Source organism: Acinetobacter sp. LMB-5 (assembly GCF_001541635.1).
In the GTDB taxonomy this organism is placed as follows: domain Bacteria; phylum Pseudomonadota; class Gammaproteobacteria; order Pseudomonadales; family Moraxellaceae; genus Acinetobacter; species Acinetobacter pittii.
On record NZ_LRDR01000005.1, the window covers coordinates 57,672 to 173,014 of the forward strand.

A 115,343-nucleotide genomic window follows, 5' to 3' on the forward strand; every position below is an offset into this window, starting at 1 on the left:
TGGCAAACCACTTTCTTCATAAATTGCTTTATAGCGGTCTTGTGGTGCGCCTTTTTGATAGCCAAAACGCAACCAGCCGTGTGAAGGGTAAATCAAACCTGCCGAAGCGCCTGCGCTCACTGCACGTTTTGCTTCTTCAGCTGCAACCGAAGTACCTTCGAGTGTAATCCCTGCGATTACCGGAATTTTGTCATTTACCGATTTAACAAAGCTTTCGATGACTTGCATTTGTTCTTTTTGCGACAAGAATGTTCCTTCACCTGCATGCCCAAGAACAACCAAGCCTTTCACACCATCAATACTGCCTAACCATGAACCTAAACGTTGAATTGCATCATGGTCTACTTGTCCGTCACGGGTAAAAGGAGTCACAGGTGCTGGGGTTAATCCACGTAAATCTAAACTCATAATCGTACTTCCTATACAGTGTAATTAAATATTCTCTGGTTCTTAATCTGACTTAAATCGTGTTGTAGAGAACATGATTGGAGTATAGAAATAGGTGAGCTATGTAGGAATTACCAATTCTTGAATTTCAGTTATACTGAAAATGTATGGCTCAAAATGCTGCCTATTTACGATTTAGGACGAATCGATGAATTATGAATTATGGAAAATATTTTTAGACGCGGTGGAACTCGGTAGCTTAAGCAAAGTCGCGATGCTGCATAACACCAACCAACCGCAAATTAGTCGGCAAATGAACGAGCTTGAAGCGCAATGTGGTGGTCGTTTGTTTAACCGAACTGGCCGCGGCGTCGAACTCACCGATTTAGGTCAGCATTTACTTCCTAAAATTCGTTCATGGCTGAACGTAACCGACCAACTGAATAATGAAATTTTGCATTCGACCGACACCCCGATTGGTACGGTTCGCATTGCAAGTTTGCCGTCTACGGCACATCCGTTGTTATCGACTCTCTATAAAGTCCTTCAAGAGAAATATCCCTTAATTAAACTGTCGGTACGTGAAGGGCAAGGCGTGCATTTAGAAAAATGGCTTGAAGATGGCAGCGTCGATTTAGCTATACTCTATCGGTTTAACCCAACGCCTAAACAGGGCGATGTTTACCTTACCGAAGCCGATACCTATTTGGTCGGCTGCGAAGGTGATGCGCTTACTCAGGCAAAAGAAGTCGAATTTAAAGAAGTAAGTGAGTTACCGCTAGTCACGTTTTGCAGGCCAAGTAACTGGCGCAATTTTTTAGACCACATGGCCTATGAAAATGGGGTAGAACTAAATATTGTGTTTGAAGCTGACTCGATTAGTTTGCAAACCCATTTGGTTTCCGAGTCTCGCATGTATACCATGCTGGGGCCACAAGCGTTAAAGAAGGCTAGCCAATACACCTCAATTCAAGCTGCAAAAATTATTAACCCCGCACTCAAGCGTTATATTTCTTTGTCTATTTCTAAGCACGGCTATTTAACGCCTGCGTGTAAGGCAGTGATGGAAGAAATTAGGAATTTGGCTGATTTGCTTTAATCAACCCATAACTTTATGACTGGCACTGTTGCATAGTACGCCTCATGGATTTTATAAAATCACGCGGTATCTCAGGGCTTTGTAAACTCAAACTTCCAAGTTTATGCATGAGCTTAGGAGAGTATTGGCGTTCTAAACGATGATAAATGCATGTACAGCTTGCACGGCTATGGCCAGCTGCGATGCATTTTGAGTAAAAATCACGGTGTGCATTACTTTTATAGCCAGCAGAGGCAATCGATACAAATAATAATCCACCTAGAAAAACTGAAAAATTATAAAGTGACATATATCTACTCTTGATTGTTGTTTTTCATTATCCATATCTTGGCATAACTTTTTCAGGTTCAAAACCAGTTGATATCAACCAGAGGCTTCATCATAGTTAGAACGGTTTTAGAGGTCAAATTGATTTGACATTAAAATGTCTAACTGAATACGTCATGTAGGTTTTAGAAATACATAAATATTATTAAGTAAAAATAATATATCTTACACATCATAATTATAAATAAGACAAGAAAATTATTTTAAAATAACTTTTAAATACAAAAATATTATTCTATTTATTTTGTTGATTATATTTAAGTTTATTAAAAATCTATAAGCTTCTTTGTTTGAGTGTGTTGGATCTATTTGTTAAAATAAAATGGATCATTTGTGGTTAAAATAACAGTGTTAAATAATATCTTTGATTTCTTAGACAAAATTGGTTTTGCTTCACAAAAACGGGCACTGCATATTTATCTTGCCAATCCTGAAATAAATAATCAGGTTTTTTTACAACGTGTTGATGGTTTTCATTCCATAAATGAAGGGCTTTCTGCTGAACTTATTTGTTTATCAACAAATCCTTATATTCCTTTAAAGAAGTTTATAGGTTGTCAGGTTGCAGTAGAACAAGTAACAGATTCGGGCACATTATTTAGAACGACAGGAATTATTACAGGGGCGAGTCAAGGACAAAGTGATGGCGCACTTTGCCTATATAAACTGACTATGCAAGATGCAACCAGTTTATGGCACAAACGACGTAATAGTCGGGTGTTTATGAACAAAAGTGCTGTAGAAATAATTGAGCTTATTTTTAAAGAATGGCAACACAAAAGTCCTTTATTTGCTGCGAGTTTACAATTAGATAGCAGTGGCTTAACCAAGAGTTATGATATTCGACCTTTTTCTATGCAGTCGAATGAAAGTGATTATGCGTATTTAACCCGTCTCATGCGGGAAGAAGGGATCAACTGGTTAATTGATGAATCAGAGACTATGGTCTTGAGCAATAGCCAGACGATTGGGCCTCAAAAACTACGCCTTATTGATCATAATCATGAGTATAAAGTCTTAGAGCGCCGAGCTATTCGCTATCATAGAAGTGATGCAACTGAACAAAATGACAGTATTACCAGTTTTATTGCACAAAGACAGTTGCAACCCACGGCAATCCATCTTCAACGTTGGCAATCAGATAACTTAAGTCAAGAAGATGCAAGTGGCAGTGTTTTAAGCGCACATCAGCATAGTTCACAACGTGATAATGAAAGTTTAAGTCTTGAACAGGCATGGACAATTGCACCTGCTTGGATTACGGACTTAAACGGAGAAGATCAGGCAACTACTTCAAGTAATAGTCAGATTGAAAAACTCAATAAACAATTAAATCAATATCAAGCTTTACAGGCAAAATATTTTATTGCTCAAAGTAGTGTACGGGATGCTCAAGTTGGCTATTGGTTTCAGTTAAATGAACACCCTGAACTTGAAAGAAATCATGAAATTTCTGATAAAGAATTTTTGATTTTAAGTAAGCGGTTTTATAACCAGAATAACCTGCCTAAAGATATACGTGATCAAGTTGAGCAACTATTAAGTTTGAGCTATTGGCAAGTCAGTCATGATCGAGCGCAAGAACGACAAGGCAATGAACTCATGGTTGTACGCCGCTATATTGATATTGTTCCAGAGTTTGAGCCATTAATACATCGCCCCTCGGCCCATGTGCAACGAGCCAAAGTAGTGGGTTTAGATGGAGAGGAAATTCATGTAGATGAATGGGGGCGTATCAAGGTTCGTTTTTTATTTACCCGTACCGATGATCATCAACATGATGGAGGTGCAGGAAGTAATGACAATGATACTGACTCGGCTTGGGTAGATGTATTAACTCCATGGGCAGGGGAAGGATACGGTGCTCGCTTTTTGCCACGAGTGGGTGAAATCGTTGTAATTGACTTTTTTGATGGAAATATTGATCGTCCATTTGTTACAGGCCGAATTCATGAAGGGCAACGGTCACCCACAAAATTTGATATTAAAGGTCAGCTACCCGATACCAAAAAGTTAAGTGGTATTCGCTCTAAAGAGGTAGGTGGGTCTGGATTTAACCAACTTCGTTTTGATGATACGACTGGGCAAATTAGTACTCAACTCCACAGTAGTCATGGGGCGAGTCAGTTAAATCTAGGTAACTTAAGTCATCCTAAAGACAGCGCTACAAGCGAAGGTCGGGGAGAAGGCTTTGAACTTAGAACTGATCAATGGGGAGCTGTACGCGCAGGTGACGGTTTACTGATTTCAACATATAAACAAAAAAATGCAGCTCATGATGCGCTTAATCTAGAGCAGACGATTGCTGATTTAAAAACACATAAAGGATGGAATACAGTTCTAGAAGATAATGTAAAAGAACATAAAGTCATGGCACTAGATGCTTTAGCGACATTGACAAAAAGTATTGAGGCTTTAGAGGCAGCAGGTAAAGAGGCTGAAGTTCAAACGTTAAAAGAAGCGATTATTATTCTAACGAGTCCAGCAGATATTACCTTAAACTCATCTAAAAATATTCTTCTTCAAAGTCAGTTAAATACTCATATTTCAGCTAAAGAAAATATTAATTTGATGAGTGATCAAAATACGGTTTTAGCAAGTCAAAAGAAACTAAGTCTTTTTTCTTATGAAGACCTTATGCAAATTATTAGTGCCAAAGGAAAGTTAGAAATACAAACTCATGAAAAATCAATTGAAATGATTGCGAATGAGGTTGTTAAAATTTTGTCTGTTAAATCCAATATTGAACTTACTTCGCCAGAAGAAATTACTTTAACTGCTAAAGAATCCCAAATCAAAATTAATGGAAGTGGTGTATTTATTACCACCTCTGGAAAATTTGAAGTTAAAGCAGGTCAGCATGTCTTTTTGAGTGGTGCAAAGGCTGACTTACCAAAACTAACGTGGTCATTTAAAGAAAAAACGGCGAGTTGTATGAAGAACGCGAGTGAATCACATGAAGCCTTCGTTGGTTTTGAGGGATAGTCATGGAAATTTTTACTCAATCGCCAGATTTTTTGGAAAATATATTTGCACCTACAGAAGAGGTTGATGAAAGCTTTTATTATTTTTTAATCGATAGTAGTTCTTTTTCAGGTGTGGATAGCTTTTGTAAGGATTTTCCATTTGATGGTGGGCAGAAAATAAACCTCTACTCAGATTTTTCTGAAAATCTACAAGAAAATGGAGCACTACTTTATTCTTTTACTCATGAAGAATGCATTAAGAATATTGAGCTAATTAAAAACATTAGAGACCAAGGTGGGCTGAATTTCTTCACTTCTTATTTTGAAATTGAACAAATTAAAGAACATCTTGATGAACTTATGGAAATTAAGCAACCTAATGGAAAAAGTGCTTTATTTCGATTTCAAGACAACTTTGCTTTTCATGCAACGGTAAGTGTATTGAATGAGTTGAAATGGAGAAAAATCTTATCATTTAAAATTAACTATTGGATTTGGCAAAATATTGATAATACTTTTCATCGTTTAGATAATGTTCCAACCAATCGCTCCATTCTTACGACATTAAGTTTTTCAGAGGATGAGTTTAAAGAGATTAATATTAATCTTAAACCAATGCGACTAATGCCTCTATTAAAAGAATATGATGAAAATTTAAAAGAGTTACCTTTTTATCAGCTCTATGAAATAGCAATAAACTTGCTTAAAGAGGCTAAAAAACAACAGTTGATCAGTTTTGAAGATGAAATTTTATTTAGTACTTTATATCACAAATTTGGTGAGTTCTTTCTTGCCGAAGGGCCTTTTAAAAAAGCTTTAAATAAAACTCAAATGACAGCAATGAGTTTTCAAAAAACGACTGATGAAATTGATTTAGAAGAGCTGGACGATTGGTATAAAAGATATCAAGAAGTTCAAGTCTAAATATATTTATTACAGAGATCATACATTGATAAAACCTCTAAAAATATTATGTTGTGCAGCAATACTTCCGTTCATGGTTGCCTGTCAGGCGGAAACGGTCGACTTAACTTTCTTAGTTTATAACTATAGTACGGAGGGGCTTGGCGAAATTCAGGTCAACGGTAAGGGAAGTACGATTGCTGATGGAGCAGAACGATTAGGCAGTGTAGGAGAGGCTGGAACAGCTTGTTGTGTTCATTTAATAGCAAACAGTGATACTGCCGATGTAAGCTTTTATACTGATCAAGGCGATGGCTATAAGCAGTACCATATTAAAGTTCTCGTAGAAAACCTCAAAGACACTCCCCAATCATATGCAGTTTTACATTATTTCCCAAATAATACAGGGGTAATTGAGGTCTCAATGCGTAGACCAAGTTTCCGTAAGGATTTATTTGATAAAGCACTAGGGAATAAAGCAAAAAATATTCAGTTAGATTCTCCAACAATGTGGAATACGATTCCTGAAAATGTAGCAGCCCGAATAGAGTATCCAGATTAAATACGACAAATTGGAATGAAATAATGAAGAATATTTTGAAATTAATACTGTCGGCAGCAATATTGCCGCTAATGGTTGCCTGTCAGGCCGAAACGGTCGATTTAACATTTATGGTTTATAACTATAGTACGGAGGGGCTTGGCGAAATTCAGGTCAATGGTAAAGGAAGTACTATTGCTGATGGAGCAGAACGATTAGGTAGTGTAGGTGGTTCAGGATCAGCTTGTTGTGTTCATTTAGTGGCAAACAGTAATACTGCCGACGTAAGCTTTTATACAGATCGGGGTGATGGTTATAAGCAGTACCATATTAAAGTTCCTGTAGAAAACCTCAAAGATACTCCCCGTTCTTTTGCGGTTTTACATTATTTTCCAAATAATACGGGGGTAATAGAGGTTTCAATGCGTTGGCCAAGTCCACGTAAAGATTTATTTGATAAAGCTTTGGGTGAAAAGGCTAAAAAGATTGTATTGGACTCTCCTGAAATGTGGAGCACTATCTCGGAAAATGAAGCAGCTCGAATAGAGTATCCCGATTGAAATTTTATAAATATCAAGACAACAGTTATGACTCAAGCAATACAAAATGAAACCCGTTCCGTGAGAGATATGCTTATAGCTGCCAAAGTTTTAGCAAAAGATGGTAAGGCTACAGAAAGCCCCTGTAAAACCTGTCATGTGCCGGTTTGGGTCAGTTTCTTTTTTGATGGTACAGGAAATAATAAAGATGTTGATGCGGCAACTTTAAACCAAAGCAATGTAGTCGCTCTTTTTGAAGCTCATAAACAGGCTCCATTAAATGGAATTCAAAAATTTTATTATGAAGGTTTAGGTACACAGTTCAGGTTTGATAAATACTCAGTAGTGGACTCAGCAAAAATAACTGCTGCTGCACGAGGTTTACAGGGTAAAAAAATTGATATTACCGATGCTGAGTGGCGTAAACATGGTTATAGCGAGAGTGGTAAAGGTGTACAAGGAGCTTTGGGGTTAGGTGTTGCATTAGGCATACAACAACGTTTACAGAAAGCTATTTTTGAGTTAGTTGCTTATTTGGATGATATTTATAAACAAAAAGGAATTACTGAAATCAATATTTCTGCTTTTGGGTTCTCACGTGGTGCAACAGAAGCTCGTATTTTTATGAACTGGTTACAGCATGCCCCGAATGTGACTACCCAAGGCGCAGGCAGTAGCAAAAAATTGTTTTATAGAGGTAAACCATTAAAAGCAAATTTTTTAGGTATTTTTGACACAGTAGAGTCAATTGGTAATGCTGGGCAAAATAAAAATCCTGAGTTATATAGAACACGTATTGAAGACTATATAGAGCATAGTATGCACTTGGTCGCGTCTCTTGAAATGCGGCAGTCTTTTCCTTTAACTCCCACAGGTAAACCTACGGCAAATACTGTAAAAGGGCTTATTCATGACCAAAAGGTTTACCCTGGTGTACATTCTAATGTCGGGGGAGGTTATATGCCTATGGAACAGGCACGTATTTTAGGTTTGTCTCGTATTACTTTACATGCTATGTATAACCGTGCCTGTGCTTATGGATTAAAATTTTTTACCCTGAATGAATTAAGTGCTTCCAAGCAACGTAAAATAGTTTTTACAAGATTTTATGCTTTTGATTCCAAATGGCAACAAGATTTAAATAATTTTATGGGATATGTCAAAGGAGGAACCTCTTTTGAACAGCAAATGCAGAGCCAAATAGCGTTATATCATCAATGGATACGCGAAGGTGGATATGCTCGTTTTATTCATCGTAAAACGAGAGAGCGAATCGGCCGAAAAGAAAAAATCACTGCTATAACAAAACTCAATGATGGCTTGTTTGAAAATATTCGTCAGGCCCTAAATGTTTATGTACCAGAAGGTGCAAGACCGTATGATGTGATAAAAGGCAGAGATCGCAAAAGTACTTTACCAAAAGAAGTGATTTACTATTTTGAAAACTATGTTTGTGATTCAGTCGGTGGCTTTATTGCTGAAGCCAGTGACTTCCAAGCAATTCTCAATGATGGTAAAGCACCTAATTATTTTATCTCTAGAGGAATCGTTCGACCTACTTAATTCAATAAAGCAATTTGTATTATTCCTAAACAAGAGATATCGCAAACGCAGTTTATTGATGCTTATGAACAAGCTCAACAGACAGATAGCTTTTTAAATGCATCTTAGAGATGCATTTAAAATACCTTAGCTTTAAAAATAAAAAAGCTAATTACATTGTATCTTGTGTAAATACAATCTGTCTTAAAATGAATAGCTAGGTTTTTACATAAAGATCTGTTGTTATAAAGACGGAAGTTTATATTAAATTTCTGACAAAAAATTTCTAATTAAAAAACCAGTATTTGATAGGAAGTGTAATGACAGATACCCCAATTAAAAAAGACATAGAAAGTACATGGGCAATATGTCGAGATCCTGTTTTACTCACCATGGTGGGTGGGGCAATTGATACTATTGGCTTTATTGCATTGTTTGGCTTTTTCACCGCGCATGTGACGGGAAACTTAGTGTTGGCAGGGGCAGCATGGGTTAAAGGTGGCTCGGGTTTATGGATTAAGCTTGCGGCTATTCCACTATTTATTTTGACTGTTGTCATTACCAAACTGTTGATTGACCGCAGTCAGGTCAAGCACAAGACACTGTCTTATTTATTTTTATTTGAAGCTATTTTTCTATGTGCCTTTATGGTGGCAGGGCTTTACTTTGAGCCATTTAAAGATCCTGATGCACTAACAGTTGTAGTAACGGGTGGGCTAGGTTTAATTGCTTTGGCTATTCGTAATACATCAAGCAAAACCCTCATTAAAAATATTAGCCCAAGTACTATGATGACAGGCAACACTACCCAGCTTGGGATTGATATTGCTAACTTGCTTAAAAATAATAATGCGGCTAATCGGGCAAGTTTGCTTAAAAGTGCCAGTATTGTAATTGGCTTTGTGATTGGTGCTTTCTTAGGGGCGATACTTTATGTCTATTTTGATTTCTGGAGTGTAGCGCCGTTTATCTTACCAATTTTGTATTTTTCATATTTAGCTTCACAGCAAAAGTTCAACCAAGCTTAATTCGAAAAAATAACAAATTAGCCTGAATTAAAATGAGTTCAGGCTTTTTTTCGTAATAAAGGAAAATGAAAGCGGAGTCGAAATTGTTCGTTCACTGCTTTACAGGCATAATGACCAGATGGGGAATACATTCGATTAAGGAAGGCAGAATGACAAAGTCTTACCATTATTCAATCATAACAATAATGGCTTTGCTCAGTGGCTGTCAGGTCATTCATTTAAAAGAAAGTAATTTAAGCAATGCTTTAAAAAGTAAGAATGAAAGTATTCTAACCGACGGCACCTTAAGTCATCAAACCCAAAACTTACTGTATTTGGTCAAAGAAGATGAAAAAACTTGCCTACAAAATTTTGATGATTGTTTAAAGAAAATTCAGAGCCTGTCCGAAAATAGTAGCCGAGAAGAACGCTATGCCGCGCTGAGTGAAATTTACCTGGCAAAAGCTTTAGATGTCGGGCGTAGTAGCCAGTGTAACGTCATTAATAAAAGTAACAGTTGCGTTGAGCAAGAGTTAGCGCTGTTCGATAAAAGCTTACGCTATAGTTATGTCTATTTATTTGATTCTGAAGAGTCACCGTTTGATCGGGTATTTGACCATCGCCAAAATCAGGTACGTATTTTTTATAACGTGGCCTTGTCAAAGCTTATGACCACGTATTTTAATCATTTAAATACGCATCGTTTTCCGCCATTGCTGAAAGCAGATGGGCATGAGTACCATGTCAATTTTGACCACGCGTTAGATGTACAAAAAATTGAAGTCGATACTTTTCGCTCCAGCTATAACATGAACTTTTCCGGTTTTAATACCGTCAACCGTAAGGATGGTTTGGGGGCAGAGTTTATTGTTGGGCGTAAAGAAAATGATGTGAATCACGGCTTCATTTTAGACCCAGATAATTTTTATGCTCACCAAGCCAACCCTAATATTCATTTACCACGCTTCTTTCCAGCCACTGCTATTGCATACCCAAAACAAAAAGCCACAGCCGATCAGGTGATTGCTGGGGCAGAGTTAGAAATTGCGATGTTCGATCCATATCGACAAGACCGTGTAAAAATTGAAGGTGTGGACTATCCACTGACTGCAAACTATTCGGCTCCTTATGGGCTTTGGTTGTCGAAATATAATTTAGGTGCGGCAGGTTATTGGTCTTTAATTAATAAAGAAGCCAATTTAATCATGCCGCATTTATATATGCTGGAACCTTTTAACCCGAATAAGAAAATTATTGTGTTTGTTCATGGTTTAGCAAGTAGCCCAGAGGCGTGGGTGAGCCTAACCAATGACATTATGGGCGATGCTGAATTAAGGAAAAATTATCAGGTTTGGCAGGTGTTTTATTCAACCAATATGCCAATTTTTGAAAGTCGTTTTCAGATTTATTCTTTGCTGAATCAGGCTTTTCAAAACATTGCCAAAGACAGTTATGCTGCACACGATGCAGTGCTGGTCGGGCATAGCATGGGTGGAGTGATTAGCCGTTTACTGGTGAGCAATGCCGATGTTTCAGAGCAAGCCATGCAAAAAATGAATGAAGCACAGCTAAACCGTTTAAAAGAAAATCCAGTAATTCAAGAGCGTTTTCAGTTCAAAGCTTTGCCATATTTTAATCGAGTTGTGTTTGTTTCGGCACCGCATCATGGTACAGACTACGCTGACCGATGGTTTACCCAAATTGCCCGCCGTATTATTCGTTTGCCCGCTGATTTTTTTATTGCGGTTGAAATGCGAGATGAGAAAAATACAAAACTCAGAAAAGGCTTAATTGAAAATGGGGCGAGTAATTTAAGTCGCTCTTCTAACTTTATGCAGTTGACTCAAGCCATTCAACCATCGCCACAAGTGGTCTATCACTCGATTATGGGCAATATTAACGGGACAACTGATAAGTTAAAAAGCAGTGATGGAATTGTGCCTTATCAAAGTTCACACTTGGGTGGTGAACAGTCAGAACTAATTATTAAAGGTGGACATTCGATTCAAACTAGCCCTGAGGCAATTTTAGAATTACGCCGTATTTTACGATTGCATTTAAAGCAGTCGCAGCTTTCAAAGTAGAGAGTTTTATTCTTAGAAAACCACTGCTGAACTGGGTCAACAGTGGTTGAAATAATTAATTTAGCTGATTTTGTTTGAGCGATTTTTTATGCTCAAAGTAGCTGATTGAAAAAATAATCAAGCCGACCAAATACAAGACACCAGACAACAGCAGTAAGTCTAAACCTGCTGCATAGAGTAACCAAAGCGCATAGATTGAAGCGACACTTGCAATCGCAATATGCGGCATGCGTTTATGGCGAATGGATTCTTTAAGGTAAAAAGCTGACACCAGAAAATAAGGCAGCAAAATCATGACCGATGAAATCAATAAAAGCTGAGTGTAGTTTTTATTGAAAAAATACACGGCGATTAAAGAACCTTGTACGACCAGTGTCGTCAACCAAAGTGATGAAATGGGTACATTATTTTGGTTATTCTTTAAAAATAATTTCGGGAAAGCACCATTTTTTGCAGCTAAAAATGGAATTTCAGTGGCAAATAAGGTCCAACTTAAGTAAGAGGATGCAACTGAAATAATCAACCCGATGGTAATAATGATGGTACCCGGCAAGCCAATCAGTTGCTGTAAAATGGTCGCCATAGATGGGTTATGCATGCCTGCAAGGGCTTCACGACTCGCCACCCCATAAGCCAATACTGTCACCATCACGTAAAAACTTAATGCTAGCAAAACACCTAAAATAGTTGCTTTACCAATATCATGACGTTTTTTTGCACGCGATGATAAAACTACAGCACCTTCAATACCGGTAAATACCCAAAGGGTAATCAACATCAGGTCTTTCACTTGCTGCCAAAGTGGAACTTGCAAAGAAAAGTCATGTAAGTTGAGTTTGAATAGATCAAACTTAAAGGCAATGAAGGTAAAGAAGATGAAAACCACCATTGGAATAATTTTGGCAATGGTTGCCAGTAAATTCACAATCGCCGCTTCTTTAATGCCTCGACTCACTAACCAGTGTACCAGCCATACAAAAATGCTTGAGCCAATCAGTGAATAGAGTGTATTACCTTCACCAAAAATAATATGGTCTTTGCTGTCGGTAAACATGCCGACGCCTGAAAAGGCAATCACCACATAACCCACAATACCAATGGTAGTACACAACCAATAGCCCCACGCCGAGCAAAACCCGATCAGGTCCCCAAAGCCTTCGCGTGCATAGTTATAAATACCGCCGTCAAGGTCTGGTCGTTGACGCGTTAAATGCAACAATGAGAGGGCCAAGAAAATAATGCCGACCCCAGTAATGAGCCATGCAACAAGAAGGGCAGAGCCGTTGGCAACTTGAGCCATATTTTGGGGAAGACTAAATACGCCTGACCCCACCATAGAACTAAAGACCAGCGCTGTAAGAGACAATAATCCGATTTTGGCAGCAGACATGGCATTTATTCTTTAAAAAATTGAGAAAGTTCAGCAATGTGTTCTGGCCCGATACCACAGCAACCACCCACTAAACTTGCACCTGCTTGCTGCCATTGTTTAGCAAAACCTAGATAAGCTGGAGCATCTAAGTCTTTACGAATTTCATCGAGACCATCGTTGGCAGTAGCGCTTTCATCTTGCGGTGGGAACGCGTTGGCATAAGCACCAATCTGCACCGACTCTGGAATGAGTCCTTTAATTTCATTAATTGCTTGCAAGATCACTTCAGGTTGGCAGCAGTTAAACAATACTGCTTTGGCATTTGATTGTTTGATGAAATCAGCCACTTGTTGCATATTTTCGCCTGAACGAAGGAGTGCTTGTTCTTGTTTAATCTCATCTTGCAACGTAAATGACACCCAATAGTCCTTACCATCTTGTGGTAATAACGCATGTACTGTTTCAACTTCTTTTAAGCATGATTGGGTTTCTGCTAACCAAAAATCAACTTCCGGTGCCAAGGTATTAATGATGGGTTCTGCAAGGTTTTTAGCCTGTTCAGGTTGGAACAAGTCGGCACGGTAAGAACCAAATAACGGTGGTAAGCAGCCTGCAATTTTGACATTTTTGCCGCTTTCTTTAACTGCATTTTTTGCTTGTTCAATCGCAACTTTAATTAAACGCACGCCGTCAGTTTCAAAGCGTTCTTGTCCAATATGAAATGGCACAACAGCATAGTTGTTAGTCGTAATGACTTCTGAACCAGCGTTAATAAAATCGAGATGTACTTCTTTTACTGTTTCAGGAGCTTCAATGAGTGCGAGAGCAGACCACTCTGGTTGACGAAACGGAGCGCCACGACGGGCCAATTCACGGCCTAAACCGCCATCTAAAATTTTCATAAATTACAACATAAAGGGAGAAAAATAATTTAGCTAATCTAGCGTGTAGATGGATCGTATTCAATCGCGAATATGCTCGATATATTTCTAAATAAATTAGATTGTTATGAATATTTTTTCTTAAAAGGATTTCTGTAGACGATGTTCAGTTTTACTGATGAACTTCATGTGAAAAAGATTACGTATTTATTTGAAAATATAGACTAAAAAATAATCTTATAACGCGCCATATTGTTGCCAACTTTCACCAGTGTGCTGAGTTTGATAATACGCTTTAAGCTGTTCAAGCTGCATAATGTGTATGCCTGACCAAATTAATAAACTGATGAATATTAAAACTTTAGATAAGCGACGAACTTTTTCTAGGCGAGCAAAAGCTAACAGTACAAAAAATAAGGCAGGTAAAAATATAAAGAATTGAACAGGGGAGAAAAATAAATGAGCAGTACTAAAATATAACGCTACTGCACCCATCAGCAGATTTAAAACAGAACATAGCTTTTGATATTTACCGAGCTTAAAAGAGAAGGCAGTTATGACAAGTAACACCGCTGAGCTGATGTAAATTGCTGTGCCGCCAATCATCCACATATAAAAACCGCTTACCAAAAGATAAGCCAGCAGTAAAACAAGCACGAGCTTAAAACCAAATGACAAGAGGCGAGGTGATGAGTTTAAAGGCTTCATAGTGAATCTAAATATCTCAACTGAGGTCTTAAAAAACAAAAGGACGAATCGAAATTCATCCTTTTGATATTTTACTTATACATCGTCAAACTTAGTTTGCTTTTGCAACTGGGGCAGCAGCAGTTTCATCGTTTGCAGCTTTGAACGGAGATGTGTAGTTCAAGCCAAGCGTAGAACTTGTGTATTGACGAACTTTGTCGAGTAACACAGGGTCTTTGCTTAAGTCTTGCTTATAAGACACTACAATTTCATGAAGCTTCTGATTCCACTTACCTTCAGTTTGCTGAGGGAAAGCTTTTTCAAGTAAGTTAAGCATGATGTATGGAGAAGTCGAAGCACCCGGAGACGCACCTAACAATGCAGTTACAGCACCATCTTTAGACGCAAAGATTTCTGTACCGAATTGAAGCGTTGCTGGTTTACCTGGCTCTTTCTTGATGATCTGAACACGTTGACCACCTTGGCTTAAACGCCAGTCTTCAGCTTTCGCATCTGGGTAGTACTTACGAAGTTCATTTAGACGGTCTTCATCTGACATCATGACTTGGCTCACCAAGTATTTAACAAGATCAAGGTTTTCCAAGCCAACAGTCGTCATTGGTAAAACGTTGTTTTTGTTGGTTGATGCAAGTAAATCAAGCTGAGAACCATTTTTCAGGAACTTGTTTGAATACGTTGCAAATGGGCCAAACAATACATATTTTTTACCGTCGATATAACGTGTATCAATATGTGGTACAGACATTGGAGGCGCACCAAGTTCAGCACGGCCATATACTTTCGCTGTGTGTTCAGCAGTAATTTTTGGGTTGTCAGTAATTAAGAACTCACCACCAACAGGGAAGCCAGCATATTGTTTAGCTTCAGGTAAACCGGTAAGTTGCAATAATTTAACTGCTGCACCACCTGCGCCGATAAATACAAAACGTGTTTTAACGTGATCTACTTTACCAGTTTTCAAATTTTTGAAAGACACAGTCCAAGTTTTGTCATCATTTTGGCTGATGCCAGTCACTTCAGTTGATGTCTGTAATTTGAAATTCGGGTTTTGATTTAAATGACTTACTAATTGTTTAGTGATTGAACCATAGTTCACGTCAGAGCCAACATCCATACGGGTTGCTGCAACTTTTTGACTAGGGTCTCGGTCATTCATCACTAAAGGTGCCCATTGTTTAATCACAGCTGGGTCTTCAGTAAATTTCATACCTTTGAACAACGGGCTTTGGATCATGGCAGCATAACGTTTTTCTAAGAATTGAACGTTATCGCCCCAAACGAAAGCAATGTGTGGAACTGGATTAATGAATGATTTTGGTTCAGCTAAAACGCCTTGTTTTACCTGATATGACCAGAACTGTTTAGCAACTTCAAATTGAGAAGCAACTTTTTCAGCTTTGGCAATTTCCATCTTACCGTTTTTCTCTTCGGTATAGTTCATTTCCATAAAGCCAGAGTGGCCTGTTCCGGCATTGTTAAAGCCGTTTGAACTTTCTTGAGCAACTTGGTCAAGACGTTCGTACATACGAATTTGCCAGTTTGGTTCAAGCTCAGTGAAATAAGTACCGAGAGTGGCACTCATGATGCCGCCGCCAACAAGAACAGCATCAACAACTGGCTCATCTTTTGCAGTTTCAACTTGTTTTGACGTTGTTGGTCTAAACAAGAATGCAATACCTGCAATTAGAATAAGAATGATTAATACCAGAAGGTATTTCAAAAACTTTTTCATGTAAGGGGGACCTTAAAATAAGTTATTTGAGTCACTTAAGGTGTGAGGAAACCTAGACAGCGTATCCAGACAAAACGGATATAAATGCGAAAGTAAATTCTCAAAATTAGAGAACTTCGAAAAAAATAAAAATTACTTGGGATTATCGCAAACACTCTATATTTTAGACTAATTTTGCATTGACAAGACAATTTTTATAATAAATGGGGTTCATCAAAATCATAAATATGATTTATATTTAATCAAATTGAGCTTTGAAAAGATAATTTAAGCCAAATATTTTTATTTAAATATTTGAAATCAAATTAATAATTTTAATTTGATTAAAGTTAAATCATTTGAAGAATATTTGCCTATAAAAATCGATTAATTTTTATTTCATATCATATTTATGTAAATAAGCTGCTCGTAAGCGCTCATTTTCTGTCATACATTGTTCTTATTAATATTGGTTATATAAAGATTAAATTAAGGGCATATCTCTGCATAAGAAATATGCCCTTTCAGATTTTATGATGCTACATAGAATGGTGCAGTTGAACGTGGTAACGCTTCACGTCCACGAATTTGGTCTGCAATTTTCTCGGCAATCATAATGGTAGTTGCATTTAAGTTACCGGTAATAATGAGCGGCATGATAGAGGCATCGACAACACGTAAACCACGCATACCGTGGATGCGACCTTGACCATCTACAACAGCCATTTCATCTTCACCCATCTTGCAGCTACAAGATGGATGGTAAGCTGTTTCTGCATGGTTACGAACAAAGTCATCAAGCTCTGCATCGGTTTGCAAATGTTTGCCCGGACTAATTTCTTCACCACGATATGGGTCAAGTGCAGGTTGCTGCATGATTTCACGAGTAATACGAATTGCATCGCGGAACTCGCGCCAGTCTTGTTCAGTCGACATGTAGTTAAACAAGATACTTGGATGCTCAAATGGATCTTTCGATTTAAGTTTGATACGGCCGCGTGAAGGTGAACGCATTGAACCTACATGAGCCTGGAAACCATGTTCTTTCACTGCATTACTACCGTTGTAGTTAATAGCAACTGGCAAGAAATGATACTGGATATTTGGCCATGTAAATTCATCCGAACTACGGATAAATCCGCCTGCTTCAAACTGGTTACTTGCACCAATACCTGTACCGTTAAATAACCACTCGGCACCAATTGCAGGTTGGTTATACCATTTCAAGGCAGGGTATAAAGAAACAGGTTGCTTACATTTATATTGTAAGTACATTTCTAGATGGTCTTGCAGGTTTTCACCTACGCCCGGCAAATCATGAACCACATCAATGTCCATTGATTTTAAGAAGGTACTTTGACCCACACCTGAACGTTGTAAAATTTGTGGTGACGCAATTGCGCCTGCGCATAGTAAGACTTCGCGTTTAACCAAGGCACGTTGCAAGTTGTTTTGGTCAGCACCAATAATGTATTCAACACCAATGGCTTGCTTTTGATTAAACAAGATTTTATTGGTTGTAGCGTGAGTCAGAATGGTCAGGTTTGGACGACCTTTTGCCATATCCAAATAACCACGTGCAGTGCTTGAACGGCGACCTTTTGGGGTAACTGTACGGTCCATTGGACCAAAGCCTTCTTGCTGGTAACCATTTAAGTCATCAGTACGCGGGTAACCGGCTTGTACACCAGCTTCAACCATGGCATGGAACAACACATTGTTGCCATTTTTAGGAGTAGCAACGGACACAGGACCATTGCCGCCATGGTAGTCATTTTCACCAATGTCACGGGTTTCGGCTTTTTTGTAGTATGGCAAACAGTCGGCATAAGACCAGTTTTCAAGGCCTTTATGTGTTGCCCATTGTTCTAAATCCATTGCATTACCGCGGATATAGCACATGCCGTTAATTAAAGATGAACCACCTAAACCTTTACCACGACCACATTCCATACGGCGGTTATTCATGTGTGGCTCAGGATCGGTTAAATAAGCCCAGTTATAGCGACGGCCTTGAAGAGGGTAGGCCAAAGCTGCCGGCATTTGTGTACGGAAATCCAAGCGATAATCTGGTCCACCCGCTTCTAATAATAAAACGGTGGTATCTTTGTCTTCAGTAAGACGCGCAGCGAGTACATTTCCGGCAGATCCTGCGCCAATAATAATGTAATCATATTCTTTAATATTCATAACTATCCTTTTTTTACTAACAGTTTGCCTGAGCAATCTATAAAGACTGCTCGGCATATGTGATTTAGGTTGAAGTGTTTAAAGCGATGGAGGCATTAAAAAATGCTTTGATAATCGCCAAGTTCAACTTGAATAGATTTGATACGGGTATAGTGCCCAAGCGTGGTCAAGCCATTTTCGCGGCCCACACCAGATTGTTTATAGCCACCGACTGGCATCTCGGCAGGCGATTCGCCCCAAGTGTTAATCCAGCAAATACCTGCTTCAATTTGGTGAATAATGCGATGAGCACGGCTGATGTCTTGAGTAACCACGCCGGCAGCTAAACCAAAGGTGGTATCGTTGGCACGACGGATGACTTCTTCTTCGGTTTCATAGCTTAAAATGCTCATGACAGGTCCAAAAATCTCTTCTTGAACAATAGCCATCTGGTCAGTGCAGTCGCTAAATACCGTCGGTAGTACATAAGCGCCTTTTGCAAGTTCGCCTTCTGTTGCGCGGCCACCGCCAATTAACACTTTAGCGCCTTGTTGTTTGCCTGACTCAATGAAAGACAACACTTTTTCCATGTGAGGGAAGCTAGTGAGTGGACCGAAGTTGGTGTCTTCAGCCATTGGGTCGCCAATGCGAATACGTTTTACACGTTCTACAACCGCTTTTTCAAAGTCGGCTAGAAGTGATTTTGGAACAAATACACGCGTACCGTTGGTACATACCTGACCTGAGCTAAAGAAGTTCGCCATGACTGCAATATCTGCTGCACGGTTCAGGTCGGCATCTTCACAAATAATCAGTGGAGATTTACCACCGAGTTCCATAGTCACTTCTTTTAGCGTAGAGCCAGCAGCACTTGCCATGACTTTTTTGCCAGTTTCCACACCACCAGTAAATGAGATTTTTTCAATCACAGGATGTTCAGTCAGCCACTGACCGATTTCACGACCAGCACCTTGCACCACGTTAAATACGCCGTCTGGAACGCCTGCTTCTGTATAGATTTCTGCAAGTTTAAATGCAGTGAGTGGAGTGGTTTCACTTGGTTTGAAAATCATGGCATTACCCGCAGCAAGGGCAGGGGCAGATTTCCATAAAGCAATTTGAATTGGATAGTTCCAGGCACCAATACCAGCAACTACACCTAACGGTTCACGGCGTGTATAAAAGAAACTTGATTCGCGAAGTGGAACTTGTTCACCTTGAATGGCTGTTGCAAGTCCTGCGTAGTATTCGAGTACATCTGCGCCAGTCACAATATCGACTGTAGATGTTTCGCTAAAAGCTTTACCTGTGTCGAGTGTTTCAAGACGGGCAAGCTCATCATTACGTTCACGAAGAATGTCGACAGCACGACGTAAAATACGTGAACGCTCCATGGCAGTCATGGCAGCCCAGATTTTTTGTCCTTGTTGGGCACTTTGTACAGCAGCTTCAATATCTTGTTCAGAAGCTTGCTGAAGAGTCGCGATTGTCTCGCCGTTGGCAGGGTTAATACTATTAAATGTTTTACCACTGGTTGCTTTAACGTAGCGTCCATGGATATACAATTGATGAACTTGTACATCACTCATTTTGTCTCTCCTGCAAAGGCTTGTTCGCAAATTGCAATTGCGTTTGTACATAATCGTAAGCAATGGAACGAGCAAGGTTGCTGTCAAATTCGTTATGACGGCTTAAACTGCCTCGTAACCATAATCCATCAATCAATGCTGCCAAACCTCTAGCGGCAACACTGGCCTGTTGTTCATCCATTAACTTAAGAAAATAAAATTTCAAGTTGGAGTACAGGCGTTGATCATTAATCTTTTGTAAGCGGCTTAAGTCTGGTACATGCATACTTGCTGACCAAAAGTCCAACCAGACCCGCATTGCTTTTTCATTGACCTGACTAATGTCAAAGTTAGAGTCGATAATGGCCTTAATCTGGCTCTCTGGATGCGAATCTGCTTCTGCTCTGTACTGTTCGGTTTTACGACGCAGAACATTTAACATTTCTTGCATGCAGGTATTTATCAACCCTTGTTTGTCGCCAAAATAATGGCTGACAATGCCGGTCGACAGCTCGGCTTTTTTTGCAATTTGTGCAATGGTGGTATTAGATAACCCCACTTCATAAATTACGTCGAGTGCAGCGTTCATGATTTCTTCACGTCGCACATGTTCTGGTTTTACTCTGCGTTTTGTCATGGTTGTCCACATCAGCACTTTGAGGGGTGCTTAAAATTCAACATGTTAACTTGCAGAGCATCATAGCACTTTTTTATCATACTTGTTATTGATTGAACGTTCAATCAATAACAAGTATGATATATAAAAATCAATGAATTTTTGAACAAGCTTCTAAAAATAAAGAGGTGAAATCAAAGGTTCTTAAGGATAGGATGATGCGCATAAGTACATTACTTATCACGTTATTTTGAGAAAAATACACCGATTGCAAGGAGCAATAAGATGGTGTTGAAAAGTGATGGATATTCTTCAGACCATATTCGGTTAAATCGTTTCGTATTTTGGAGTTCAGCAATCAGTATCGGTATTTTTGGCCTACTTTTTGTGCTGTTTCCAGAAAAAAGTCAGTTTTGGCTGACCTATGTACAAGAGCAAGTAAATCACTTTTTTGGGTGGTATTACATGCTGGTTATTGTGCTGTGTCTGGGTTTTGTTGGTTGGCTCGCTTTTTCAAAAGTAGGGCAGATTCCTTTGGGAAAAGATGACGACAAACCAGAGTTTAGTTATTTGGCTTGGACTTCAATGCTGTTTTCGGCAGGGATTGGTATTGCGCTACTTTATTATGGTGTGGCCGAACCTGTTGACCATTTTTTAAGACCGCCAGAAGGTGAGGCAGGAACGATTCAGGCAGCCCGTAATGCGATGACTTATAGCTTTTTGCATTGGGGGATTCATGGCTGGGTGCTCTATGCATTGCTCGGAGTTACTTTAGGTTACTTTGCTTTCAGACAAAACTTGCCATTAGCACTTCGCTCGGCGCTTTACCCAATTTTTGGAGAGCGAGTGCATGGCTTGGTGGGTGATTTTGTCGATGGCTTTGGAATTTTAGCGACGATCATTTCTTTGGTCACCAACTTGGGAATCGGAGCGTTGGTGCTGGTATCGGGCATTTGTTACTTACTGCCGCAAATTCCGGATAACTCTGCGACCTTAATTACTGCCGTGCTCATCATGATGTTCGTTGCTACGATTACGACAGTGGTGGGTATTGAAAAAGGCTTGGCATGGTTGTCGCGTATTAATTTACGTCTGCTATATGCCTTACTTTTATTTGTATTTTTAACGGGTCCGACAAACCATTTATTAAATGGTCTGGTACAAAATACGGGCGATTATCTCAATAATTTTATTGGTAAAAGTTTTGATATGTATTTGTACAATCAAAAAGCCAGTGGCTGGTTGGGTTCGTGGACTGTATTTTATTGGGCTTGGTGGATTGCATGGGCGCCTTTTGTCGGTATGTTTATTGCCCGCATTTCAAAAGGACGTACCATTCGTGAAGTAGTATTAGGTGTATGCCTGATTCCACTCGGCTTTACACTGGCTTGGATTTCGGTTTTTGGAAACACTGCAATTTATTTTATCTTGCAGCAAAAACAGAAAGTATTAGGTGATATGGTCTTAACTGATCCAGCATTATCTTTATTTAAATTACTCGAATATCTGCCGTTTAATCCTTACGTTGCTGGTATTGTTGTTGTAATTTGTTTCGTTTTATTTTTGACACCAGTTGGCTCTGGTACACTAATGATCGCTAATTTGTCCTCAAAAGGGGGCACCAATGATAGTGATTCACCGATCTGGTTACGCGTCTTTTGGTCTGTGGTAATTACCATTGTAAGTATTGGCTTGCTTCTAGCCGGTAGTTTTAACTCCATGCAAAGTGCTGTGGTGTTATGTGGTTTACCATTTTCAGTCATTATTTTGCTTTATATGTTTGGTTTAGCCAAAGCGTTAAAGCAAGATGATTTTGACCCTCAATTAGTGAAAAAACAGTTAGCTGTTTCAAAAGACATTTCAGTCCCATCGAATTGTGACCAGAATAAAGTGACCGAGGTTTTATAACCTCAATCGATCACATCTATATATTATTTTTTTGCGTTTAAAGTCGTCTTTTCATTGTTTTAAATAAGAGTGAAAAGACGAAATTAAATATTTTGTTTTTATTTTATTCCTTGAGGATTGTATGGCAACAGATAATCCAAGAGCAGTTGATGATTTAACATTATCTAAATCTAAAAAAGACCCGCTCAACCGTGTGGTTTTTTATTTTTCAGCTGTACTTATTTTAATTTTTTCTCTCGTCACGTTTTTATTCAACGATTTTGCAAATCGAGTCATGAATGCCGTGCTTCAGTGGGTAACTTCAACCTTTGGTTGGTATTATCTGCTGGCCGCAACACTCTATATGGCCTTCGTGATTTTTATTGCTTGCTCAAGATATGGCAGTATCAAATTAGGACCTAAGCATTCAAAGCCTGAGTTTAGTTTACTCAGTTGGTCTGCCATGCTGTTCTCGGCGGGTATTGGTATCGACCTCATGTTCTTCTCGGTCGCTGAACCACTATCTCATTACATGCAACCTCCGGTCGGAGCAGGGCAAACCTATGAAACAGCACGCCAAAGTATGGTTTGGACATTGTTTCACTACGGTTTAACTGGCTGGTGTATGTATGCCTTGATTGGTATGTCATTGGGATATTTCAGCTATCGTTATAATTTGCCGCTTACCATTCGTTCTGCACTTTATCCAATCTTTGGACAAAGAATTAATGGGGCAATTGGGCATAGTGTTGATACAGCTGCCGTGATCGGGACAATTTTTGGTATTGCGACGACCTGCGGGATTGGAGTAGTACAGCTGAATTATGGCCTACATGTGTTATTGGGGTTACCAGAAAATATCTGGATGCAATTTATCCTGATTGCTGTTGCGGTCGGTATTAGCGTTATTTCGGTGACATCCGGGGTCAATAAAGGCCTGCGGATTTTATCTGAAATCAATATTTATGTTTCGGTCGGGTTATTGCTGTTTATTTTATTCTTGGGAAATACCGAGTTTTTACTTAATGCCCTGGTCCAAAATATTGGTGACTATTTAACTCGTTTCCCTGCTTTAGCATTACAAAGTTTTGCTTTTGAGCAGCCTAAAGAATGGATGAGTAGTTGGACTTTCTTCTTCTGGGCGTGGTGGATTGCTTGGTCTCCATTTGTAGGACTCTTTTTGGCACGTATCTCAAGAGGGCGTACCATTCGTGAGTTTGTATGCGGTACCTTAATTATTCCACTTCTATTTACACTCACGTGGTTATCTATTTTTGGTAATAGTGCACTGCACAGCGTTATTTTTGAAGGCAACCAAACCTTAGCAGCGACGGTGTTAGCAAATCCGGCTCATGGTTTTTATGACCTGTTAGCGCAATATCCGGGCTTTACCTTTATCGCTTCAATTGCCACCGTAACAGGGCTTTTGTTTTACGTGACTTCTGCCGATTCGGGAGCGCTGGTTTTAGGTAACTTCACGACTAAACTTACTAATATTGATAATGATGCTCCACGTTGGTTAAGCGTGTTTTGGGCAGTGGCGATTGGTTTACTCACATTAGCCATGCTCATGACCAACGGTATTACCGCCTTGCAAAATGCAACTATTATTATGGGTTTGCCGTTTAGTTTTGTGATGTTCCTTGTGATGGCTGGGCTTTATAAGTCCCTCAGACTTGAAGATTACAGGCATGCTAGTCTCAGTATGAATGCAGCGCCAGTGGTAGGGAACGTGGATATTCTGAACTGGAAACAGCGTTTAACTCGAGTCATGCATCATCCGGGAACCACTGAAACACAGCGCATGCTAGATACGGTGTGTTTGCCAGCTGTTCAGGCTGTTGCTGATGAGTTGATTAAGCAGGGCATGAATGTGGACGTGCAGCAAACCCCGCTTGAAGATGAAGATACGCTTTACCATCTAGATCTGACTATCCATTTGGAAGAAGAGCAAAACTTTGTTTATCAGATCTGGCCTGTACGTTATAGCGCGCCTAACTTTAGCCAGCGTGTAAAACGAGGCAAGCAGTTCTATTTCCGACTTGAAACCTATCTTTATGATGGCTCACAAGATAATGATCTGGTCGGTTACAGTAAAGAACAGGTCATTAACGATATTTTAGATAAATATGAAAGACATATGACATTCTTACATATTAATCGTATTAGCCCCGGGAATCGTCCATTGTTCCCAGATCCACAAGCTTAAGAGGAAAATGCATGGCTTCTCCTTATCTACATTCTTTTGCTTTATTTTTCTCGTTGCTCAATCCATTTTTAATGAGCATTTATATGATTGGCCTGATCCGCCATTCAGAAGCCAAGGTGTTTAATAAAGCATTGATTCAGGGAAGTTTGATTGCTTTTGTCGTGTTCATGCTATTTGCATGGGGCGGCGAAACAATTTTTAGTAAATATCTGAATGTACGTTTTGAAGCCTTTCAGATTTTTGGAGGTCTTATCTTTTTGGTGATTGGCTACCGCTATGTATTTCAGGGTGCCGACACCATTGGAGAAATGCGTGGTGCTCCAGAACATCTGGCTGGCACCATTGCCATGCCGTTTATGATCGGCCCAGGGACTATTAGCGCTGCGGTAGTCACAGGGATTGAAATGTCAATTGGTGAAGCAGCCCTAGTGATTGCTTTTACCTTGTTTTTAACTTGCAGTATTTTGATTTTGATGAAATTTTCACATGATCATTTACGCTATAAACATGCCAAGCATATCGACCGCTATTTTGATATTGTCGGACGTTTATCCGCTTTATTAATTGGTACGATCGCCATTGATATGATCATTAATGGTGTGACAGGCGTCATTAATAAAGTTTAGCAAATCACTCATAAGAACCTGCTATGCCATTGAACATGGAATAAAATGGCATAGCATCTTCTAAAAAATTCTAAGATAAATAGAACAGCTTTAAAAAATAACTTTAAAAATAGTGCCTTAAAAAATTAAATTTTAAAAAACAATCAAAGATATTAAAAAATACGATGCTATGTTGTGGATTTAAGCATGTTTTTTTTGTGAATTATCAACCATAATGTTGACTGAGCTTGTTTTAAGACAGAGTTGAGCTATGCCTACATTAGATGAAATGACCACAGCAACTGATGATCAGTCTGAATTGACGATGTCAGTTTTGATGACGCCTGATATGGCAAATTTTTCAGGTAATGTTCATGGTGGTACGATTCTAAAACTACTAGACCAGGTCGCTTATGCTTGCGCAAGTCGTTATTCGGGTGGCTACGTGGTGACTTTATCTGTAGATAAAGTAAATTTTAAAGAACCTATTTATGTAGGTGAGCTGGTGACCTTCTTGGCAAGTGTGAACCATGTAGGTCGTACTTCAATGGAAGTCGGAATTCGTGTCGAAGCCCAAAATATCCAGAAGCGGACAGTGCGCCATACCAATAGTTGTTATTTCACGATGGTTGCTGTTAATGAACAGGGCAAGCCATGTGAAGTACCTCAATTAAATCTCAATACAGAGTGGAAGCGTTGCCGCTTTGAAGCTGCTGAGCATCGTAAAGTTTTACGTCTGCAAGAAAACCACAACCCATCTTGTAGCATGTATAAGAAAACTTCTTAAAAAAGATTGAATTAAAAAAGGATCGAACCGCAGCATGGTTCGATCCTTTTTTTCTTTACCAAAATTCAGCGTCCATTTTTCATTTCAGTAAAATTATCTCTGAGCTTGGAGGAGAATGCTGAGAGAATTAACGAGTTGCAGGAGCAGCTTCAGAAGCAGAACCCACAGCATCAGATGCAGCATTTGCAGTGTTTGCTTGTTCTTGAGTTGAAACAACAACTTTTTCTTCACCAGCAGTGTTATGTGCTTGGTCGTGCTTAGAAGCAGCAAAAGTTGAAGCAGCAGTTAAAGCAAGTGTAGTAGCGAGTAAAGTTTTAGCTAATTTCATTTTATGGCATCCTTAAATTTCATTTAAAAATAAATTAAACCTAATCGTTCATACATACCTGAAACCTGTATGGCTGAATGACTAAGCTAGGACACATGCTAAGCCGAGCTTGGTATTACATCAATTAACTTAACAATCTATTACGGCTATCTTAACAATATGAAATATACGGGTCATTTATGTGAGCAATCTGTAAAATAAAAGGGCTTAAATACACCTTAAAATGTGAAAAAATATTTCTTATCGAGTAAAAAAAAGCCAACTGTGTTACGTAAACCTAACACTCTGGCATGAATTGTGAATGCGCCTAAATAGAATATTCCGTTTGAATTATAATTATTCAGAGTTAATATAGATTTTAAATGAGATGTATGTCACATATTAACTATTTTGGCCTGATAATTGAAAAGTATATCTTCAAAGTTAAAAATCATTTTCATGCTACTTAAACAGTGATATATCTTTCTTAGTTTTTTAAACCTTGTTGATTTGAGCTGCTTGTGAAACTGATAGCCCCAAAAACTGTTCCCACCCATATTATTTCTGGTTTTTTAGGGGCAGGAAAAACCACATTATTACAGCATTTATTAAGCCAAAAACCTAAAGATGAGGTTTGGGCTGTATTAATGAATGAGTTTGGACAAATTGGAGTAGACCAACAACTCTTACCTCAAGATGCAGGATATGCAGTCAAAGAACTATTAGGGGGCTGTCTATGTTGTAGCAGTCAATTGCCGATGCATATTGCTTTAGCACGTCTTTTGAGTGAACAAAAGCCAGACAGGCTGTTTATTGAGCCGACTGGACTTGGGCATCCTTCTCAGTTATTTGACCAACTGACTGAGCCTCATTGGCAAAGTAGTTTAGCCATGCGAGCACTGATTACTGTGGTAGATGGTAGTCGTTTGCATGATACCAATTGGGTTAAACAAAACCTTTATGAAGATCAGTTAAAAGCTGCTCAAATTGTGGTGGTGTCACATATCGATGTGATGACTTTTGAAGATGATCAGGCGCTTGAACTATTAAAAGACGAATACCAACCTTATCACCAAGAGTGGATTAAAATTGAACATGGTCAGTTAGCCTTAAATAAAATTGATGTGGCTGCTCGTTTAACCGAGCGATCTATACAACCTTTACTTAAACTTCAAAAGCAAATGACTGAAACCGAAGTCGTAAGAGAAATTCAGCAATTACCTTATCATTATGTCGAGTCAGCGCAAGGTTATATTGTGGCTGGTTGGAAGTTGCCTAAACGCTGGAAATTCGATTTTTATAATTTGCTAGATTTATTATGTGCGCAGCAAGACTGGCTTCGAATTAAGGGAATTTTTAACACAGATCAAGGGTGGAAAGTTTTTAACTTTAATCCTGATCAGTTTAATTATAAGTCTGGTGAAGAGGGCATTGATAACCGTATTGAAATCATTAGCGAACATCACCATAATTGGTTGGCTTTTGAAACAGCATTACTTGCCTGTCAGCTTGAAGAGTAGAGAACATTAAACCAAAAGTAATTCAATGTTCTCTGAAGAGTGGGATTAAGGTTTGCGATCTAACACAGCTTTAGCTTGCGCATGGTCAATATCTTTTTCCCAGTGAGCAATCACTACGGTCGCGACACAGTTACCAATTAAGTTGGTACAGGCACGAATAATTCCAATAAACCAGTCGACTGAAAGTAGCAGCACTAAGCCAATTGCAGGGAGACTTGGTATCACTGAAAGTGTGGCTGCAAGAATAACTAAAGCCGACCCGGGAATACCGTGAGCGCCTTTAGATGTAATGAGCGAAACCAGCAAAATAGCCAGTAAGTCATGCATAGATAAATTAATATTGCAGGCTTGCGCAATAAAGATCACCCCTAAAGTTAAGTAAATTGAAAACCCATCCAAATTAAATGAATAACCCGTTGGAATAACCAAACCGACAGTTGAATCTTTGATTCCCAAATTTTTGAGCTTTTTCATAATTTGAGGAAGAACAGAGTCAGAAGAAGCTGTACCTAAAACAATAGCGAGTTCATCTTTAAAATAACCCACAAATTTGAAAATGTTGAAACCAGCAAGTTTTAAAATCGAACCTAAAACAATAACGACAAATAAAATGCAGGTTGCATAAAACAGTAAAACCAAATAACCCAATTGTAAGAGTGAATCTAAACCAAATTTAGCAGTGGTATAGGCCACTGAACCGAATACACCAATTGGAGCTAAACGAATAATAAGTCCCATAATTTTAAAGAAGACTTCCGAAAAAGCTTCAAGCGCTTGACGTACCAGCTCTGCTAAATGTTTTGGAATTAAAAGTAGGGAAACACCAAATAAAATAGCGATCAATAAAACCTGTAAAATATCGCCGTTTGCAAAAGCAGCAGTGAAGGTCTTCGGAATAATATTGAGTAGAAATTCCGAACCTGTATGCATCTCGTGGGCACGTTCGGTATAGGTACTTAAATCTTTTGCATCTAAATGACTAATATCGATATTCATACCGACGCCCGGTTTAAATACATAGGCCACAATAATGCCTAAAATTAAGGCAATACTGGTGACCACTTCAAAATAGAGAATAGTTTTTGCACCGACTTTGCCCATTTTTTTAATGTCGTTTGCACCATAGATTCCCAGTACAACAACACAAAATACAATTGGTGCAATAAGCATCTTAATTAAAGAAATAAAACCATCACCTAATGGCTTTAGAGAAAGGGAAAAATCATGAAAGCCGATTCCAACTGCAACTCCAAGAAAGAGAGCACACAGAACCTGTAAAAATAAACTACGCTTGAGCTTTAGCCACATAAGTCATCAATTTTAGCAAGAGGAAAATATCTCTCTCTAAAGCAAAAAGCCGGCCAACTATAAAATAAGCTGAGCGTTTTGGAAGAATATGCAAATTTCACATGACTATGCCTTGCATTGTTCAGTTTTTTTATAATTTTTTACCTAAAATCGAGTATCCTTAGCGCCAAATTTTTGGACATATTAATCATGGCGCTTAAAGCAACAATTTATAAGGCAGACTTGAATATTGCCAATATGGATGACCATATTTATGGTGATTATCAACTGACGCTTGCCTTGCATCCTTCGGAAACTTTAGAACGCTTAATGGTTCGTTTGATGGCTTTTGCCCGTTTCGCAAGTGATGAGCTTGAGTTTACTAAAGACCTTTTTGAAACTGACGAGCCAGCATTATGGCAAAAAGATTTAACGGGTCAGTTAGAAACATGGATTGAAGTTGGCTTACCGTCTGAAGATAAAGTCAAAAAAGCCAGTGCGCGATGTAAAACAGTTGCGCTTGTTGTGTATGGCACACAAGTCGAAGACTGGTGGAAACGAAACAGTAAAATTAAAACGTTAAGTAATATTCAAGTGTGGCAAATTGCCCCTCAAAGTACAGCAGAGCTTGAACAACTTTGTGAACGTACGATGCAGCTTCAATTAAATGTCATGGACAACGAGTGGACGCTTTTAGGTGAAAAGGGTCAGGCAAGTGTTGTGTGGACACAGTTACAGTAACATAGAAAAGCGCAACAAATTCTACAGATTCAGTTGGTACACTAAGTACCAATTGCGATTTTAAAGATTCAGATTAAGGGGTAAACCATGTCAAATGAATTAGAAATTATCGATTTAAAAGTAGGTGAAGGCAAAGAAGCGGTTAAAGGTGCTTTGATTACAACTCACTATACAGGTTGGTTAGAAGACGGCACAAAATTTGATTCTTCAATTGATCGCGGTAATTATTTTGAATGTGTGATTGGAACAGGCCGTGTAATTAAAGGTTGGGACCAAGGCATTATGGGAATGAAAGTTGGCGGCAAGCGTAAATTAATCGTGCCTGCTCATTTAGCTTATGGTGAGCGTAAAATGGGTAAGATTATTCCAGCGAATTCTAATTTAATTTTTGAAATTGAATTATTCGATGTCAAAACTCGTGACTAGTGAAATTTAAAGCCCTTTAGGGGGCTTTCTTGTTTATATGAGCTTTAAATATAAATACATTATTAATTTATATTTTAGCTTGTTAAATATTTAAGATTATTTTCAGATTATTTGATTATAAATGCTGACTGAGAAACTGTTCATTTATGGGCAGGCTGACATTAAGACCAAATTCCAAAAATTTGCGTCTTAAAATCAAACTTCGCATAAATAATCTATATTGTTATTGAGACGCTATTTCATGATTATCCGCTTTGCATCTCCTTTGTTGAACATATCACTTGGCTTAGCTTTGGCAGGCTTGTCAGGCATGGCATTAGCCAAACCACCTAAACTGGACGCGTCAACACTTACGGTGATTGGTTATCATGAAATTACCGATACTAAAAATGCGTTAATTCCTCAATATGCAGTGACGACTCAACAATTTACACAGCATGTTGAATGGCTGCAAAAAAACGGATTCCATTTTATTACGGTTGATCAGTTGATCCGTGCTCATCAAGGTAAATTTCAACTGCCTACAAAACCTGTTCTATTAACTGTAGACGATGGTTATCAATCTTTTTATCAAAATGCTTATCCTGTTATTAAAGCTAAAAAAATCCCCGTAGTACTCGCTGTAGTAGGTTCATGGTTAGAGCCAAAAGCAGGGCAGAAAGTCGATTTTTCAGGAGAAGAAATTCCACGCGATAAAATCTTAAGCTGGCCTGAGCTGAAAGAAATGCAAGATAGTGGCTTTGTTGAAATCGCCAACCATAGCTATCATTTACACCGCGGTATTACAGGCAACCCCCAAGGCAACTCTGAACCTGCTGCAACTACTCGTTTTTATGATGTTAAAACTCAAACCTACGAGAACGATGCACAATATCAGTCACGTATTTATAACGATTTAAAGAAAAATAACGAACTACTCAAAGCACACGGCTTACGTTCACCACGTATTATGGTATGGCCTTATGGTCGCTATAATATGCAAACAGTTCAAATTGCTAAAAAGCTGGGTATGCCAATTACCATTACACTTGATGATGGGGCAGACCACGCAAAACAATCTCTCCAAAATATGAGCCGTATTTTGGTAGAAGGCGATATGACGACTGATGATTTGGCTCAAGAAATTAAAAATCGTGAATTGAATTTAACAGATAACAACCGTCCGCAAAAAATTATGCATATCGATCTGGACTATATTTATGATCCAGACCCGAAACAGCAAGAACGTAATTTAGGTCACTTGTTAGACCGAATTAATGCGATGGGTGTAAATACTGTCTATTTACAAGCATTTTCAGATCCAGATGCGAATGGCTCTGCTGATATGGTGTATTTCCCAAACCGCCATATTCCAATGCGTGCCGACTTGTTTAACCGTGTAGCATGGCAAATTCAAACGCGTACGCCTGTAAGTCGTATTTATGCATGGATGCCTTTATTGGCATGGGAACTACCAAAAACTGATCCAGTTTCTAAAGATTTGGTTGTGACGGAGCAAGCAAAAACAGGTGAACACCTCAACATGGGTTATATCCGTTTAAGTCCGTTCTCAGCAGACGCACGCCAAACTATTCGTGAGATTTATCAAGATTTGGCTAAGTCATCTTCATTTAACGGAATTTTATTCCATGACGACGTCACCTTATCTGACTATGAAGATGCAAGCCCAGATGCCTTAAAAGCTTATGCGAAACAAGGTTTACCTACAGATTTGGCAAAAATTCGCGATAACGATCAAGATTTGCAAAAATGGACGGCATATAAGACAAAATATCTAGATGATTTTGCAATGCAACTCGTTGATGACGTGCGACAATATGAACCCTTCTTGCTCACCGCACGTAACTTATATGCGCAAGTTGCTTTAAAACCATATGCAGAAAACTGGTATTCACAATCGCTTGAAGAGTCGTTAAAACGCTATGACTTTACGGCTATTATGGCAATGCCTTATATGGAACAGGTCGATAATGCTGATCAGTTCTATAAAGATATGGTTGATCGCGTGAAACAATATCCAAATGGTATTAAGAAAACTGTTTTTGAGTTACAGGCAACCGACTGGCGTAAAAACGAAAAGGTACCTTCAACTGAAATGGCCGCAACAATTCATTCTCTTTATCAGCAAGGTGTAATGCATGTCGGATATTACCCAGATGACCCAATTAAAGATCATCCGGATGTGGACACTATGCATAAAGCATTTGCTGAAAAATCATCTCGTCTTGTGCCGTAGTTGAGGCTAAAACATGACAATCTTTGCTGCAATATGGTCGCATGCCTTAAAATTCGTTTTCTATTATCCATTATTCATGTCGTATTTATGGATGATTGGCGCGATTATTTTCTATTGGAAAGAACGTCAGGCCCCGCCTTACGATCAACCAGCTCCATTAGAGAGTTATCCAAAAGTCGCTGTGTTAATTCCTTGTTTTAATGAAGGGGATAATGCAGAAGAAACCATTAGCCATGCATTAAAACTGGACTATCCTCATTTTGAAGTCATTGCGATTAATGATGGTAGCTCGGACAATACTGGTGAGGTACTCGACCGTTTAGCAGCACAACATGAAAAACTACGTGTTGTTCATTTGGCGCAAAACCAAGGTAAAGCAATGGGGTTGCAAGCCGGAAGCTTAATGACCGATGCCGAGTTTTTAATTGGTATTGATGGCGATGCTTTACTTGATCCTCATGCAGCAAAGTGGATGATTCGTCATTTTCAGGAAAATCCAACAGTTGCAGCTGTGACGGGTAACCCGCGTATCCGTACTCGCTCAACTTTATTAGGGCGTATTCAGGTCGGTGAGTTTTCTTCGATTGTCGGCATGATTAAACGTGCACAACGTACCTTTGGACGCTTATTTACCGTATCGGGGGTAATTACCGCTTTTCGTAAGAGCGCTGTTCACCAAGTCGATTATTGGTCGCCCAATATGTTGACTGAAGATATCGATATTACTTGGAAATTGCAGCGTGCAGGTTGGGACATTCGTTTTGAACCCAATGCCTTAGTCTGGATTTTAATGCCTGAAACTTTAAACGGTTTGTGGAAACAACGTTTACGTTGGGCTATGGGTGGGGCACAGGTATTAATTAAAAATATTGATGTCTTCACCAAGCCAAAATTAAATTTTTTATGGCCTTTAATGTTTGAGCTTTGCTTAACCTTAGTTTGGTCATATTTAATGCTGGCGATGGCTTTATTATGGTTGGTACATTTTATTTTACCGGTCCCTGCTTTAGCCGTTGTGAGCTCTCCATTTTTACCGTATGGTAGCGGTATTTTATTGGGGGCAACCTGTCTCATTCAGTTTGCTTTAAGCAAATGGATGGATAGTCGTTATGAACCACATCTAGGAAAAAACTATTTCTGGATGATCTGGTATCCATTGGTCTTTTGGCTAATCACCATCTCGGCAACTATTGTGGCATTTCCAAAAGTTTTAAAACGTGGAGATGAGAAACGTGCGCGTTGGGTGAGCCCGGATCGGGGCATTCGTGGATGAAATGCAAGAGTCATGAGATTTTAAAGATCGTGCTGTATTGATGTCTGGGGAAAACCACAGCACTTCGTTAGGTAAAGAGAGAAATGAAGACAAATTCGTTGATTATTGATTTACGCCGTCAATTACCATGGCATAAGCGCTATGCTTCTACAACAAGCACAGCCATGATGTGGGCGGTTTGGTTGTTGCTGTGGCGTCCATTTGTACTAATCTGGGTTTTGGCTGAGCTCCAAAAAACACATTTGGTTCACCGTTTATTTAGTGCCTTTGGTTTAGGCATTGAACATGGCATTACTGCGTTAATTGCTTGTGCAATTTGCTTATTGTTGTGGAGTCATGTGCTGCCTGAGCATCGTGTTGGTGGTAATGCGCTTAAAGCAAAACAGACAGAGGATTATGCGCGCTATTTTGATTTACCTGAACATGAAATTGAGCAGGGACGTAGTCAGAAAATTACAGTCGTTCACCATGATGAATTAGGTAAAATCGTTAGAGTTGAATAAAGCCAATTAATAAAAAAAGCCCGCATCGTGTGGGCTTTTTTTTTACGCTAATTTCGGAACACCCATAAGTTTTAAACTGTAGAGCGCAGTGCTTGAGCAGGTATTATTTACCTTTAAAAACAGGCGGTCTTTTTTGTAACATGGCAAAAACACCTTCTTGAACATCTTCTGTTGTGAGCAATGGTTGAAGATGAGTTTGCAGTTGCTTAAAGGCAACCCCGTAACCTTCGTTAATAGCTTCACGCGCAGAGGCGAGAGTCGCTTTTACAGCAAGAGGAGCAGCTTGCGCAACATGTTCAGCAAGTTCTATGGCACGGCTGAGCTGAGAGCCTTCTGGGCATATTTCGGTAATCAGGTTCATGTCAAATGCTGCTTTTGCATCGAAAGAGTCACCAGTGAGTAAATAACGCATGGCTTTGGCCCAGCCTGCGGCTTGAGTAAAACGTGCAGTAGCTCCGCCAAAAGGTAAGATGCCACGTTGAACTTCCATTTGAGCAAATTGTGTATTTTCACTCGCAATCGTAATATCTGCGTTAAGAAATAGTTCTATACCAGCGGTGTAACAATAACCTTGTACCGCTACTATCAAAGGTTTACTGAGCTTTTGGCCGATTGTGCCCCAAGGGTTAATTTCATTTTCACTAAAATCAAAAACACCTGTAGCGAGTTTAGGTTGTAACTCAACTAGGTCTAAACCAGCTGTAAAATGATCGCCATGAGCAAAAATAACCGCGCAGCGCAGGGCATCATTATTTTCATATTCAGTGAGTGCTAGTGATAAGTCTTTGATCATGTGACTATCAAAAGCATTACGTTTTGCTGCCCGATCTAGACCAATTAAAAAAATATGTCCGCGAGTTTCACGGCTGACTTTTCCTTCTTGATTTGACATATTGTCATGCTCTTTATTTGTCTTTAATCATGTTTTAAACAATCGTTTAAAAACTAGCAAATATAATTTGTTCGCGACTCGCTCAGTATTTCTTTTATATATCTACTGAAATAAATCGACAGCATTAGAAAAGAGTAAGACCTCAGACAACCTTAATTTCCATCATTTATTTAAATTAGCAGTTTGCTTCGCTTTATATTTTTCTCATAATACCTCGTCAAATTGATCTCAATAAGCAGCTTCTCTTATGTCACCTCTAGAAATCTTTGCAGTCTTGATTAGCCTGATTGGAGTCGGATTAACGGTAATCCGTAATATGTGGTGTTGGCTGTTTAATTTCTTTGCCTTTGTTTTATATGCCTATTTGTTTTACGAATTTAAGCTATATGGCGAAACGATTTTGCAGTTCTTTTTTATGGCTGTAAATTTTTATGGTTTTTACTATTGGCTCAAAGGAAAGCAGCAAGATCATGACATTCGTATAGAACCGATAGCTCCTAAAGTTGCAATTTTTCAAATGATTATTGCCGCGGTAGGTGGTTTGCTTTTTGGTTTAATACTTAAAAACTTTACCGATGCAGCGGTGCCGATGCTCGACTCGCAACTTGCAGCATTTAGTTTGCTTGCAACTTACTGGACCAGTCGAAAGCATATTGCGACATGGATACTTTGGGTCTTTGTCGACATTATTTATGTGGGAATGTTTATTTATAAAGATCTATTTTTAACTTCAGCCTTATATGCTGCTTTTGTATTAATGGCAGCTTATGGTTGGTATCAATGGGAAAAGGTGAAAAGAAAGCAGGTTGATCATATAGACCTGAAAAAGACTATTTAATGTATGAGAAAATATTAAAACAATAATCCTGTTTGGAAATTATTTGATGACTCATACTTTAAAAAAACTTTTATTTTGTTTATTTCTTTGTTCTGGTTATGCAAATGCTCAGGTTAACGCTGTTCCTTTAAAGCAGCTCAGTAAATTACCTGATTCGTGTCAGAAAGATGAACCTGCTGAAAATAATAAATTAGTTATACAGACGGCACAGGTAAAAATACAAAGCTATTCTTGTTTTAAGCCTGATATAGCTGATGCACTAGGCTATAATGTATTTGCTATCAATTTAGATAAAAATAAAACCTATTATTTTAAAGCGCAAAGTCGGGATATATCCGCAATAGCTGGCCAGACTATACACAAAATTGATTCGGAAACCTTCGCAATAGACAATTATCAGGAGCGTGGTGGAAATTTCATTATTTTTTGGGTAGCGGACTGGTCAAATATTTATACACAAGATATTAGTTATTATACGGATGATGAAACTTCCATAGATAGCTTTATTAAAGACAAACAGATTTATTTACAGAAGAAAAAATATTTGGATAATACCAAAACTAAGAAAGTTGGATTTCCTTTAATCATTATGAAAGACAAACAAAAAGGTTTGATCATTAATAAGACTAAGGCACAAAACTTTTAAATCATTAATTTCTGGATTTTTATGAAAAATTTAACTCATATATTTTTATTTTGTATTGGTTTTTTAGTAGCAACTCCCTCTTATGCGCAAGTAAATATTAAACCTTTATGGCATGGTAAGGTATTAAACAGTTTTGATATTCCTTTAAATAATCTGAAAAAGCCAAAGCAGGTTATTAAAGGTGAAGCTGATGAATGCAATGGTGGTTATTTTCCAGATCAATGGGTATATGAAGATGGAGTGATACTCTCTACGGGATCTTTAGATAAGGTATATGTCAGCCAGCAAAATGGTCTAAAGTATGGTTCTCGATTATTTAATCATTTAACTACCGAGAATGAGTTTAAAAAGTTTTTTGGTAAGCAAATAGTTATATCTGAAAATCATACTTACTCTATATTTCCTTGGGAAGGTAGTAATGATGGCTTACACTTTCATTTCCGTAATGGAAAACTACATTACTATACGTACTCTATTGATGACTGTTAATGATTAACCTTTAAGAATAGCCATGATCCTGAATTTAGTCATATATAAACAACAACAGTTTGATCAAATGGCTGCAAAAATAATGGCCAAGCCAAAAGAATATTGTGAATTTAATTCTGTATCTGATTTTTATAACGCTGCATGGCTCAACGGTTTTCCGCAAGGCAGCCAGATTTCTGCGACAGGTTTAGATGATGGTGCTGAAGAGTTTTATGCGGTAATCCAGTTTAAACGGCAGTATTTAAAATTTGATATTAAAGAAAATGATTCGACAATTATCTTTAAAGATATGAATGAGAACGTTTTAAAAAGTAATTTTTAATTTATGAAATAAAATCTAAAAAAAAGCGACTTCACGTCGCTTTTTTTTAATAAATAAATTTGGAAATTTTATTCGCTGTTTCAACGACTAGGCTTGCGATATCTTCTTTAAATATTCTTTCATCGTAAGTTGTAATTGGACAACTCACAGAGATAACAGCGACCATTTTCCCGTTTGACTGTTTAAAAATAGGTGCCGCACAGGCTGCCATATCATGATTGTAATGACCCCAGCTCACCATGGTTTTTTGAGTTTTTACGTAAGAGAGTCTTTGCAATAAAGCTTTTAAATTGGTTGGCGTCAGTTCAGAGAAACTGTCCCAATCGCTAAAATTGCGGTAACGCTGACGTACTTCCGTTTCAGGTAAATCAGATAAAAGCATTTGACCAATGACGGTTGCATGAGCAGGCCAGCGAGTTCCTAAACTAATGTTGCTCGTAAAGGTTCCCATCGACTGGATATTATTTACAAAGACAATATGAGTGCCTTCTAAAATTGAAAGATGTACCGCGAGTTTGGTTTGGTCACGTAGTTCTTTCATTAAAGGTGTCGATAAATCGAGTAATGAAAGTTTAGATAAACTGTTAAAACCAAGTTCCATAACTTTTGAATCGAGAGCGTAAGTTTTTTGAGATGCTTTTCTTAAATAGCCACAAGATTCGAGTGTATAGATCAGACGAAATGCACTAGAACGGTTCACTTCTAAAATTTCAGCAATTTCTGTAATGGTCATTTCTTGCGCTTGTTGGTTAAATGCTTGCAAGATAGCTAAACCCCGTACAAGACCGGGAACTAAATATCGATCATCATTTTTTGTTGTTTCCGATTCTTGCGAATCTTCATCAATTGCTATGCTCATTCGTGTCATTTTCCTATAAATAAAACATGATTCAATTTGGGGCATGCTGCTTTATTTTATAACTATTGTAATTGTTAAAAATGCATAAAACAATTTTTATATTTAAAACTTTGTTTCCTTCTTGAAACGTAACAAAATATTTAAAAATTAATAAGACAATGAATTTTATATTTATTTTTACTTTGACAAAAAATGATCAAGGGGATTATGCTTAGCTTGTGTTTTGAAAATCAAATTATGTTTTGTATATAAAACAAAATGAGGACGCAAGGTATGAGTTGGATCTCAGTTTGTCAGCAGGGTGACGTTAGCGAAGATGAGCCGAAAGCCATCGAAATTGAAGGGAAAAAAATAGGCGTATTTTTCGTCGATGAAAATTACTTTGCTATCGAAAATGTTTGCCCTCATGCGTATGCCTTATTAACCGAAGGATTTATCGAAGATCAGACTGTTGAATGCCCATTGCACGAAGCAATTTTTGACATTCAAACAGGTGAGCTAAAAAGTGGGCCAGGGTGTAGAAACCTATGTACGTACCCAGTTCGTGTTGAAGGACAGGATATTCAAATTCAACTCTAGTCCTCACATGTACAAGGAAGCAGAACAATGAAGACATTTAATGAAAAGTTGGCAAGCTGGATTCATGCAACGCCGGCAACCGAAGCAGGTATCAACAATATTCAAATTCCAGGTCAATCTGAATTGTTGGTTTGGCAGACACGTTATAAAGAGCCAACTCTCTATGAACAGGATTTTGTAAAAAACTTGATTCAGGCATTTTCTGCGGGCGCAACAGAGTTAGATGACGTTGTTTCTGCACTTAATCAACAGGGTTTCCGCTGTGAATCTGGTGATGAATGGACTTCTGCAAGCTTTACAGAAGAAATGCAACGTTTAGGTTATTGATTCAAGGAAGAATAAAATGAACGCAATCGTATCAACTTCACAAAGCGCTGAAGAATATTTAGAACTTGGTTTACGTGACCAATGGCATCCGGTTTTAGCAAGTTGGGAAGTCGCTGCTAATCCAGTCGGTATTACCCGTTTAGGCGAAAATATCGTGGTTTGGCGTGATGCCGAAGGTCAGGTTCATGCGCTTGAAGATCGCTGTCCACACCGCGGTGCTCGTCTTTCACTCGGTTGGAACTTAGGTGACCGAGTTGCTTGCTGGTATCACGGTGTTGAAGTTCGTGCTGATGGTGTTGTTGCTGATGTGCCAGCAGTTCATGAATGTCCAATGACCGGAACTAAATGTTTAAAGAACTATCCTGTCATTGAGCAACATGGCGCAATCTTCATCTGGTTTGGTATTGATGCAAATGAACAACCAGCACCGCTTGAGTTTCCAGAGCAACTTGCAAGCGAAGAGTGGAGTGCGTTCCTTTGCCAAGCAGACTGGAAAGTAAACCATCAATACGCGATTGATAACGTGATGGACCCAATGCATGGGACCTATTTACACGCGACATCGCACTCGATGGCAGATGGTGAACGTACTGCAGAGATGAAACACCGTACCACCGATAATGGCTTTGTTTTTGAAAAAGAAGGTCAAACAGGTGTGAACTTTGACTGGGTTGAATATGGTTCAACAGGTGCAAGCTGGTTACGTCTTTCAATTCCATACCGCAAACAATTTGGCCCAGGTGGCGAATTCTGGATTGTAGGTTATGCAACGCCAATTGATGCCAATAATACTCGTGTATTTTTCTGGCGCTGCCGTAAGGTGAGTGGCTGGCAACGTAATGTATGGCGTTTCTTATATCGCAATCATTTAGAACAGTTGCATTGGGATGTATTGGAACAAGACCGAATTATTTTAGAAAACCTTGCACCAAATGCGCGTGAAAAAGAGTTCCTCTATCAACACGATGTTGGTCTTGCACGTTTACGCCGTTTAATGAAAAAAGAAGCTGAGAAGCAATTAAAGAAAATTGCTGCACTAAATGCATCAAACCGTATCGAGATGCAGGAAGAAGCTCATGGCTAATGTAGCGTTGTTGCAAGGCAAAAAAGTTTTAGTGACTGGTGCTGCACGTGGTTTAGGCCGAGATTTCGCTCAAGCGATTGCCGAGGCTGGTGCTGAAGTTGTGATGGCAGATATTTTATCTGATTTGGTGCAACAAGAAGCCCAAGCGTTACAGCAACAAGGGTTAAACGTTCATGCTGTCACCGTTGACCTTGCCAATGCAGACTCTATTGAAAATGCGGTTGCAAAAAGCGTTGAAGTATTACAGGGACTAGATGGCCTTGTGAATTGCGCGGCACTGGCGACCAATGTCGGTGGAAAAAATATGATTGATTACGATCCTGAACTTTGGGATCGGGTCATGAATATTAATGTGAAAGGCACATGGCTCATCAGTAAGGCATGCGTTCCCCATTTAAAGCAATCGGCTGCCGGCAAGATCATTAATGTTGCTTCCGATACAGCACTTTGGGGTGCACCAAACCTGATGGCTTATGTTGCAAGTAAAGGTGCAATTGTTGCCATGACGCGTTCAATGGCAAGAGAGTTGGGACAATCTAATATCTGTGTCAATACATTGTCACCGGGCCTTACTCTGGTTGAAGCAACCGAGTATGTGCCTCAAGAACGTCACGATTTATATGTCAACGGAAGAGCGATTCAACGTCAGCAACTTCCACAAGATTTAAATGGAACAGCATTGTATCTACTGTCGGATTTGTCCTCTTTTGTGACAGGTCAAAATATTCCGGTCAATGGCGGTTTTGTCTTTAACTAAGGAGTAGTCAAATGATTACAGGGATCGAGATTTTAAAGTTTGGAGTTGAAGATAGAGCCGCTTCAAACAAGTTTTTGGCAGATTTTGGTTTAAGCCAAAGTACTTCGGATATTGAAGGCACTGATCTTTACCAAACTCAAAATGGTAGCAAGATTTATCTATTTAATTGTGATGATGAGCGTTTGCCGACTGCTATTGAACAAGGTTCAACTTTACGTGAAGTGACTTGGGGCGTTGATAGTGCTCAAGACCTTGATGACTTGGCAGCTCGTTTGGCCGATGTAGAGGGTTTTAAACGTACTGAAAATACAGTTCAGTGTCTTGACCCAAATGGCATGACCATCCGTTTTGAACAAAGTTTTGTTAAAGAAGTACCTGAACTTAAAACGGAAGGTATTAACCAATACGGCAACATTCAACGTGTTAATGCAGCAAGTCCTGTTTATGAAAAAGGTCAACCTGTTGCGATTGGACACGTGGTGTTCTTCACACCGGATTTGGCAACAACTGAAAACTTCTATATCGAGAAAGTAGGTTTTCATTTATCTGATGCTTACAAAAATCGCGGTGCATTCTTACGTTGCCGCGGTGAAGGTTATCACCATGATTTATTCTTGCTTAGTGTTCCAAATAAACCTGCTGGCTTAAATCACGTTGCGTTTGTTGTTCGCGATATCCATGAGGTGGTTGGGGGCGGTTTAAATATGAATCGTTCGGAGTGGTCAACCTTTATTGGACCGGGACGTCACCCAATTTCTTCTGCGTATTTCTGGTACGTCAACTCACCATTAGGTGGTGCATTTGAATATTACACCAACGATGATTATTTGACAGAAGAATGGCAACCACGTGTAGAAGAACATCGTCTAGAGCTTTTCACTGAATGGGCGATTGAGGGTGGTCTTGATGACACAACCCGCCGTCAGGTGAAGCCTGTTTAACAGGTATTGCTTTACAAGGAAGATGGCTATGGAAAAGATCGTAATTGTAGGTGCCGGACAGGCAGCGGGTTGGGCAGTAAGTACCTTGCGTCAAAATGGGTATGTGGGCGAAATTCACGTGGTTTCAAATGAAGATCAAGTGTTTTATGAGCGTCCGCCACTGTCTAAGCAAGTACTTTCAAAAGAAGCAACGTATGAAAGTTTGAATCTGTTCTCTCCTGAGCAGGTTCAAGAGTTTAACGTTCAATGGCATAAACCGGAAATTGCGACAAAAGTCGATCGTGAGCAAAAACAGGTTCATTTAGAAAGTGGTCAGGTTTTGCCGTATGACAAATTGCTGATTGCAACTGGAAGCCGTGCGCGTGTACCCGTCAATACATGGCAGTTCATTCCAAATGTTGTGACTTTACGCAATGTGCATGACTGTGAACGTTTGGCTGAAATTTTAAAGAATGCAAAAAATATCGCTGTGATTGGCGGTGGCTGGATTGGTTTAGAAATTGCTGCAACTGCACGTAAGCAAGGTAAAGATGTTCATATTTTTGAATATGGCGACCGCTTATGTGCAAGAAGTGTGAGTCCGGAAGTTTCTGCATTTTTAAAAAATATGCATGAAACCCAAGGTACAAAAATTCATTTAGACAGCAAGAGCCTTCATTTGGTTGAAGCGCCGAATCAGAAAGTTGAAGTGGTGAATCATCCACAAAATAGTCAGTTATTTGACTGTGTGGTGGTAGGTGCAGGCGCTGAAATTGCCAAAGAGTTAGGTGTACATGCTGGTCTCGATGTAAAAGATGGCATTGTAGTGAATTGTTTTGGGCAAACTTCAGATCAAAACATTTATGCCGCAGGTGATGTCGCGATTCATCCGGGCTTGGGTTATTGCATTCAGTCTTGGGCAAATGCACAAAATCAGGCAATTGCAGCAGCAAAGTCGATGCTCGGCATTGAAACTGAATATAGCGATATTCCATGGCTTTGGTCAGATCAATATCACTTTAATATCCAGATTTTAGGTACGTATCAACCTGAAAAAACGAAGGAAGTAGTCATTCGCCAAGGTGGGGAAGATCAGGTGAGCTATTTATATCTGGACCATGAAAATCGTTTGCTCAACATGATTGCCATTAATGATTCTAAACTGGTCAAACTGGCAAAACGTTGGATGCAAGCTAACACCGTTTTAGATCCAAAACTATTAGCAGATGCTGAATTTAATGTCATGAAGTTAAAACCGTAAACATTAAATCTGGTTCTCATTACCAAATCGAAGGAATGACACATGAGTAATGAAGAAAAAAGTGGATTGAAGCATTGGGTACCTGCTTTTGTCCTTATGGTATGTGTGGTACTGGCGTTTTTCGACAAGATTAGTATTGCGGTTTTATTTTCAGATCCTCATTTTCAAAGTGCAATGGGAATTGCTGAAGATAAGGCCAAGCTCGGATGGCTCATGACAAGTTTCTTACTTGCTTATGGTTTTTCATCGGTCTTTCTAAGCTTTTTGGGTGACATCTTTAACCCAAAGAAAATGCTGTTCTGGAGCGTAACGTCGTGGGGTGTACTCATGTTCTGTATGGGGTTCACCACCAGTTATTCAGGCATGTTGGTTTTACGTGTACTGCTTGGTTTAGCAGAAGGCCCGTTATTTGCCTTGGCATACACCATTGTTAAGCAGACTTATACGGACCGTCAGCAGGCACGTGCTTCTACCATGTTCTTACTTGGAACACCGATTGGTGCATTCCTTGGGTTCCCGATCACTGCAAATGTTTTAGCTCACCACGACTGGCATACCACTTTTTTTGTGATGGCTGCGCTAACCCTGATTGCAATTTTCAGCATTGTTTTTGGTCTGCGTAACTTACAACTCAAGAAAACTGTTGAAATTGAGGGCGAGAGTAAACGCACTAATTTCAAAGGTCACATTGCGAATACTAAATTGCTGCTCAGCAACAGCGCGTTCTGGTTGGTTTGTCTCTTTAACATTGCGTTGATGACTTATTTATGGGGCTTAAATAGCTGGGTTCCTTCTTACCTTATGCAAGACAAAGGATTCAATCTCAAAGAGTTTGGGATGTATTCAAGCTTTCCATTCATTGCCATGTTAATTGGCGAAATTATCGGTGCATTTTTATCTGACAAGTTAGGCCGCCGCGCGATTCAAGTATTTAGCGGTTTATTACTCGCGGGCATCTTCATGTACGTAATGGTCATTATGACTGAGCCACTATTGATTATTGCTGCCATGTCTTTAAGCGCGATGGCGTGGGGTTTTGGAGTAGCTGCGGTATTCGCTCTGCTGGCCCGAGTAACCACCTCAAATGTAGGTGCGACAGCGGGTGGAATATTTAACGGGTTAGGCAATTTTGCAAGTGCAATTGCGCCTGTTCTTATCGGTTACATCGTGATGCAAACACACAGTTTTAATTTGGGAATTACCTTCTTGGCTGCTGTCGCTGTCATTGGGTCGTTGTTCTTGGTTCCTCTTTTAAAACGTTATTAATTCACTGTATAGGAGTTTAAAAAATGACTACACAACAATTCGAATCGTGGGCACAACCAGAGGGTGCTTCTTTAGAAGATTGGTTAAACACACGTATTGCTCGCTTTGAGACACGTAAATACGACTTCGATGCTTTGAAGTTCCAAGCAGATTACGACCCGAAATATCGCCGTGCACAAATGCGTTACATGGGTACGGGTGCAACAGGTGTTGCAAATGACGGTAATACCGTTCCAGCAGAAAACTTCACGTTTTCAACCATGGTTCTGCCACCCCAATGTGAAGGTCCTTTGCATATTCACCACGATGTTGAAGAAGTGTTCTTTATGCTTCGCGGCGAAATTGATTTGTTCATTGAACACAACGGCGAAAAATTTGAAACCCGTTTAAAAGAGCGTGACCTGATTTCAATTCCACCGGGTATTTACCGTGGTTTGTTTAACCCAGGTCAAGAAGATGCCTTGATGTGTGTGATGTTGGGAACAGGTAAACCAACCATTCCGAACTATCCACCAGAGCATCCATTGTCTCAAATCAAACGTTAATTGTTTGATGAAGTGAATGAAGGAAAGAATTGAAAATGATGACACTCATTGAAAAGTTAGCAGAATTTCCGGTGAAAACCGTTACTGTTCAAGGCCAGCAGCAAGCCTATCGGGAAGCCGGTCAGGGCGAGTACCTTGTGCTGTTGCATGGCATTAGTTCAGGTTCTGCTTCATGGGTAAACCAACTTGAAGTGCTGTCTCATCATTTTCATGTCATTGCCTGGGACGCACCGGGCTATGGCAAATCAGATGAACTTTTAACTGATCAGCCCAATGCTACTGACTACGCAAAGCGTTTGGCAGCATTGTTCGATGTTTTAAAAATTGAAAAAGCGATTGTGGTCGGACACTCATTAGGTGCCTTACAGGCCAGTGCATTTGCTGCACTTTACCCAGAGCGAGTGGAACACTTGGTTGTTGCTAACTTAGCTCAAGGCTACCAACGCTACGATGAGCAAACACAAATTCAGGTTTTTGAAAAAAGACCAAAAATGTTGAAAGAACTCGGTGCTAAAGGAATGGCCGAAAGCCGTGGACCTCATTTGATTTATAAACAAGAGCCACAAGCCTTAGCTTTAGTTTCAGAGGTGATGCAGCAGTTGACCTTACAAGGTTTCACACATGCATCGTACTTACTGGCATATGACGAAATACGTAATTACTTAACCGATTTAAAAGTCCCATGCACAGTGATTGCAGGGCAGCAAGATCAAATCACTCCTGCGTTAGGTATACAAGAGCTTGCTCAGGAATTGCAGTTGGAACAGCGCTTCGTCATAGAAGATGCCGGACATTTAAGTTATGTCGACCAACCGCAAGCATTTAACCAAATTATGTTGACGATTCAGGAACAATCGTAAGAGAGATTAAGGATTATGAGCTTCCAAGTTGAAGGAAAAGTTGCAGTTGTTACCGGTGGCTCATCTGGGATTGGGCTGGCTGCTGTTGAAATACTGGTTGCAGAGGGTGCAAAAGTTGCTTGGTGTGGTCGCGATGAAGAACGTTTAAATGCTTCTAAGCGCTATATTTTGGAAAAATTTCCACATGCCCATATTTTTACCAAAGCATGTAATGTTTTGAAAAAAGAAGAAGTTCAGCAATTTGCCAAAGAGGTCAAACTCAATTTGGGCAATGTGGACATGCTCATTAACAATGCTGGGCAAGGCCGTGTTTCAAATTTTGAAAACACACAAGATGAAGACTGGATGAAAGAAATTGAGCTGAAATATTTCAGTGTTTTACATCCGGTACGGGCTTTTCTCGACGACTTAAAACAGTCGGCAAATGCCTCAATTACCAATGTGAACTCGTTACTGGCATTGCAACCGGAACCGCACATGATTGCGACTTCATCTGCACGCGCTGCGCTGTTGAATTTAACCCATTCATTGGCGCATGAGTTTACTCAATATGGCGTTCGTGTGAACTCGATTTTACTTGGAATGGTTGAGTCTGCGCAGTGGAAACGTCGTTATGAAACTCGTTCAGATTTGAATCTGTCATGGGAAGAGTGGACAGGCAATATCGCAAAAAACCGTGGTATTCCCATGCAGCGTTTAGGCCGTCCAGAAGAGCCTGCACGTGCTTTAGTTTTCTTGGCATCACCATTGGCATCTTATACCACAGGTTCGGCAATAGATGTCTCAGGTGGTTTTAACAAACATTTATAAATATCAGGTGCTGTCATGAAAAAGTTGATGATGATTGGTTTTGGCGCAATGGCAGCAGAAGTGTATGCCCATTTACCCCAAGATCTGCAACTCAAATGGATTGTCGTGCCATCTCGCAGTATTGAAAAAGTGCAGTCACAAGTCTCCTCTGACATTCAGGTGATTTCAGATATTGAGGAGTGTGATGGTACGCCAGACTATGTCATTGAAGTGGCAGGTCAAGCAGCAGTGAAAGAACATGCTCAAAAAGTTTTAGCGAAAGGCTGGACCATTGGTCTGATTTCGGTGGGTACTTTGGCTGATAGCGAATTTTTAATTCAGCTTAAACAAACTGCCGAAAAAAATGATGCCCATCTGCATTTACTTGCAGGGGCTATCGCAGGCATTGACGGTATTTCTGCTGCTAAAGAAGGTGGCTTGCAAAAGGTCACTTACAAAGGCTGCAAAAGTCCAAAAAGCTGGAAGGGTAGTTATGCAGAGCAATTGGTCGATTTAGACCATGTTTCAGAACCTACGGTCTTTTTTACTGGAACTGCCCGTGAAGCTGCGACCAAATTTCCAGCCAATGCCAATGTTGCAGCAACTATTGCACTTGCAGGGCTTGGAATGGATGAAACCATGGTTGAGTTAACTGTTGATCCAACCATCAACAAAAACAAACACACCATTGTGGCAGAAGGTGGCTTTGGACAAATGACCATTGAACTGGTGGGTGTGCCGCTGCCAAGTAACCCAAAAACATCAACTTTGGCTGCGCTTAGCGTGATTCGTGCTTGTCGCAACAGTGTAGAAGCAATACAGATTTAAGAAGGATTTGATCATGGCAAAGGAAATTTATATTGCAGGTGAATGGCGATTAGGCCGTGGTGCAGTCATTCAAAGCCTGTTTCCGGCAGATCAGTCGGTTAATGCAGAGCTTTCAACGGCAACGCTTGATGATGTAAATGAAGCAATTGAAAAAGCAGATCAGGCTTGGCGTCAGCCGAGCTGGAGAAACAGCTTGCCGCATGAGCGTGCACGTATTCTGTACAAGGTTGCAGACATTATTGAAGCGCGTGTAGATGAATTATCGAAACTACAAACACGCGATAATGGTAAGCCTTTAACCGAAACCCGTGGCTTGGTGATGAGTGCGGCAGCAACTGCACGCTATGTTGCAGCAGCTTGTGAAACGCTGAACGATGAGCTCACCACTCAACGTGCTCCAGGCTTTATGACCGTGAGCGTGCATGAACCTGTGGGTGTTGTGGCAGCAATCACACCTTGGAACTCTCCAATTGCGAGTGAAGTTCAAAAGCTTGCTCCAGCTTTGGCAGCAGGAAATGCCGTGGTGTTAAAACCAGCAGAAGCAACTTCACTCATTGCTTTAGAGCTTGCCAAAATTTTTGAAGAAGCCGGTTTACCAAAAGGCTTACTCAGTGTGTTAGTGGGGCGTGGTTCTATCATTGGTGACGCAATTGCTCAGCACCCATTGGTTCGTAAAATTTCTTTTACAGGTGGAACAACCACGGGTCGTCATTTGGCACACATTGCCGCAGATAAACTGATTACCACTTCGCTTGAGTTAGGTGGTAAGTCACCAACCATCGTTTTGCCGGATGCAGATGTCGAGCTGGCGGCTAAAGGTGTGGCGTACGGTATTTTTAGCTCGGCAGGCCAAGCGTGTATCGCAGGTTCTCGCTTGTTTATTCATAGTAGTCTTTACGATCAGTTTTTAACGCGTTTGGTTGAAATTACCAAAGGTTTACGTGTGGGGCATCCAGAACAGGCGGGTGTGCATTTAGGTCCACTGGTCAATGACAAACATTTACAGTCCGTCGACCGCTATGTGCAGCTTGCTAAAAGCGAAGGTGGTCAAGTTCTGATTGGTGGTGAGGCACTTACCACTGGTGACTATGCCAAAGGAAGCTATTACTTACCGACCATTATTACGGGCTTAAATAACAGTGCTCAAACCTGTCAGGAAGAAATTTTTGGCCCTGTTTTAGTCGTTATGAAATATGACAACGAGCAAGATTTAATAGCCCAAGCCAATGACAGTTGTTTTGGTCTTGCCGCAGGCATCTGGACTGAAAGCTATCGCAAAGCTTGGCGCATTGCACGTGCATTAGAAGTGGGAACGGTATGGATTAATACCTACAAAAAGTTCTCGATTAGTGCGCCGTTTGGTGGCTTTAAAGACAGTGGAATCGGACGCGAAAAAGGCCGTTTGGGCATTTTATCGTACATGCAACAAAAGAGTATTTATATGGGGCTGAATGAACAGCCTAACCCTTGGTGCGATTAATAAATTCAAGGACTGAAAATAAATTTTGAGGAACAGACATGACTGAACGTGTAAATGTAGGCGAAGCAATCGCAAGAGTTTTAGAAGCGCACCAAGTTGATAGTATTTATGGTGTTATTTCCATCCACAATTTACCTATTGCCGATGCGGTAGGGCGCCGTGAAAAAATGCGCTTTGTCGCAGCCCGTGGTGAAGCGGGTGCAGTCACCATGGCAGATGCACACTCACGCTTTAAAGGCCTAGGTGTAGCGTTGACCAGTACAGGTGCTGGGGCAGGTAATGCCGTAGGTTCACTGATTGAAGCAATGAATGCGGGTAGCCCTGTATTGCATTTAACGGGTCAAGTTGAGCGTGAATATCTCGACCGTGATGCAAGCTTCATCCATGAAACCAAAGACCAACTTACATTCTTGCGTGCATCGAGCAAAGCGGCGTTCCGTATTACCAGCCCAGACAATGCTGTTGGTGTGATTCGTGAAGCAATCCGTGTAGCAACTACAGTTCCAATGGGACCGGTTAGTGTTGAGTTACCAATTGATGTACAAGCAGCAGAAATTGATTTGCCACTTAATCTTGGGCCAGTGAAAGCACTTGAGTTGCCACAGGCAGAGCAAGCTGAAATTGATCTTCTTGTAAGCGAAATCAAAAAAGCAAAACGTCCGATTTTCTGGATTGGTGGTGGAACTTTAAATAGTGTTGCTGAAGTTAAAGCAATTGCAGATTTAGGTATTCCGGTTGTTTCATCGACTCATGCTCGTGGGGTGTTGGCAGATGATCATCCAAGTAGTTTAGGTGCGTTCCATAACTCGGCGGGTGTTGAGCAGTTATTAAAAGATGCCGACCTGATGGTGGTAGTGGGTTCTCGTTTACGTAGTAATGAAACAAAAACTTATTCGGTTGAATTTCCTGAAAACATTATTCAGGTAGATGCCAACCCAGTAGCTCAGCAACGTAATTACAAAATCCGCAACTTCATTTGTGGCGATGCCAAAGATGTCTTAACACGTGTGTTAGAACAGCTTCAAGGAACTTCAAAAATCGATGCCGATTACGATGCTGCTGTAGTAGCTGCTAAACAAGCTGCAATTGATGCACTGCGTAAACAAATCGACCAGTACGCTTTAATTTGTGATCACTTGCGTGCAGCTTTACCTCAAGACGGCATTTTTGTACGTGACATTACTATGTCGGGTAGCACATGGGGCAGCCGTTTATTCCCGGTACAAGCACCAAACCAAAACATCCACTCACTTGCGGGTGCAATTGGTTTAGGTCTTGCAACAGCAATTGGTGCTTCGGTTGCTAACCCTGACAAGAAGGTAATTGGTTTAGTCGGCGATGGCGGCTTAATGCTTGGCATTGGTGAAATTGCAACCATGGTGCAAGAAAACACCAACATGGTCTTAATGATTATGAATGACGGTGGTTATGGCGTAATGCGTGGCATTCAAAATAACTACTTTGGTGGTCGTCAGTATTTCAATGAATTACATACACCTGACTACAAGCTCCTTGGTGAATCAATGGGTGTGAAAAGCTGGAAAGTCGGTAGTGCAGATGAGTTTAAAACGGTTATTCAAGAGGCTGTTGCTTTTGAAGGGCCAACCGTAATTGAGCTCGATATGAACTCGATTGGACCATTAAACTTCGCGGGTCCACCGCAAAAGAAACTGTATTAACCAGTTTGGATGGTTTAGTACATATGCGATGGGAGCTGCTAAGCCATCCTTTTTTAGATAAATTTTTTTGTCTAAAAAACAATAAAAACGAAGTTTTACAGGTAAAACAAATAAAGTTCCAGCAGGACGCTGGAACTCAATCAAGGATGTAGAGATGAAAAAGACTTCATTGATCATGGCATTCATTGCACCGCTTATGCTGGGGGTAAGCGTCAATGCATTTGCAAAAGATTCATTGCTTGAATGGAAAAGTGATGATGGCACCGACTCATTAAAGTTAGGTGGGGTGGTTCGGTTAAATCAACGCTATGAAGATTGGGAAGGGCCAAACCGTGGTTTTGGTAAGCTCCATTTTGATATTTTCAGGGTTGATCTCAAAGGTAAATTTGATGATGCCTATATCAATGCCAGTTATATGGTTCAAGACCAACAGAAAACGTCCATTGAAAAAGCATATGTCGGCTATAACCTAGATGCCAATAACAGCATTGAAGCAGGTCTGGTCTATAAACCTTTTACGATTTATCCTTATCCGCAAAATGGCTGGACCTATCACATCCCATTCTTTTTAGGTTATGGCAACAATATTGCGCCGGGGATTAACTGGAATTATCACAACAAAGATTGGGATGTAAAACTCGGTTATTACCCGCAAATGTTAGAGACGAACCTGCGTTATTCCCCTGAAAGTGCAACTTATGATGACTTGGCAGGAAATGCATTTCCATCTCAAAAAGCCTATCAAAATGAAAAACGCAATCAGGTGAATACCCGCATTGTTCGCAAGTTAGAAACTGATTTCGGTAAACAAGAGTTTGGTGTATCAGGTGCAATTGCCCAGTTGCATAATGATATTACCGATAAAGACGGCAAATATTATGCAGTCGGTTTACATACCGAAAACAACTATAAGCGCTTTAACTTACAAAGTTCTGTCATTCATTATCAATACGATGCTAAAAATCCGGATGGTGTAAATAGTGATATGACTTTGATGGGAGCGAATGGTCTTACGCCAGCTTATTTCATTGCTTCGGAAGGTACGATTGTCAGTTTAAACCTTGCTTATACATTGCCTGTGACCAATATGGGCAAGCTAAAAGCCATTAAGTTTTATAATGACTATAGTTATCTCGATAAAAAACGTGATGATTGGTCAGATTCGCAAATGAATACCACAGGGATGATGTTTATTGCTTCACCATTTATGGTTTGGGCAGATTATACGTGGGGTAAAAACTCCAATATTATTGGTGGCTCTACCAATTCAACAGGGTATACCTCTGCCACTTCACCAAATAGTGATAAGTGGCTATACCGTATTAATTTTAATATCGGTTTTACTTTCTAAAGTAAGCAGCATTAAAAAACCACGCAATCGGCGTGGTTTTTTATTTAATAAGTGAAAATTTTTAATACCTGTTTTTTTCAAACTTATTCCAAAATATAAAGGCAGTTACAAAGGCCAAAATAGTCAGTGCGAAAATATAATACATCGCACCAATATCACTATATTGACTGAGCCAATGCACTAAAGGCAGGGTCATACCACCCACAATTGCATATGACAAATTATATGAAAATGAAATGCCCGAGAAGCGAACAGGCGCGGGGAACATTTTAACCATACTGCTCGACACCATACCGACAGTACCAGAGCATAGACCCAACAACATATATAAACCAAAAATGGTTGAATGTGCCGCGTGCCCCAAACTGTTATAAAAAACTGCTGCTGTGAGTGCCACGGCAAGCGCACCGACCATCATGACTTTGCCACAGCCAAAACGGTCAGCAAAATAGCCTGCCAAAATACAGCCAAGCATTTGCATAACAATCGCAGCACTTTGCATTTCAAAGGTTTGAGCACGCTCAAAACCAAACGTACCAGTTAATAAATTTGGCATGGCTAAAATCACCACCACCACACAACCTGTTAAAAACCACGTAAATAACATGCCAATCGCTACGGCTGTTTTATGCGTTTTTAAGACTTGTTTTACAGGCATTTCTTTAGAAATTTCTTTACGGGCCTGCATGGCTTTAAACACAGGTGTTTCTTTTAAATAAGTTCGTAAATAAAGTGCAACGAGACCAAAAATACCACCTGCAATGAAAGGAATACGCCATGCCCAGTCATGGATTTGTCCTTCACTAAAATTCAGTGAAATCCATAAAGACATCAGTGCACCTAGTAAAATTCCTAAAGACAGCCCAGCGGTGAGTAAACCATTGGCCAGTCCGATTTTTCTTTCAGGTACATGTTCAGACACAAATGTCCACGCGGCTGGAATTTCCCCCCCGATTGCAATACCTTGCACCACACGCATGAGTAATAAAAGTAGCGGTGCCAAATATCCGATATTTTCAAAGGTAGGCAATATCCCGATAAATAGGGTAGGCAGTGCCATCAGCAAAATAGAAAGCGAAAATAGTTTTTTACGCCCAACCAAATCACCAAAATGGGCCATAACAACCCCGCCCAAAGGTCTGAAAAAGTAACCTGCTGCAAAAATACCGTAAGTATTAAGCATGGCCCAAAACGGACTAAGTGTGCTGGGGAAAAAGAGGTCGGAAATGATTTTGGCGTAAAACACATAAATCACAAAATCATAAAACTCTAAAGCTCCACCCAATGAAGAAAGGGCGAGGGTTCGTTTATCTTCTTTATTAAGATAGTTCGCATCCTGCAAAGTTAATTCCTGATCCATTTTTTACTTAATTGTTGTAATTGAAGTTTGGATATTAATGGAAAAGTGAAGTAAAAGTAAATGGAGGAAATTTGTTCTATATAGCAACGTCGATTGGACTTGCTCAGATCAAAAAGCTTTAAAACAAAAAACGCTTTAGATAAAACAAAAACAGATGTAGGAATGGCTTTTCTTTTGGCTTGTTCAGCGACACAATAAAACTTGTTATAGCCAGTTTAATGAGAGAGTCAAAGGATGAGTGTAGTTTTACCTGTCGCGAAGCGTGGCGAAGATATTTTAAAACTAATTGCTGCTCCCGTCTCGGCAAATGAGTTAAACAGTAATTGGCTTTATCAGCTTGCTGACGCTATGCATGCGACAATGCTCGAACGTAATGGAGTAGGGATTGCTGCACCGCAAGTTTATATCTCTAAACGTGTCATTATTGTGGCATCTCGACCAAACCCACGCTATCCAGATGCACCCGAAATGGAAGCAGTGGTCATGGTGAATCCTGAGATTTTAGAGTTCTCAAACGAAGTTTGTTTAGGCGAAGAAGGCTGCTTAAGTGTGCCAGACGAACGTGGACAAGTTGAACGCGCCGAAATGGTTAAGGTGAAATACTTAACACTTCAGGGCGAGACGGTGGAAACAATTTTTCATGGTTTTCCTGCTCGTATCGTTCAACATGAAGTCGATCATTTAAATGGGATATTGTTTGTAGAAAGAATAAGCTAATCTTTAGTTTAAAGTTTTGAAAAACCTATAATGAGCTTGAAAAGGATAAGTCATCGGAATTACAATACTTATAGCGTGATATTTAAATCATTACAAAAGATATAATTTTAATATTATCAGCAGGTTGTGCTGAAATTTTGCGCGATGTTGTAAATCTCCTCATTTAAGGTTACTGACCATGCAAACCCCTCTCCCAGATTATTTGGCAAATGTTATAGAAGCCTGTGACATCGATAACAGCGGTCATCTCGCCGATTATATTCCTGAGTTGGCAAATGCAAACCCAAATCGATTAGCTTTAGCAATGTCTACGGTAGATGGTGAAATTTATTCGGTCGGTGATGATGATGTTGAATTCACCATACAATCAATTTCTAAACCTTTTGTATATGCCTATGTTTTACAACAGCTTGGCATTGATGCAGTACTTGCGAAAGTAGGGGTAGAGCCTTCTGGTGAAGCCTTCAATGAAATTTCATTGGGTAAAGATGGTCGTCCAAAAAATCCGATGATTAACTCTGGCGCAATTACTGTACATTCCTTGATTCAGGTCAAGCATGGTTTACATAGCGCAGAAATTCTACGCCGTTTTATGAGCGAGCTTGCTGGTCGTGAATTAAGTTTTGATGAGTCTGTTTATGATTCGGAAGTCAAAACAGCCTACCGTAATCTTTCGATCGGTTATATGTTGCGTACGGTGGGGATTTTGGAAACTGACCCTGTCGATATTGTGAATGGTTACATTCGTCAATGTGCGATCATGGTTACAGTTAAAGACTTGGTACGTATGGGCAGTGTACTTGCTAATGGCGGGGTCGATCCTAGAACTGGAAAGCGCCTATTGAATCGATCTGTAGTTAGACAAGTTCTCAGTGTCATGATGAGCTGTGGTATGTACGATGCAGCGGGTGACTGGCTTTCAACTGTAGGTATTCCTGCTAAAAGTGGTGTAGCAGGCGGTATCTTGGGTGTGCTACCGGGGCAGGTCAGTATCGCTGCTTTTTCACCTCGACTAGATGAGCATGGTCATAGTGTTCGAGGTATCGATATTTTAGAACGATTATCTCGTGATATGGGATTACATCTCATGGAAGGTACACCTTCTGCCCAGACCATTGTACAAAGTCATTACCGCACAGGAAAAGATGCATCATTAAGTGTGTATGTACTTCGGGGTGTATTGAAATTTACCGAAGCTGAAATGTTGTTGCGTATTTTACAAGACGAGACAACTGACCAAAGCACGATCGTTATTGATTTAACCCAGATTTCACTTATCCACGATGTGGGTAAACGTATGTTTTTAGAAGGCGTAGATCGTCTGATTGATGATGGCCATACTCTTGTTTTAGTCGACCCTGAACAGCGCCTAGATCATGCCAGAACTGGTAAAGATCGAGAGCTTCATGTCTATCATGATTTCGATGATTTGCTCGAAAAGCATGACCTCCCTGCAAAAAAAAAGACTTATAGCGACATCGCGGCACTTCTAAACTGCTGAGGTGTTTTTCCTAGATGTCGCTTAAACATTGCACTGAACGCGCTGGGGTTTGTATACCCCAGTGATTCTGAAATTTGAGCAATAGATTCACCATTCGCGATTTTACTTAACGCAAGTGCAATATGCATTTGTTGTAACCATGCCCGATATGACAGTCCAGTTTCTTTTTGGAACATACGCATTAGGGTTCTAGAACTCGCACCAATATCATCAGCCCAATCTGTTAAATCTTTTGAACTGTCAGGCGTATGTAATAACTCTTGGCAAATTTTTAATAATCGTTTGTCTTTCGGCCAAGGTATCTGGATAGGCAATAAATTGGCTCGATGGATTTCTTCAAAAATCAAAATTTGTAAAGAACGGGAAAGTTCTTGAGAGGTTGCTGTATTTGGCGTGTCTTCTCGTTCAATTTCATTTAAACGAATCAAAAGCTCATGCAACAGGTTGCTTACCCGAATAATAAAACAATATTGTCCCATTAGAGCAGCAGCATTTACTTCAACCAATGCCGTATTTAACTTAACGTGACTCAGTGAAATCACGCTGTGCTCTACATGTGCTGGAATCCATAACGCGCACATGGGCGGCACAATCCAGACATTATTCGGTGTAAAAACTTGAATGTTTCCAGTGGACGCATATAAAAACTGCGCACGTGTATGCGTATGGGTAGGCGTGATTTCTCGGTAAGAATGCTCAGAAGATAGCCCAATCACAAGTTCAGACAAATCAGGCTGAATAAGAGAATCGGACATAAACTATCCTAAAAATTGTCACTTATACGATGATTATTGGAAGATAACTTTATAAGCGACAAATTACAATAAGCCTCTCATTTAAAAATATTGGAGTTTTTCAGGTATGACGTCTTCAATACAATTGAAAGATGGTATTGCCAATACCGTTGCAAATGATCAGCCTCAAGGAATGATTATTAAAATTGTAGGCGCCGTGGCAGTCGCACATTTACTGAATGATTTAATTCAGGCAGTGCTACCAGCCATCTATCCAATGCTAAAGGCAAACTTTTCGCTGAGTTTTGCGGAGGTTGGCCTAATCTCGTTTGTATACCAGATTACAGGTTCACTGCTACAGCCTTGGATTGGACTTTATACTGATAAACATCCAAAACCATATCTTCTTCCACTTGGAATGGTTGTCACATTCTGCGGCATTATCTTGTTAGCATTTTCACCAAGTTTTGCTGTGTTGTTATGTGCATCTGCGTTGATTGGGGTGGGGTCTGCAACATTTCATCCAGAAGCTTCACGTGTGGCACGAATGGCATCGGGCGGGCGCTTCGGTACAGCTCAGTCGACTTTTCAGGTGGGCGGAAACACCGGGACAGCCATTGGTCCATTGTTGGCAGCTTTACTGATTGTCCCGTTTGGACAGCATGCAGTTGTGGGTTTGGTGATATTTGCACTTTTGGCGATTTGGGTTTTATTTGGTGTAAGCCGTTGGACTGTGAGCCATGCTAAAAGTCAGGTGGTTGCACGTGCTACTCAAGTACATACTAAATTGCATGGCCGTAAGCTGATTATTGCTTTGAGCACAATTAGTGTGTTGATGTTTGCCAAATTTACCTACATTGCTAGCATTAGTAACTACTTTACCTTTTACTTAATTCAAAAGTTCCATATCAGTATTCAAACAGCTCAGTTGCATTTATTTGCCTTTTTGGCAGCCGTTGCTTTAGGTACATTTGCAGGTGGTCCAATTGGTGACAAAATTGGCCGTAAAGCAGTGATCTGGGTTTCATTTGTTGGTATGGCACCGTTTGCATTAATGATGCCGTATGCAAACTTATTTTGGACAACGGTTTTCTCAATTATTGCAGGTTTAGTGTTGTCATCAGCTTTTGCAGCGATGGTGGTTTACGCACAAGAAGCTGTTCCGGGCCGTGTGGGTATGATTGCAGGTTTAATGTTTGGTCTTATGTTTGGGGTAAGTGGTATTGCCGCAGCAGGGTTAGGACATTTAGCTGATATTAACGGCATTGAATGGGTATTTGGTTTATGTTCATTGTTACCATTACTTGGTTTTGCAACTGCATTTTTACCCAACACAAAAGTTAAATAAATAAAAAGACTCTCAGCCATATTCAGCTGAGAGTCTTTTTAGTCAAATATATTTCTAATTAAAAGACTATTTTTGAACACCAAACTTAAATACGGTGACACTGTTATAAGTTTGATTTGGGTTCAAACGTGTAGAAGGGAAGGATGGTTGATTCGGGCTGTCTGGAAAATGCTGTGTTTCTAATGCTAGTGCGTCTGCTTGTCGATAGAGCACACCATTTGCGCCAACAATATTTCCTAATAAATGATTGGCTGTATACATTTGAATGCTTGGTTCAGTAGTTAAAACCTGCATGGTCCGTTTAGATTTTGGATCAACCACACTAGCTGCAAGATTGAGTTTCCCTTGAGACTTTTGATTAATTACCCAAGTTTGGTCATAGCCATATCCATAGGCCAATTGCTGATTATTCGCTCGAATATCTTTCGCAATCGTCTTAGGTGTCCGAAAATCAAAAGGTGTACCTGCAACTGAAGCAATTTCACCTGTGGGTAAGGAGTTTTGGTCGGTTACCAATATACGGTCTGCATTGAGTTGTACCACATGATCTAGTACACCATAAGGATTATTCCCAGCGCCTGATAAGTTGAAATAACTGTGGTTGGTGAGATTGACGACTGTCGGTTGATCAGTTTTGGCTTTATATTCAATCTGGAATTCATTTTGATCTGAAAGACTGTAGATCACTTCTACATCTAATTTTCCGGGAAATCCTTGATCACCATTTGGGCTGGTTAACTTAAGAGAAGCTTTAACGGTTTCACCTTTAGAAACGAGGGGCTTAACTTGCCAAATACGTTTATCAAAACCGGGATTGCCGCTATGTAATGAGTTCGGGCCATTATTTTTTTCAAGGTTATACGTTTTTCCATCTAAGTTAAATTTAGCATTGCCAATACGGTTCGCATAACGACCAATTAATCCGCCAAAATGAATACCTTCCTTAGTATCAGTGACTTCATAGCCTTTTAGATCATCAAAACCCAAAACGATATTATTTTGTTTACCTTGGGCATCGGGAGTCAAAATCTGTGTAATTACACCCCCGAAGCTAATAAAAGAAACTGAGACTCCTTTGTTATTGCTCATGGTGTATAGATCAACTTTTTGACCATCTTGAGTTGTGCCATATGGCTTTACATTTATCGTTGCTGCATTTGCAAGTTGTGCAACGCTATAAATCGTAACACCTAAAATTACTAATTTTTTCATGCTTATACTCTATATTGTAATAGTTGGACTGGATGAATATAAGATTGATTTTTCATCTTTTTAAAGAGTTTTTTATTATATGTAGTGTTAATAATAATCGAGTAGTTAATGTTAAATATTGGAAAAATTGGTTCAATTTAGGCTTATAAAGAAATTAATGTTATGAGCAAAATTCAACGGTAAGCTATTTTTATGAATCATCCCGAATCGGTTTTAAAATTTTCACTTGGTCTAAATAGTCTCTCGTTTGATGTAGACAGCCAACACATTCACCTTGAGCAAGGCTTAGGTTTTGTTAATTCAAAAAGTATCGGCCATGGCGTGATTGATGAGCTTGCTATCGAAAAGATGATTTATTTTATTGAAGAAATCATCGAGTCAAAGCCCCTCAGAAATTTAAATATAAGTGGGGTAGCTGTTACGTCTGATGCTGCTATGACACACCTCAGTCAGTTATTTTTTAGTGCTAAAAAGCAAATCAGCCGTATTGAGCTTGAGCATGGATTTAATGATTTTATTGAGCGTTTGAGCTACTACACAAATCAAATGGCTCCAAATCAGCTTTATGTTTTTACCTACTTTGTATTTGTTCGAGAGATGATGCATCACTTAAGAGTTGAGCAAATTCAGATCATTTAAGAAATGATTTCTCAGCCTGCCAACTCATCATGAATCCAGTTTAAAAACAGCTCAATTTTAGGAATAAATTGATGGGTTCGTGGATATACCAAATGATGAGCAGAGATAGGAATCGATAACTCATCTGCAAAAACTCTAACCAACTTTTCAGATTCTAAGTAATTTTGAGTGAGTAAATTACTTTCTAAAACAAATCCTAGTCCGTGTGTGGCTGCCTCAAGTGACATATAAGAGCGGTCAAAACTCAAAGTATAGGGAAACTCAGGAATGCTTAAACCCTGATGGGCAAACCATTGGGGCCAAGTAACTAAGGTTGAGCGCGATAAAATCAGATCTTTCTTTAATAAATCTTGAGGTTTATTTACTGGACTACGTTCCAGCAGCTTAGGAGACGCAAGCACTTCAAGCTTTTCATTACGAATCGTTCTGATTTCTACCCCTGTCCAGTTGGGCAAACCATGACGAATATCAATGTCGATCTTGTCGCGAGTAAAGTGCAAATTTTCATAAGAACATGACAAGTTGACCTGAATCATGGGGAACTTTTCTTTAAATGACTCGAGGCGAGGGAGCAACCAAAGCAAACCAAAACTTGGAGATGAGTGAATATATAAACTGTCTTTAGGGCTTTTATCGGCAGCTTTTTCAGTCGCTAACATGAGGTTATGCAAAATGGTGGTGACATCTTGAAAATAGCGCTCACCAGAAGGGGTAAGCGTCACACCACGCGCACCACGAATAAATAAACTCTGCCCAATCATTTCTTCAAGCTTAGCAATTTGATGACTCACTGCTGAAGGCGTGAGATTCAAATGCTCGGCTGCCTTGGCAACATTGCCGAAACGGGCGGTTTGTTCAAAAGCCTGTAAGGTTTTAATTGAGGGCATCTGGTTGAAATTGTTTTCACTACTATCCATAAAATGATCCGTTTTTATCCCTAAAACTTATTTGAAAATAGCATAGGCATGAATTTTTTTCATGTCTTGTTGAATTCGAGATGATTGCTGGGCTTTGTGAAAAAAGAGATTCTAAGTCAGAACTCAGGATATAAAGCGTAAAAGAGGATTGAATATGTTACTACAAGGAAAAGTGGCATTAATTACCGGTGCAGCATCAGAACGTGGAATTGGGCGAGCAACCGCAGAAATCTTTGCACAACAGGGTGCTAAAGTCATTATTGTTGATTTAGATCTTGCTCAAAGCCAAAACGCTGCAAAGGCACTTGGTGAAGGACATTTAGGCCTTGCTGCAAACGTTGCGAACGAAGAACAGGTCAAAGTAGCTGTTGAACAAGCGCTACAGCACTATGGCAAGATTGATATTTTAATTAATAATGCGGGTATTACTCAGCCAGTTAAAACACTTGATATTCAACGCAATGACTATGACCGTATTTTAGATGTCAGCCTGCGTGGAACACTGATTATGTCGCAAGCTGTTATTCCATCTATGAAAGCAAATGGTGGTGGAAGCATTGTGTGCCTATCTTCAGTTTCAGCACAACGCGGCGGTGGTATTTTTGGCGGGCCACACTATAGTGCTGCTAAAGCAGGCGTGTTAGGTCTGGCAAAAGCGATGGCTCGTGAGTTTGGTGGTGACCAGATTCGTGTAAATTCTCTTACTCCAGGTCTAATCCAGACTGATATTACTGGCGGTTTAATGAATGATGACCGTCGTCATGACATTTTGGCAGGTATTCCTCTCGGCCGCTTAGGTAAAGCGCAAGATGTTGCAAATGCAGCATTATTTTTGGCAAGTGATCTGTCAGCTTACTTAACTGGTGTCACACTCGATGTAAATGGTGGCATGCTGATTCATTAATCGCTCACTATTTCAAAACTAAAAATAGAATGATGGTCACAAGAGGATACTGTGGCCAAATGTAAAGGGATTCGCATGATGGATACAGTATTTTCATCTGAAGTAGATACGGCGGTTCGTAAATCTGCCTATCGAAAAATTGCATTTCGGCTCATGCCATTTTTAATGCTTTGTTATTTTTGTGCCTATTTAGATCGAGTAAACGTGGGTTTTGCCAAGCTCCAAATGATGAGCGATTTACAGTTTAGTGAAGCTGTATATGGTCTAGGCGCAGGGATTTTCTTTATTGGTTATTTCCTCTGTGAAGTACCAAGTAACATTGTACTTCACAAGGTAGGCGCAAGACGTTGGATTGCCCGAATCATGATTACATGGGGCATTTTGTCAGGTTGTTTTGCTTTTGTTCAAACCGAATGGCAATTTTACACCTTACGTTTTTTGCTTGGTGTTGCTGAAGCTGGACTAGCTCCGGGTTTGTTGCTCTACCTCACTTATTGGTTTCCATCTTACCGCCGTGCACGCATGACCGTACTTTGGTTTATCGCGATTCCAATTTCGGGAATGATTGGTGGACCACTTTCAGGCTTAATCATGGACCGAATGAGCGGTGTACATGGCTGGTTTGGATGGCAGTGGATGTTTGTAATTGAAGCCATTCCTACTGTACTTGTTGGCCTACTTGTACTTGCTGTTTTAAAAGATTCAGTTCAAGACGCCAACTGGTTAACCCAAGACGAAAAGAACTTGGTGAAGCAAGAGCTTGCTCAAGATAACCAGCACAAAGAAGGTCATGCTAGCGTCAAAGAGTTCATCGCAGATAAACGCTTATGGCTATTGGCAGGTATTTACTTTTGTGTCGTGATGGGGCAATACGCCATTACATTTTGGCTACCAACTCTCATTCGTAACTCGGGCATTAGTGATAACTGGCATATCGGTTTGCTCACAAGCCTGCCTTATATGTGTGCCATTGTAGTCATGATTTTGGCAGGGCGTAGTGGTGACCATTTCCAAGAGCGCCGCTGGCACTTAATTATTCCGATGTGTGCAGGCGCTATAGCACTCACATTTGCGACTTTATTCGCTTCAAATCTAACACTCTCTTTAATTTGCCTTTGCATCGCAGCCTCAGGTGTGCTGACGGCATCCTCTTTATTCTGGATGTTACCGACCAACTTTTTGGGTGGTGTTTCCGCAGCGGCAGGTATTGCAGCAGTGAATAGCTTCGCCAATCTTGCAGGATTTTGCTCACCTTATTTAATCGGTTGGGTCACTACCAACACAGGTTCAAATGCAATCGGCATGTTCTTAATCACAGCAGTATTAATTTTCGGTGCCAGTTTGGTTCTGCGTGTTCCTGCAAAACTGGTCAATCGTTAATAAGGAATAGTAAATGACAATGTTAAATGTTGATAAAGCAGGCCAAATTGCCGAGTTGCAACAACGTGCCTACCACATTCGCCAACATGCTTTACGTATGGGGCAAGTACAAGGCCAAGGCTATGTTGGACAAGCTTTGGGGGCAGCTGATCTACTGGCAGTATCTTATTTCCATGCCATGAAATATCAGCCAGAAAACCCTGAATGGGAAGGCCGTGACCGTTTTTATCTTTCTATTGGGCACTATGCAATTGCACTCTATGCAGCCTTAATTGAAGCAAAAATTATTCCGCTTGAAGAGCTTGAAACCTACGGAGCCGATGACAGTCGGTTACCAATGTCGGGCATGGCTTCCTATACACCCGGTATGGAAATTACAGGTGGCTCATTGGGTCATGGTCTTGGAATTGCAGTTGGTGCATGTCTAGGACTGAAACAGAAAAAATCAGATGCTTTTGTCTATAACTTACTGTCCGATGGGGAGCTAAATGAAGGTTCAACGTGGGAAGCCGTAATGTCTGCTTCTCATTGGAAACTAGATAACTTAATTGCGATTATTGATGTGAATAATCAGCAGGCAGATGGGCACTCCAGCGAAATTTTAGCGTTTGAGCCAATTGTTGATCGTTGGCAGTCATTTGGTTGGTACACCCAACGTGTAGATGGCAACAACATGGAAGCTCTGCTTGAAGCATTCGATCAAGCGCGAAACCATAAAGGTACATGCCCACGCGTCATTATTTGTGACACTAAAATGGGTAAAGGCGTGTCGTTCTTGGAAAGCCGCGAAAAAACACACTTTATTCGTGTTGATGAACATGAATGGGATGATGCTTTAAATATTTTGACCCACTACGGACAGTAAGGAATACACCATGAACCAGTTAGCTAATCCCCCTAAGAAAAAACTAACCACTTCGGCAATGATTGCTTCTATTGCTGCCGAGGGCCAACCGACCAAACCCGCACCATTTGGACATGCACTGAATGCCTTGGCAAAAGAGCGTGACGATATCGTAGGTTTGTCAGCAGATTTATCAAAATATACAGACCTACATATTTTTGCCAAAGAAAACCCCGACAAGTTTTTCCAAATGGGCATGGCAGAACAACTTTTGATGAGCGCAGCAGCAGGACTTGCTCGTGAAGGATTTGTTCCTTTTGCGACGACCTATGCTGTGTTTGCATCACGCCGTGCCTATGACTTTATTTGTATGGCAATTGCAGAAGATAACCTGAATGTCAAAATTGTAGCAGCTCTTCCGGGATTAACCACAGGCTACGGCCCAAGTCATCAGGCAACGGATGATATTGCAATTTTCCGTGCTATGCCGAACTTGATGATTATCGATCCATGTGATGCCTTGGAAATCGAACAGGCGATTCCTGAGATTGCCGCGCATAATGGTCCGGTATATATGCGTTTATTGCGTGGTCAGGTTCCATTAGTGCTCGATAAATACAACTACCAGTTTAAATTGGGTAAGGCACAGGTGATTAAACCCGGTAAAGACTTACTCATTATTTCGACTGGTTTATTGACCATGCGTGCGCTTGAGGCAGCCGAAGAGCTTGAAAAAGAGGGCATTGAGGTTTCAGTGCTACATGTACCGACCATTAAGCCTCTAGATGAACAAACTATTTTAGATGAAGTCACAAAAGGTGGCCGCCCTGTTTTAACTGCCGAAAATCATTCAGTCATTGGTGGGGTAGGAGAAGCTGTTGGCTCACTACTTCTAAGAAATGGTCAACATCCTCGTTTTGACATGATTGGTTTGCCAGATGCATTTTTAGATGCAGGCGCATTACCCACTTTGCATGACCGATATGGTATTTCAACTGAAGCAGTCAAAGAGAAGATTAAGTCACATTTGAAGTAGAAAGATTAAACTTTCAAATTGAAAAGGGCGTGATGGAAATTCCTTCACGCCCTATTTTTAATCAAGATGATTTAAAAACTTAAGCAATCGAATCATCTAAATTCGGCGCTAACCAACGTTTCGCTTCATCCAGTGTCCAACCTTTACGTTTTGCATAATCTTCAAGTTGGTCTTGAGATATTTTACCTACGTTAAAGTATTCACTTTGAGGGTGAGAATAATAGAAACCACTTACTGAAGATGGTGGCATCATGGCAAAGTGTTCAGTTAGTTTAGTACCAATTTTGTCGGTAGAACCTAACCAGTCAAACAACACAGCTTTTTCAGAGTGCTCTGGGCAAGCAGGGTAGCCCGGTGCAGGGCGAATACCGACATATTTCTCTTTAATCAGTTCTTCATTGCTAAGCTGTTCATCCGCTTTATAGCCCCAGAACTCTTTACGAATGCGTTCATGTAAGTGTTCGGCAAAAGCTTCAGCAAAACGGTCTGCCAATGACTGCACTAAAATTGCAGAGTAGTCATCACCTTTAGCTTTGTATTCATTTGCCAGTTCTTCTGCACCAAAAATCGATACAGTGAATCCGCCTAAGTAGTCCTGTTGTTCACGGTCATTACGAATGTAATCTGCCAAAGACAAGTTCGGTTTACCTGTCACTTTGTCAGATTGTTGACGTAAGTGCTCAAAAGTATGCGTAATATTTTGGCCTGCTTCATCAAATACACTTACTGTGTCGGCGTCAGTGCGCTGTGCAGGGAACATACCGAATACGGCACGAGCATCAAAACGATTGTTGTCGATAATATCTTTCAACATCGCTTGAGCTTGGTTATACAAATCTGTTGCAGCTTCGCCGACCACTTCATCTTCTAAAATTTTCGGGAATTTACCTGCCAAGCTCCATGAAATGAAGAATGGTGTCCAGTCAAAATACTCTACAAGGGTTGCAAGAGGGTAGTTAGTGAGAACTTGTGTTCCTAAAAGATTTGGTTTTGGTGGTACATAGCTTTCGTCAATTTTAAAACCGTTTTCAACTGACTCAGCATAGGTCAATTTTGCAGCTTTTGGCTGTTTGTTGGCTAAGCGCTCGCGAATCTTGGCATATTCCGCACGGTGCTCTGCAATAAAGTTTCCACGCATTTCTTTAGAAAGCAGAGTCGTTGCAACACCTACCGCACGTGAAGCATCAGCCACATAAATCACAGCATCGTTTTGGTACTGAGGATCAATTTTTACTGCTGTGTGGGCTTTAGAAGTAGTCGCACCACCAATTAATAAAGGAATGTTAAAGCCTTTGCGCTGCATTTCTTTCGCAACAAATACCATCTCATCTAAAGATGGCGTAATCAGACCTGACAAGCCGATGATGTCACATTTTTCATCAATTGCAGTTTGCAAGATTTTCTCGCAAGGTACCATCACCCCAAGGTCAACAATGTCGTAACCATTACAGCCAAGTACCACGCCTACAATATTTTTACCAATATCGTGTACGTCACCTTTAACAGTGGCCATCAAGACTTTACCTTTAGATTGGCTACCTGTTTTTTCAGCTTCAATGTACGGGTTGAGCCAAGCCACAGCTTGCTTCATAACACGTGCAGATTTCACAACCTGTGGTAAGAACATTTTGCCCGAACCGAACAAGTCACCAACCACGTTCATACCGTCCATCAAAGCGCCTTCGATTACATCTAAAGGACGTTTGGCTTTGAGGCGAGCTTCTTCTGTATCTTGATCAATGTAAGTGGTAATACCTTTAACTAGTGCATATTCAAGACGTTTTTCGACTGACTCATTACGCCATTCAAGGTTCTCGGCTTCTTTGGCAGCACCGCCTTGTCCACGGTATTTTTCAGCCACTTCAAGCAATTTTTCAGTCGCCGCCTGACCAGTCTCACCTTGGTTTTGGTTTAAGATGACATCTTCAACTGCTTCTTTTAGCTCGGCTGGAATATCATCATAAATTGCCATTTGGCCAGCATTCACAATCCCCATGGTCATGCCTTGCTTGATGGCATGGTACAAGAACACAGAGTGAATGGCTTCACGAACAGGCTCATTACCACGGAACGAGAACGAAACGTTCGACACGCCACCAGAAATCATGGCGTGAGGTAAGTTTTGTTTAATCCAACCTGTGGCCTCAATAAAGTCGACGCCATAGTTATTGTGTTCTTCAATCCCTGTTGCTACTGCAAACACGTTCGGGTCAAAAATAATATCTTCAGCAGGGAAGCCTACATCGTTAACCAAAATGTCATATGAGCGCTTACAGATTTCACGCTTACGTGCGGCGGTGTCGGCTTGACCTGTTTCGTCAAATGCCATGACAATAATCGCAGCACCATATTGACGGCACAGGCGAGCTTTTTCTACAAACTCTTCATAACCTTCTTTTAAAGAAATCGAGTTAACAACGGGTTTACCTTGTACGCATTTTAAGCCAGCTTCAATGATTTCCCATTTTGATGAGTCAATCATGATTGGCACACGTGAAATATCTGGTTCAGAAGCTACAAGGTTTAAGAAATGCACCATCGCATTTTGCGAATCGAGCATCCCTTCATCCATGTTAATGTCAATAATCTGTGCGCCAGCTTCCACCTGTTGCTGTGCAACTTCTAAAGCTTCAGCAAAGTTTTCTTCACGAATTAAGCGTAAGAATTTTTTCGAACCTGTAACGTTAGTACGTTCACCCACATTCACGAAAAGTGAGTCATCATAAATATTAAATGGTTCTAAACCACTCAAACGACATGCAGGTACAGTTTCAGGAACTTGACGAGGCGCAATATCTTTTACCGCATTGGCAATCGCACGGATATGGTCAGGTGTTGTACCACAGCAACCACCAGTAATATTGATTAAGCCGCTTTCTGCAAATTCTTTTAAGAATGCTGCAGTTTGTTCTGGCGTTTCATCATATTCACCAAAAGCATTTGGTAAGCCCGCATTTGGGTGCGCTGAAACAAACGTATCTGCTACATCAGAAATGGTTTTTACGTGAGGACGTATGGCATCTGCACCAAGCGCACAGTTAAAACCAATCGATAGTAAGTCACCATGACGTACAGAGTTCCAGAACGCTTCGGCAGTTTGACCTGTTAAGGTACGACCCGATGCATCGGTAATGGTCCCTGAAATCATGATTGGTAATTCACGACCAATTTCTTTAAAGACTTCTTTAACCGCAAAAATCGCAGCTTTACAGTTTAATGTGTCAAATACGGTTTCAATCAAAATGATATCTGCACCGCCTTCAATCAGCGCATGAGTCGCTTCAATATAGTTTTCTTTTAGCTCGTCAAAGGTGATGTTACGAAAGGCAGGGTCATTAACATTAGGTGAAATTGAACAAGTACGCGATGTTGGCCCAAGCACACCTGCTACAAAACGCGGTTTATCTGGAGTCGAATACTTTTCACAAGCTGCTTTGGCTAAACGTGCTGCTTCACGGTTAATCTCTGGAACAAGATCTTCCATGTGGTAATCAGACATAGAAACACGCGTGCCGTTAAAGCTATTGGTTTCAATAATATCTGCACCAGCATCAAGATAAGCTTCGTGAATGCCTTGAATGATTTGAGGCTGGGTCAGAACCAAAAGGTCATTGTTACCTTTTAAGTCATGTGCCCAATCGGCAAAACGCTCACCACGGTAGTCGGCTTCTTCTAATTTATGGCGCTGGATCATAGTTCCCATAGCACCATCAATAATCAGAATGCGTTTAGCAAGAAGCGCTTTTAGGGTGGCAAGCGTAGACATAGAAAACCCCGATCTTTTATATGAATTTAAAAATGCGGCGCTATTGTAACAGAATAGTTGCGCAATTGATGACCTATAACGACCCATCATTCACTGTAATAGATTCATTAAAAATCGGCTTTTATGACAAATGAAGACTGTTTTTTCATCAAATATTCATAAAATGATCATGATATTGAAATATTTCATCTCCAATATTCGGTTTGATGACAGTTGTTGTGTTTAAAAAGTAGACGTTTAGGTAATTTTTTAGATATTTTTGCTTCAAAAATAGTCATAAAATAGATGGGTGGGGACTTATGTAAATTATTGTATTTAAATAAAAAAATAAAAATCATAGAGGAAAGGTGCATCAAATGAGGTCAAAATGTGAAAAATTGACTTCATCAGGCGCCGCTTTGTCATATAATTGTCATAATTTAATTTAAGAATACAGAGGATTTTTTTATCCTCTTACCGTCTGCATGAATTCTAATCTACCCCCTGTTTCGGATTCAAAACTTGCGGCAAACCTGCAAGTCAAATCGACGAATGTACATGTCCCGACACCTAAATTTTTTATGCCGGTGTTTCTGACGATTATTGTTGCAACACTTATTTATATTGGATTTCAGGTGAGTGCTGATTTAGCACATGTACCACCTTTGAGTCTTTATTCAGTTATTCTTTTATCAACTGCACTCTTGATTGCTTTAGGCTTTGAGTTTGTAAATGGCTTCCACGATACTGCAAATGCAGTGGCAACAGTGATTTACACCAATGCTTTACCAGCACCAGTTGCAGTCATGTGGGCTGGTTTTTGTAATTTCCTTGGGGTAATGGTTGCAAGCGGCGCAGTCGCTTACGGCATTATTGCATTGTTGCCTGTTGAATTGATCATGAATATGGGTAGTGGTGCAGGTTTCGCAATGGTTTTTGCATTGCTTATTGCTGCAATTCTCTGGAACTTAGGTACTTGGTTCTTGGGTATTCCTGCTTCTAGCTCTCATACCTTGATTGGTTCAATCTTGGGTGTGGGCATTATGAACCATCTATTGAGTGCATCGACTGGCGTAACGACCAGTGGTGTTGATATGGATCAGGTGATTAAAGTCGGTAAGGCATTATTATTTTCACCTTTAATTGGTTTCGCTTTTGCAGCGATTGTATTCTTGTTGGTTAAAACTATTTTTAAACGCCAATTAGAATTATTCCAGCCACCTGAAGGGAATAAACCACCACCAGCAATCATTCGTGCAATCTTGATCTTTACCTGTACAGGTGTGAGTTTTGCACATGGTTCGAATGACGGTCAAAAGGGTATGGGACTCATCATGCTGATTTTGGTTGGTCTGGTGCCGTTGGCTTATTCATTAAATAAAAATCTTGATACTCAGCAAGTTCAATCATTCCATCAGCTTTCTTCTCAAACTGCCGTATTTTTGAATCAAAATCAGCCAGAATTAACCGATGAAAAAGCACGTGTTATTCTGACTAAATATATTCAAACTAAACAGCAAACTCCAGAAGTCGTGCCTGCATTGGCAAGTATGACTGATCACTTGGGTGAGCGAGTTTCTAGCTATAGCAACTTAAAAGATATTCCTGAAGCTGCAATTAGCGAAATTCGTAATGACATGTATTTAAGCACCACGACATTTAAGCGTTTGGATAAAGCAGATGCTTTACCAAAAATGGATGACTCACAGAAAAAGCTTGTGAAAGAATACCGTAGTAGCTTAGATTCATTCTTACAATACATTCCGACTTGGGTAAAAGTGGCTGTTGCTTTAGCACTTGGTCTAGGCACAATGGTGGGTTGGAAACGTATCGTTGTGACTGTAGGTGAGCGTATTGGTAAGCATCACATGACTTATGGTCAAGGGATGTCTGCTGAGCTTGTTGCAATGAGTACAATTGCAGCTGCTGATGGTTTAGGTATGCCAGTTTCAACAACACACGTTTTAAACAGTGCTGTTGCGGGTACGATGGTCGCGAATAAATCAGGTTTAAACTTTAATACTGTGAAGACAATTCTCTCTGCATGGGTATTTACTCTTCCTGCAACAATCTGCTTGTCAGGTGGTTTGTACTGGTTATTCTTACAGTTTGTATAAAAGCATTTAAAAAATTAAAGCCACTGTTCACAGTGGCTTTTTTATTTGTTTAGTTTTTAAAGTTGAGACTATTTTTCATATACATTCATCTATAAATTAATAGGTTGTTATAGGCCATCAAACAGCTTTATAGATTGGGCTTAAAATTTTATATCAGGATATATTATGAATGCGGTTCAAATAGATCAGCTAAAACAACAATTTCCACTTATTGAAACACTTCAAGCCTATCAAGAAACATTTTGGTTTACACCTCATCGCTATCCTTTAAAAGAAGCTTTAGAAAAAGTTGGACTAACCGCTAAGGACGTAAGTGAAGCAGAAGCAAGACTAGCGCGTTTCGCACCTTATTTGACAAAAGTATTTCCTGAAACTCAAGCACAACATGGAAAAATTGAATCAGATATTGTTGAAATTGCTCATATGCAGCAAGCACTTTCTTCAGCAAAACAAGTACAGCTTAACGGAACATTCTGGTTGAAAAAGGATAGTCATCTACCAATTTCAGGCTCTATCAAAGCACGTGGTGGCATTTATGAAGTGCTCACACATGCTGAAAAACTTGCCATGCAGGCAGGGTTACTCAAACCAGAAGATGATTATAGTAAATTAGATCAAGATTCATTTAGGGCATTCTTTTCTAAGTATCAAATTGCAGTAGGTTCTACAGGCAACCTTGGGCTTTCTATTGGCATTATGAGCGCCAAACTCGGCTTTAGAGTCACTGTTCATATGTCGGCTGATGCTAGACAGTGGAAAAAAGACAAACTACGTTCACTCGGCGTTAACGTTGTAGAATATGCTAGTGATTACGGCGTAGCTGTTGAAGAGGGACGAAAAGCCGCAGAGCAAGATCCACACTGCTTTTTCATTGATGATGAAAACTCAACAACATTATTTTTAGGTTATGCCGTTGCAGGAATACGCTTAAAACAGCAATTGGAGCAAAACCAAATTAAAGTCGATGCTGAACACCCATTATTTGTTTATTTGCCATGTGGAGTCGGTGGTGGGCCTGGTGGGGTGAGTTTTGGACTAAAACTGGCTTTTGGTGAGCATGTACACTGTATCTTTGCAGAACCCACACATTCGCCGTGCATGTTACTTGGTGTCTACACAGGTTTGCATGATCAGATTTCAGTTAATGACATTGGCATTGATAACGTTACTACGGCAGACGGACTTGCGGTAGGACGTGCTTCAGGTTTTGTCGGGCGTGCTATGCAACAGTTAATTGATGGCTATTACACCATTCACGATGAACGTTTATATGAGCTCATTGCGCTTTTAAATCAAACTGAGAATATTCAGCTTGAGCCTTCTGCGGTAGCAGGCATGATGGGGCCGTATTATGTAGAGACTAGTCCTGATTACTTGGCTTTACACCAGTTAACAGCTGAGCAGTTGCAGCAAGCAAATCATGTAATATGGGCTACTGGGGGTGGCATGGTGCCTCCTGATGAAATGCAAAAATATCTATCACACTTTCAAGATAAATAAAGACACATTAGAAAAAAGCCCAATTCTAGGATTGGGCTTTAATCAAATTATTTTTTAGATGATTTTCTAAAAGGAAGTTTTTCGGTAGCAAAACCATAAATTGCGGCAAAAGGTAGGGCAGTTCGTGCTAAATAAGCCACACGCCATAATCCACCATGATTGGCACCTTCCATCATAAGTTCAAGCGGATGGTCTAATACAGTTTCAGGATTCGCGACAGAAGACTCATTTCTTAAGTCATGAATCCAGAGTGCCGCCATAATGGCATTGGTGGTTTCAGGGCTAAATGCTTCTACATCGAAAAGTTCTGCGCCATTAAAAGCTGCTTTCAATAATGGATTTTTAGTCACTGAATGAGTGGTTGTCGATGGTGCAATATTAATGCTGACACGTTGTCCTTGATGACGGGCCAAAATAGCACGCCATTGTTGAATACGCTTTGCCAAAGCATAGTTTGGACCTTGTTCAACCACTAAGCAGTCGGCAATACCATAAGTTTTTCCATTTTCACATGTAACCAAGTCTTGATATGGCGCTTGAAAAAAACGATTGAGCGAAAGAGCAGAAACGCCTTTTACTGCCAATTTTTGCATTTTTTTGCGGGATTTAAATTTCTCTTGAGCAGCCTCTGCAACTTCTTTTGGTACTGCATAAACATCGGTTGGAGTACACATAAACATAAGGCTTGTATCAGGCTTATGCTCGCTCACAAATTGCATGATGCTATCCATTGCCATGGAAACGCGGACATGCTTTTCACCATCTAAATAGGCGATTGCTGCCAAATCTAACTTTTGTGGAAACTGCACCAACCACTGCGCTATTTCTGGTAATTGAGTCAGTAAATTTGCACCCAGCTTATCTTTTAACTCCGAAGCTTTTGCTGACGAATCAACGGCTTCAACACATGGTGCAATGAGTGTTGCATTCCCTTGTTGAATCGTATTTAAGATTTTGCCCCAGACTCGTGAGTTTGGTAAATCTACAGCAACAATATTTGCTTTCCATTTGGCTAACCAAGGCAGTGGTCCTGCTTCTGAGGCTGCACCAAACAGCACCATCGTACGGTCAGACAAATCGAACCATTCTGGATGAGCAATAGCTTCACGAAGTGCTTTTGCATGACTTGGCTCAATAATACCAGTCTCTTCCCAGCGCTGAATTTGGTCCAGTAAGCTTTGTCCACTCAGCTTTTGTCCTTTATAAGGAACATACCATTCAGGTGCTGCGTCACTTTCACCTTTAAGTTTTACTGTATAAAGAGGCTTGGATGAAGCAATATGAACGGCATCTTTTAAAAGGTAGTGTTTACCATCACGATAATAATCAAAAATATGGTGAGCTTTATGCAATCCTTGCTTCGCAATAGTAATTGGGTTGTTGATATTAGAAATCCCTTGTTTAACAAGAGCTTTAAAATATAAAGGATAGTTTTTTCGCCAGTTTTTTTCATTCAACACTTGTTGTGCGGTTTTATTATCTACAATAGATAAGGCCTCTGACAAAATCTCTTGGCCTGTAAGAGATGTACTTTGTTTTTTTGTTGAGGCGTGTACCGGAAATTGTAGACCTTCGACTTGACTTGTGCTGGACATAAAATATCTCGTTTATACGACTGGGTTAATATACATGTGTATACATTATCTATGCCAATGAAAGGAAACGAGTGGCAATAACTGACAAAATAATATTGATTATTTATGTGATGAAACGTGAAAGAGAAAGTTATTATGATAAATTCATCTCATTTTGGCCTTAATTTTTTTCACATTTTTAGAACATTTTTATAGACTTACGTTACATAAATGTTTATTTTGTATTAAGCAAATACATCAGTATTAACCTGAAGGTAAAATGTTCAAAATGTATCAATAATAGAGATACAGAAATGATTAAAAACTAGACTTTTTTCTTAAGTGGTCAGAAAAGTCAAACGGAATAAGAAAGAATTGGGGTGAAACTAGATAGAAGACAACGTAAGATTGTCTTTTAAAAATCTTGGGGATATGGTGATTTTTTTACACCATAATTTTCTAGTTTCATCCCATCTATTTTTGGGCTGGAACCCTCCATTTAGTATTCAATTCATCACTTGATTGAAGCCTATTTCTTTAGAGTAACTTCAAAATTACTTTAAAAGAGGGTATTTCTAACAACGTCCTTTTTTAGCTTGTCCTGGTGGGCAAAAGCCTCCTGGATGTCCGTAATATGGTGAATCAGGGTCAATCACAATACTACCTTCAGGTGTATGGACCGCACAGGCTGATAGTGACATTGTGAAAATTGCTGCGGCACAAAGAAGTAAAGTTTTCATCTTGTTCTCACTTTTTTATCATTCTCACTTGTACTATAAAAACATTTTGATTATTTTTCGATCTAATTTTGGTTAAAAAATATCTTTAATAAGTCGAATTAAGTAGAAATTAAGGAGACCGTAAAATAGTCCGAAATCCAACATGTGTTGCAGCTAAATCAAAATCTTGTGGATAACGGCTACTGCTACGATAACGTGAACAATAATTTTGTGCACAAAGAAAAGATCCACCTTTAATTACATATTGAGTGCTGGTGATTTCTTGTTGACGTAAATCAGAATAATTTCCCATATGCTGGTCATGAGCACCTTGATAAGGAGAAGATGTCCATTCCCATACATTTCCAATCATATCAAATAGTTTGAATTTATTTGCCGCAAAACATCCAACGGGTGCAACACCTTTAAAGTGGTCTTGATTTAGGTTTTGAAAAGGGAATTCGCCTTGCCAGTAATTGGCTTGCGGATGTTGATGTTCATCAGTAGGGGCCTGATGTAAAGGGGTATCAGTTTTTGAATTGGCTTTAGCTGCATATTCCCATTCTAGTTCTGTTGGTAAATCACGTCCTAGCCACACTGCATAATGTTCAGCATCATTTTTACTTACATACCTTACAGGCTCATTAGGATTTGCTATAGCTCCAGTACCGCCGTTTGGCGTTTTCCATGTATACCCTGATTTTAGCTGCCACCATTTCTGTGGATGATCAGGATCTGGTGAAAAAACAGCAGCCTGTTTTTGTTTTTCGGCATCTGTAATATAGCCAGTTGCTTTTACAAAACTTGCAAATTGAGCGACCGTAACTTCAGTTTGGTCAATCCAAAATCCTTTGACTTCGCGCTGCTTTTTTCCAAAATTAAGTTCATCAGGATAGGCCTTTTCAGAACCAAAGTTAAAATCTCCATCGGCAATTAAAACCATTCCTGCTGTCGGCTGTTTGAGCCAACCCTGAGGCAGACCAGTATAGTTTTGACACTTTTCAATAGATCCTAAATCAGCTAAAGAAGTTTGCTGTTGCATCGAAGGCCTAGATTCAGAAACTTTTGAAGATTGGCTACAGCCCGTCATAATAGACAGGCTGATTGTGGTAACTAAAAATGGCTTCAATTTCATTTGGCGTTATATTCCTGCACACCATTTTTTTCAGTATATTCTTGATAGACCGATAAGAGTTCTTGAACTTTTGCAGGATAAAGCTGAGCAACGTTTTGTCTTTCACCGCGATCTAATTTAATGTTGTATAGCTCCCAAGTCCCTGTGCCTAATTCAGGTCGTCCTTGAAGTGCGATTTTCCATTCACCTTGTTTTGCATATTTGCTGCCATGTAACTCATCGGCAAAGCTAAAATTTGCAGGACGAATAGTATCGGTTTTGTTTTCAAGCAAAGGTTTCCATGAAATTCCAGATGGCGTATTAATGGCCCGGCCATTATATTGACCTTGTGGTACTGGAATATGAGCATATTCTAGTAAGGTAGGGAAAACATCGAGTACAGATGCAAAGCTATGATTAGTTTGTTCTGCTTTTTTCTGATTTGGTAATTTCACAATAGCAGGGGCAGTTGTTGCGCCTTCGCCCGCCGTATCTTTCCATAAGTGGAAAGGCGCCGCACTGACTTCGGCCCAACGTGGCCCGATATAGTGGTACGAACTAGGTGTACCCACATTTGCTACTGAGTTATCAAAACCAGATTCACTGCCATATCCGCCACGTACAAAACCTTCTGCACCATTGTCTGAAACAAAGAAAATTAAAGTATTGTCATAAAGATTATTTTGTTTGAGATATTGAATAATGCGGCCGACATTGGCATCAAGATTTTCTACCATACCCGCATAGATTTCCATCTTACGAGCTTCTAGTGCCTTTTGTTCGGCTGTTAACTCATCCCATTTCCCATATTTTTGTGGAGCATTTTGAGTCGCAATTGGTTCTGCTGCATCAAAGTTTGCAGGAATAATTCCAAGCTGTTTTTGTCTCGCAATGCGGGCATTACGAATGGCATCGTAGCCTACATCATAAACTCCGCGATATTTTTCACGATATTCGGCTGGGGCTTGAATTGGCCAGTGAGGCGCCGTATAGGCAGCATAAGCAAAGAACGGTTTGCCACTATTTTTGCCTGAATCTAAGTAGCTGAGTAATTTATCGGTAAAATAGTTGGTAGAGAAAAAGTCATCAGGTAATGCCGAAATAGGAATAATTTGCCCATCTTCTGTATAAGTTGAATTTCGTTTAAAGGCACTTGGAGCTTGTTTAAAATGATGGTCTAAACCTTGTAATAAGGTAAATGAATGATCAAAACCCTTAGCATGTGCATTGCTTTCAGGGGTTAAGCCTAAATGCCATTTACCACTAATATACGTGCGGTAACCATTGTCTTTAAGTACTTGTGCGATGGATAGCGAACGGTCGTTTAAATAGCCTTCATAACCTGGTTGTCCCTTCAAATGCTCTGGGGTGAGTTCCGCCATTGCCCCAATACCAGCTAAATGATGATCAGTACCGGAAATAAGCTGAGAGCGTGTTGGCGAACAGGTCGGGGCAGTATGATAATCCGTTAAAAGTCGACCTTCTTGAGCCAGACTATCAATATTAGGGGTATGAATTTCGCCACCAAAAGCCCCTAAATCTGAATAGCCTAAGTCATCAGCCATAATAAATAAGATATTGGGTTGCTTAGGCGTGCTTACGACATTTTCTTGATTATCATTGTCATTACATCCAGCCAGAGATAAGCTAAATAAAGCAATGGAAAGGCTAGATAAAATTGCTCTGTACTTCATTGTATCATCTGAATTATTAAAAGAATTGGCATGAGTTTAATCAGATGGTTTTTGCAAACAAAACAACGAATTGATCAAAGAAAATCAGAAAAAAGACTGAGAATTTATGTAGATAAATAAATCAGAAAAAAAGAAAAGCCCATAACGGGCTTTTCTTTGATTTATATCGTTTAGAAAGGAAGACGGGTAAGCTGGTCTAAGAAATGTGGAATAACTTTAGGTTCAAGTAAAATGGTTACGATGATTCCGTAAGCTGCACCCCATAAATGAGCACTATGGTTAATATGACTATTACCACGTTTACCAGCCCAAATACTGTACGCCACATATAAAATAGCAAAAATAATAGCGGGTACAGGAATGAAGAATACAAAAATCAGCTTCCATGGCTGAAACAGAATATAAGCAAATAAAACCGCTGAAACAGCACCTGAAGCACCTAGGCTGGCCCAGTTCGCATCATTTTTATGTTGTAAATAGCTTGGCAAAATTGCAAAGATTAAGCCACCTAAATAGAACAACACAAAACCCATGTCATAGAAATATTGGCGGTAAAAACTTTCAATGATACTGCCAAAGAAAAACAGGGTAATCATGTTGAACAGTAAATGTGTTCCGTCGGCATGGATAAAGCCATGAGTAATGAATCGATCAATTTGTCCACGTTGCATTGCAGGCGGCCAAAAAATCAATCGGTTCATTACATTTTGATTGCTAAAAGCAAGTAAAGAGATAATGACCGTAATAATAATAAGAGTAACTGTATGGTTAAACGGCAAATGCAACATAAGAAATATTTAAAAAATGATCAATACTGAGTTCAATAATGCCATTAAAAACTTAACTTGAAACCCTGTTGTGTATAAATCCGACAAATTTAGTTGATTTTTTTTAAATCCACCTCATCTTCGGTTAATATAAAGGCATCAGCTTGAGGAATATTGTTATGTCGACTGAGAACACCAACACTGCTGTTGCAGAAGAAATTCCAAACCTTTTGATTACACCATCTGCACAAGAGTATTTGCACGATTTATTAACGAAGCAAAATACTCCGGGAATTGGCGTTCGAATTTTTGTTGAGCATCCGGGTACGCCACGTGCGGAATGCTGTATGGCATATAGTGCGCCAGAAGAAGTGATCCCAACGGATTATAAGCAGGACTATCCTGATTTTCCTGCGTATATTGATGCGCCATCTATTCCTTATCTTTTAGATGCCGTAATTGATTACAACAAAGACCGTTTTGGTGGTCAGCTCACTTTCCGTGCTCCAAATTCTAAAGTTCCACGTGTTGGTCCAGATGCTTCGATTGAAGAACGTATTACTTACATTCTTCAGGCAGAAATTAACCCAGGTCTTGCAGGGCATGGCGGAAATTGTAGCTTGGTAGAAGTACAAGATGATCCAGAACACGGTTTAACTGCTGTATTGAAATTTGGTGGTGGTTGCCAAGGTTGTTCTGCAATTGATGTTACCTTGAAACAAGGTGTAGAAACTACTTTAAGAGAGAACATTCCTGAGCTTCAACGTGTGGTTGACCAAACAGACCATACGCAAGCTGAAGGTGCTTATTTCAAATAATCAAATTATTTGAAAAGTGAAATAAAAAAGCCTCGCAATGAGGTTTTTTTATTATTCAATATAAATAATGATAATTATTATCAATATCATTTGTAATTTTATTTATCTTTGTTACAATGCGGAACTGAAAATGAGAGATGTTTAATAAATCAATATATTGGGAATACTTATGTCGAAGCGTATTATCCAGTCAGTGCTTTCTGCTTCAGTACTGGCAAGTATGATGTCTATGGCTTATGCTGCACAAAATGAGCAAGAACAAGCTGAAAAAGCATTAGAAAAGCCTGCTGAACCTGTGAAATTGGAAACAATTTTTGTAACAGCTGAAGAGCAGGTGAAGCAGTCGCTCGGCGTATCAGTAATCACCCAAGAAGATTTAGAAAAACTACCAGTTCGTAATGATATTTCTGATTATGTGCGCCGTATGCCTGGTGTCAATTTAACAGGTAACAGCGCAACAGGGCAGCGTGGCAATAATAGACAAATTGATATCCGTGGAATGGGGCCTGAAAACACGCTTATTTTAGTGGATGGGAAACCAATTAACTCTCGTAATTCAGTCCGTTATGGCTGGAAAGGAGAGCGTGATACACGAGGTGACTCAAACTGGGTGCCAGCAGAAGCAATCGAATCGATTGAGGTTTTACGTGGTCCAGCAGCAGCTCGTTATGGCTCCGGTGCGGCAGGTGGTGTGGTTAACATCATTACTAAAAAAGTGACTAATGAAACCCATGGCTCAGTAGAGTTTTATACGTCACAGCCTGAAGACTCTAAAGAAGGTGCATCAAATCGTGTTGGTTTTAACGTAAGTGGGCCACTGATCAAAGACGTTTTGTCTTATCGTTTATATGGTAATTACAATAAAACAGAAGCTGACGATGTTGATATTAATAAATCAATTGGTAGTACCGCAGCTGGGCGTGAAGGCGTTAAAAATAAAGATATTTCAGGTCGTTTAGCTTGGCAGGCAACAGATCAGCAAACTGTTTTGCTTGATGTCTCTTCTAGCAAACAAGGTAATATTTATTCTGGTGACTCTCAGTTAAATGCAAATGCGGAAGCTGATGCGATTCTTTCGGAACTTATTGGTAAAGAAACCAATACTATGTACCGTGATAGCTACGCATTAACCCATGAGGGTGATTGGTCTTGGGGTAAGAGTAAACTCGTTGCTCAATATGACAAAACGCATAATAAACGCCTTCCAGAAGGCTTGGGCGGTAGCACAGAAGGAAAAATTAATAACCTTGATGATAAAGCCACTTCACGTTTAGAAACTCTTCGATTTAATGGTGAAGCCAATATTCCTTTTGAATATTATGTACCGCATGTATTAACACTTGGTACTGAATGGGTTGAAGACAGGTTTAAAGATAATGTGTCGACAAATCAAGGGAAAGACAGTAGTGGTTCAGGTTATGGCGATCAATTGGCTAAAGGCGATCGTAGTAAAATGGAATCGCGTATTGCTTCTGCATATATTGAAGATAACTTGAAACTCACAGAGAGCACAGATGTCGTGTTAGGTCTGCGTTTTGATGACCATAGTAAATCTGGTTCTAACTGGGGTCCAAGCTTAAATATTACCCAAAGACTTAACGATTATTTCACTTTAAAAGGTGGGGTAGCAAAAGCTTATAAAGCACCGAATATGTATCAAAATGCCGAAGGGTATTTATTAAGTACAAATGGGAATGGTTGTCCGGCCAATATTGAGTCACGTTGCTTGTTACAAGGTAATGGTGATTTAAAACCAGAAACTTCGGTTAACAAAGAGCTCGGTATCCAGTTCCAAAAAGACATCGTGAATGCGAGCTTAACTTGGTTCCGCAATGACTATAAAGATAAAATTGTGGCTGGTACAAACGTTGTTGGAACAGTTGATGGTTCAAGCACGAATGCAAATACAGGAGCTGTGACCAATACTAAGTGGAATATCTTACGTTGGGAAAATACGCCTAAAGCATTAATTCAAGGTTTTGAAGGAAGCTTAGGATTAGATTTCGGTGATATCCGCTGGACTAACAACTTTACGTATATGATGGATTCAAAAGATAAACAAACAGGTAATCCATTATCTTTAGTTCCAATCTATACAATTAACTCAATTTTTGATTATGACATCACAGATCAGTTAGATGTGAATTTTGTATTTACTCAATATGGTCGTCAAAAATCACGTCAGTTTGCAGAAAGTAGAATCGAATCTGGTATTGGATCAGGTGGAGTAAATTCTGCGCTTAAGCCAAGTACTGTAAAAAGCTATAGTACCGCTGGAATAAATGTCGGTTATAAATTCTCAGACAATATAAGTACGCGTGTTGGTGTAAGCAACTTGTTTGATAAACAAATTTTACGAGACAGTAATTCGATCAGCCAAACTTATAATGAACCAGGTCGAGCTTATTATGCTTCTTTAAAATATTCTTTCTAATCAACACAAATAACAAAGGCGCTCTAAGCGCCTTTGTTATTTAAAATATCTAATGCTTTTTCAGAATAATAAAAACTTTCTAAGTAAACACGCGCACGGCGTCTTAAATGTCCTGTTGTAATTAACTGCTGTAATACAGGCACAAGTAACGTGGTCAGCTCATGTTGCACTAAGCTTTCATCGATATTGAGGTCACGAAGCAATAAATCAAAACTACGCTCCTGATTACGTACATACCAAGTATAGATACCATCATGTACTTGCTGTTTTAGATAATCAGTTTGGCGAATGTGGTCCCAGATTTCATGTCCTAGGCCAACCGTTTTTGATAAGTCTTGAGTTTCTACATAATTTTTTAAAACAGAAAGTGGCATAGTTTTAACTTTATGCCAAACATTTGCCTGAAAATGGTAGAGCTTATCATTGTCAAAATGTTGGTTTAAAACACGCTCACTCATTTGGCTGAGTTTTAAAATATTCTTTTGCAAATAATGATTAATCGTATCGTCCAGATTTGAATCGGTTACTGTTTCTAAAACAGATTTCCCCATTTTCATAAAACGACCTACACCTGGTACACGCTTTGACATTGATTCATCTAAATAATCATGCATTGTTTGCTGAATCAGTTGCGTGAGCAGGGCCGAAAAAGCAGGATTATTCACAATCGTTTTAATCAGTTTTTTACGGTGCTCTTCTTTACTTGCAACGTATTGTGCAATTCGGTCAATCGTTAAAACAGGAATAACATCTTCAACAGTTGCGGTTTCATTTGCAGGATGAATCAATACAAACCGAATATGCTCAGCAATTTGTTCAATCAGGAAATCAGAAGCAGGCGTATCTAAAATCTGCTTTTGAATGAGCTGTTGAATTTGTTCAAAAGTCCACAGATGTTGTAATTGCCGACTCCCCAACCAATGATAAAATTGCTCAAACTCTTGCTGGATCACCTGAGTCTGAGCAAATTGCTCATCTAAAAAATCAAGATGAGCTTCAATAAGTTTTTCAATAAGTGGTTGGGTAGACATAAGGTCTCACAAGTCCGAAGTTTTATTAAGGTGTGGTCGTTTTTGACGACTGATTTGTTTCTACTTTAAGTAAAAACGGTAGATATTGTTGCATAACCAACTGTTCAGCTTCCAAAATCGGCATATGGCCTACATTTTCTAAAATAACTGGAGGCTGAGCATTCTTTAAAAGTCGTTTTAGTTCACTTGCTACTTCGACATTAATAATCTTATCTTGTTTGCCCCATAGAATGAGCGTCGGTGCATCGATCGTTTTGGTAAGTACCGCAAATGAGTCTGGTGTATAGACTTTATTAAGTGCAATCAATTGATCAACCAGTTTTTGTGTTTGAGGTGCTTGATCAATCATCAACTTTTCTTGAGCTTGAAGAAATTCTTTAGGAATAAACGGAGGATTAAACATGGTTTGTTTTAATAAATAATTAAAGTCACCTTTTTTAGATACTAAAAGCTGTTTTAGGTAAGCAGGATCTTTTAAATAAATTGTGTTGGCTGAGCGAAAAATACCGCCGCTATCCACCAAGAATAGACTTTTGGTTTCAAATGGATATTGTCCAGCATAGAGTAGGGCAATAGATCCGCCGAGTGAGTGCCCAGCAATATGAATTGGACCTTTTAAATTTGCTGCCTCAACAAAGCGACGTAATTTTTCAGCAAGATTTGGTACCGAATAATCGAAGTCTTGGGAAACGATAGTTTCACCACTACCCGGCAAATCAGGAATAATGACATGATAATTTGTGGTGAGATAACGAGCCACTCGGTTCCAGTTATCACGGCTACCCGCTAAACCATGAATAAGGAGTAAAGTCGGTTTTGTTGTAGAGCCGCCTTCGCTATATGACCAAGTCACATCACCGACTTTTAAGCTTTTGCTTTGTAGGCCTGCCCAGCTACGTTCTTGCTGTAATACATTCTGGAATGTCACATCAATATTATCGGCTGCCTGTGTTTGAGAAATACTCATCACTGACAATACGCTACAAGCCAAAGTCAGTGCGGTAGCAGTTTTTTTCATAGAGGCCATAATTGATGTGGACAGCCTTGTCATAGATTTCATCCTTGAAGCTTAAGCGAGTTTGAAAAATTATTGAAAAACTTTGCCAATGAGTCATTTGCCAAATGTTTGGAATGAAGAAAATTATAGTCAATCCGAGAACCAAAGTATGTCTATTTTTTCACTAAACAGTAGCGAATATGCAGTGAGCTCTACATTAAAACAGGTTAAGTATTTTTAAATTTTTTCATAGAAAAGGATTTATTTTTTGTCAGTGACATTCAAATTTTGACACATTAAAATGATTTCCAACCTTGAAAAAACAATGGAAATATAAAATGCCTACTGCGCAAGAAGTTTTAGATCGTCTGAAAGCCGGTAATCAACGATTTGTAAATGGAAATACTTCCCTTGCAAAAACCTTATCTCATCAAGAACGCGCTGAAATGGCAAAGGATCAAAATCCGTTTGCAATTGTACTTGGCTGCTCAGATTCTCGTGTTCCAGCAGAGATGGTATTTGACCAAGGTCTTGGTGACTTATTCGTAATCCGTGTAGCTGGTAATGTGGTTGCACCTTCACAAGTCGGTAGTGTTGAGTTCGCAGCAGAGCGTTATGACTGCCCAGTTGTAGTCGTATTAGGACACAGCCATTGTGGTGCGATTCAAGCAACAATTGATACGTTAATGAATCCTGATCACCCGCCATCATCTAACCTAATGTCGATTGTGAACCGCGTTCGTCCATCAGTTGAAATTTTAATGCAGACTGACTTAAAAAATGATTTGAAAAAATTATCATGTCATGCGGTGCGTTCAAACGTTTTTGCTTCTGTAAATCAATTACGCCATGGTTCAGCGGTGTTAGAGAGCCTGATTGCAAAAGGTGAGTTGATTGTTGTCGGTGCAGAATATTCACTCGAAACTGGTGAAGTTACTTTTTTTGATTTCTGATCATATTAAAAAGAATACTTAAAGATAAAAGGTGCCTATAGGGCACCTTTTATATATGGGTAAGCTAAATTAAGTAGTTTTGACTGCGCTTGAGCATTGGGATGAATTAAATCATTTTGCATAAGCTGTTTTTGACCAGCAACACCATCTAGAAAAAACGGTAGTAGTTTCACCTGATATTTTTGGCTTACAACTTTATAATTATTTTCAAAAGCTTTGCTATACGCAGCCCCATAATTTGGCGGAATCTTCATGCCAAAAAGAATAACTTTGGCTTTTTGTTTTTGGCTTAATTGAATGAGCTGATCCAGATTTTTTTGAATCATTTGAGGTGGTTGACCACGCAAGCCATCATTCCCGCCTAATTCAATCACGACCACATTGGGCTTATAAGTCTGTAATAACTTAGGTAATTGAGCTAAAGCACCGCTAGTCGTTTCTCCACTAACACTTGCATTGACCACTTTGTGTTGTTTGGGATACTGTTGGTCTAAACGTTTTTGCAGTAATTGTACCCAACCTTGTTTGGGATCAATTCCGTAACCGGCACTAATACTATCTCCTAAAATTAAAATAGTTTTCGCCGATACAAACATAGGCAGCATACTTAATGAGATGAGCATGATGCTTTTAGAACCAATCAAAAAAGATTTAGACATTTGTACTTCGACCCTGATTCTGAATACATAGGACTTTTCACATCATGCCACAACCCATCATTGCTGCCCATCAAGTTACACAAACTATTCAGATTAACCAAAATCAGTTTACGATTTTAAAAGATATTGATTTAGAGATTTTTGAAGGGGAACAGGTAGCAATTACGGGACGTTCTGGCTCAGGTAAATCAACCTTACTGGGAATTTTGGCGACTTTAGATCAACCGTCTGAAGGAGAAGTCTGGTTGTGTGGTCAAGCTGTACATCAGTTAACAGAGGAACAACGTGCCCAAATCAGAATGCAGCATATTGGTTTTGTATTTCAGTCTTTTCAATTGCTGCCTCAGTTGAGTGCGCTTGAAAATGTGATGTTACCTTTACGATTACGTAAAGACTTTGATTATAAAACAGCGGAGAAAAAAGCTTTAGATTGGTTGCATCGAGTAGGGCTCAGTCGTCAAGTTGAACAAACGCCTAAAGTCTTATCTGGTGGCGAGCAGCAGCGTGTAGCCATTGCACGCGCTCTTATTGCAGAACCACAAATTATTTTTGCGGATGAACCGACTGGAAACCTAGATGGTCAGACAGCACAAGAAATTGAAAGCTTGCTCTTTGATTTAAACCGAGAGTTAGGTACGACTCTGATTTTAGTCACCCATGATCGTAATTTAGCATCCCTTTGTCAGCGTCATGTTGAGTTAGATGATGGCCGACTAAAGACAGTACAGGGTGGTTAAACTATGCGTAATCTTCTCAAACCACTTTTGCTACAAAGTTTTCGTACGGGTGGATTATATCTACTCATTATTGCTCTATCGCTTGCGATCAGTGCAACAACTGCCCTGAAATTTAGTAACGACCAAGTTAAAAATGCAGTCAGTCTGCAAGCTTCACAAATGCTGGGTGCGGATTTGGTTCTGTCGAATAACGAGCCTATCGAACAGCAGTGGAAAAAGAAAGCTGAGCAGCTTAGTTTAAAGCAAACTAATGTCACTATATTTAGCTCGATGGCTCATACCCAAGATCAGTTTGTCATGGTTAATGTAAAAGCGATAGAACCTGTGTTTCCACTCAGAGGACAGCTTGAAATTTCGCCAAAAACTCAAGCAATTCAATCTGGTGAAGTTTGGCTAAGTCAAAGAGCAGCCGATTTACTTAAAGTAAAGCTAGGAGATACTGTTTCTATTGCTGATGGTACCTTCCGTTTTAGTGGAGTGATTGTGCGTGATTCAAATCAGGAGCTCGGTTTTTCGGGCTTTTCGCCAACCATTATTATTCATCAAGCCGATATTGCTAAGACTCATGCGATTCAGACAGGGAGCAGAATTGACTATCGTTTATTAATGGCAGGTAGCCCTGAACAGGTTCAGTCATTTTCAAAGCAATTTAAGCAACAGCATCAACCTTCTAAAGATGTAGATGAAGCGGCTGGCTTGCGTTTACGTGATGCAAGTGAATCGAACAGTAGGTTATTACGTCCGCTTGAAAATTTAGATACCTTTTTGCAATTGGCCAATATTTTAACGATTTTATTGTGTGGTATTGCCATCGCTTTAACGAGTCAAAGATATGTTCAACAAAACCAAGATCACATTGCACTTATTAGATGCTTAGGCGCCAGTAAGTTCGAAATCTTATGGGCATATATTGGATTGCTTTGTATTGTCAGTGCGATTTCAATTGTGCTAGGAAGCCTATTAGGTTTAATCATGGGGTTTGGTCTGCTGCAACTTATGCTGCAATTGATCCCTCAATTAGAGTTAAGTTTTTCGGTTGTACCTCTTTTAATCGGGCCTTTACCAATTGCGATTTTTACCAGCGTGATTGTGCTGCTTGGTTTTATTTTGCCAAGCATCTGGGAGCTTTTAAATACGCCTCCAATTCGAGTTATTCGCGAGCAAGCCAAATCTCGCAAATCTTTATTTTTTATGTTTTTTGCAGGAATCACTAGCCTAGTTGTTTTTAGTTTGGTGTTGAGTGAAAACTTAATGCTCAGCATTCTGGTTTTAGCGGCAATTATTGTTCTTTGTATTTTGCTTTACACCGTTGTTTGGCTATTGCTTCGTAGCTTAAAAAAGCTGAAAAATCGATTGTCTTTTTATATTCGTTCGCCATCACAAAGCGCCTTACAAATTACCGCATTGGCCTTAGGCTTAAGCCTCATTACGGTACTCAGTGTATTAAGAACAGATTTATTAGAGCGTTGGCAGCAACAACTTCCAGAAGGGACACCGAATCAATTTGTTTATGGATTACCTCCATTTGATTTAAAAGCATTTGAGCAACAATTAAAGCAGAATGGCTGGCAAAGCACGCCGTTATATCCAAATATTCGTGGCCGATTGTTAGCTAAGAATGATGTGCCTTTTTCAGAAGAGGCTATAAAGCAAAACAATTCTTTACGCCGTGAACTGAATTTGACTCAATCAAATCTACTACCAAATGACAATGTCATTACAAGTGGTCAAGCCCAGTTTGATGGTGTGGGACAAGTTTCAGTCGAAAGTAAAACTGCCGAAAGTTTAGGAATTCAAATTGGAGATAAGCTTACTTTTAGTTTGCCCGAAGGCAACTTACAGGCCAAAGTTGTGAATTTTCGGAGTGTCGAGTGGGAAAGCTTTAGCCCTAACTTTTTCTTTATTTTTTCACCTAAAACCTTAGACGAAAATGCTGGAAGTTATTTAGGTAGTTTCTATGTGCCTAAGCAAGATCAACCAAAAATGATCAATATTATTCAGCAGTTCTCAAATACAGTATTTATTGATGTTGATCGAATATTAGATGAAGTAAAGCGCTTAATGAATGTTTTGGTCAAAATAGTAACTGTTCTAGCGGCATTAGTTGGTTTTTCTGGAATACTTGTTTTAATTGCTTGTCTAAATTTATTAATGGATGAGCGACGCCGTGAAGTTGCTTTGTTACGTTCATTTGGTTTATCTAAAAATAAAATGAAGCAAATGCTCAGTTTTGAGATTGGGTTTTTAGGTCTGTTAGCAGGCATAGTTGCCTGCTGTTTTGCAGAAGTGATTAGTGCGATCGCAAGTTATAAAATGAATATGGCAATACAATGGCATATTGAAATCTGGCTGATTTTACCTTTTGGCATGATGCTGGTTTGTGCTTTGATTGGTCGTTATCGACTAGGCTATCTCTGTAATTTACCACCTTTACAAAGTTTAAGAGAATTAAACCAATTGTAGTTTAAGGAATAATGTCAGGGTTCTGGATGATGATTTCATGCCATAGCGGAAGTAACGGTGAGTTGATTTGTACACAGTACATATAAAAACCACCAGTAATGATTACTGCGCCTAATAAGCCTAAAATTTTAAGTATAGTTTTTAACTTGCTGACATAGCTTAAGTACCACATCAGTGCAAGGAATGCTCCAATAATCATGCCGCCAATATGCGCGGCATTATTAATACCCGTTGCGACAAAGCCAAAAACAAGGTTGATGGCCATAATCATTAATAATGCTTTTTTATCGAGTATGTAGGCTTGGTGTGGAAGCGGGGGAAATAGAGAAAGTACTGTTAACGCAGCACCTAATCCCATCACGGCACCCGAAGCACCTGCACTGACATGAGGAAGTAAGCTTTGATCGAAATGTTGCAGTAATTCATGCCCATTTTGAATAGTCATATAGCTACTGAGAAGGCTACCAAATAAGCCAGCAAGTAAATACAGGCTTATAAAATAGAAGCGACCAAATAGTGACTCAGCAACATTACCGAAAATATAGAGGGCCCACATGTTAAGCATGAGGTGAACAAGACCAAAATGAAAAAACATGCTGGTAAATAAGCGTTCGGGCTGCCCAGAAAAAGTAAGTGGTGTAAAATCTGCACCCCAATGAATAGCATCTTTCATGGCTGGGTCGCTAATATCGACACCAGTCGCAATTTGCCAGACAAACAAACCTACATTAATCAAGATCAATAAGGCGGTCAGCCACCAAGTTTGTACATTGAGTTTACGATTAATGTGCGGAGGCTGATATTGAGTCATGCTATGCTTTTGTTATATATGAACATGCTTAACAGCTTAACATGAAAAAAGTTGAATACAGGAGATCAGGACGAACATGAAAGCTTTTATTGTTCGCGTGTTGTTAATTTTTATTGGGGCAATTCTCCTTATTCAACTTTGGATTTTCTCAAGTTTGGTTTGGTGGCGTACACATGAAGTTGATACCACCATGTTTATGCGAATTGATTATTGGTCAGATACCTCAGAGCCGATCATTCATGAATGGCTTGACTATGATGATATTAGCGACAATTTCAAACATGCGATTTTAGCTGGGGAAGATGCAAAATTTATTCATCACCATGGTTTTGACTGGGATGGCATTCGTTTTGCACTAGAGCGGAATAATGAAGAAGGCGAAGTAGTTGCTGGTGGTTCTACGGTGTCTCAACAATTGGCAAAGAACTTGTTTTTATACAATAAGCGTTCGTTTATTCGTAAAGGCCAAGAAACTATCGCAACTTGGATGATGGAGCGGATGTGGTCAAAACGCCGAATTCTTGAGGTATATATGAACTCTGTTGAATTTGGCAAAAATCGATATGGTGTAGAAGCAGCCGCGCAATATTATTATGGTAAAAGTGCGAGAAGCTTAACGCGCGAACAAGCTGCTTTTTTAGCCGCATTATTGCCTGATCCGAAATATTATCAAGATCACCGCAACGATCGTAAACTACAATATAGAAAACGCGTTATCCTACGTTATATGAATAGTACCCAGATTCCTGAATAATGATGTTTTAAAGATGTGTAAATTTTTTAGTTTTTACCAAATTGTCATATTTTTGCAGCATACTGTTTTATAGAGATTTTGGCTGGATAGAGAATTGAGTTAGACATGAATACAGCGATTACACCAACGACCCCGACAGAATATAGTTATAATGACCGTTATATAAATCGTGAATTGTCTATTCTTGACTTCCATTTGCGTGTATTGGAGCAAGCGGTAGACCCTTTACATCCATTACTTGAGCGAATGAATTTCTTACTCATTTTTTCACGTAATCTAGACGAGTTTTTCGAAATTCGTGTTGCAGGGGTGATGGAGCAATTTTCTCTGGGCAATGAGAGTCGTAGCCCTGATGGTTTGACGCCAAGACAAGTCTTACAAAAAATCTCTGAAACTGCTCACGCTGCGATTGAACGTCAATATCGTATTTTAAATGAAGAAATCTTACCTAAATTACGTGAAGAAGATATTTGCTTCCTCCGTCGTGGTGAACTAACGCCAGCACAGTCAGCTTGGATTAAGAAGTATTTTCAAGAACAAGTTGCACCTGTATTAACCCCAATTAGCTTAGATCCAGCGCATCCGTTCCCACGTCTCGTAAACAAGAGCTTAAACTTTATTATTACCTTAGAAGGTAAAGATGCTTTTGGCCGTCAAATTGATTTAGCCGTGGTTCCAGCCCCACGTTCATTACCTCGCGTTGTACGACTGCCAGATGAGTTAACAGGTGGTAAAGAACATCACGTCATGCTATCTGCAATTATTCATGAACATGTGTCCGATTTGTTCCCTGGCATGACAGCAACAGGATGCTATCAATTCCGTGTTACACGTAATGCTGACTTGGCATTAAATGAAGATGTTGAAGATTTAGCAAAAGCTTTAAAAGGTGAATTAAGTTCTCGACGTTTTGGTCGTGCTGTTCGCTTAGAAGTAACTCATAACTGTCCGCAGCATATTTACGAGTACTTATTAGAAGAATTTGATTTAACTGATGAGCAATTATATAAAGTTGATGGTCCTGTAAACTTGGCTCGTCTGGTTTCAAATTTTAAACGCCCTCATTTGCGTTATGACTCACATACGCCGGTTGTGCCTAAAGTGTTTAAAAAGACCGAGAGCATTTTCTCTGCAATGCAGAAGCAAGATATTTTGCTTCATCATCCGTTTGAATCTTTCGCTCCCGTGATTCAGCTACTTCGTGAAGCTGCTCGCGATCCACAAGTATTGGCAATCAAGCAGACACTTTACCGTAGTGGTGCTGACTCTGAAATTGTACAGATTTTGGCGGAAGCTGCGCGTAATGGAAAAGAAGTGACCGCGGTTATTGAATTACGTGCCCGCTTTGATGAAGAATCAAATATTGAAGTGGCTAACGTTTTACAAGAAGCAGGGGCTGTGGTTGTTTACGGTATTGTTGGTTATAAAACTCACGCCAAAATGATTATGGTGGTACGCCGTGAAAATAACAAACTTGTGCGTTACGTTCATTTAGGCACTGGTAACTACCATGCAATGAATGCTCGAATTTATACCGATTATGGTCTCATGACGACTGATAAAGATCTGTGTGAAGATGTGCACCGTATCTTCCAAGAGTTGACTGGTATGGGCAAAATGGCGAAATTGAAAAAGCTATTACATGCACCATTTACCTTACATGCTCAGCTCATCAACTTTATTGATGAAGAAATTGCCAATGCTAAGGCGGGGCGTAAAGCTCAAATTATTGTGAAAGTAAATGCCTTAACGGAAGTTCAATTAATCAATAAATTATATGAAGCATCTCAAGCGGGTGTTCAGATTGATCTGATTATTCGTTCTATTTGCTGTTTACGTCCAGGTTTGCCTAACTTATCAGAAAATATTCGTGTACGTTCAATTGTAGGACGTTTCCTTGAACATACTCGCGTTTATTACTTTAGCAATAATGGTGATGCACGTATTTACTGCTCAAGCGCAGACTGGATGGATCGTAATTTATTTAACCGTGTTGAAGCATGTTTTCCTGTGGAAGATCCTGCATTGAAAAAGCGTATTTATCAACAAGGCCTAGTGAACTATTTGCAAGATAACCAGCAAGCTTGGTTGTTACAGTCAGATGGTACTTGGGTGCGTGCTGAGCCAGCAGAGGGTGAAAAATTGCATAATGCTCAACGGGCACTATTAGAAATGATTAAATAATAAGTTTTAAATTTAATTAAAAAAGCCGACAAAATGTCGGCTTTTTTAATTCACTGAAATTCAAAATAATTTAATTAGTTTTTCTAAATGGTTGTTGGGTAAACGATAATAATTTGAAGCACAGCAAGATGTTTTTAAAATATGTGATTTTCCCCATAAAACATTGAATTTTAAAAATATACAAATCATGTGAAATCTACTTTAATACGCCACATTAAATATACTTAACTTCGGTAAATGAATAAGATGCAATGCTTTATTAGAAATTTACTTATTAGAATACTTTTGGGGATAATGCCAGTGGCGGCCTACGCAGATCAGAAGTGTTATGGGGATATCATCGTATTTCAAAGGTTTGATGATCAAGCGATATATCCTTATTTTGCGCCCGTTTCCAATGATAAAACTAAAAAGAGTGAGGTAAGGAATAAAACAATAATCATCCAAAAAAGAAAACAAAAGCAGGAGGAATTTTTAGCGCAAAAGAAAAATGAGGAAGTTCACACAAAAGAAGAAAAGAAAAATTCTGATAATAAAAAACAACTTGATGCTGCGATCGCTAAAGAAATTTTAGAAAATGGTGAAAAAAAATGGATGGTACAAGTTGCGCTAGCTTCTAATCAAAATAAAGCAAATAGGATTCAGTCACAGCTTGAAGCAAAGGGCTATAAGGTTGTAACCAGCTCAACGACTAAAGGAATACGAGTCATGATAGATCCAGCCAACGACTATGCTATAGCACAGATTATTAGAGAAAAAATTATTTCTGATAATAGTTTGAATATGCAATCTGCTTGGGTGTTTAAGTGGGCATCCCTTACACCTCAATAAAATAAAAAGGAGTCCGAAGACTCCTTTTTTTATTCATGTAGGTTTGTCGTGATTTTCTGCATAATTTGCAGTAATACGTCAAATTCACTTTGTAGCGGCGTACTTTTACGAGTGACTAATGCTAAAGTGCGGCTTGGGGCATCTTCAATTGGTTTTGCAGTAATTTGATCATTAAACTTGATCATACTATTTTCAATTGCAATTTCTGGTAAAAGGGTAAAGCCTAAATCAGAAGAAACCATTTCAACTAAAGTTGGTAAAGAGCTTGCTTTTAAACGGTTATCGTTTTTACGTTCACCGATAGGGCAGGCACTTAAAACGTGGTCACGTAAACAGTGACCTTCTTCAAGCAAAATTAATCTTGATAAATCAAGATCATCTAGAGAGTTCGCTTGAAGAGCATTTGTATCTTGCTTACTACATACAAGGTACAAATTTTCTTTCGAAATTTCAGCGACTTTTAGGCCTCTAGTATCAAACGGTAGAGCAAGAACAATCATGTCTAGATTACCGTGTTCTAGACGCTCTACAATTTTTTCACTTTGAGCTTCATGCAGATGCAACTGAATTTTAGGTAACTGCTGATGCACTTCATCAAGTAACCGTGTCAGGATAAAAGGTGCAATGGTTGGGATAACTCCCAAATGCAAATCGCCTGTTAACGGTTCACTCATTTCACGGCTCAAACGCATTAAATCTTGAGCATCTGCTAGTAGTACACGGGCACGAGCAACAACTTGTTCACCCAATGGTGTTAAACGCACATTCTGACGGTCACGCTCTACCAGAACGCCACCTAACAATCGTTCAAGCTCCATGATGCCGCCTGATAACGTCGATTGCGTGACAAAAGAGCGGCGTGCTGCTTCAGTAAAATGCAAAGTTTCCGACAACGTAACTAAATATGATAGCTGTCTTAGTGAGGGTAATGCAGCCATAGTGTCCTAGTATGATGATTTAAAATGATGCGCAAATAAACCGCTAAGCTGAGGAATAAAATGTGCAGGGATATCATGCCCCATTCCATCAATTAATTCAAACTTAGCACCGGAAATTGCTTTTGCTACAGCCTTACCATGACTAGGTGGAAGTAAGCGATCACGAGAGCCATGTAAGACTAACGCGGGTTGCTTAATTTCACGGTCCAGTTGAAGTAAGGAGCCTGTACATAATATTGCTAAAAACTGTTGAAGTACACCAGCAGGATAATAGCTACGTTGATAAAGTTTTCGTGCAGTTTGCATTGCTTCAATCTGGTTGACGTAACCAGGTGAACCAATCAATTGAAATAGTTTTAAACTGTGATTAACAATACCATCTTCGTCACGTGACTCAGGTTTGCCAATTAAACTCAAAAGCTGTTTCGGAAAAGGAGGGGGTAAAAAAGGCTGATTATTACTTGTAAACATGAGCCCCAATTTCTCAACCTTTTCAGGATATTTTGCTGCAAGAATTTGAGCGATCATCCCGCCCATTGATGCACCAATGACATGTGTTTTAGTCACGCCTAAGCGGTCAATAAGCATTGATACATCATCTGCCATATCATGCAGAGTATAAGGGGCACCTTGATTACTTAGTCCGAGCGCAAAGCGACCCATCAATTTAACCGTATTTAACCGTTTACCTTCATGACGTACTTTTGAAGAAAGGCCAATATCGCGGTTATCAAAACGAATAACACGAAAACCTTGATCAATGAGTGATTTACAGAAGAAATCCGGCCAGAAAAGCATTTGAGCGCCAAGACCCATAATCAGCAAAATGGTTGGATGTTCCGGTTTTCCACCTACTTCTACATGTAGCTCAATACCATTGCCTAAGTTGACCTTGGTTTCTTGCATGAAAGATGTGTACGGCGAAATGTTAAACTGTAAGGCACTATTCATGTTATTCATTCCTTAAAGGAATACTCACAAAAGAGTATTCCTGATTCAAACCTTATGCTTGGGCTGGAATAAGATCTGGAACAAGCTTTGTTAAAGTTAAGCGTTGTTTACCTGCTGTTGCACCTAACAATACGAAACCACGCAATGTTCCTTCATTGTCAATTGCTTTAGCAAGCATACCATCGTCGAACTCTTCTGTTTCCCAGTTCACTTCTACATCCATTGGAGCTGGTAACACTGTAAGTGGAGCTGCAGGAGTTTTTACTGCAACTGGCATAGCAGGGTAGTGCACGGCAGTTTGTTGTCCGCTGAGGGTTTTTGCAAGAGCACGAGCTTGCTGCATAATTGGCATTACATACGGAAGTAGCGTGCCATTTACTTCAGCGCAATCGCCAATTGCATAAATATCGGCTTGATTTGTTTCAAGTAAACTATTAGTAATAATTCCACGGCTTGTTTGAATATCTGCGCTTTTAGCAAGTGAAATATTTGGCTGTAAACCAATGGCTGAAAGAACGATGTCGGCCACCAAAGTTTGGCCGTTTGCGAGTGTAATCGCATAATCTTCGCCATTATTAATTTTACTGACTTTTTCAACGGTTGTGCCTAATGCAAATTTAACACCAGCCTCTTCGAGATTTTGCTGGAATGCAGAAGCAATATGACCTGGCAATAAGCGACCTAATGGTTGAGGTGCCAAATCAATAACAGTAATGTCATATTCACTGTGAAGTAAGTCATTGGCGAATTCACAACCAATTAAACCTGCACCCAAAATAACAACACGTTTATCTTTACGTTGAGCTAGATTTTCACGGAAAGCACGGTAATCAATTAGCGAGTTCACGACATGAATGTCATCGCTACCATCGCCTGCAATTGCAAGACGAATTGGGTTAGCACCAACCGCTAAAATCAGTTTTGAATAGGGTTGATTCGAAGTTACCCCATCTTTCTCAAGAACAAGCTCATGACGTTCAGCTAAAATTTCTTTTACAAAAGTGAAAGGCTCAATACGCATATTGAGTTGGGTACCCATTTTAGCAGCATCACCTAAAGCAATCTGTTCAGGTGCTTTCTTACCTGCAAATGCATTTGATAATGTTGGCTTTGCATAATTCACTGCATCATCCGCACAAATCATCACAAGTTCTTGCTCTGGGCTAAGTTTACGAAACTCACGTGCTAAGGTATAACCCGCCATGCCTGATCCGATAATGACGATTGGATGCATTTTTCTCTCCAGAGTTAGAATTGTTTATTTAATACGGTAATGGGTAATATACGTAAAAAAGACCATGTCAATCATGGCCTTTTACTGTAAGTCATTAGATTTCGATCATTTCGAAGTCAGCTTTTGAAACGCCGCAATCAGGGCAAGTCCAGTCATCAGGGATATCTTCCCATTTTGTTCCAGCTGCAATGCCGTCTTGTGGCCAACCTTCTGCTTCATCGTAAATCCATCCACAAACGATACATTGATATTTTTTCATGAGACTCTCCGCACTGATAAGTTTGCTCAAAGCTGCCTTTCAGTAAAACTATTCCATCTATTAATAATGTAACCACGATCCGGTCAATAATAACCAATGTGCCTTTGATCGGATATCAAATTTTTACGCAGTTCTACATTTAATGTAAAGCAAATAACGGAGTTTAATCATTCGTAAGCAAAGATGAATGGCAGGTTAGGACAAATAAGTGGTTTTTTAGGCAAAACTTGAGCATAAACTAATAATAACTAATACATTCTTAACGTTAATTTTAAACTTAATGTTGTTTGTGAAATTATTGAGAAATAAAAAGTGTCTGCTCATTTAAAAGATTTATATAATAAGAAAGCTAAATAACAACAAATAAAGATTCAACAGATGTCATTATTAAACGCGAAAATTAAAATTCGACAGTATAAGAACGGAATAAATCAGGGAACTTAAGTATGGAAAATTTAGTATACGAAGTAGAAATTGAGGCGCCTATAGAAAAAGTATGGGAATTACTTTGGAATAACGAGACATATAATGCTTGGACAAAATTCTTTGCTCCAGATTCCTCAATGCGTACCGATTGGCAAATCGGTGGTAAAACTTATTTCCTAGATGGTGAAGGCAATGGCATGGTTTCCACCATTGAAGAATTGAAAAAGCCGGAAATATTGATTTTTAAACATTTAGGAATGATTAAGGACGGTAAGGAAGATTTAGAAAGTGAAGAAGTTAAAGGCTGGAGTGGTTCTCTAGAAAAATATTTTTTAAGCCAATACGATAATGTAACTACTTTAAAAGTCGAATTAGCCACCTTACCTGAATACATGGGTATGTTGAAAAGTGGCTTCGTTCAAGGATTTGACGTAATCAAGAAATTAGCAGAAGGAAAATAGGTAATCGGCATCAAGTTAAGCCAAATATTTTTTATAAATTTTCATAATCAAATCATTGATACGAGAAGGATAGGCCAAACGATGATGTCCGCCTTCAAAGGTTTCAATATTCATGTAGGGCGCAAGTGTTTCTTGAACCTGATACATATCAAGTTGCTCATCTCCTAATTCTAAATAAGCCATTTTAGGATTAGAGAGGGTAAGTTCCTTTTCGGAAAGCTGAGGATAATCAGGTCGAAAACTAGGCGTAAGACTTGGATTTGCCACAATCACAGCTAATTTATGTTGAGCGGCAGTTTTTAAGGCCCAATATCCTCCAAGGCTGTGACCAACCAGTAAATCTGGTTTGATCGTCTGAATAGCTTGGTGATAAAAGTACTCAACAGATGCATAACTTAGGTTGCGATAATCAACGTCAATACAAAACTTTTCAGGATGTAAAATGGCGTGGAACTTTGTTGATTCACGAGAAGAATCCAAGCCATGTAAAAATAGAATTTTCATTATTTACGATACAATCTCATTGATAAAATACAAGGCAAATAGGGCCTTTGAATATCGAGGTTATTTGGATTTTTTTATATTTTACTAAAAGCTTTAAAAAATGATCTTAGCGATTGGTCTAAGTCATTTTGCCTTTAAAAAACAGTGTTGGTTTCCATAAATTGTCTTTTTTCATTTTTGTTTGATTGAAATCATTCGAAAAACTCCTGTAATCTGTTAAGCTATGCCACTTCATTTTTACTTAATCGAGGCAGAGATGACGCAACAAAACGCTCAATCGACTTCTGAACCAACTATTTCCGAAAACGATTTAATTGCACAGCGTCATGCCAAATTAAAGCAAATCCAAGATGTTGCGAAGGAAACTGGAAAGAGTCCTTGGCCAAATACTTTTAAGCGTGAACATTACGCAGCTGATCTACAAGAACAATTTAAAGATCAGTCGAAAGAACAAATTGAAAGCGCAGAGCATGTCTATGTAAAAGTGGCTGGCCGTGTCATGTTAAACCGTGGTTCTTTCATGGTGATTCAAGACATGACTGGTCGTATTCAGTTATATGTTGACCGTAAAGGCTTACCAAAAGATATTCTTGAAACCATTAAAGGTTTGGATCTTGGTGACATTATTGCTGCCGAAGGTTATATCGGACGTTCAGGCAAAGGTGACTTATATGTTCATCTTGAAGGTTTTGAACTTCTTACAAAATCGCTTCGTCCGTTACCAGATAAATTTCATGGCTTAAATGACACAGAAGTTAAGTACCGTAAACGTTACCTTGACTTAATCGTGAATGAAGAAACACGTAAAACTTTTGAAATCCGTGCCAAAGTTGTTGCAGGTATTCGAGCATTCTTAAACAACGAACGTTTCATGGAAGTTGAAACGCCAATGATGCATGTGATTCCGGGTGGTGCTTCTGCACGTCCATTCGAAACACATCACAATGCTTTGGATATGCCTTTATTCTTACGTATTGCGCCTGAACTTTATTTGAAGCGTTTAGTGGTTGGTGGTTTTGAGCGTGTGTTCGAAATTAACCGTAACTTCCGTAATGAAGGCGTGTCAACACGTCACAACCCTGAATTCACCATGATCGAGTTTTATCAGGCATATGCTGATTATAAAGACTTAATGGCATTGACTGAAAATATGCTTGAAAAGTTGGCTTTGGATATTCTAGGTACAACCGATGTTCCTTACCAAGGTGAAGTGTTTAGCTTTAAAGGGCCATTCAAGAAAATCTCTATGTTCGATGCGATTTTAGAGAATAACCCACAGTTCACACCTGAAAATGTAAGTGATCGCGATTTTCTTGCAAAATTTATTCGTGAAGAATTGAAAGAAGAGGTTAAGCCTGGTTTTGGTTTAGGTAAGCTTCAAACGATTGTATTCGAAGAAACTGTTGAAACTAAACTTCGTCAGCCAACATTTATTACTGATTACCCAGCGGAAACTTCTCCACTGGCGCGTCGTAATGATGACAATCCACACGTTACAGATCGTTTTGAATTCTTCATCGGTGGTCGTGAGTTAGCAAATGGCTTCAGCGAGTTAAATGACCCAATCGATCAAGCTGAGCGTTTCCAAGCGCAAGTTGCTGAAAAAGACGCTGGTGATGATGAAGCAATGCATTACGATGCAGAGTTTGTTGAAGCACTTGAATATGGTTTACCTCCAACAGCAGGTGAAGGTATTGGTATTGACCGTTTGGTTATGTTATTTGCTGACGCACCAAGTATTCGTGATGTAATTTTATTCCCGCATATGCGCCGTAAAGAAGGTTAATCTTCTAAGATGCAAAAAGGCAGTATTTATACTGCCTTTTTTATTACCTTTTATATCTAGAAACTTACCTACTTATACTAATCTTAAGATAGCGTTAAAAAATGTAATTGCACAGTTTAACAATTGCAAAGTTGTGATAAAAAATTTAAGGTGTTGCTCATAAATAACTTTGAGAATTGGCTGGCATGTTTCTAAGAAAAACACTTTCGATTGCAATATTGGCAACTGCTTCATCCGCTATTTTTGCACAAGGTTTAGTGCTAAATAATGAAGACTTACGTACCGACTTAAACTGGTTAAATCAACAAGGTGTTATCAGTATTAGCACCTCAACTTGGCCGTTAAGTGGTGATGAAATTCAAAGAGCACTTTCTCAAGCAAAAGTGACGCATCCAGCTCAACAAAAAGTTATTAATTCAGTACTTAATGCATTAAAAGCAGATAACAATACAGTTAAAGTGGGTGCTTTTGCTGAAACTGATATCAAAAATATTCCTCAAGCATTCGGTGATAACCAAAAAGCTCAATATCAAGGTTCATTAGAGTTTAATACTGGCGGTGAAAACTGGGATGCTAAAATCCGAGTAAATGCAGAAAAAGATCCTCAAATTGATAATGGACAAGACGTTAATGTTGAAGGTTCATATGTCGCTGGTAAACTTTGGAATCAATGGGTAGTTGCAGGTCAAATTCCAACATGGTGGGGACCTGGACACGATGGTAGCTTAATTCGTGGTGATGCTAGTCGACCAGTTTATGGGGTAACTGCACAACGTGCTGTGCAAAATGCTTTTGAGACAAAATGGTTGTCTTGGATTGGACCTTGGCAATACCAAGCATTTGCTGGTCAATTAGATGATTATAAAGCAGTGCCTGATGCTAAATTAATTGGATTACGTTTAACTGCACAACCATTACCATATATCGAGTTAGGTGCATCGCGTGCTATTCAGTGGGGTGGAGATGGCCGTCCTGAAAGTCTTAGTTCGTTATGGGATGCATTTGTTGGTAATAAAGATAATGGCGGAACTGGCGAACCAGATCCATCAAACCAAATTGCTGGCTTTGATGGCCGTTTATTGCTGCAACCGCTATTCCAAGTTCCAGTCAGTTTATATGGACAATATGTAGGTGAAGATGAAGCAGGTGGTTTACCTTCTAAGAAAATGTACTTAGCTGGTGTGGACTATTCATCTAGCTACAATAACATGCCGTACCAACTTTATGCAGAGTGGGCAGACACGCGTACTAATGGTGATGTAAGAGGTATCTCTTATGCTCATTCAACTTATAAAGATGGCTATTACCAACATGGTTTCCCGTTAGGTCACGCGATGGGCGGTGATGGGCAAATGTATTCGGTGGGTGGCGATATCCGCTTTGATGTCATGAACCGTTTAAGTGGTCGCGCTATGGTGGTTAAAGTTAACCAATCTAACTTAGCAATCAATAAAGCATTCCCTAAAGATGATGAAATTAAAGCACTTGATTTAACTTGGACGCATTTCATCAAACCTGATCTTCCATTAAAAATTAATGGCTGGGTAAGTGATTCTGATCTTGAGGGTAATGATGCAGGTGCATCTATTGGTATTGAAATTCCATTAGAACGTAAAATGTTTGGTTTCTAAGAATAGATCATGTTTTAGAAAAGAGAAGCCATCAAAGCTTCTCTTTTTTATGGTTTTTAAAGAAAACTAAAGACTAGAACATGATTTGCTTAAGTTGACTACACAAGCTAGGATTGTGAAGTTATGCAAGTGAATCAGCATATTACATGTATATGATTAAATCGAATATCAATATGAAAAAACAAGCAAAAGGAATCGGTTTTAAATCACTATAATGCATAACTAATGCTATAAGCCATATAAAGGCTTGTGGTTGTATTATCTATCACGAAAAATTGGAGTTGTTATGGCACTCGTTCCTCCACATGGTCTTCTAGGTGGTGGTTTAATACTACTTCTAGATTTTATGGGCAAAATGGATAGAGAAGGACGTGTTCATGACTGAATCAAGACTCACACATCTCAAACAGCTTGAAGCGGAAAGCATTCATATCATCCGTGAAGTTGCTGCAGAATTCGAAAACCCAGTCATGCTTTACTCAATTGGTAAAGACTCGGCTGTTATGCTTCATCTTGCGTTAAAAGCATTTTATCCAGCTAAACTTCCATTCCCATTATTACATGTAGATACGGGTTGGAAGTTTAAAGACATGATCGCGTTTCGCGATAACATGGCAAAAACTCATGGTTTTGACTTAATTGTTCATCAAAACAAAGAAGGCCGTGAAGCTGGGATCAACCCATTTGATCATGGTAGTTCAAAATATACAGATATTATGAAAACCCAAGCTTTAAAACAGGCTTTGGATAAATATCAATTTGATGCTGCTTTTGGTGGTGCACGTCGTGATGAAGAAAAATCACGTGCGAAAGAGCGTGTATATTCATTCCGTGATAGTAAACACCGTTGGGACCCTAAAAACCAACGTCCTGAACTTTGGAACCTTTACAATGGTAAAGTGAACAAAGGCGAAAGTATTCGTGTATTCCCATTATCGAACTGGACAGAGTTGGATATCTGGCAATATATCTATTTAGAAAATATTCAAATTGTTCCTCTTTATTTCTCTGCTGTTCGTCCAGTGGTAGAGCGTAGTGGTACGTTAATCATGGTTGATGACGAACGTATGCGCTTAAAAGAGGGTGAAGTTCCACAGATGAAGTCTGTACGTTTCCGTACGCTTGGCTGTTACCCGTTAACTGGTGCAGTTGAGTCTGAAGCAGATACGTTACCTGAAATTATCCAAGAGATGCTTTTAGCCACGAGTTCTGAGCGTCAAGGTCGTATGATTGACCATGATGAAGCGGGCTCAATGGAAAAGAAAAAGCAAGAAGGCTATTTCTAAGACAATTTCTAAATTTGTGGAGTTTGAGCAATGTCTCATCAATCAGAATTAATCAGCCAAGATATCTTGGCCTATTTAAAGCAACATGAACAAAAAGACCTTCTACGCTTTTTGACTTGCGGTAATGTAGATGATGGTAAAAGTACGCTTATTGGACGTTTACTCTACGATTCAAAATTGATTTATGAAGATCAATTGCAAGCAGTAACGCGTGACAGTAAAAAAGTAGGAACTACGGGTGATGCACCAGACTTGGCGTTACTAGTAGATGGCCTTCAAGCAGAACGTGAACAAGGTATTACCATTGACGTAGCTTACCGTTATTTCTCAACAGAAAAGCGTAAGTTTATTATTGCGGATACTCCAGGGCATGAGCAATATACTCGTAACATGGCAACAGGTGCGTCAACTGCTGATTTGGCAATCATCCTGATCGATGCGCGCTATGGTGTACAAACTCAAACTCGTCGCCATACGTTTATTGCAAGTTTGCTTGGTATTAAAAATATCGTTGTTGCAATCAATAAGATGGACTTGGTTGAATATTCACCTGAGCGTTTCACTGAAATTCAGATTGAATATGATGCTTTCGTAAGCCAATTAGGTGATCGTCGTCCAGCCAATATTCAGTTTGTACCAATCTCTGCCTTAAATGGCGATAATGTTGTGAATCCGTCAGCTCATACGCCGTGGTACAAGGGTCAAACCTTGATGAGCATTCTTGAGTCGGTGGAAATTAGTCGTGGATCGAATAAACACGAATTCCGTTTCCCTGTTCAGTATGTAAATCGTCCAAACCTTGATTTCCGTGGTTTTGCGGGTACTGTTGCTTTAGGTGAAATCAATGTTGGTGATGAGATTGTTGCACTGCCATCAGGTAAGCGTTCAACAGTTAAAGAAATCGTTACTTTTGATGGAAACCTTGAGCAGGCTGTAGCGGGTCAAGCGGTTACATTGACCCTGAATGATGAAATTGATATTAGCCGTGGTAACGTTTTGGTACGTGCTGGCGAGCAACCGTTAATTTCACGTAGTGTTCGTGCTTCAGTGGTGTGGATGAATGAACATCCGCTCGTGAAAGGTAAGTTATACAACGTTAAGATTGGTACCCAGACTGTTCCTGCTAAAGTCACTATTATTCACTATCGAGTGAATGTGAATACACTTGAACATACTCATGTGGAAGAGCTTGAGTTAAATGCAATTGCAGATGTTGTAGTTGAGTTCGATGCGCCAGTTGTGTTTGATCAATATCAAGATTCTCGTTATACAGGTTCATTTATTTTCATTGATCGTTTAAGCAATGTAACGGTTGGTGCAGGTATGGTTGAGGCTGCTGTTGAATGGACTGCACATAGCAATCCTGTAACAGCTGAAGATCGTGCTGCACGTTTGGGCCAAAAGCCAGCGGTGATTGGGATTTCTGCACAGTTAATCGAGAAAGCTCAAGTTTTAGAAAGTTTATTGATCCAACAAGGTGTGGTTGCGATTGCAAAAGCCAACTTAACTGCTGAGCAAATTACTTTATTGCGTGAGACAGGTATTGTGGTTATCACAACTTCTGTGGAAGGTACGGATACAGAAGTTACTGCTGAAACCGTTGAAGAGGCAGCTGAAAAAGTTGTGGAATTAGTTCGTCTTTAATAGACTGAATTGATTTTGAAAAAACCCGCGTAAGCGGGTTTTTTATTGGGTTTAGAAAATACTTTGAGTTTTTAAAGTTAAATATTCCCTTAAATCTTTGGGATAGCTCTGAATCATCTTTAAAAATATATCTCGATCACCTTGATATAAGGCACGTGTTGCTTCTTCGTAATTTGGCATATTGCCCAACATGGCAGACATAAAACGGCCGATGGCTTGTTTAGCGAGCACAATATTACCTTTAGAATTTGGGTTATTTAACTCTTTATCAATTAACTTACGAATTACTGCTGATGCACTCGCACTTTGTTGATCTAACCAATCCCAATGTTTTTTCTGTAAAGTGATTTCACGAGAAATTACTCCGAGTTTAGGTCGTCCAACTTTTTTAATTTCTTCCGGTTCACCATAACGTTGATGAAATTCTTGTTCCGAACCAGAAAGATCAAGATCAATTTGTTGACCTGTTTGATCATTAAAAATCAGAATATTTTCCGTTGTTTTCGGAAGATCTTTGAGTTTTTTTGCAAGTTCAATAAGGGAGTCACTCGCAATAAGCGTGCTTCCAGTGAAGGCAGTATAGGTGATTTTAGTATTCATTTTAGCCATATATTTTTATCTGGGTAAAATAATATTATCAGGGTAAAATTGATTTGGCAAATAATTAAAATTATAACCAAAGAATTATTTGATTTTATGAGTGTAGTCGATGAAGTTAGGACTATAAAAATAGTCAAGATAATGAGCTATTTAAAATTTTACTCTGCTTTAGTATCGCTTTTATGAGAGAATACGCCTTTAGTTGTATGTATAGAGACTCCTATGTTTGAGCAATCTCCTGAATCTTTAAGCGATATCGAAATTTTAGACATTTTACAGTCGATGAAAAAAGATAAGCTAGATACGGAAGCAAATGAGATCATCCGTAACGGGGGGAAAGCAGGACGTCAGGAAGCACATAAACAGGCTTTAGTGGCACTGAATACAAATTTTGAAGAAAAGTTTGTAGAGGCAGTTACTCTTGCACTAGGTTTAAATGCAGCTCAAGCTAAAAAAATTCGCTATAAAAAAGATCGAATTCGTATTTTAAAAGCGCGTGGTATTGATTATTTAGCTATTGATGGTGCAGAAACAGCGCAAGTTTTGGCACAAATTTCACAAGCGATTGTTCGAGAAGATGCAATAGTTACTCATGACTTACATGACATCTTCCCATTTTGGAAAGAAGGTTGGCCAATGGTGCAATTTGATAATGCCTATAAAATTTTAGAAGAAGATATTAGCTTGCACTTTCATGCGTTCTTAGACGTCATGATTGAATATATAAATAAATAAAAATAAAAGCCCCGTTTGGGGCTTTTATTTTTAGGGGAATAATTAAAGTGTACTAAAGAGCGGGAAAACGCCAATCACTAATGCAGTGCCCATCAAAACCATACATGTTATAAATGCCCATTTAAATGTGAACTTTTGATGATCTGCAAAGTCAACTTTAGCAAGACCGCATAACAAGTAAGTTGATGGAACAAGAGGCGATAGCAAGTGTACTGGTTGGCCTACAATTGAGGCGCGAGCAATAGCTTCTGGGCTAATACCGTAATGAGAAGCCGCTTCAGCAAGAATTGGTAAAACACCATAGAAGAATGCATCATTTGACATAAAGAATGTTAAAGGCATACTGACTAAAGCGGTAATCGGTGCAAGATATGGACCCATGCTTGGAGGAATCATTGCGACGAATTCTTTAGACATCGCCTCAACCATACCTGTACCAGATAAAATCCCTGTGAAAATACCTGCAGCGAAAATTAAACCTACAACAGCTAAAATACTATCTGCATGCATTGCGATACGCTTTTTCTGCATATCAACATCAGGATAGTTAATCAGCATTGCAATACAGAACGCTAGCATGAATAGCACCGACATTGGCAAAATGCCTTTGATTAATGCAATCATGAGAATAATAGTAAGTACCATATTTACTTTGCGTAAATGTGGACGCGTCGCTTCAGGGTCTTTCGACACGGTAATATTATCACCATGATGACTTTCAAGCTCAATCACGCCTAAACGTTTTTGCTCATAGCGGCCATATAAATATGCCAAGAAGAATAACCAACCAATACTAATGATCATTGGAAGGATCATTGGTACGAAAATATGGCTTGGATCAACTTGTAACGCACTTGCAGCACGAGCAGTAGGACCACCCCATGGCGTTAGGTTCATTACACCACTACATAAAAGCATAAGCGCAGTCATGATGAGTGTGTTCATTCCTAGACGTTGATAAAGTGGCAACATTGCAGCCACACAGATCATATAAGTGGTTGAGCCATCACCATCTAAAGAAACGAGAGTGGTTAAAAAGACAGTTCCTAGAGTAATTTTTAAAGGATCGCCTTTAACTTTTTTCAAAATCCATTTAACCGGTGGGTCGAAAAGACCTGCATCGATCATTAAGGCAAAATACAAAATTGCGAATAAAAGCATTACGCCAGTTGGCGCTAATTTTTTGATGCCATCCAGCATCATCTCACTGAGACCTTTAAGTTCAATGTGACTTAAACTTTCAAAGTAATGACCTAGGCCCCAAGCAATGAGAGAAAAAATAAACGGGATGAGAATTAAAGCAATAATAGGGCTTAAACGTTTGGACATGATTAAGTACATGAAGCACAAAATCATGCCAACACCAAGTAATGTCAGCATACAATCAATCCTTTGCCTATAGTTTTACTGAACAAGTTTATTCAAAACTCTGACCTTGGTTATTCTTATTAATTTTTATTAAAAAGACAAATAATATATTTAGTTTATTTGGTTAATATATATTCGTTTGGATAGGTATATTTAGATGAAATACTGAACATATATATTAAGGTTATAATGGTTTTATAATAAATGAATGCTATTATAAAATAATATAAAGGTATTATAAAAATAAAAATTATATGGCATTTTTTTTAATTATATATATTTTGATGAGTGAAATGAGAAGAAGAAGCATTTAGGGGCTTACTTTGAGCTAAGCTACATAAGTTTGTTTGCAATTTAAATGGGGCTTAATCACTTTATAGGCAGTTAAGAGATATAGATTATTTTATTAATTTTCAGTATTTAAGCTTTAATAGAGTTGTTAAATAAAATAATAATACTTTTAGATTAAAAGAGCAAATTGAATAAATGAATCTAAAATAATTATTACATATATTTAAAAAAGTTATTTAGTTTTAAAAAAATACCCCAGCTAAATTGTGGGGCATTTAAATTAATAATGATTAGTTTTCATCAATTGATGAGTGTGTTTCGGTTTGTTCTAAAATTCGAGTTACAAGAAGTTGGTCAATTTTAAAATGGTCGACATCGACAACTTCAAATTTATATCCACCAAATTCCACAAAATCTGCTGGACGTGGAATTTTGCGTAAACGGTACATCATGAAACCTGCAAGCGTCTCATAGTTTTCTTCATCAGGCATTTCATCAATTTCAAGAGCATGTCTTAGGTCATCAATTGGTGTGCTGCCATCAATTAACCATGAGTTATTATCACGTTTAATGATTTGCTGTTCTTCTTCAATAGGAGTAACCCAATCACCCATAACTGTAATCATGATATCGCTTAATGTAATCACTCCGACAACGAGTGCATATTCATTGATAACGACAGCAAATTTTTCTTTTGTAGAACGAAAACGGTCAAGTAGTTCAGAGAGTGTGAGGGTGTCGGGAATCATGAGTACAGTACGAATGGTAGACTCATTTAATTGAGTTGGTGATTGATTATTTAAAATACGTACTAAGAAATCTTTAGCATCAACATAACCAATAACCTGATCAATATTTTCATTACACACTAAAAATTTTGAGTAAGGATATTCTGCTAATTTTTGACGAATACTATCTTCATGTTCGTTTAAGGTGAAATAAACGACGTTCTCGCGTGTCGTCATGCTTGAAGGTACGGTACGTTCTTCTAGTTCAAAAACATTCTCAATAAAGTGGTGTTCTTGTTTTTGAAGTACGCCAGCTTGAGCGCCTGCATCCATGACCGCTGAAATATCATCAAAAGTAATGTTATCTTCGCGTGTTGTATTGACTTTAAACAAGCGAAATAACAGATTCGCAATAGCATTAATTCCCCAAGCTAAGGGTTTACACACCTTAATAAAAACTTGAATCGGGTTAATAACGCTAATTGCAATTTTTTCAGGTGCAATCATTGCCAAGCGCTTTGGCATAAGATCGGCAAATAAAATAAATAGAGAAGTTACTAAAGTGAAGGAGAGGGCAAAACCGATAGTTTGTGTCCATGGACCTTCATAAAAGCGGTCAACTAAAGTGACAAAAAAGGGACGAAAAGCAGCTTCCCCCAAAATACCGCCTAAAATTGCAACTGCATTTAGGCCAATTTGAGAAGCTGCAAAAAAATCGGCAGATTGTTCTTGTAGATCAAGTACTTGTTGGGCACGTTCTTCGCCAGCTTCGGCTAAAATTTTTAACTTTACTTTTCTGGCACCAGCCAATGCAATTTCAGTTAAAGATAAAAAGCCTGCTGCGATGATGAGCAGTACGATGATAATGATATTTTGAAAGAGACTCACAAATCACCCGAGGTTCATCATTATTATGACTATGTTTTAACACAAAAAAGCGCTGAGGTAATCAGATTGATTGCTCAGCGCTTGAAGATAATGTCTAAAATCGACAATTGAATCAAAATTTACTTAATAGTGAGAAAATTGCGAATTGTTGGTTAGAAATTCACGATTTTCTTCTTCAATCATTTGACGAGCAACAAATAAAATAAGTTGGCGCAACCAGCGATGAGCTGGATGATGATGTAATAACGGGCACCAAGCCATTTTAAGTTCAAATTCTGGAATATAAAAAGGAGGATCCTTTATAACCAGTTTTGGATTTTGAGTTTGTAGGCGTGCCATTCGAGTTGGAAGGGTGGCAATCAAGTCAACATTTTGAGCAAGTAATGCTGGCATTTGGTAGTGGCGGGTAAATACAGAAATTTTACGACGTTGACCAATACGTTCTAATGCCTGATCGATCCAGCCTAAACCACCTTGTTTATCTGGATTTACACCAAAGCCTACACCCATACCTGTTTTAGAAACCCAGATATGCTGTGCATCTAGATAACTTTTGAGATTCAAATGGGTTACAGCAGGGTGTTTGTCATTAAGAATACAGCTGAAACTATCACGCCAAACTAACACTTGGTGGAAACTTTGCGGTATTTCATTAAATCTATTAATCGCAAGATCAACTTTACCTTGTTCCATGTCTCTATAAGACACATCACTTGGTGTAAGAAAGTCGAGTACAACATTTGGAGCTTCAGAGCGTAGAGCTTTGACAAGACGAGGGACTAAAGTTGCCTCGGCATAGTCAGATGTCATAATGCGGAAAACGCGATTACTTGTATAAGGGCGGAATTCGGTACGGGGTTCCAAAATCATGGAAAGATCAGAAAGGGCATCACGAATACGAGGTTGTAATTCAAGTGCACGTTCTGTTGGGGTCATCCCTTCGGAAGAACGGATAAGAAGCGGATCATTAAATAAATTACGTAAGCGACGTAAAATATTACTCATTGCAGGCTGAGTTACCCCAAGCTGTTCGGCTGCGCGCGTAACATTTTTTTCACGAAGAAGTACATCAAGATATATTAATAGATTAAGATCTACTCGCTCCAGATTCATAAAAAAAATACCGAAAATAAAACCCTGAAATTGTTTCAAATTATGCCATATTTAATGATCATTGTGTGAAAAAATGATGAGAAAAGCGACATTTTTTGTAGGAATTAAGTAGGGTGGAAAGGCGTTTCAAAGGCACGATTTTACTGTCTTTGCTCAGTTTTGAATGAAAGAAATCTAAATAGAATATATTTATGAATAACTTCTCAATTTCTAGCATATCAATTGACTTTTTGCATTGGCAAAAATAGCCTAATTTACAATTGACTTTTAGATTTAAAAATGAGTGGAAAATCTCCAAAAATTGTATAAAAATAAGACTTAGTGAGTTTTTAAAATAAAACTCTATACTCCTTTAGGATGATTTTATTTTTATAAACAAAGTGTTAAGGTTTTTGGTTTTATCTATAATATCGATTTATTGGTATATTTTTTAAATAAATACTGAAGATTAACAAAGGATATTGGATTAATTGGTTGGCTAAGTCTAAGCTGTGTTCATGAGGAAGCAGCTGGTGTCATAAGAAATTTAAGTAACGTGACTCTAGGCTTCAATCGATGAAATCCTAAAATGAATACAGGACAATATCATGACTACATATCAAACAGCGATTGATGCAGTACGTCAATTAAAAGCAAAATTCGGCAATACTTGGGCAGACATTAGCCCAGAAGATGCTGCTCGTATGCAACTTCAAAACCGTTTCAAAACTGGTTTAGATATTGCTAAGTATACAGCTGCGATTATGCGTCGTGATATGGCTGAATACGATGCTGACTCAAGCAAATACACTCAATCATTAGGTTGCTGGCATGGTTTCATCGCACAACAAAAAATGATTGCGAACAAAAAATATTTCGGTACTACAAGCAAACGTTATATCTACCTTTCTGGTTGGATGGTTGCTGCTCTTCGTTCTGAATTTGGTCCACTTCCTGACCAATCTATGCACGAAAAAACTTCTGTTCCTGCATTGATCGAAGAAATCTATACTTTCTTACGTCAAGCTGACGCAAAAGAATTAAACGATTTATTCCGTGCGCTTAAAAAAGCACAAGAAGCTGGTGATACTGCTAAAACAGCTGAAATCACAGCTCAAATCGACAACTTTGAAACTCACGTTGTGCCAATTATTGCGGACATCGATGCTGGTTTCGGTAACGAAGAAGCAACTTACTTACTTGCTAAGAAAATGATCGAAGCTGGTGCTTGTGCGCTTCAAATCGAAAACCAAGTATCTGATGCTAAACAATGTGGTCACCAAGCTGGTAAAGTAACTGTTCCACACGAAGACTTCATCGCTAAGATCCATGCATTACGTTATGCATTCTTAGAAATGGGTCTTGAAGAAGGTATCATTGTTGCGCGTACTGACTCTGAAGGCGCTGACTTGACTCAAAAAATCCCTGTGGTTAAAGAGCCAGGTGACATCGCTTCTCAATACATCAGCTACTTAGATACTCAAGAAATTGACATTGCTGATGCTCAAGAAGATGAAATCTTAATTAAGCGTGATGGTAAATTACACCGTCCTAAGCGTTTACCTTCTGGCTTATATCAGTTCCGTGCTGACACTCAAATTGACCGTGTTGTACTTGACTGTGTGTCTAGCTTACAAAATGGTGCTGACCTTCTTTGGATCGAAACTGCGACTCCAAACGTAGAAGAAATCGCACACATGGTTAACCGTGTTAAAGAAGTTGTTCCAAATGCTAAGCTTGTTTATAACAACAGCCCATCATTCAACTGGACTTTAAACTTCCGTCAACAAGCTTACGACCGTTGGGTTGCTGAAGGTAAAGACGTTTCTGCATATGACCGCGCTAAATTAATGAGTGCTGAATATGACAACACTGAATTAGCTGCTGATGCTGATGACAAAATCCGTACTTTCCAAGCAGATGCTTCTCGTGAAGCGGGTGTGTTCCATCACTTGATCACACTTCCGACTTACCACACTGCTGCTCTTTCTACTCATGAGCTTGCACAAGGTTACTTCGGTTCTGAAGGTATGTTGGCTTATGTTGCTGGCGTACAACGTAAAGAAATCCGCGGCGGTATCGCTTGTGTTAAACACCAAGCAATGGCGGGTTCTGACATCGGTGATGATCACAAAGAAATCTTCTCTGGTGACAACGCTCTTAAAGCACATGACGATGCTAAAAACACAATGAACCAATTCGCAGCTCACTAAGAATTGATTCATCAAAAAACCCGCTCAAATGAGCGGGTTTTTTATTATTAAAAATTATTTTTTCAAAACATAGTGTTCAGCTAAAGAGCCTTCAACTTTTTTACCTTCCATATCTAAAGCAGTTGCAGTGTTTTCACCGATAAAGAATTTACGGTTTTGACCTTTATCATCTAACGTAATAATTGAAGTATTATCTTTGTCGAAAGTAAAGGTACCGTGGGTTTCAAATGGGTTCGTGTCACCTTTACCAAGATAAGTTTCGGTTAGCTCGTAGGTTTTATCATCTTTAAGTTCTAATTCGGTTTTAATACCTTCACAGTCTGCGCATGGAAGAGTGCCTTTATATGTGCCGTCCCAATCGAGTGAGTTTTCAGCTGTGTGCGCGGTATCTACAGCATTATTATTGGCTTCAGTGGTTTGTGCTGGAGCAGATGCTTGAGTTGTCGTGTCGGCTTTATTTTCATTTTTGCTACAAGCGGCAAGAAGGATACTTAAGAGTGCTACTGATAATAATGTTTTTTTCATGATGATCTAAACCTCGGAAAATAAATAAAAAACAAGTAAACAGGCTATGAAATATAAGAGCCTAATAAAAGTTTAAGTATGTAATTTAATTTTAACAAAAGGTAAATTGAATAAAATTTAATCAAAAAAGAAAGATATAAAATTAAAAAAAAGTATCCACTAAAAAATTAGCGAATACCTCTATATATTAAGGTTGAGAAGAAACCCCACCTAAAGAATCACAAGCTGATTTATAAAGTTGATATTGTTGCTTTAAAACTTCATCTAGCGGCATGTCAAATAACTCTTCACCATTTTTATAACTCTCTACATATGAAGTCGCCTTTTCTTTGCTTACCGCTAAAGACTGTTGGTAGTAAGAATTAATTGAACTTGTTGCAATCTGACTTGTCTCAACATTTTTACATTCAAAATTATGGAGAATTTTTTCTGCACGTTTGACCTCACTAGATTGGCCAAAAATACACCCAGTTAAAAAGACAAGTGGCGTTAACACGAAAAAAAGTTTCATGGAGAGCAAGTATGGAAGCAACGGTGGGCGCTATTGTATAAATAATTCCATAAGCTACTGTGGTTTTATGTTAGACATTGATTGTTTTTTAACTCATTAAAATCAAAAAATTGTATCTAATTTTATCATTTTGCTTATTTTTATATTTGGTGCGTATTTTGCTTATAGCTTTAAGCACTTATTTTGAACATATGAACCAGAATGAATCAGGTACAAACGTTTTCAAAAAACTCTTTAGCACCATTTTGGTATGCGCGATTAGAGCTCGGATTTTGTTTTGAAAATTCGCGCACCATAATGAGTCATAGAAAGCACCATGGCCCTGTAAGGGTGCAAAAAATGCTCTGGCCTGAAAAAACAGGCGTATGTCATGCGATTATTGTACATCCTCCAGCAGGAATCGCAGGAGGAGATCATCTTACTTTTCAAATCGAAACCAAAGATCAAGCTCATGCGGTTGTAACGACTCCTGGTGCGGGAAAGTGGTATAAAACCAATGGAAAGCAAGCCTTTCAGCATATTCATCTTCATGTGCGAGATCAGTCTATTTTGGAGTGGGTTCCACAAGAAACGATGCTGTTTGACGGAGCTCTAGCACACTCAGAAACTCATATTCATCTTGACCATGCTGCCAGTTTTATTGGCTGGGATATGTTGGTACTCGGGCGGCAGGCACGCGCTGAACGTTTTGTGCAGGGAAGTTATCACAACCAGTTTAAGTTGTGGCGAGAACAAAAATTATTGGTTGCAGATACATTGTTTTTTGAGGGTGAAGACCGTTGGCTTAGTTCGTGTTTAGGTATGAATAATCAAGCAGTAATGGGAAGTTTTTGGGCCGTAGCACCTGAGAAATATCGGTCTTCATTTTATTTGGAACAACAGCTCGAACTCATTCGCGAATTGATAATGCGTATGCAAGCACCTGTAACTTTAACATTATTAGATGATGTGGTTTGTGCGCGTTTCTTGGGAAATGATGTCCGACATTGCCATGATGCATTTGCGGCAATAAGAGCAAGATTAAGACGTTATTGGTTTGATTTATATGAAGAATTTCCGAGAATTTGGAGAACCTAAGTTACGTTAAATTGCGTATTTAAAAAACGATTAAAACAAGTATGCTGCTTTTGAGCACGTATTTTGCTTAAAGAAAGTTAGATGCTATTTAGGAAAGAGATATGGAACTCAATCCAACAGAAAAAGATAAATTACTTATTTTTACCGCAGGGCTAGTCGCTGAGCGCCGTAAAGCTCGTGGCTTAAAGCTAAATTATCCGGAAGCTATCGCTTTTATTTCTGCTGCTTTGCTTGAAGGGGCACGGGACGGTATGACGGTGAGTGACTTGATGCATTACGGAACAACTTTATTAAAGCGCGAAGATGTGATGGATGGTGTGCCAGAAATGATTGCTGAGGTTCAGGTCGAAGCAACTTTTCCTGATGGCTCGAAGTTAGTCACTGTTCATCAGCCAATCGTATAAAAGGAGCGTTTATGATCCCTGGTGAAATCATTACTCCAGATGCAGACATTGAGCTGAATGTTGGGCGACAAACTTTAAAAATTGTAGTTGCTAATATTGGTGATCGACCTATTCAGGTGGGTTCTCATTTTCATTTTTATGAAGCAAATGATGCACTACAGTTTGACCGAGAAACAGCGAAAGGCTTTCGATTAAATATCGCTGCAGGCACAGCAATACGTTTTGAACCGGGACAAAGTCGAGAAGTAGAGCTTGTTGCTTTAGCGGGGAAGCGAGAAGTATATGGTTTTGCAGGTCGAGTCATGGGCAAGTTGGATTAAACATAACAACGATAATGAAAGAGATGAGTAATAAGTTATGAAAATGTCACGTCGTGCATATGCTGAAATGTTTGGTCCAACGGTTGGAGATCGTATTCGCTTGGCTGATACAGAGCTTTTTATTGAGGTTGAGCAAGATCTAACGACTTATGGTGAAGAAGTTAAGTTTGGCGGTGGCAAAGTCATTCGTGATGGAATGGGGCAATCTCAACTTTTAGCCGATGAAGTTGCCGACACTGTGATTACCAATGCTTTGATTGTAGATTGGTGGGGGATTGTAAAGGCGGATGTTGGCTTAAAAAATGGTCGAATCTGGAAAATAGGGAAAGCAGGAAATCCTGATATTCAACCTGACATTACCATTCCTTTAGGTGCTGCAACAGAAGTGATTGCGGGTGAAGGGCAAATTTTAACGGCAGGTGGTATTGATACTCACATTCACTGGATTTGCCCACAGCAAGTTGAAACTGCACTTATGTCGGGTACAACAACAATGGTGGGTGGTGGTACGGGACCAGCGGCTGGAACTTCGGCAACGACAGTGACTCCGGGGCCTTGGCATATTGCGACCATGTTGCAAGCCATTGATGATTTACCTATGAACATTGGACTGTTAGGCAAAGGTAATTTGAGTTTGCCAGACCCAATTCGTGAGCAAATTAAAGCTGGAGTAATTGGGTTAAAACTACATGAAGACTGGGGCTCAACACCAGCAGCCATTGATAACTGTTTGAGTGTGGCAGATGAGTTTGATGTGCAGGTTGCAATTCATACAGATACTTTAAATGAAGGTGGTTTTTTAGAAGAGACTCTGGCTGCATTTAAAGATCGCACGATTCATACGTACCATACCGAAGGTGCGGGTGGTGGGCATGCACCTGACATTTTAAAGGCAATTGGGCAAAGTAATGTGTTGCCATCTTCAACTAATCCAACGCGACCTTATACCATTAATACTATTGATGAGCATTTAGATATGCTCATGGTTTGCCATCACTTAGACC

The 115,343-nt window shown here is 39.3% G+C and carries 105 protein-coding genes (2 of these 105 cut by a window edge); 66 read left to right on the forward strand and 39 right to left on the reverse strand.

The window, feature by feature from the left end; all coding sequences use genetic code 11:
- A protein-coding gene (locus AW165_RS07365; RefSeq protein WP_060465373.1) for a dihydrodipicolinate synthase family protein crosses the window boundary here: on the reverse strand, window positions 1-408 show its start. The gene continues 537 nt to the left of window position 1, outside the view; 408 of the gene's 945 nt are visible here — the first part of the coding sequence; the start codon lies at window positions 406-408; its stop codon lies beyond the left edge, outside the window.
- Between the two features lie 187 nt (window positions 409-595).
- On the opposite strand from AW165_RS07365, the gene AW165_RS07370 reads away from it, so the two are divergent.
- The gene (locus tag AW165_RS07370; RefSeq protein ID WP_060465374.1) at window positions 596-1,486 is read left to right on the forward strand and encodes a LysR family transcriptional regulator; all 891 of its coding nucleotides are present in this window, start codon (window positions 596-598) and stop codon (window positions 1,484-1,486) included.
- A 13-nt stretch (window positions 1,487-1,499) separates the two neighbouring features.
- On the opposite strand, the gene AW165_RS07375 is transcribed toward AW165_RS07370, so the two are convergent.
- Window positions 1,500-1,775, reverse strand: coding sequence for a hypothetical protein (locus AW165_RS07375; protein ID WP_060465375.1), 276 nt, complete (start codon window positions 1,773-1,775; stop codon window positions 1,500-1,502).
- Window positions 1,776-2,161: 386 nt separating this feature from the next.
- On the opposite strand from AW165_RS07375, the gene AW165_RS07380 reads away from it, so the two are divergent.
- The 7 genes from AW165_RS07380 to AW165_RS07410 all read left to right on the forward strand — a co-directional run bounded on the left by AW165_RS07380 (window position 2,162) and on the right by AW165_RS07410 (window position 11,395).
- Entirely contained in the window at window positions 2,162-4,798 is a 2,637-nt protein-coding gene (locus tag AW165_RS07380) for a type VI secretion system Vgr family protein (protein WP_060465560.1), read from the forward strand.
- Window positions 4,799-4,800: 2 nt separating this feature from the next.
- Window positions 4,801-5,703 carry a DUF4123 domain-containing protein gene (locus AW165_RS07385; RefSeq protein ID WP_060465376.1) on the forward strand — a complete coding sequence of 301 codons (903 nt, stop codon included), beginning with the start codon at window positions 4,801-4,803 and terminating at the stop codon, window positions 5,701-5,703.
- Window positions 5,704-5,776: 73 nt separating this feature from the next.
- The gene (locus AW165_RS07390) at window positions 5,777-6,244 is read left to right on the forward strand and encodes a DUF3304 domain-containing protein (RefSeq protein WP_060465377.1); all 468 of its coding nucleotides are present in this window, start codon (window positions 5,777-5,779) and stop codon (window positions 6,242-6,244) included.
- 23 nt (window positions 6,245-6,267) lie between these two features.
- On the forward strand, window positions 6,268-6,783 hold the full coding sequence (locus AW165_RS07395; protein WP_060465378.1) for a DUF3304 domain-containing protein: 516 nt from the start codon (window positions 6,268-6,270) through the stop codon (window positions 6,781-6,783).
- A gap of 27 nt (window positions 6,784-6,810) precedes the next feature.
- Window positions 6,811-8,325, forward strand: coding sequence for a T6SS phospholipase effector Tle1-like catalytic domain-containing protein (locus AW165_RS07400; protein ID WP_060465379.1), 1,515 nt, complete (start codon window positions 6,811-6,813; stop codon window positions 8,323-8,325).
- Between the two features lie 299 nt (window positions 8,326-8,624).
- A complete protein-coding gene (locus AW165_RS07405; RefSeq protein WP_060465380.1) occupies window positions 8,625-9,332 on the forward strand; it encodes a YoaK family protein in 708 nt (235 codons plus the stop codon).
- Between the two features lie 149 nt (window positions 9,333-9,481).
- Window positions 9,482-11,395 (forward strand): esterase/lipase family protein, encoded by a 1,914-nt coding sequence (locus tag AW165_RS07410; protein ID WP_060465381.1) that lies wholly within the window; start codon window positions 9,482-9,484, stop codon window positions 11,393-11,395.
- A 55-nt stretch (window positions 11,396-11,450) separates the two neighbouring features.
- Here AW165_RS07410 and AW165_RS07415 read toward each other — a convergent pair whose 3' ends face one another.
- From AW165_RS07415 to betI, 7 genes are all read right to left on the reverse strand, one after another.
- Complete coding sequence (locus AW165_RS07415; protein ID WP_060465382.1) at window positions 11,451-12,785, reverse strand: basic amino acid/polyamine antiporter; 1,335 nt, start codon at window positions 12,783-12,785, stop codon at window positions 11,451-11,453.
- A gap of 5 nt (window positions 12,786-12,790) precedes the next feature.
- Window positions 12,791-13,669 (reverse strand): homocysteine S-methyltransferase family protein, encoded by an 879-nt coding sequence (locus tag AW165_RS07420; protein ID WP_032055118.1) that lies wholly within the window; start codon window positions 13,667-13,669, stop codon window positions 12,791-12,793.
- 216 nt (window positions 13,670-13,885) lie between these two features.
- A complete protein-coding gene (locus AW165_RS07425; protein ID WP_060465383.1) occupies window positions 13,886-14,356 on the reverse strand; it encodes a hypothetical protein in 471 nt (156 codons plus the stop codon).
- Window positions 14,357-14,447: 91 nt separating this feature from the next.
- Entirely contained in the window at window positions 14,448-16,088 is a 1,641-nt protein-coding gene (mqo, locus tag AW165_RS07430; protein WP_060465384.1) for a malate dehydrogenase (quinone), read from the reverse strand.
- 510 nt (window positions 16,089-16,598) lie between these two features.
- Window positions 16,599-18,257, reverse strand: coding sequence for a choline dehydrogenase (betA, locus tag AW165_RS07435; RefSeq protein ID WP_060465385.1), 1,659 nt, complete (start codon window positions 18,255-18,257; stop codon window positions 16,599-16,601).
- Between the two features lie 95 nt (window positions 18,258-18,352).
- The gene (betB, locus tag AW165_RS07440; RefSeq protein WP_005075388.1) at window positions 18,353-19,825 is read right to left on the reverse strand and encodes a betaine-aldehyde dehydrogenase; all 1,473 of its coding nucleotides are present in this window, start codon (window positions 19,823-19,825) and stop codon (window positions 18,353-18,355) included.
- On the reverse strand, window positions 19,818-20,441 hold the full coding sequence (gene betI / locus AW165_RS07445) for a transcriptional regulator BetI (RefSeq protein ID WP_005070763.1): 624 nt from the start codon (window positions 20,439-20,441) through the stop codon (window positions 19,818-19,820). Before betI ends, betB begins: the two co-directional genes overlap by 8 nt.
- 264 nt (window positions 20,442-20,705) lie before the next feature.
- Here betI and AW165_RS07450 point away from each other — a divergent pair, with 264 nt between their 5' ends.
- The 4 genes from AW165_RS07450 to AW165_RS07465 all read left to right on the forward strand — a co-directional run bounded on the left by AW165_RS07450 (window position 20,706) and on the right by AW165_RS07465 (window position 25,908).
- Window positions 20,706-22,328 (forward strand): BCCT family transporter, encoded by a 1,623-nt coding sequence (locus AW165_RS07450; protein ID WP_060465386.1) that lies wholly within the window; start codon window positions 20,706-20,708, stop codon window positions 22,326-22,328.
- Window positions 22,329-22,449: 121 nt separating this feature from the next.
- Window positions 22,450-24,516, forward strand: a complete 2,067-nt coding sequence (locus AW165_RS07455) for a choline transporter (protein ID WP_060465387.1) — start codon at window positions 22,450-22,452, stop codon at window positions 24,514-24,516.
- Between the two features lie 11 nt (window positions 24,517-24,527).
- Window positions 24,528-25,142: a MarC family protein gene (locus AW165_RS07460; RefSeq protein ID WP_002117499.1), complete on the forward strand. Its 615-nt coding sequence runs from the start codon at window positions 24,528-24,530 to the stop codon at window positions 25,140-25,142.
- A 250-nt stretch (window positions 25,143-25,392) separates the two neighbouring features.
- Window positions 25,393-25,908, forward strand: coding sequence for an acyl-CoA thioesterase (locus tag AW165_RS07465; protein ID WP_060465388.1), 516 nt, complete (start codon window positions 25,393-25,395; stop codon window positions 25,906-25,908).
- 127 nt (window positions 25,909-26,035) lie between these two features.
- Here the strand turns inward: AW165_RS07465 and AW165_RS07470 are convergent, their stop codons facing one another.
- Window positions 26,036-26,236, reverse strand: a complete 201-nt coding sequence (locus AW165_RS07470; protein WP_000761577.1) for a hypothetical protein — start codon at window positions 26,234-26,236, stop codon at window positions 26,036-26,038.
- 500 nt (window positions 26,237-26,736) lie between these two features.
- On the opposite strand from AW165_RS07470, the gene AW165_RS07475 reads away from it, so the two are divergent.
- On the forward strand, window positions 26,737-27,735 hold the full coding sequence (locus AW165_RS07475) for a CobW family GTP-binding protein (RefSeq protein WP_060465389.1): 999 nt from the start codon (window positions 26,737-26,739) through the stop codon (window positions 27,733-27,735).
- A gap of 45 nt (window positions 27,736-27,780) precedes the next feature.
- Here AW165_RS07475 and dctA read toward each other — a convergent pair whose 3' ends face one another.
- Window positions 27,781-29,043 carry a C4-dicarboxylate transporter DctA gene (dctA, locus tag AW165_RS07480; RefSeq protein WP_017387104.1) on the reverse strand — a complete coding sequence of 421 codons (1,263 nt, stop codon included), beginning with the start codon at window positions 29,041-29,043 and terminating at the stop codon, window positions 27,781-27,783.
- 189 nt (window positions 29,044-29,232) lie between these two features.
- Here dctA and AW165_RS07485 point away from each other — a divergent pair, with 189 nt between their 5' ends.
- From AW165_RS07485 to pgaD, 5 genes are all read left to right on the forward strand, one after another.
- On the forward strand, window positions 29,233-29,763 hold the full coding sequence (locus AW165_RS07485) for a YaeQ family protein (protein WP_060465390.1): 531 nt from the start codon (window positions 29,233-29,235) through the stop codon (window positions 29,761-29,763).
- 87 nt (window positions 29,764-29,850) lie between these two features.
- The gene (locus AW165_RS07490; protein WP_002117532.1) at window positions 29,851-30,189 is read left to right on the forward strand and encodes an FKBP-type peptidyl-prolyl cis-trans isomerase; all 339 of its coding nucleotides are present in this window, start codon (window positions 29,851-29,853) and stop codon (window positions 30,187-30,189) included.
- A gap of 241 nt (window positions 30,190-30,430) precedes the next feature.
- Window positions 30,431-32,425 (forward strand): poly-beta-1,6-N-acetyl-D-glucosamine N-deacetylase PgaB, encoded by a 1,995-nt coding sequence (gene pgaB, locus AW165_RS07495; RefSeq protein WP_060465391.1) that lies wholly within the window; start codon window positions 30,431-30,433, stop codon window positions 32,423-32,425.
- A 13-nt stretch (window positions 32,426-32,438) separates the two neighbouring features.
- Window positions 32,439-33,698 carry a poly-beta-1,6-N-acetyl-D-glucosamine synthase gene (gene pgaC / locus AW165_RS07500; protein WP_002117710.1) on the forward strand — a complete coding sequence of 420 codons (1,260 nt, stop codon included), beginning with the start codon at window positions 32,439-32,441 and terminating at the stop codon, window positions 33,696-33,698.
- A gap of 83 nt (window positions 33,699-33,781) precedes the next feature.
- Window positions 33,782-34,201 (forward strand): poly-beta-1,6-N-acetyl-D-glucosamine biosynthesis protein PgaD, encoded by a 420-nt coding sequence (pgaD, locus tag AW165_RS07505; protein WP_005075401.1) that lies wholly within the window; start codon window positions 33,782-33,784, stop codon window positions 34,199-34,201.
- 103 nt (window positions 34,202-34,304) lie between these two features.
- Here pgaD and AW165_RS07510 read toward each other — a convergent pair whose 3' ends face one another.
- Window positions 34,305-35,093, reverse strand: a complete 789-nt coding sequence (locus tag AW165_RS07510) for a crotonase/enoyl-CoA hydratase family protein (protein ID WP_060465392.1) — start codon at window positions 35,091-35,093, stop codon at window positions 34,305-34,307.
- Window positions 35,094-35,340: 247 nt separating this feature from the next.
- Between AW165_RS07510 and pnuC the strand changes: the two genes are divergently transcribed.
- Genes pnuC through AW165_RS07530 form a run of 4 tightly spaced genes read left to right on the forward strand, consistent with a single transcriptional unit; the run spans window position 35,341 to window position 37,388 of the window.
- Complete coding sequence (gene pnuC, locus AW165_RS07515) at window positions 35,341-35,931, forward strand: nicotinamide riboside transporter PnuC (RefSeq protein WP_004703179.1); 591 nt, start codon at window positions 35,341-35,343, stop codon at window positions 35,929-35,931.
- A gap of 46 nt (window positions 35,932-35,977) precedes the next feature.
- A complete protein-coding gene (locus AW165_RS07520; RefSeq protein WP_060465393.1) occupies window positions 35,978-36,577 on the forward strand; it encodes a hypothetical protein in 600 nt (199 codons plus the stop codon).
- A gap of 21 nt (window positions 36,578-36,598) precedes the next feature.
- Entirely contained in the window at window positions 36,599-37,066 is a 468-nt protein-coding gene (locus AW165_RS07525; RefSeq protein WP_060465394.1) for a hypothetical protein, read from the forward strand.
- Between the two features lie 22 nt (window positions 37,067-37,088).
- Window positions 37,089-37,388, forward strand: coding sequence for a hypothetical protein (locus AW165_RS07530; protein WP_060465395.1), 300 nt, complete (start codon window positions 37,089-37,091; stop codon window positions 37,386-37,388).
- 46 nt (window positions 37,389-37,434) lie between these two features.
- On the opposite strand, the gene AW165_RS07535 is transcribed toward AW165_RS07530, so the two are convergent.
- Entirely contained in the window at window positions 37,435-38,247 is an 813-nt protein-coding gene (locus AW165_RS07535; RefSeq protein ID WP_060465396.1) for an IclR family transcriptional regulator, read from the reverse strand.
- Between the two features lie 273 nt (window positions 38,248-38,520).
- On the opposite strand from AW165_RS07535, the gene AW165_RS07540 reads away from it, so the two are divergent.
- The 14 genes from AW165_RS07540 (at window position 38,521) to AW165_RS07605 (ending at window position 51,973) form a co-directional block, all read left to right on the forward strand.
- Window positions 38,521-38,826 (forward strand): non-heme iron oxygenase ferredoxin subunit, encoded by a 306-nt coding sequence (locus AW165_RS07540; protein WP_002117586.1) that lies wholly within the window; start codon window positions 38,521-38,523, stop codon window positions 38,824-38,826.
- Between the two features lie 27 nt (window positions 38,827-38,853).
- The gene (locus tag AW165_RS07545) at window positions 38,854-39,153 is read left to right on the forward strand and encodes a recombinase-like helix-turn-helix domain-containing protein (protein ID WP_005070730.1); all 300 of its coding nucleotides are present in this window, start codon (window positions 38,854-38,856) and stop codon (window positions 39,151-39,153) included.
- A gap of 16 nt (window positions 39,154-39,169) precedes the next feature.
- Window positions 39,170-40,237 carry an aromatic ring-hydroxylating oxygenase subunit alpha gene (locus tag AW165_RS07550; protein ID WP_005070727.1) on the forward strand — a complete coding sequence of 356 codons (1,068 nt, stop codon included), beginning with the start codon at window positions 39,170-39,172 and terminating at the stop codon, window positions 40,235-40,237.
- The gene (locus tag AW165_RS07555; protein WP_005070723.1) at window positions 40,230-40,994 is read left to right on the forward strand and encodes an SDR family oxidoreductase; all 765 of its coding nucleotides are present in this window, start codon (window positions 40,230-40,232) and stop codon (window positions 40,992-40,994) included. The genes AW165_RS07550 and AW165_RS07555 overlap by 8 nt, the downstream gene beginning before the upstream one ends.
- Before the next feature lie 11 nt (window positions 40,995-41,005).
- Entirely contained in the window at window positions 41,006-41,935 is a 930-nt protein-coding gene (locus AW165_RS07560; RefSeq protein ID WP_060465397.1) for a VOC family protein, read from the forward strand.
- 28 nt (window positions 41,936-41,963) lie between these two features.
- Window positions 41,964-43,175, forward strand: a complete 1,212-nt coding sequence (locus tag AW165_RS07565; protein ID WP_060465398.1) for an NAD(P)/FAD-dependent oxidoreductase — start codon at window positions 41,964-41,966, stop codon at window positions 43,173-43,175.
- A gap of 42 nt (window positions 43,176-43,217) precedes the next feature.
- Complete coding sequence (locus AW165_RS07570) at window positions 43,218-44,441, forward strand: MFS transporter (RefSeq protein ID WP_005803015.1); 1,224 nt, start codon at window positions 43,218-43,220, stop codon at window positions 44,439-44,441.
- Between the two features lie 23 nt (window positions 44,442-44,464).
- Entirely contained in the window at window positions 44,465-44,986 is a 522-nt protein-coding gene (locus AW165_RS07575) for a cupin domain-containing protein (protein ID WP_002117566.1), read from the forward strand.
- Between the two features lie 35 nt (window positions 44,987-45,021).
- Entirely contained in the window at window positions 45,022-45,846 is an 825-nt protein-coding gene (locus AW165_RS07580; RefSeq protein ID WP_060465399.1) for an alpha/beta fold hydrolase, read from the forward strand.
- 15 nt (window positions 45,847-45,861) lie between these two features.
- A complete protein-coding gene (locus AW165_RS07585; protein WP_017399050.1) occupies window positions 45,862-46,656 on the forward strand; it encodes an SDR family oxidoreductase in 795 nt (264 codons plus the stop codon).
- A gap of 15 nt (window positions 46,657-46,671) precedes the next feature.
- Entirely contained in the window at window positions 46,672-47,463 is a 792-nt protein-coding gene (locus AW165_RS07590) for an aspartate dehydrogenase (protein WP_060465400.1), read from the forward strand.
- 13 nt (window positions 47,464-47,476) lie between these two features.
- On the forward strand, window positions 47,477-48,943 hold the full coding sequence (locus AW165_RS07595) for an aldehyde dehydrogenase (RefSeq protein WP_060465401.1): 1,467 nt from the start codon (window positions 47,477-47,479) through the stop codon (window positions 48,941-48,943).
- A 38-nt stretch (window positions 48,944-48,981) separates the two neighbouring features.
- Window positions 48,982-50,622 carry a thiamine pyrophosphate-binding protein gene (locus tag AW165_RS07600; RefSeq protein ID WP_060465402.1) on the forward strand — a complete coding sequence of 547 codons (1,641 nt, stop codon included), beginning with the start codon at window positions 48,982-48,984 and terminating at the stop codon, window positions 50,620-50,622.
- Between the two features lie 154 nt (window positions 50,623-50,776).
- Entirely contained in the window at window positions 50,777-51,973 is a 1,197-nt protein-coding gene (locus tag AW165_RS07605; protein ID WP_060465403.1) for a hypothetical protein, read from the forward strand.
- A gap of 61 nt (window positions 51,974-52,034) precedes the next feature.
- Here AW165_RS07605 and AW165_RS07610 read toward each other — a convergent pair whose 3' ends face one another.
- Window positions 52,035-53,333, reverse strand: coding sequence for an MFS transporter (locus AW165_RS07610; RefSeq protein WP_060465404.1), 1,299 nt, complete (start codon window positions 53,331-53,333; stop codon window positions 52,035-52,037).
- A gap of 234 nt (window positions 53,334-53,567) precedes the next feature.
- On the opposite strand from AW165_RS07610, the gene def reads away from it, so the two are divergent.
- Together def and AW165_RS07620 are read left to right on the forward strand one after the other, a co-directional pair.
- Entirely contained in the window at window positions 53,568-54,050 is a 483-nt protein-coding gene (def, locus tag AW165_RS07615; protein WP_057074091.1) for a peptide deformylase, read from the forward strand.
- Window positions 54,051-54,228: 178 nt separating this feature from the next.
- Window positions 54,229-55,551, forward strand: a complete 1,323-nt coding sequence (locus AW165_RS07620; protein ID WP_002060167.1) for a glutaminase — start codon at window positions 54,229-54,231, stop codon at window positions 55,549-55,551.
- Here AW165_RS07620 and AW165_RS07625 read toward each other — a convergent pair.
- Window positions 55,518-56,306, reverse strand: a complete 789-nt coding sequence (locus AW165_RS07625; protein WP_060465405.1) for an AraC family transcriptional regulator — start codon at window positions 56,304-56,306, stop codon at window positions 55,518-55,520. The genes AW165_RS07620 and AW165_RS07625 overlap by 34 nt on opposite strands.
- A gap of 106 nt (window positions 56,307-56,412) precedes the next feature.
- Here AW165_RS07625 and AW165_RS07630 point away from each other — a divergent pair, with 106 nt between their 5' ends.
- Window positions 56,413-57,633, forward strand: a complete 1,221-nt coding sequence (locus AW165_RS07630) for an MFS transporter (RefSeq protein WP_060465406.1) — start codon at window positions 56,413-56,415, stop codon at window positions 57,631-57,633.
- 66 nt (window positions 57,634-57,699) lie between these two features.
- On the opposite strand, the gene AW165_RS07635 is transcribed toward AW165_RS07630, so the two are convergent.
- Complete coding sequence (locus AW165_RS07635; RefSeq protein WP_060465407.1) at window positions 57,700-58,845, reverse strand: aldose epimerase family protein; 1,146 nt, start codon at window positions 58,843-58,845, stop codon at window positions 57,700-57,702.
- Between the two features lie 192 nt (window positions 58,846-59,037).
- On the opposite strand from AW165_RS07635, the gene AW165_RS07640 reads away from it, so the two are divergent.
- Window positions 59,038-59,484: a hypothetical protein gene (locus AW165_RS07640; RefSeq protein WP_060465408.1), complete on the forward strand. Its 447-nt coding sequence runs from the start codon at window positions 59,038-59,040 to the stop codon at window positions 59,482-59,484.
- A gap of 11 nt (window positions 59,485-59,495) precedes the next feature.
- Here AW165_RS07640 and AW165_RS07645 read toward each other — a convergent pair whose 3' ends face one another.
- Complete coding sequence (locus AW165_RS07645) at window positions 59,496-60,371, reverse strand: LysR substrate-binding domain-containing protein (RefSeq protein ID WP_081410583.1); 876 nt, start codon at window positions 60,369-60,371, stop codon at window positions 59,496-59,498.
- Window positions 60,372-60,555: 184 nt separating this feature from the next.
- Here AW165_RS07645 and AW165_RS07650 point away from each other — a divergent pair, with 184 nt between their 5' ends.
- From AW165_RS07650 to AW165_RS07665, 4 genes are all read left to right on the forward strand, one after another.
- Window positions 60,556-61,305, forward strand: coding sequence for an SDR family NAD(P)-dependent oxidoreductase (locus tag AW165_RS07650; RefSeq protein ID WP_000926501.1), 750 nt, complete (start codon window positions 60,556-60,558; stop codon window positions 61,303-61,305).
- Window positions 61,306-61,383: 78 nt separating this feature from the next.
- Entirely contained in the window at window positions 61,384-62,685 is a 1,302-nt protein-coding gene (locus AW165_RS07655; RefSeq protein WP_057068489.1) for an MFS transporter, read from the forward strand.
- Between the two features lie 19 nt (window positions 62,686-62,704).
- Window positions 62,705-63,550 (forward strand): transketolase, encoded by an 846-nt coding sequence (locus tag AW165_RS07660; protein ID WP_080631221.1) that lies wholly within the window; start codon window positions 62,705-62,707, stop codon window positions 63,548-63,550.
- A 10-nt stretch (window positions 63,551-63,560) separates the two neighbouring features.
- Window positions 63,561-64,565 (forward strand): transketolase family protein, encoded by a 1,005-nt coding sequence (locus AW165_RS07665; protein ID WP_060465410.1) that lies wholly within the window; start codon window positions 63,561-63,563, stop codon window positions 64,563-64,565.
- Between the two features lie 79 nt (window positions 64,566-64,644).
- Here the strand turns inward: AW165_RS07665 and metH are convergent, their stop codons facing one another.
- A complete protein-coding gene (gene metH, locus AW165_RS07670) occupies window positions 64,645-68,331 on the reverse strand; it encodes a methionine synthase (RefSeq protein ID WP_060465411.1) in 3,687 nt (1,228 codons plus the stop codon).
- A gap of 464 nt (window positions 68,332-68,795) precedes the next feature.
- Between metH and AW165_RS07675 the strand changes: the two genes are divergently transcribed.
- Both AW165_RS07675 and AW165_RS07680 read left to right on the forward strand, forming a co-directional pair.
- A complete protein-coding gene (locus AW165_RS07675; protein ID WP_005070664.1) occupies window positions 68,796-70,427 on the forward strand; it encodes an inorganic phosphate transporter in 1,632 nt (543 codons plus the stop codon).
- A gap of 165 nt (window positions 70,428-70,592) precedes the next feature.
- Window positions 70,593-71,927, forward strand: coding sequence for a D-serine ammonia-lyase (locus AW165_RS07680; protein WP_060465412.1), 1,335 nt, complete (start codon window positions 70,593-70,595; stop codon window positions 71,925-71,927).
- Between the two features lie 47 nt (window positions 71,928-71,974).
- Here AW165_RS07680 and AW165_RS07685 read toward each other — a convergent pair whose 3' ends face one another.
- From AW165_RS07685 to AW165_RS07700, 5 genes are all read right to left on the reverse strand, one after another.
- Window positions 71,975-73,522, reverse strand: a complete 1,548-nt coding sequence (locus AW165_RS07685; RefSeq protein WP_060465413.1) for a hypothetical protein — start codon at window positions 73,520-73,522, stop codon at window positions 71,975-71,977.
- Window positions 73,523-74,076: 554 nt separating this feature from the next.
- Window positions 74,077-74,241 carry a hypothetical protein gene (locus AW165_RS19125; RefSeq protein WP_000854552.1) on the reverse strand — a complete coding sequence of 55 codons (165 nt, stop codon included), beginning with the start codon at window positions 74,239-74,241 and terminating at the stop codon, window positions 74,077-74,079.
- A 109-nt stretch (window positions 74,242-74,350) separates the two neighbouring features.
- Window positions 74,351-75,355, reverse strand: coding sequence for a formylglycine-generating enzyme family protein (locus AW165_RS07690; RefSeq protein WP_060465414.1), 1,005 nt, complete (start codon window positions 75,353-75,355; stop codon window positions 74,351-74,353).
- Window positions 75,352-77,028 carry an arylsulfatase gene (locus tag AW165_RS07695; protein ID WP_060465415.1) on the reverse strand — a complete coding sequence of 559 codons (1,677 nt, stop codon included), beginning with the start codon at window positions 77,026-77,028 and terminating at the stop codon, window positions 75,352-75,354. Before AW165_RS07695 ends, AW165_RS07690 begins: the two co-directional genes overlap by 4 nt.
- Before the next feature lie 170 nt (window positions 77,029-77,198).
- The gene (locus AW165_RS07700; protein ID WP_002117778.1) at window positions 77,199-77,816 is read right to left on the reverse strand and encodes a rhomboid family intramembrane serine protease; all 618 of its coding nucleotides are present in this window, start codon (window positions 77,814-77,816) and stop codon (window positions 77,199-77,201) included.
- A 158-nt stretch (window positions 77,817-77,974) separates the two neighbouring features.
- Here AW165_RS07700 and nfuA point away from each other — a divergent pair, with 158 nt between their 5' ends.
- A complete protein-coding gene (gene nfuA / locus AW165_RS07705; RefSeq protein ID WP_002117617.1) occupies window positions 77,975-78,613 on the forward strand; it encodes a Fe-S biogenesis protein NfuA in 639 nt (212 codons plus the stop codon).
- A 169-nt stretch (window positions 78,614-78,782) separates the two neighbouring features.
- Window positions 78,783-81,047, forward strand: a complete 2,265-nt coding sequence (locus AW165_RS07710) for a TonB-dependent siderophore receptor (protein ID WP_060465416.1) — start codon at window positions 78,783-78,785, stop codon at window positions 81,045-81,047.
- A 23-nt stretch (window positions 81,048-81,070) separates the two neighbouring features.
- On the opposite strand, the gene AW165_RS07715 is transcribed toward AW165_RS07710, so the two are convergent.
- Window positions 81,071-82,078 carry a hypothetical protein gene (locus tag AW165_RS07715; protein ID WP_039757120.1) on the reverse strand — a complete coding sequence of 336 codons (1,008 nt, stop codon included), beginning with the start codon at window positions 82,076-82,078 and terminating at the stop codon, window positions 81,071-81,073.
- Between the two features lie 25 nt (window positions 82,079-82,103).
- Entirely contained in the window at window positions 82,104-83,129 is a 1,026-nt protein-coding gene (locus AW165_RS07720; protein ID WP_017398678.1) for an alpha/beta fold hydrolase, read from the reverse strand.
- 284 nt (window positions 83,130-83,413) lie between these two features.
- Between AW165_RS07720 and AW165_RS07725 the strand changes: the two genes are divergently transcribed.
- Window positions 83,414-84,028 (forward strand): carbonic anhydrase, encoded by a 615-nt coding sequence (locus tag AW165_RS07725; protein WP_002117769.1) that lies wholly within the window; start codon window positions 83,414-83,416, stop codon window positions 84,026-84,028.
- Between the two features lie 35 nt (window positions 84,029-84,063).
- Here AW165_RS07725 and AW165_RS07730 read toward each other — a convergent pair whose 3' ends face one another.
- Window positions 84,064-84,687 (reverse strand): arylesterase, encoded by a 624-nt coding sequence (locus AW165_RS07730; protein ID WP_060465417.1) that lies wholly within the window; start codon window positions 84,685-84,687, stop codon window positions 84,064-84,066.
- 44 nt (window positions 84,688-84,731) lie between these two features.
- Here AW165_RS07730 and AW165_RS07735 point away from each other — a divergent pair, with 44 nt between their 5' ends.
- Together AW165_RS07735 and AW165_RS07740 are read left to right on the forward strand one after the other, a co-directional pair.
- The gene (locus AW165_RS07735) at window positions 84,732-85,424 is read left to right on the forward strand and encodes an ABC transporter ATP-binding protein (RefSeq protein WP_005070633.1); all 693 of its coding nucleotides are present in this window, start codon (window positions 84,732-84,734) and stop codon (window positions 85,422-85,424) included.
- A gap of 3 nt (window positions 85,425-85,427) precedes the next feature.
- Window positions 85,428-87,887 (forward strand): ABC transporter permease, encoded by a 2,460-nt coding sequence (locus AW165_RS07740; protein WP_060465418.1) that lies wholly within the window; start codon window positions 85,428-85,430, stop codon window positions 87,885-87,887.
- 1 nt (window position 87,888) lies between these two features.
- Here the strand turns inward: AW165_RS07740 and AW165_RS07745 are convergent, their stop codons facing one another.
- Complete coding sequence (locus AW165_RS07745) at window positions 87,889-88,698, reverse strand: rhomboid family intramembrane serine protease (protein ID WP_060465419.1); 810 nt, start codon at window positions 88,696-88,698, stop codon at window positions 87,889-87,891.
- 76 nt (window positions 88,699-88,774) lie between these two features.
- Between AW165_RS07745 and mtgA the strand changes: the two genes are divergently transcribed.
- Window positions 88,775-89,452, forward strand: a complete 678-nt coding sequence (gene mtgA, locus AW165_RS07750; RefSeq protein WP_002117784.1) for a monofunctional biosynthetic peptidoglycan transglycosylase — start codon at window positions 88,775-88,777, stop codon at window positions 89,450-89,452.
- Between the two features lie 105 nt (window positions 89,453-89,557).
- Window positions 89,558-91,636: a polyphosphate kinase 1 gene (gene ppk1 / locus AW165_RS07755; RefSeq protein ID WP_002117516.1), complete on the forward strand. Its 2,079-nt coding sequence runs from the start codon at window positions 89,558-89,560 to the stop codon at window positions 91,634-91,636.
- 60 nt (window positions 91,637-91,696) lie between these two features.
- Here ppk1 and AW165_RS19130 read toward each other — a convergent pair whose 3' ends face one another.
- The gene (locus AW165_RS19130) at window positions 91,697-91,825 is read right to left on the reverse strand and encodes a hypothetical protein (protein ID WP_081037648.1); all 129 of its coding nucleotides are present in this window, start codon (window positions 91,823-91,825) and stop codon (window positions 91,697-91,699) included.
- Between the two features lie 57 nt (window positions 91,826-91,882).
- Here AW165_RS19130 and AW165_RS07760 point away from each other — a divergent pair, with 57 nt between their 5' ends.
- Window positions 91,883-92,467 carry an SPOR domain-containing protein gene (locus AW165_RS07760; RefSeq protein ID WP_212823839.1) on the forward strand — a complete coding sequence of 195 codons (585 nt, stop codon included), beginning with the start codon at window positions 91,883-91,885 and terminating at the stop codon, window positions 92,465-92,467.
- Window positions 92,468-92,496: 29 nt separating this feature from the next.
- Here the strand turns inward: AW165_RS07760 and oxyR are convergent, their stop codons facing one another.
- The 4 genes from oxyR to rubA form a co-directional block, all read right to left on the reverse strand.
- Complete coding sequence (gene oxyR, locus AW165_RS07765; protein WP_002117503.1) at window positions 92,497-93,405, reverse strand: LysR family transcriptional regulator OxyR; 909 nt, start codon at window positions 93,403-93,405, stop codon at window positions 92,497-92,499.
- Between the two features lie 6 nt (window positions 93,406-93,411).
- Window positions 93,412-94,356 carry an esterase EstB gene (gene estB, locus AW165_RS07770; protein ID WP_002117541.1) on the reverse strand — a complete coding sequence of 315 codons (945 nt, stop codon included), beginning with the start codon at window positions 94,354-94,356 and terminating at the stop codon, window positions 93,412-93,414.
- A gap of 52 nt (window positions 94,357-94,408) precedes the next feature.
- Window positions 94,409-95,590, reverse strand: coding sequence for a rubredoxin reductase RubB (gene rubB, locus AW165_RS07775; protein ID WP_044100605.1), 1,182 nt, complete (start codon window positions 95,588-95,590; stop codon window positions 94,409-94,411).
- 94 nt (window positions 95,591-95,684) lie between these two features.
- A complete protein-coding gene (gene rubA, locus AW165_RS07780; RefSeq protein WP_000760495.1) occupies window positions 95,685-95,849 on the reverse strand; it encodes a rubredoxin RubA in 165 nt (54 codons plus the stop codon).
- Window positions 95,850-96,295: 446 nt separating this feature from the next.
- Here rubA and AW165_RS07785 point away from each other — a divergent pair, with 446 nt between their 5' ends.
- Entirely contained in the window at window positions 96,296-96,736 is a 441-nt protein-coding gene (locus AW165_RS07785) for an SRPBCC family protein (protein WP_060465420.1), read from the forward strand.
- Between the two features lie 15 nt (window positions 96,737-96,751).
- Here the strand turns inward: AW165_RS07785 and AW165_RS07790 are convergent, their stop codons facing one another.
- Window positions 96,752-97,240 carry a YqiA/YcfP family alpha/beta fold hydrolase gene (locus tag AW165_RS07790; RefSeq protein ID WP_060465421.1) on the reverse strand — a complete coding sequence of 163 codons (489 nt, stop codon included), beginning with the start codon at window positions 97,238-97,240 and terminating at the stop codon, window positions 96,752-96,754.
- A 256-nt stretch (window positions 97,241-97,496) separates the two neighbouring features.
- On the opposite strand from AW165_RS07790, the gene lysS reads away from it, so the two are divergent.
- The 5 genes from lysS (at window position 97,497) to cysN (ending at window position 103,587) form a co-directional block, all read left to right on the forward strand.
- Window positions 97,497-99,026: a lysine--tRNA ligase gene (gene lysS / locus AW165_RS07795; RefSeq protein WP_060465562.1), complete on the forward strand. Its 1,530-nt coding sequence runs from the start codon at window positions 97,497-97,499 to the stop codon at window positions 99,024-99,026.
- Between the two features lie 185 nt (window positions 99,027-99,211).
- Entirely contained in the window at window positions 99,212-100,657 is a 1,446-nt protein-coding gene (locus AW165_RS07800; protein ID WP_060465422.1) for a capsule assembly Wzi family protein, read from the forward strand.
- A 253-nt stretch (window positions 100,658-100,910) separates the two neighbouring features.
- Window positions 100,911-101,042, forward strand: a complete 132-nt coding sequence (locus AW165_RS19135; RefSeq protein WP_081410572.1) for a hypothetical protein — start codon at window positions 100,911-100,913, stop codon at window positions 101,040-101,042.
- Window positions 101,035-101,943 carry a sulfate adenylyltransferase subunit CysD gene (cysD, locus tag AW165_RS07805; RefSeq protein WP_000140408.1) on the forward strand — a complete coding sequence of 303 codons (909 nt, stop codon included), beginning with the start codon at window positions 101,035-101,037 and terminating at the stop codon, window positions 101,941-101,943. Before AW165_RS19135 ends, cysD begins: the two co-directional genes overlap by 8 nt.
- Before the next feature lie 30 nt (window positions 101,944-101,973).
- On the forward strand, window positions 101,974-103,587 hold the full coding sequence (cysN, locus tag AW165_RS07810; RefSeq protein ID WP_060465423.1) for a sulfate adenylyltransferase subunit CysN: 1,614 nt from the start codon (window positions 101,974-101,976) through the stop codon (window positions 103,585-103,587).
- Window positions 103,588-103,638: 51 nt separating this feature from the next.
- Here cysN and AW165_RS07815 read toward each other — a convergent pair whose 3' ends face one another.
- A complete protein-coding gene (locus AW165_RS07815; RefSeq protein WP_081410573.1) occupies window positions 103,639-104,196 on the reverse strand; it encodes a DUF2239 family protein in 558 nt (185 codons plus the stop codon).
- A 213-nt stretch (window positions 104,197-104,409) separates the two neighbouring features.
- Between AW165_RS07815 and AW165_RS07820 the strand changes: the two genes are divergently transcribed.
- Window positions 104,410-104,922: a hypothetical protein gene (locus AW165_RS07820; RefSeq protein WP_060465425.1), complete on the forward strand. Its 513-nt coding sequence runs from the start codon at window positions 104,410-104,412 to the stop codon at window positions 104,920-104,922.
- A 42-nt stretch (window positions 104,923-104,964) separates the two neighbouring features.
- Here AW165_RS07820 and AW165_RS07825 read toward each other — a convergent pair whose 3' ends face one another.
- From AW165_RS07825 to AW165_RS07835, 3 genes are all read right to left on the reverse strand, one after another.
- Window positions 104,965-106,302 carry a CitMHS family transporter gene (locus tag AW165_RS07825; RefSeq protein WP_002117607.1) on the reverse strand — a complete coding sequence of 446 codons (1,338 nt, stop codon included), beginning with the start codon at window positions 106,300-106,302 and terminating at the stop codon, window positions 104,965-104,967.
- Between the two features lie 569 nt (window positions 106,303-106,871).
- The gene (locus AW165_RS07830) at window positions 106,872-108,197 is read right to left on the reverse strand and encodes a hemolysin family protein (RefSeq protein ID WP_002117726.1); all 1,326 of its coding nucleotides are present in this window, start codon (window positions 108,195-108,197) and stop codon (window positions 106,872-106,874) included.
- A gap of 123 nt (window positions 108,198-108,320) precedes the next feature.
- Window positions 108,321-109,310, reverse strand: coding sequence for a LysR family transcriptional regulator (locus AW165_RS07835; protein ID WP_004703082.1), 990 nt, complete (start codon window positions 109,308-109,310; stop codon window positions 108,321-108,323).
- A gap of 587 nt (window positions 109,311-109,897) precedes the next feature.
- Here AW165_RS07835 and AW165_RS07840 point away from each other — a divergent pair.
- Window positions 109,898-111,502: an isocitrate lyase gene (locus tag AW165_RS07840; protein ID WP_060465426.1), complete on the forward strand. Its 1,605-nt coding sequence runs from the start codon at window positions 109,898-109,900 to the stop codon at window positions 111,500-111,502.
- A gap of 54 nt (window positions 111,503-111,556) precedes the next feature.
- Here the strand turns inward: AW165_RS07840 and AW165_RS07845 are convergent, their stop codons facing one another.
- Both AW165_RS07845 and AW165_RS07850 read right to left on the reverse strand, forming a co-directional pair.
- A complete protein-coding gene (locus AW165_RS07845) occupies window positions 111,557-112,027 on the reverse strand; it encodes a copper resistance protein NlpE (protein ID WP_002117559.1) in 471 nt (156 codons plus the stop codon).
- A gap of 187 nt (window positions 112,028-112,214) precedes the next feature.
- The gene (locus tag AW165_RS07850) at window positions 112,215-112,538 is read right to left on the reverse strand and encodes a hypothetical protein (RefSeq protein ID WP_005070594.1); all 324 of its coding nucleotides are present in this window, start codon (window positions 112,536-112,538) and stop codon (window positions 112,215-112,217) included.
- A gap of 201 nt (window positions 112,539-112,739) precedes the next feature.
- Here AW165_RS07850 and AW165_RS07855 point away from each other — a divergent pair, with 201 nt between their 5' ends.
- The 4 genes from AW165_RS07855 to ureC all read left to right on the forward strand — a co-directional run.
- The gene (locus tag AW165_RS07855) at window positions 112,740-113,615 is read left to right on the forward strand and encodes an urease accessory protein UreD (protein WP_005802940.1); all 876 of its coding nucleotides are present in this window, start codon (window positions 112,740-112,742) and stop codon (window positions 113,613-113,615) included.
- 101 nt (window positions 113,616-113,716) lie between these two features.
- Window positions 113,717-114,019: an urease subunit gamma gene (gene ureA, locus AW165_RS07860; RefSeq protein WP_002117495.1), complete on the forward strand. Its 303-nt coding sequence runs from the start codon at window positions 113,717-113,719 to the stop codon at window positions 114,017-114,019.
- A gap of 11 nt (window positions 114,020-114,030) precedes the next feature.
- On the forward strand, window positions 114,031-114,339 hold the full coding sequence (locus AW165_RS07865) for an urease subunit beta (RefSeq protein WP_057085645.1): 309 nt from the start codon (window positions 114,031-114,033) through the stop codon (window positions 114,337-114,339).
- 37 nt (window positions 114,340-114,376) lie between these two features.
- Window positions 114,377-115,343, forward strand: partial view of an urease subunit alpha gene (ureC, locus tag AW165_RS07870; protein WP_060465427.1) — the 5' portion only. The gene runs 734 nt beyond the window's last position; only the first 967 of its 1,701 coding nucleotides appear in the window; the start codon lies at window positions 114,377-114,379; its stop codon lies beyond the right edge, outside the window.

Coding starts and splice junctions, on each gene's coding strand:
- AW165_RS07450 (WP_060465386.1), top strand. CDS start 20,706: ATGGTGTTGAAAAGTGATGGATATTCTTCAGACCATATTCGGTTAAAT.
- AW165_RS07470 (WP_000761577.1), bottom strand. CDS start 26,236: ATGAAATTAGCTAAAACTTTACTCGCTACTACACTTGCTTTAACTGCT.
- AW165_RS07530 (WP_060465395.1), top strand. CDS start 37,089: ATGATCCTGAATTTAGTCATATATAAACAACAACAGTTTGATCAAATG.
- AW165_RS07590 (WP_060465400.1), top strand. CDS start 46,672: ATGAAAAAGTTGATGATGATTGGTTTTGGCGCAATGGCAGCAGAAGTG.
- estB (WP_002117541.1), bottom strand. CDS start 94,356: ATGAATAGTGCCTTACAGTTTAACATTTCGCCGTACACATCTTTCATG.
- AW165_RS07640 (WP_060465408.1), top strand. CDS start 59,038: ATGAATCATCCCGAATCGGTTTTAAAATTTTCACTTGGTCTAAATAGT.
- AW165_RS07395 (WP_060465378.1), top strand. CDS start 6,268: ATGAAGAATATTTTGAAATTAATACTGTCGGCAGCAATATTGCCGCTA.
- AW165_RS07425 (WP_060465383.1), bottom strand. CDS start 14,356: ATGAAGCCTTTAAACTCATCACCTCGCCTCTTGTCATTTGGTTTTAAG.
- AW165_RS07400 (WP_060465379.1), top strand. CDS start 6,811: ATGACTCAAGCAATACAAAATGAAACCCGTTCCGTGAGAGATATGCTT.
- AW165_RS07575 (WP_002117566.1), top strand. CDS start 44,465: ATGACTACACAACAATTCGAATCGTGGGCACAACCAGAGGGTGCTTCT.
- AW165_RS19125 (WP_000854552.1), bottom strand. CDS start 74,241: ATGAAAACTTTACTTCTTTGTGCCGCAGCAATTTTCACAATGTCACTA.
- rubB (WP_044100605.1), bottom strand. CDS start 95,590: ATGCATCCAATCGTCATTATCGGATCAGGCATGGCGGGTTATACCTTA.
- AW165_RS07610 (WP_060465404.1), bottom strand. CDS start 53,333: ATGGATCAGGAATTAACTTTGCAGGATGCGAACTATCTTAATAAAGAA.
- AW165_RS07580 (WP_060465399.1), top strand. CDS start 45,022: ATGATGACACTCATTGAAAAGTTAGCAGAATTTCCGGTGAAAACCGTT.
- AW165_RS07540 (WP_002117586.1), top strand. CDS start 38,521: ATGAGTTGGATCTCAGTTTGTCAGCAGGGTGACGTTAGCGAAGATGAG.
- AW165_RS07370 (WP_060465374.1), top strand. CDS start 596: ATGAATTATGAATTATGGAAAATATTTTTAGACGCGGTGGAACTCGGT.
- cysN (WP_060465423.1), top strand. CDS start 101,974: ATGTCTCATCAATCAGAATTAATCAGCCAAGATATCTTGGCCTATTTA.
- AW165_RS07465 (WP_060465388.1), top strand. CDS start 25,393: ATGCCTACATTAGATGAAATGACCACAGCAACTGATGATCAGTCTGAA.
- AW165_RS07690 (WP_060465414.1), bottom strand. CDS start 75,355: ATGAAATTGAAGCCATTTTTAGTTACCACAATCAGCCTGTCTATTATG.
- AW165_RS07745 (WP_060465419.1), bottom strand. CDS start 88,698: ATGACTCAATATCAGCCTCCGCACATTAATCGTAAACTCAATGTACAA.
- AW165_RS07490 (WP_002117532.1), top strand. CDS start 29,851: ATGTCAAATGAATTAGAAATTATCGATTTAAAAGTAGGTGAAGGCAAA.
- nfuA (WP_002117617.1), top strand. CDS start 77,975: ATGTCGACTGAGAACACCAACACTGCTGTTGCAGAAGAAATTCCAAAC.
- pgaB (WP_060465391.1), top strand. CDS start 30,431: ATGATTATCCGCTTTGCATCTCCTTTGTTGAACATATCACTTGGCTTA.
- AW165_RS07620 (WP_002060167.1), top strand. CDS start 54,229: ATGCAAACCCCTCTCCCAGATTATTTGGCAAATGTTATAGAAGCCTGT.
- AW165_RS07825 (WP_002117607.1), bottom strand. CDS start 106,302: ATGCTGACATTACTTGGTGTTGGCATGATTTTGTGCTTCATGTACTTA.
- ppk1 (WP_002117516.1), top strand. CDS start 89,558: ATGAATACAGCGATTACACCAACGACCCCGACAGAATATAGTTATAAT.
- ureA (WP_002117495.1), top strand. CDS start 113,717: ATGGAACTCAATCCAACAGAAAAAGATAAATTACTTATTTTTACCGCA.
- betI (WP_005070763.1), bottom strand. CDS start 20,441: ATGACAAAACGCAGAGTAAAACCAGAACATGTGCGACGTGAAGAAATC.
- AW165_RS07800 (WP_060465422.1), top strand. CDS start 99,212: ATGTTTCTAAGAAAAACACTTTCGATTGCAATATTGGCAACTGCTTCA.
- AW165_RS07840 (WP_060465426.1), top strand. CDS start 109,898: ATGACTACATATCAAACAGCGATTGATGCAGTACGTCAATTAAAAGCA.
- AW165_RS07420 (WP_032055118.1), bottom strand. CDS start 13,669: ATGAAAATTTTAGATGGCGGTTTAGGCCGTGAATTGGCCCGTCGTGGC.
- AW165_RS07735 (WP_005070633.1), top strand. CDS start 84,732: ATGCCACAACCCATCATTGCTGCCCATCAAGTTACACAAACTATTCAG.
- AW165_RS07525 (WP_060465394.1), top strand. CDS start 36,599: ATGAAAAATTTAACTCATATATTTTTATTTTGTATTGGTTTTTTAGTA.
- AW165_RS07845 (WP_002117559.1), bottom strand. CDS start 112,027: ATGAAAAAAACATTATTATCAGTAGCACTCTTAAGTATCCTTCTTGCC.
- AW165_RS07585 (WP_017399050.1), top strand. CDS start 45,862: ATGAGCTTCCAAGTTGAAGGAAAAGTTGCAGTTGTTACCGGTGGCTCA.
- AW165_RS07820 (WP_060465425.1), top strand. CDS start 104,410: ATGTTTGAGCAATCTCCTGAATCTTTAAGCGATATCGAAATTTTAGAC.
- AW165_RS07535 (WP_060465396.1), bottom strand. CDS start 38,247: ATGAGCATAGCAATTGATGAAGATTCGCAAGAATCGGAAACAACAAAA.
- AW165_RS07455 (WP_060465387.1), top strand. CDS start 22,450: ATGGCAACAGATAATCCAAGAGCAGTTGATGATTTAACATTATCTAAA.
- betA (WP_060465385.1), bottom strand. CDS start 18,257: ATGAATATTAAAGAATATGATTACATTATTATTGGCGCAGGATCTGCC.
- cysD (WP_000140408.1), top strand. CDS start 101,035: ATGACTGAATCAAGACTCACACATCTCAAACAGCTTGAAGCGGAAAGC.
- AW165_RS07565 (WP_060465398.1), top strand. CDS start 41,964: ATGGAAAAGATCGTAATTGTAGGTGCCGGACAGGCAGCGGGTTGGGCA.
- AW165_RS07785 (WP_060465420.1), top strand. CDS start 96,296: ATGGAAAATTTAGTATACGAAGTAGAAATTGAGGCGCCTATAGAAAAA.
- AW165_RS19130 (WP_081037648.1), bottom strand. CDS start 91,825: ATGATTTGTATATTTTTAAAATTCAATGTTTTATGGGGAAAATCACAT.
- dctA (WP_017387104.1), bottom strand. CDS start 29,043: ATGTGGCTAAAGCTCAAGCGTAGTTTATTTTTACAGGTTCTGTGTGCT.
- AW165_RS07385 (WP_060465376.1), top strand. CDS start 4,801: ATGGAAATTTTTACTCAATCGCCAGATTTTTTGGAAAATATATTTGCA.
- oxyR (WP_002117503.1), bottom strand. CDS start 93,405: ATGGCTGCATTACCCTCACTAAGACAGCTATCATATTTAGTTACGTTG.
- AW165_RS07715 (WP_039757120.1), bottom strand. CDS start 82,078: ATGTCTACCCAACCACTTATTGAAAAACTTATTGAAGCTCATCTTGAT.
- mqo (WP_060465384.1), bottom strand. CDS start 16,088: ATGAAAAAGTTTTTGAAATACCTTCTGGTATTAATCATTCTTATTCTA.
- AW165_RS07485 (WP_060465390.1), top strand. CDS start 29,233: ATGGCGCTTAAAGCAACAATTTATAAGGCAGACTTGAATATTGCCAAT.
- AW165_RS07410 (WP_060465381.1), top strand. CDS start 9,482: ATGACAAAGTCTTACCATTATTCAATCATAACAATAATGGCTTTGCTC.
- AW165_RS07700 (WP_002117778.1), bottom strand. CDS start 77,816: ATGTTGCATTTGCCGTTTAACCATACAGTTACTCTTATTATTATTACG.
- pgaD (WP_005075401.1), top strand. CDS start 33,782: ATGAAGACAAATTCGTTGATTATTGATTTACGCCGTCAATTACCATGG.
- AW165_RS07695 (WP_060465415.1), bottom strand. CDS start 77,028: ATGAAGTACAGAGCAATTTTATCTAGCCTTTCCATTGCTTTATTTAGC.
- AW165_RS07375 (WP_060465375.1), bottom strand. CDS start 1,775: ATGTCACTTTATAATTTTTCAGTTTTTCTAGGTGGATTATTATTTGTA.
- lysS (WP_060465562.1), top strand. CDS start 97,497: ATGACGCAACAAAACGCTCAATCGACTTCTGAACCAACTATTTCCGAA.
- AW165_RS07415 (WP_060465382.1), bottom strand. CDS start 12,785: ATGTCTGCTGCCAAAATCGGATTATTGTCTCTTACAGCGCTGGTCTTT.
- AW165_RS07675 (WP_005070664.1), top strand. CDS start 68,796: ATGAATTCTAATCTACCCCCTGTTTCGGATTCAAAACTTGCGGCAAAC.
- AW165_RS07815 (WP_081410573.1), bottom strand. CDS start 104,196: ATGGCTAAAATGAATACTAAAATCACCTATACTGCCTTCACTGGAAGC.
- rubA (WP_000760495.1), bottom strand. CDS start 95,849: ATGAAAAAATATCAATGTATCGTTTGTGGATGGATTTACGATGAAGCA.
- def (WP_057074091.1), top strand. CDS start 53,568: ATGAGTGTAGTTTTACCTGTCGCGAAGCGTGGCGAAGATATTTTAAAA.
- AW165_RS07635 (WP_060465407.1), bottom strand. CDS start 58,845: ATGAAAAAATTAGTAATTTTAGGTGTTACGATTTATAGCGTTGCACAA.
- AW165_RS07510 (WP_060465392.1), bottom strand. CDS start 35,093: ATGTCAAATCAAGAAGGAAAAGTCAGCCGTGAAACTCGCGGACATATT.
- AW165_RS07855 (WP_005802940.1), top strand. CDS start 112,740: ATGAATCAGGTACAAACGTTTTCAAAAAACTCTTTAGCACCATTTTGG.
- AW165_RS07865 (WP_057085645.1), top strand. CDS start 114,031: ATGATCCCTGGTGAAATCATTACTCCAGATGCAGACATTGAGCTGAAT.
- AW165_RS07740 (WP_060465418.1), top strand. CDS start 85,428: ATGCGTAATCTTCTCAAACCACTTTTGCTACAAAGTTTTCGTACGGGT.
- AW165_RS07460 (WP_002117499.1), top strand. CDS start 24,528: ATGGCTTCTCCTTATCTACATTCTTTTGCTTTATTTTTCTCGTTGCTC.
- AW165_RS07650 (WP_000926501.1), top strand. CDS start 60,556: ATGTTACTACAAGGAAAAGTGGCATTAATTACCGGTGCAGCATCAGAA.
- AW165_RS07560 (WP_060465397.1), top strand. CDS start 41,006: ATGATTACAGGGATCGAGATTTTAAAGTTTGGAGTTGAAGATAGAGCC.
- AW165_RS07600 (WP_060465402.1), top strand. CDS start 48,982: ATGACTGAACGTGTAAATGTAGGCGAAGCAATCGCAAGAGTTTTAGAA.
- pgaC (WP_002117710.1), top strand. CDS start 32,439: ATGACAATCTTTGCTGCAATATGGTCGCATGCCTTAAAATTCGTTTTC.
- AW165_RS07725 (WP_002117769.1), top strand. CDS start 83,414: ATGCCTACTGCGCAAGAAGTTTTAGATCGTCTGAAAGCCGGTAATCAA.
- AW165_RS07550 (WP_005070727.1), top strand. CDS start 39,170: ATGAACGCAATCGTATCAACTTCACAAAGCGCTGAAGAATATTTAGAA.
- AW165_RS07630 (WP_060465406.1), top strand. CDS start 56,413: ATGACGTCTTCAATACAATTGAAAGATGGTATTGCCAATACCGTTGCA.
- AW165_RS07645 (WP_081410583.1), bottom strand. CDS start 60,371: ATGCCCTCAATTAAAACCTTACAGGCTTTTGAACAAACCGCCCGTTTC.
- AW165_RS07835 (WP_004703082.1), bottom strand. CDS start 109,310: ATGAATCTGGAGCGAGTAGATCTTAATCTATTAATATATCTTGATGTA.
- AW165_RS07605 (WP_060465403.1), top strand. CDS start 50,777: ATGAAAAAGACTTCATTGATCATGGCATTCATTGCACCGCTTATGCTG.
- betB (WP_005075388.1), bottom strand. CDS start 19,825: ATGAGTGATGTACAAGTTCATCAATTGTATATCCATGGACGCTACGTT.
- AW165_RS07625 (WP_060465405.1), bottom strand. CDS start 56,306: ATGTCCGATTCTCTTATTCAGCCTGATTTGTCTGAACTTGTGATTGGG.
- AW165_RS07760 (WP_212823839.1), top strand. CDS start 91,883: ATGCAATGCTTTATTAGAAATTTACTTATTAGAATACTTTTGGGGATA.
- AW165_RS07790 (WP_060465421.1), bottom strand. CDS start 97,240: ATGAAAATTCTATTTTTACATGGCTTGGATTCTTCTCGTGAATCAACA.
- AW165_RS07545 (WP_005070730.1), top strand. CDS start 38,854: ATGAAGACATTTAATGAAAAGTTGGCAAGCTGGATTCATGCAACGCCG.
- AW165_RS07710 (WP_060465416.1), top strand. CDS start 78,783: ATGTCGAAGCGTATTATCCAGTCAGTGCTTTCTGCTTCAGTACTGGCA.
- AW165_RS07595 (WP_060465401.1), top strand. CDS start 47,477: ATGGCAAAGGAAATTTATATTGCAGGTGAATGGCGATTAGGCCGTGGT.
- AW165_RS07665 (WP_060465410.1), top strand. CDS start 63,561: ATGAACCAGTTAGCTAATCCCCCTAAGAAAAAACTAACCACTTCGGCA.
- AW165_RS07520 (WP_060465393.1), top strand. CDS start 35,978: ATGACTCATACTTTAAAAAAACTTTTATTTTGTTTATTTCTTTGTTCT.
- AW165_RS07680 (WP_060465412.1), top strand. CDS start 70,593: ATGAATGCGGTTCAAATAGATCAGCTAAAACAACAATTTCCACTTATT.
- pnuC (WP_004703179.1), top strand. CDS start 35,341: ATGTCACCTCTAGAAATCTTTGCAGTCTTGATTAGCCTGATTGGAGTC.
- AW165_RS07730 (WP_060465417.1), bottom strand. CDS start 84,687: ATGTCTAAATCTTTTTTGATTGGTTCTAAAAGCATCATGCTCATCTCA.
- AW165_RS07685 (WP_060465413.1), bottom strand. CDS start 73,522: ATGTCCAGCACAAGTCAAGTCGAAGGTCTACAATTTCCGGTACACGCC.
- AW165_RS07555 (WP_005070723.1), top strand. CDS start 40,230: ATGGCTAATGTAGCGTTGTTGCAAGGCAAAAAAGTTTTAGTGACTGGT.
- AW165_RS07390 (WP_060465377.1), top strand. CDS start 5,777: ATGGTTGCCTGTCAGGCGGAAACGGTCGACTTAACTTTCTTAGTTTAT.
- AW165_RS07850 (WP_005070594.1), bottom strand. CDS start 112,538: ATGAAACTTTTTTTCGTGTTAACGCCACTTGTCTTTTTAACTGGGTGT.
- AW165_RS07405 (WP_060465380.1), top strand. CDS start 8,625: ATGACAGATACCCCAATTAAAAAAGACATAGAAAGTACATGGGCAATA.
- AW165_RS07660 (WP_080631221.1), top strand. CDS start 62,705: ATGTTAAATGTTGATAAAGCAGGCCAAATTGCCGAGTTGCAACAACGT.
- metH (WP_060465411.1), bottom strand. CDS start 68,331: ATGTCTACGCTTGCCACCCTAAAAGCGCTTCTTGCTAAACGCATTCTG.
- mtgA (WP_002117784.1), top strand. CDS start 88,775: ATGAAAGCTTTTATTGTTCGCGTGTTGTTAATTTTTATTGGGGCAATT.
- AW165_RS07655 (WP_057068489.1), top strand. CDS start 61,384: ATGGATACAGTATTTTCATCTGAAGTAGATACGGCGGTTCGTAAATCT.
- AW165_RS07570 (WP_005803015.1), top strand. CDS start 43,218: ATGAGTAATGAAGAAAAAAGTGGATTGAAGCATTGGGTACCTGCTTTT.
- AW165_RS07720 (WP_017398678.1), bottom strand. CDS start 83,129: ATGACAAGGCTGTCCACATCAATTATGGCCTCTATGAAAAAAACTGCT.